This is a genomic window from Undibacterium sp. RTI2.2 (assembly GCF_035018705.1).
GTDB lineage: Bacteria > Pseudomonadota > Gammaproteobacteria > Burkholderiales > Burkholderiaceae_D > Undibacterium.
The window spans coordinates 57,672-142,625 of the sequence record NZ_JASJXN010000007.1 but is presented as its reverse complement, the minus strand read 5'-3'; the positions used below and the strand labels follow the sequence as shown (position 1 = coordinate 142,625).

The window sequence follows — 84,954 nt, the reverse complement described above, 5'->3', positions numbered from 1 at the left end:
GTGACACACTAGGGTGGAAACTTTTGGACGCTGTTTCCACCCCTAATCTGGTAAGTATTGCACGCTGTTTGACACCCCCTTGCCTTTGTTCTCTGTAATTGGTCGTTGTCATATTTGATATTACATATTCTTATCGGACTTAAGCAAAATCGTCCCGGTAAGGTGTAGCGTCGACGGCAGTACTTTAGTAGGGCGAGTCGCTGCAACGCAGTTGGGGCGGTTTTTGCGCAAGTCCTGTTCTAAAGTTGATTCATTTCTGACTACGCCATAAACAGATCATCGTCGCTAAATAAAGTGACTATTTTTTCATTTGAATCTACTACTTGCCGAGCAATCTGCCTGCCCAATGATTTTTATATTATTATCGTAATGAATAATCTATAGAAAGAAGCATCATGAAAGTCAGCAGAGAACAGGCCGAGAAAAATCGTGAACGGGTCGTTGATACTGCCGCCAAACTGTTTCGTGAGCATGGCTATAACGGTATTGGTGTAGCTGATCTGATGAAAGCTGCCGGGCTGACTAATGGCGCGTTTTATGGCAATTTCAACTCAAAAGAAGATTTGATGGTGGAAGCCTGTGCGCGGACTTTTGAGAATTCTGCCGGCTCATGGGCTAGGCTTGCAGCCAAACATCCTGATGCACCGTTCGAGGCAATCACGGCCTCTTATCTATCACCTAAGCATCGTGACAATCCGGGTGCTGGTTGCGCAGTGGTCGCTCTTGGCCCTGAGGTGGCACGACTTTCTTCGGGAGTGCGTGATGCATTGACTGACGGTGTGCGTCAGCAGCTTGATCAACTGACTGTACTGGCAGAAGCAGAGTCATCGCAAGAAAAGCGCGATGCGGTCTTAGTCGCATATGCCAGCATGGTGGGCGCGCTGATGCTGTCACGTGTGGTGAATGAGCCGGGTCTGTCCGATGAGTTTTTACGTGTTGTGCGCCAGGCGCTTAGCCAGTAGCAAGCTTGATATTGTGCAAATTGAGCATATTGAAAGCTACAAAAATGCTTTCAATATGCTCAATTAATTTACGCTGCTTTACGCTCAGTTACTTTAGAATCCCGCCGCTTAATCATCATCACCAACAGCGCGGCGAGTAAGCATGCTGCACCAGCCGTGTACAACGCCGGGTTGTAAGTCAGCATCAATGTTCTGACACGACCCGCGCCATAAGCCGCCACGGCGGCGCCAAGTTGATGTCCCGCAAATATCCAGCCGAACACCATGCCAGCGCGTTCTTTACCGAAAGTGGCGGTGGTCAATCTGACCGTCGGCGGTACCGTTGCGATCCAGTCCATGCCATAAAACATCGCAAACAAGGACAAGCCATACAGCGTGAATTCGGAGTAAGGCAACCAAAACAGGGATAAACCACGCAAGCCGTAATACCAGAACAGTAATTTACGGTTGTCATAGCGATCCGACAACCAGCCAGACAAGATGGTACCGACCAGATCAAAAGCACCCATCATGGCCAATACAGAGGCCGCAGGTACCGCCGCCAAACCAGAGTCACCACATAAAGAAATGAAATGGGTTTGGATCAAGCCATTCGTGCTGAGGCCGCAAATAAAAAAGGTGCCAAACAAGATCCAGAACACTCTCTGACTTGCCGCCTCACGCAAAATTGTAAACGGCATACTAAAACTGAATTTAACAGGCGCCACTGGCGGGATGGCAATCGCCGGATCAGCACCATAGGGTATAAGTCCTACTTCTGAAGGACGATTGCGCATGAAAAAGAAGGCAGCGATTGCTACTACAGCGCAACTAAATGAGACCGGTAACACCGCAATGCGCCAGCCCAGATGCTCGGTAAGCCATGCCGCCGCGGGCAAAAATACCAGTTGCCCGGTCGCCGAGCTTGCCGTCAAAAGACCAATCACCAGACCGCGATGGGTTTCAAACCAGCGATTAGATACGATCGCACTCAGCACCAAAGCGGTTAACCCCGATCCTATGCCTATCGTGATGCCCCACAAAGCAACCAGATGCCAAAACGCGGTCATGCGGGTTGATAAGATCAAGCCGGTTGCGATCAAGCTTAGTGCGGTCACCACAATATTACGCAGGCCAAACCGTTCCATCAGAATTGCTGCAAATGGTCCAATCAGACCGAACAAGGCAAAACGAACCGCGAGCGCTGAAGAAATCTGATCAACACTCCAGCCAAACTCTTTGCTCAATGGCTGCATCAGTGCACCGGGCAAGCCAAGCGCAGCCGAAGACGACAGCGCTGTCATAAAGGTAATGATGACGATGATCCAGGCGTAATGAAAACCACGCTTGTCCAGCCATTTAGAAAGTGCTTGGGAAAACATAGACATCCTTGTCAAATTTCAAATCACATGTGGAATGATCCGGCGCTATCAACAAATTAGCTTTGCATGTAGCTTACCAATTTACATCGAGCTTATCATTTCACATCGCACTTCCGGCAGCACATTCTTTCTCATCAGAAGGAACTTCCACTGCCAATATAAATTACAGTCGTAATTTATGCAATAGATGCCGATCATAATCTAAAAATATTTCGTTTGCTTGTAAATCAAAAGAAAGAAGTAAAGGAATCAGTCAGAATTCTCTGACCATTCGCCTTGACCAGGCCAGATGCATTGGGAAATTTGGCTCGAACGGGGAACCAAAATTGTTTAGTCTGCTGATCAATCTGGCAGAAATACCGCGTCGTTCAGGTGGCTAGATGAGCAGAAGCGAACAACAAATGCCGACCGTCTCAAGCATCTTGGCGGGCAATCCCTATTTGCTGATAATAGAGACATTTTCACAAGTGGTGGCGCCAGTGAAAGTGGGCAAAGGCCAACGACGATGTTGACCTAGAGGCGGGAAGGAGCATTGGTTCTGTTATCAAAATAAGATTTTCACTTCCCAGAACTGGCGGGCGATGAGTCCATGCGACCGACATATTTATCGGCGTTATCAGATCTGATTTGCGAGTTCTAAGTTTATTGACGCATAGGCTCACTGGCTAAAGCAGTATTGGGAGCTTGAGGATTGACCGGCGTAGTTTTGGCAGGCGCAGAAACCACTTTTAAAGGCGATATTGGATTTTGTGGTTTTAAACTACTTGATTGCAGATTGGTCAACCTGGCTTTGTGTTTTTCTGATGCCAGCCGCTCTTTATCTGCCTCACTTAACAGCTGATACTGCTTCCATTGTTCGGTCTTTTGCTGTGCTTTAAGAGCCACACTCCGTATGTAATTCTCGCGTGCGATCGTACGCTGCTCTGGTGTGAGCTTGACCCAAGCGCGCATGCGTTCTTGAACGCGAAATTTTTCTTCCGGCTTCATCCCCTCATACCGATTGGCGATTTCCACCCATTTTTTCTTTCTGATGTCATCAATGCCTTTCCACTCGTTCACTAAAGGTGTAAGCGCCTCTTTTTGTTTGGGCGAAAGCGCAGACCAGTCAGGTTGTGTATGCACCGGCAGGCTGACGGGCACAGTTGGTTTAGCCGGATTGATAACGGGAGCTGGATTAAGCTTGTCGTCTGCATGTGCCAGCAATATCGATAAGCACAATCCCATCAAAGCCACTAGCAAGAGGCTGCGCAGATGATGCAATGACATAGGATCTCCTTGAACTAGACCGATTGGTTAATCACTATCGAACTATCGACGATTGAACCATCAAAATATTGATGGTTCAATCGTAATTTTCTTCTAAAAAATTATGCTCTGTGAAGAACTTAAAACAAAGTAAGGTTCAAAACTTTTAAGCATGTAAATAATGTTTACATCGTAAATGGTAACGGCAACAACTCGAAACCCTCATCCAGAATATCAATACTGTTCAGCAAACCCTGCAAACCATTATTCAAGTCATCAAGACAAGGATCATCTAGCTGCAAGAGCGCTTCGGGTAGCAAGCCTCTGGCAGGTTTTGGAGCCGCCATTAACAAGCCAGTTCCCGATTCTGTCAAATTCACCACAACGGCTCTTTGATCATTTGGATCGCGCGTTTTAACGATATAACCACGCTTATCTAATCCATCTAACAAATTGCTGGTAGTGGTTTGATGTATGGCCAATCTTTTCGCCAATTCACCAACGCGTAGACCTGTCGATTCATGTAACTCTTGAATAATCCATAACTGTGCGCCGTTTACACCACATTGTTTTTCTATCCAAAGCGAATGCTGCTGTGCTGCACGAATAACAATTCTAAGCTTTTTTAAAATTTCCAGCCTTAGGTTGGCGCTAACTGCCACCTCCGGTTTATGTTTAGCTTTGTCTTTCGCCATGACCTTTTTTATATCTATTGCCGTGTTTTTCACGATGTCTTTTTTTTGTCTAATTTTTTTTGTCATTGCAAATCTCCAGCGATTAAAGTGTACCATATCTACATTTGTGCAAATATAATTTGACGAAACTTATTCTGTTATTTTTGAGAAAAATATCGCTCTTATATTTCACTGCCAACCCAAAGGCGTCACAGGTTCTATTATGCAATTTCCTCGCCTCAGAGTGCGCTATCCGGTGCTCTCTTCCAGCCTCATTTTTAGAATTGTGGATATCTGGCATCGCGGTGCCGCCTGGATTTTAGGTCCTTTGCTGGTAGGGACGATGGCTGTCGGCTTAGCATTTGGTGGTGAGCAGGCCAGTAAGTTAAATAATTGGGTACTGACAGCTGCGCCTTATTCTCCATTAATTTTTATGCCTCTAGGTTTTGCGCTGCTGGCATACCTGAGCAGGCGTTTTTTCCCGGGATCGCAGGGGAGCGGTATACCGCAAACGGTTGCCGCTATTAATACGCTCGATACCGCTAAAAATAGCAAGCTACTGTCATTGCGTATCGCTATCGGAAAAATATTGCTCACTTTGGGCGGGTTGACGATAGGTGCGTCTATCGGGCGCGAGGGTCCCACCGTACAAATCGGCGCTTCCATCATGCATATGTTTTATGGACGCGGCCCTTTTCAAAATGCTGAAGCCCGCCGGACGCTGATTTTAGCGGGTGGTGCTGCGGGGATTGCGGCAGCGTTTAATACCCCGCTGGCTGGCATTATGTTTGCCATTGAAGAATTGAGTAAACGGCATGCGTTTAGTGCGAACAGCTCTACTTTGATTACCGTGATCGTCTCCGGCCTGATCTCATTGTCTTTGCTGGGTAATTACACCTACTTTGGATCTACCGGAGCTGAACTTGATTGGCGCTCCGGTGTTTGGGCGATTTTGGTATGCGGAATGATCGGCGGTGGCGCTGGTGGTCTGTTCAGTCAATTATTGATATCTGTATCGTCACGATTGCCGCCACGACTGGCGAATCTGCTCAGAAACCGGGCGCTGTTATTTGCCGCTGTTTGTGGCTTAATCGTTGCCCTGATCGGTATTTACACGAACGGCTTGGTGTTTGGCACAGGCTACCAATCTACCCGCTTAACGTTGGAAGACAGCGGTACATTGCCTTGGTATTTTGGTATATCAAAATTGATTGCCACCTTGCTCTCATCCGTTTGCGGCATTAGCGGTGGCATCTTCGCGCCCTCACTTGCGGTTGGTGCGGGTATTGGCGATAACATCGCGACACTATTTCCCAATTTGGCAACCCATGGCGCGATCGTATTATTGGTGATGGCGGCCTACTTATCTGGTGTGACTCGCGCACCGGTGACCTCATTCATTATCATGATGGAAATGACGGATAGTCACCAAATGTTAGTGCCATTGATGTCAGCATCCGTGATTGCCAGCGCAATCTCCAAATTCATCTGCCCGACGCCGCTCTATCACAAACTGGCGGAGCGCTTTTTACCGCTGCCAGCACGATTTTTTAAACATGAATAAGGCGTTGCTGAAGCGAGTTCACTCAGGCTACGTAGTACTACTAAAATAGTCAAAATAGTTTTGGGCGGACCTTGAAGACTCTTGCTTTTTTGCTCTGACGACATAGAACCAGGAGTAAATATATGTTTTGCCAAAGCGCAACACTTAGGAATAAGCTTAGCGCAATACCCACACAACTTACGCTAAACTACATCATCACTTTTGCCGAGTCATTGCCTTGAAGATTAGATGTATTCCTGTCACTGCCATCCTGATGTATGCCTTTGGGATGTCGCCTCTATTTGCCGCGGATAATCCAGTGATGCGTTTGGCCAGCCTGGAGTGGGCGCCGTATGTAGGCTCACGTTTACATCAAGAAGGCTTGACCGCAGGCATTGTTAAAGTCGCGGCACGTCAAATCGGCATGGACACCAAAATTAGTTATTCTCCCTGGAGTCGTACCGTTTACGCAGGATTAAATGATCCTAATTACGCGGGTTATTTTCCGGCGTTTTATTTAAAAGAGCGCGAAAAAACTTGCTACTTTTCTGGTGTGTTAGGGCATAGCGTGGTGGGTTTTGCGTATCTCAAAGAGCGACCATTCCAATGGACTAAGCTCAATGATTTACGCGGTATTAAAATCGGTATTGTGCAAGATTACGCTAATGGAGAAGAGTTTGATGCCATGGTCAAACAGCGGGTGCTGGATACCGATGCAGCACCCTCCGATGTCAGCAATCTGCGCAAATTGCTAGCGCATAGAGTCGATGTGATCGTGATTGATAAGTATGTCTTGCATCAGCTGCTGGCGTCGGAACCGAGCTTGCAGGCAGATAAAAACCGGATCGAATATTATCCTCATGAGTTAGCAAAATTTTCTATGCACATCTGTTTTCAGCGCAACGAGCGAGGGCTGGCAATTCAAAAAGCCTTCAATGCTGCCCTGGACAAAATTGATACACAAAAATTAGAAGACAAGTATTTTCAGCAATTAGATGCCGAACTAAAGTAAGTTCGCTTTAGGGAGATCAATTTTCAGTATTGTTCAGCATGGCTCACACTACCAGCGGTAAATCCAAAGAAAAAGTCGAACCCTCTCCCGGCTTGCTCTTTACGCTAAGTTGCCCTTGCAAAATCGAGGTGACGATGTTGTAACAAATATTTAATCCCAAACCGCTACCCCCTTGCCCTAGCTTGGTCGTAAAAAATGGATCAAAAATCCTCTTCAAATTCTCTTCCGCAATGCCGACACCATCATCAGAGAAATGAATCATCACACGCTGAGTATCAGGCTGCGATACCTTCAAGCGCATGGTGCCAGGTTTGCCATGATCAAAGCCATGCAAAATAGAATTCTCGATTAAATTAGTTATGACTTGCCCTAGCGAACCCGGATAACTATCCATCCGAATCATCAAAGGTATATCTGACAATATAGTGTGGCCAGCATGTCCAATGCGGATATTTAAGGTCGAAATAATGTCGTGTAATACCTGATGTAATTCAAACGGGCGACGTTGCTCTGAGGTGCGGTCAACAGCGACTTGTTTAAAGCTGCTGACCAAAGTAGCCGCACTACTTAAACCGCGCATCATAATCTCTGAGGAAGTTCTGGCATCTTCACAAAACGCAATCAGATCGGATCGGCGCAAATTTTGCTGATGGAGCTTGCTAAGCAGATTCGTGGTGTTGTCCTGCAAAGTGCTGGCGACTAGCAGGCAATTACCAATCGGTGTATTTAATTCATGTGCCACACCGGCTACTAAGGCACCTAAGGCAGCTAATTTTTCTTGCGCGACTAAATGCTCTTGCGTTTGCGTCAGACGTCGGTACGCATCCGCATTGGCAAGCGCAATCGCCCCATACGAACAAAGTGTGCGAAAAATCATGCGCTCTCTTTCGCCGTACGCATATTGTCTGGAGGACTGTATGGTTATCACGCCAAGCACCTTATCAGCACTCATCAAGGGGGCAAATAGAGTACTCAGTACTGGTTCTGTGCCGGGGAGTAAGCCCGGATTTTCTTCATCCGGCGAAATCTCTACAAGAATCTCCCTGCGTTCTCTGACGCAGCGAGCGGAATGAGAAATCTCACTCGACATCAACACCGTGTCGTGCGCGATCGGCTCGCCATTTTCTACACCAAAGGCGGACGTCATGCTTTGCTGATCTGCGTCCATGATGTATATCACAAACGCAGTGACATGCAGCAAGCCATGGACGTGACGGTTCAGTGCCTGGAAGACCGCATTAGCATCTAAGCTGCCGGTAATTTCCTGACCGACCATACCCAGACGCTCCAAGATCACGCTGGATTGTTGCAGTACTCTGGCGCGTTCTACTTCTGCGTCTGCCAACTGTCGCAGATGCTCGCTTTCGGCTCGCATACGTTCAGTCTGATGGCTAAGCTGCATAGCAGTCGCACGGTTAGTGGCTTCTTGATTATGAATTTTTTCACGTGCAGCGATGGCTAATCTGCCAAGTCCAAACGCATCCTCATAATTACCAACTTCTGCCTGGGCATCCGCCACTTCCTCTAGCAGTTCGCCAGAAATAGTGTAGCCATTGATATTGCTGGCAATATCCAATGCACGTTTTAAATAATATAGCGCTGCGCTAGCCTCTTGCATGTCGGCTGGTGGCGGTAAGTGATGCCGCATATGAATCGCCGCCAGCACCCGCAAGACGTCTATCCGGCGATAACTGTCCTGGCTATGTCGCGCTAGCAAGAGCGCCTGTTCGGCAATCGCCAACGCATCGGCAGGCTGACCCAGCATCGACAAGGCATGCGCTTGGCCACGCCGTGCACCGATTCTAAAATCAAACTGATCACGGACATCGGCTTTTTCTTGAAGCAAGCGAAAACCTTGCAATGCCTGCTGGTAATCACCCAAATCCAGCAACAAATCACTCTGGTAACGTAGCGCCATCATATACACGCGCGACTCTGACATTGGCGCCAGAATCGTGATGGTATCGTTCAATAATCCCCTAGCTGCTTCTAAACGCCCCAGACGGCGCATGGTTTCTGCCAATTGCATTTGGCAACTACCAACGCTGCCCGGCCAGTTGGTGGGCATTGCAAGATCATGCCCAATTTGCATCCATTGTAATGCGGCTTGATGATCATTCAGGCTATTAAACGCATCGCCGATATTGGTCGTTAAAATTACCGCACGACGGATTTGGCCTGTTTGTAAAGCGTGTTCATACGCTTGAATACCGTAGGTAATCGCTTGTCCAAAATCGCTGGATAAAGCCGCAGTGATGCTAAAAAAATCATAGATACAGCCAGCAATATTAGGACTCGCATTCTGCATATCTGCCCTAAACCTTTCTCCCCAGCGCTCTTGCGCAAGCGTCAAATTGCTTAAAGCAGTTTGATTAGCAAGAAAAGACTGCACCATAATCTCGCGCTCGGCATCATTTGCAGCTAACGCGGCAATCGTCGCGAACTCCAGCTCTGAGGCTAATAAGGCTCTGTCGCCGCGCGCCAGCGCAATCGCGGCGAGCAGGTAATGCGCATCACAACAACCTTTTTTACCATTGCCGCTATCAATCGCTAAAAAAACATGTAAAGCGTCCGCGGCTAGTTGTTCTGCTTCTGTGAACTTGGCCATCAGCCATTTTGCCTCGGCTCTCACCAGCAGCAAGCGTGCTCGCAAACTGGCTAATTCACGGCTATCGATATCACCCCTTAAAAATCTGGCGGTAAGCGTCTCGGCCTGATCTGCCAGCTGCAAAGAATAGTTAGTATCGCGCTGACGAAATTGCCATGCCAGTGCCACCAACATGACCAAGCGTTGGCTGCCATACAGAAGTGGGAGCTGCTGCTCCCAATGAGCAACATCCTCATTGGGAACAAACATATCCATGGCGACATAACTATACAAATTAGCAACCTAGAAATTGGAGATAAACAATATGGGACAAAATGATTTGAGTACTAAACTTTTTCTGCATCACCACTTAATAGTTCAGCGATTGGCTAGTTTTGCTCAAGCCGGATAGTGAAGAACTGAGCGATGAACCGGGTGCGCGACTAAACGCTGAACCGAATGAGTGATGATGTTAAAAAATGCGCCTCCGTTTTAACAAAAAATCGAACGCGCAGTCTCAGCTTACATCTAAATATAAATATACTCCCCTTTAAATCTATTCAATTATGCTTTTCCTCTTTATTTTACATGGAAAATTAAAATATACTCTATAGGAGTATATTTTCCATACATAGTATTTTATGATTTAGTACCCGGCGCCGTGTTCAACTTATTACTTAATTAAACACTCGCTTAAAACTCAGTTATTTAGCCGCAGGCAATACGGTCACGGTGATGGTTTTACTCATCTCCGGTCCATAAGACTGGTGTGCACCGTTGCCAAATTGCAGAGTCAAGGTGTGTTTGCCTGGAGGCAGAGTCAGTTCGGTTTCGGTCTGACCCTTGCCATAGTGGATATGCGTCGCGTCCATAGGGACAGAGGTACCGGCAGGGATAGCGCCGCCGTCGATGATCAAATGATGATGGCCGGTTTTGGCGGTCATATCACCCAACGGAGCGATTTTCATGCCCTCCAGGCCAAATTTGACTTTAAACGGCGAGGTAACTTCGGCGTTATCTAATGGTGCTTCAAAAAAAGTCCGCTCAGCAGCATAGGCGGATGAGAACGATAACAAACCGGCCAGCAATAATGGGAGCGAGGTCAGTTTGGATAATGAAAAGGATGTATTGAATAGTGACATAGTAAAAATCTCCTGAATGTTTTGACAACAAAGGGTATGAAAAAGCTTGGCGGCAGCTAACTGACCATTTGCAATAATTAAGGCAAAACCAAAACCGAATCAGAGCTAAATCAAAGCAAATCCCAAGCTTCGCATGCAAACTATTTTGCGCTCATTTCTAAAAAATTTCTGGCTCCGCCGATAATTGTTCCAAGTCTGAGCTAGTCAACGTGTATCCTTGCGCAAATCACGACACTATTAAGCCCAAGCTATTATGAACAAATCCGAAGCCATACAAATCGCCAATGACTCGCTACAAGTCAAGCTGCTCAATGACAGCAATACCCAGTTCTCGCAAGTGGTGCGCTATGTCGCCGATGAAGGTTGGTGGTTAAACATTCCTTTGGCGAATTTCAAAAAAGAATGTCATTTTTTGATCTGCAATGAGAAAGCCAAAATCATCCGTCACCTGACGATCAAGCCCAACAATATCCTTAGTCCGGCGACTAAATTCCGCGTCAAAGATGGCGTGGCGGATATTTTTATTTCTGCCGCCAATGCTAAAAAACTGATTGATGTTTTACAAGGTGGGACTAAATATAGTTTTCATAAACATCTGGTGGATGAATACCGTTATTAACAGCGTTCATTCATACGACTAAAAATTCCTGATCACCCTTTACCATCGGTCTGATCAGGCGCAAGCGGTTGCAGCGCCGAGAGTTGATTTTTTGCAGCAATCCATTGCGACATGTATTGGGTACTTTTATGGTGATGATGGCGCAACATGCTGCCCACAAAATTGGCCTGCCGTCCCGCTGCCCGCTGCTGATAAGCCTCTTGCAAGCGATCTAACAAAGCTGCTGCGATGACGTCACGATCAAAACGTAGTTGCAAAATCCGGTCGCCATTTGCTTGCGCCTGCTGCCATAAGGCTGGATCCCGATACAGCGCCACGGCGGCATTAGCAAACGAGACTGCATCATCTGCCTGTGCGCCGCCCCAAGGCAAATCACCCTGCATACCTTCGCACCCAATCGCGGTCGTCACGTTTGGCGTGCCACATGCCATCGCATCTGCCAGTTTGCCTTTGATCCCCGCACCAAACCGCAAAGGCGCCAGGCAGACACGCGCCTGCAACATGGCCTGATGTGCGTCCGCCACCCAGCCCACCACATGAAAACCTTGCTTAGGATGATGCAAGGCTGTGGCTTTAGGTGGCGGGTACGAGCCAGCTACATGCAATTGTGCATCGGGTAATTGCGCACGGATTTTTGGCCACAAAGCATGTTTTAGCCATAACACTGCATCCCAGTTGGGCGCATGGCGAAAATTACCGATACTGAAAAAATGTGCGCGCTGTTCAAATGTTGGCCGTGCCTGATGCGCTGCAGATGAGGGCATCAGCATCAAGGCGCAGTGATGCAATAACATGGCGGGAACGCCAAACTGCTGTTGCAGCAAATTGACCTCCGCATCGGAGATCATCAAGGTCAGATCGCAGCGATAAATCGCGGCAATTTCGCGCTGGGCGACTCCTTGATGTCCATGCGTTCCGCCCATTTCTTCACGCAATGCCTCCGGCGAGGCTAATACAGGACCAGCCTGGTAACGCTCGGCCTCATTGCGGCAATGATGCTGGGTCGCTTTTAACAACTGATGCCGGGCATCCCGTAGACTATGCAGATCGGTCGTGTCCAATACGCGCAGAGCATCGGGGCACATCGCCTCCACTCGCCAGCCGAACTGTTCTTCCGTAAAAAACCGGTCAAACAACACCATATCCGGCTGATAAGCAGCGATAAAGCTATCAAAAGTAGCGCAGTTGAGCGCGATACTTTTTTCCGCCACGCCCAACGCCGCCAAATCAGCACGGTGCTCGGATAAAGCGGCAGCAGAGGCAAATAACACCTCCCAATTCTGGGCGCGAAACAGCGTAATCAACTCCATCATCCGGCTACCGGCAGCAGAGGAGCAAGGTTCCGGCCAGACATAGCCGAGGATCAGAATTTTATTCATTTTATAAAGCTAATAATGTAAAAATTAGGGGAGTATTTTTAGTTGTCCAAGTAAATATTGGACAATAGGCGGTTTTTAACTCATACACCTATCTAGTATATAAAAATACAACTTGCAGGACTTACGCAAAACCGCGGGCGCCTTGCAAGCCTCCTGTGTGCAATACCAAGACCCGGCGACCGCCTCGCCACTCACCTGACTGTGCCATTTGCATCAGCGCGTAAAATACTTTTCCGGTGTAAACCGGTTCAATATCGATGCCAGTTTCTTGCGAAAATTCGCTACAAAACTGGCGCAGCGCTGGCGGTGCTTTGCCGTAGCCGCCTTGATGGTAACCGGTAAGTAATTGGTAATTGGCGTGGGCCGGATAGCTTGCCTGTTGCAGCAGACGAGAGATATCGGCATGCAGGTAGTCGGCACTCTTCAAAACCGCAATACCCACAGCCTGACTGCGTCCGCGCAACCCTGCCAATACGCCCGCCAGGGTTGCGCCTGTACCGCAGGCGAGTACGATGCTGTCTGGGATGAATCTGGTCTGGTCAATGGCCTCGTCCACCAGTTCTGCTACGCCATGCAAAGCTGCCGCGCTACTGCCGCCTTCTGGCAGCCAGACATAATCTGCCCCAGCAAAACATGGCGCTGGCACATGCTGACGCCAGCGATCGTCTGGCTGGCGCAACTGGCGATATTCCTCTCTCGTCACGCAGACGATGTGCATACCCAGTTGGCGACAATCATCCAGCGTTGCCGACTGCACTTCTGGGGCGCCACGGACTAAACCAATCGTACGCCAGCCCAACAACGCAGCGGCGTGGGCAGTCGCATGCAGATGGTTTGACCAAGGGCCACCCATCGTTACCAGGCAAGGCGAACGCCCCGCTAAAGCTTGTAGCGGATACTTCAATTTACGGAATTTATTGCCTGAGACTTGCTGATGTAGCAAATCATCGCGCTTTATCCACACCTCCAGATCGGCGAAGAAGCGGCTTTCCAGTCGCTGACAGGGCGAGGCCGGAAAATTAAAAAGAGGCAAAGCAGACATAGAAAATTACTGACAGAAAATATCAAAATGGTAGAGTAAGGCTATTATCGTCTGACTCATGTAATCAAATACATCATCAAACCAAATTAGATGTAAAGATCAGGAATGCCAATGGCTATTGACAACCCCAACGACCGCAATGCCCAACTTAAATTGTCCCAGGCGATCCACAGCCTGAAAACCGGTGCCGAAACAGAAGATGTTTTGCCCGTGCTGGAAACCGTTTTGTCGCATCTGGAGCGCATGACCCGGCACGACCCGTTGACGGGGGCCTTAAAACGCTCAGCCCTGGTTGACCGGTTAAATGACGAGCTGGCGAGATCGCATCGTACCGGCCACACTTTTACGGTGGCGCTAATCAAGCTGGATAATTTTCAAGCAATCATGGACAAACAAGGTCGTAGTGTCGCCGTCCAGGTATTGCGAAAATTAACCGATGAGGCGCAATTACTATTGCGTACGCTGGATTCTTTCGGTCGCACCAATGCAGATGAATTTGCGATCGTCATGCCAACCACCTGGATAGACCAAAGCGTTAAAGCGATTACCCGCCTAAAAAAAACCTATGCTGCGGTTGACTGGAACAGCATTGCGCCTGATCTCAACATCACGTTTTGCACAGGGCTTACGACCAATGCACAAGGCGACAGCGCCGAAGTAATGTTAGAACGGGCACGTCAGGCCTTGGTGTTAGCACAGGCAAAAGGGGTGGATAGTTTGAGTCAGATCGAGCCAGGATTGCCGGACTTTGATCCTGACAAATTGTAGCAGCCGCACATCCCGATTTTGATTCCGCACTATTCAACAACACGATGCTGTAACGGTTTTGGCACATGGGAACTTGTAGTTGTTCAGCTTGTCCATTCAGCCTGCCTAAACTGTTCTCAAAACCCACAATAAAGAAAAGACTATGAGCAAATTACCATTGGTATCGCTTTTGATGAGGCGCGCTGTGATAGGCGCTGTTGTGACTATCGGCACTGCGCATATCAGCAGCTATGCAACTACCGCCAACCTCAGTAGTTACGCATCAAATACAAACGAACAAGCGCCTGGTGACGCCGATAACAGAGCTGACAATAAGGCCGAGCAGACCAAAGCAGAACAGCTAAAGCAGCGTAGCGATTACATCCGGAAAAACTACAGCAAATTTGAATATCGCATCCCTATGCGTGACGGCAAACACTTGTTTACTGCGGTATATATTCCCAACGATGCCAGCAGCAGCAAGCGCTATCCCATGTTGATGCAACGTACGCCGTATTCAGTTGCGCCATATGGCAGTGAGAATTATAAAAAAGCCCTGGGCTCCACAGCAGAATATGAAAAAGAAGGTTTTATTTTTGTGTTCCAGGACGTGCGTGGCAGCACGATGTCAGAAGGTGACTATGTCAATATGCGGCCACAAATAGAGAATAAGACCAAGACCGATTTTGATGAGAGTACCGACACGTATGACAGCATTGACTGGCTGATCAAACACATCCCCAACAACAATGGCAAGGTCGGTCAATGGGGTATTTCTTACCCGGGTTTTTATACCTCGGCAGGCGCGATTGATTCGCACCCGGCCTTAAAAGCAGTATCACCGCAAGCACCGATTGCAGACTGGTTTCGTGGCGATGATATGCATCGTAATGGCGCTTTCAACTTACAGATGGCATTTGGATTTTTTAGTGGTTTTGGCAAACCACGCCCTGTGCCGACCGATCTGAATAAGTCCAGACCATTCTCTTATGGCACGCCAGACGGCTACCAGTTTTTTATCGACTTAGGTGCGTTGTCCAACGCTAATCCTAAATATTTTAAAAATGAAATCCCGTATTGGAATGAGATTATTCAACATCCTAATTACGACGCCTACTGGCAAAGCCGTAATTTGTTACCGCATTTAAAAAATATTAAAGCTGCGGTACTGACGGTCGGTGGCTGGTATGACACCGAGGATTTATATGGTCCTTTGCAAACCTATAAAGCTATCGAAAAGCAAAATCGCGGCATCAGTAATAGCATCGTGATCGGTCCATGGACACATGGCGGCTGGACCCGCGGTGATGGCGATAAAATAGGTGACGCTAACTTTGGTTTTAAGACCGCGCTGAGTTATCAGCCCGTTGAATTTGCGTTTTTTAAATACCATTTAAAGGGTGGCGACAAGCCTAATTTGTCCGAGGCATGGATGTTTGAAACCGGTGCCAACCGCTGGCGCAGCTTTGACGCATGGCCACCTAAGAATACTGAGAGCAAATCGCTGTATTTCCAAGCCAACGGCAAGCTTAGTTTTAAAGCACCTGCTGACGAGGCGATGTCTGCTTCTAGCTCTACATCAACTTCAAACGCCAGCACCAGCACTAACACCAAGTTTGATGAGTACGTCAGTGATCCCGCCAAACCAGTGCCTTACACCACTGAGATTTCTACTAATTGGAGCAATCAATATGTGGCGGCGGATCAGCGTTTTGCCTCCCGTCGCCCAGACGTGGTGACGTATCAGACTGATGTGCTGGAACGTGATGTCACGATTGCCGGACCATTGACGGCAGATTTGTTTGTCAGTACCACCGGTACCGATGCTGATTTTGTGGTCAAGCTGATTGATGTCAATCCCGCCGAGATGCCGACAACAGAAGGCGATATCAATCGTGGCGGGCAACAAACTCTGGTGCGGGGCGAACCATTCCGGGCGCGTTTCCGAGATAGTTTTTCCAGTCCCAAGCCGTTTGTGCCAAATGAGGTCACTAAAGTAAAATTTGGTATTAATGATGTGCTACATACTTTCCAGCGTGGTCATCGCATCATGGTGCAAGTGCAGTCAAGCTGGTTTCCGTTTGTAGATCGTAATCCGCAGACGTATGTACCGAATATTTTTGAAGCGAAAGATAGTGACTTTATCAAAGCGACCCATAAGATTTATCATACAAAAGTAGAAGCCAGCGCCTTGCAGGTGCAGATATTGCCTGCGATGGATGAGTAGTTATTAACCGCGCTAGGACTGATGTGATTATTGATATCGACTTAGGCTGGGTGATTTATAAATAGATAAAGCGTCTTTTTTAGGTTGAAACAGGTTTTTTTGTGAATAAAATCTCACTTTGTTGTGGGATTTTTATTTACACCTTGCAACGGTAGTTTTTTTAACCAAGTCCCGCTATGATGGGCAAAAATAAGTTCACATTTTTGATGGGCTTAATAAAATCTTATTTAATTTACTCTACTTACTTAGCTCAATACTGTTTCGTGACCCAACAGCAAAAAAAATTAAGCCAGTCACTGCGAGTCAGTATTGACGATCTGCGTTTAGGGATGTTTATCTCTGAGTTGGATCGGCCTTGGGTCAATTCACCTTTCATGTTGCAAGGTTTTTTGCTCACAGAAATGCTGGATTTAACGACACTGCAATCACTGGTACGTGAGGTCGTGATCGATCCCAGACGCAGTAGTCCCTCATCTTTATTACATTTGCCTTGGGATAGTCTGCATGAGTTGGCGGCACAATCCGACGCTACCAAATTAATTGCAGGTGATAAGGCCGCTGTAAGCAATAGTGCGGGTAAATCAAATACAAAAGCAAACGACGGATCAGATAGCAAAAATGACCTTTCTGAATCTCCTGGAATGTTGGAGTCTCTGTGGGGATGGTTGGATGGGATATTCAAACGTCCTGATAAATCTATCAGCGTAAGAGGTGGCTCTAAAAAACGGTCGGGCAGCAGTAAGCAACCGAAGCCATACTACTTACGCTATGCCTCCAAAGAGCGTAGTAATTCACAAAAATCAGCTGGTAAAAATACCTCAAACGGACGGGCTGATCGGACTAGCAAATTAACCCCAAGTTCAACTCCTCAGTTTACTCAGTTAATCGCTAATTTATATCCGCGTGACGTCGTCTTTGCTCCGCTGAGCTGGCTTGAACGCTGGCAAAACTGGCGTTTGCAGCAACAGCAGAATAAAACCCATGAGCGCGGTAAAAATTTTCGTAAATTAGCCGCGCGCAAACGCAAACGCGATTATTTGCCAAGCTCAATTCCGCTGGTTGTGTATCAAAGTGAAATACCGATTCAGGAGGAACTTAGTTATGCTCGTTCTGGCATCAGGCAAGCTGACGATGTATTAAAAAAATTATCCTCCGATATCCAAAACGATCACAGCATTGCATTAGAAGAGATTCAGCCTACGGTGCAGTTATTGAGCGAAAGCGTGATCGCTAATCCATCTGCATTGATGTGGCTGGTGCGCATGCATGCAGAAGATACCAGCACCTACACGCACAGTTTAAAAGTCGCTATCTATATGATGACGCTGGGTCGTCATTTAGGGTTTTCTCGCCAGCAGTTAACCGAGCTAGGTTTGATCGGCTTGTTGCTTGATATCGGCAAGCTGGAATTACCCGATACTCTGCTGAAAAAACCAGACAAATTATCTGACGATGAAAACATATTAATGCGTACTCACGTTGCCGCCAGTATTGATATTCTTGTCAGCAAAGAACCGCTAACACCTAACGTCATGCTAGGGATCAGCGAGCATCATGAACGTCTGGATGGCAGCGGTTATCCATATGGTTTGTCCGGTGGCGGGATCAGTATTTTTGGGCGCATGGCCGCGATTGCGGACAGTTTTGCTGCAATGACTTCTGCACGTCCTTACGACATTACCCGTTCGGCTTTTGATGCAATGAAAGAATTATTCAAACAGGCGGGAGTGCAATTGCATGCACCGTTGGTTGAGGAGTTTGTTCAGGCTGTGGGGATTTTTCCGGTCGGCAGCATGATAGAACTATCGACAGGTGAGGTCGGGATTGTGCTAGAACATAATAAAATTCGCAGACTAGAGCCAAAAGTGTTGCTACTAACCGCCGCTGATAAAAGTTTGTTGGCAAAACCAAACTTACTTGATTTGATGTTACAAGAATATACGGAAGAAAATGAGAGAATGAAGATCTTGCGCGGTTTGCCAGACGGTGCGTATGGTCTGGCTTGCAGAGATTTTTATCAGGGGTGAGACGAAGAACGTCATAAGATAGTCGTCGTCTTAACATGAGTTTAAAGGTCGTAGATGGGCAGCATATTGACAGTTCATCAGTAGTTTGCCCCCCAATTTTTAGAGTACATCCATGTTGCCGCCAGCTGTTACACCACCAGTCTCATCTCAACCGCAGTCTCCATCTTCATCGGAGTTGCTGTCGGTCGGTGCCTTCTTCTCAGAATTGCAAACGGTGATCGCTTCCGCTAGCGAGACTTCGTCGGTCGCTGTCTTAGTCATGTCGCTACAGCGTTCAGAGCGGATTGCTGCGCTGCTATTGGATGAATACGCCGATGAGGTAAAGCGCCAATTTCTGGTTCGTGTACATCCAGTTTTACGTAGCAAAGATAAATTCGTCTTCGTCAATGAAAACGAATGCTGGTTTATTCTGCCGCAACTCTCATCCGAAGCGCTCGCCATCCTTGCGGTGCATCGTTTGTTAAGTGAGCTTAGTACCCCATTGCGGGTCAATGAGCACACCGTATTTTTGATGCCCAGCATTGGTATCGCCTGTGCACCCATGCACACGCTCTCTGCACTGGCTTTATTGCGCACCGCAGACAATGCACAAAAACATGCGCACGCGGCCAATCTCAAATTTTTGATGGCGGCGACGGAAGATAATAATGATGTCATCGCTGCCGACTTGCCTAAAATACTAGGCGAAGTGTTGAACGCTAACAGCTTGATGGTGGTGTACCAGCCCAAGGTCGATTTGGTCACTCGCCGCATGGTGTCTATTGAGGCCTTAGTGCGTTGGCCTTACGATCATCCCCGCAGTGTTCCTACTAATATTTTGATTGATGCGGCAGAGCGCAGCGGCATGATAGAAGCACTGACCTTGCAGGTATTAAATACGGTCATGCGTGAATACTGCAATTGGAAAGCCGCCGGCCATGAGATTTTAATCTGGGTGAATTTATCCACGCGTCTGCTAGAGCTGGAGCAGTTGCCACAAATTTTGCAGCGCGTATTAAGTGTCTGGGATGTGCCTGCTTCTGCGATTGGTTTAGAGATTACCGAGAGCGCATTTATTCATGACATTGAACACAGCACCGACCTGCTGTTTGAGCTGAAAAAACTCGGTTTCCATTTGTCGATAGATGACTTTGGCACGGGCTATTCGTCGCTCGCGTATTTGCGCCGTTTCCCCATTGATGAGTTAAAAATTGATCGCATGTTTGTGCATGGTATGAACAATTCTATACAAGACAAACAAATCGTACAAAGCATCATTGACCTGGCGCATAACTTTGGTCTGCCCGTGGTTGCTGAGGGAGTAGAGACACCAGAAACGTTGGCTGAACTAGAGGCGCTGGGCTGCGATCAGGTGCAAGGATATTTCTTCGCCAAGCCTATGCCAGCTGAACAGCTATTGTCCTGGCAGGACCATTTTCATCGCTCTAAAGAAAAGTAAAACTAAAAAGTAATTCCGCTTGTAGGCGATCGGTTTTGTCTATGGTTTTGCCGTCGATCACAGCGTCATTTTAAAAACGAACTAAAATATACTCCTGGTATGTATTTTTTAATCGTCCATAAGATTACTGGACAATACGGATATTTCGTAATAAATAATGGGGAGTATATTTAAATCACGCTAGTTCTTCATCCAGATTAAACGTATTTTCCGGACTACTTCATGAGTACATTTAGTACATTCAACACCCTGAACAATTCTGCAAAACCCATGCGTATCGGCTTGATCGCCAACCGCAGCCATCAAGACGCCGCTGATTCCGCTTTGGTGCAATTATTGCGCGGCGCAAGGTCCGCGCTACACCAACTCCAGCCAGAAATGATTGTCGTTGGCCGCACCTTGGATGCCATCCTGACGCATGGTCTGATTGACTCTTGCCCACAATACGAACGCTTTCCCTACGGACGTGAAGGCGGTTTGATGAAGCTGGTATCGCGCGTGGTTGATCGTGATCCGGCACGTACGGTGGACGCTGTCATTTATCTGATTGATCCGGTCGATCCATCCTCTATTTTTCCGGAAGCATTGGCGCTAAAACGTCAATGCGTCATCCACGGCAAACCTTTTTTAGCGACCCTAGCCGCCGCCAGAGAATGGCTGGAGTTAGAAGCCTGTGCTGCCGGCAAACCGATTGATACCTCGCTTAATGCCAGTTTTAAGTTTGACGGCGAAGGGATCGCTCTGATCGCCCATGACGCGATGAAAAACCGTATGCTCACTTTGGCCGAAAAACACTTCGCCCTGTTAGACCAGTTTAGCTATCGTTATGCCACCGGCACTACAGGCGGCTTACTGAATCAATTAGCGCAAAAAATCAAAGGCAAAGAAGCGGGTGAAAACTGGGTCAAACCCTTTTTATCCGGCCCATTGGGTGGCGATGCACAAATCGCCGAACTGGTTTTAGATAAACAAATCCGGCGTATTTTATTTTTAGAAGATCCTCACGTCGCCCGTCAGCACGAAGCTGATATCCAATTGCTAGAACGAGCCGCCCGTACCGTCACCGATTTCGCCAGCGTCATCAGCGATGTTGATGGCAGCGACCGTTGGCTGAGTTTGCTAACAAAGCGCACCATTCATCCTCAAAGCTGACCACTCATCCCAAATCGCTGGAGTAGGTGCAGCGATCAAATTAGGATGATTTCACTGGAGGAAATAAATCATGAAAACCACTTTGACATCATCTGCAACAGTAACTGCTACAACACAAAACACGTCACCGAAGGCAAAAATTATAGCCAGTCTTAAAGCTAGACTCGCTGGTGTCGCGCTCATCAGTTTATGCACGAGTACGTTCGCTATCAGTCCGGTATATGCCGATCAGGCAGATAGCAAAACAAGTACGGAGCAAGCAAGTAAATCCGCGTTTCAAGTTAATATTACTGGTGAGGGCAAACCAATGATTTTGATTCCCGGGCTGGCATCGCCAGGTGCAGTTTGGGACGATACGGTCGCGCATTACTCTAGCCAATATCGTTGTATCGTGCTGACACTGTCAGGCTTTGCCGGCGCACCAGCAACCGATGGTCCATTGATCAAACAAGCCGAAGAGCAGCTCGCTAATTACATCATCACTAATAAGTTACAGCAGCCAGTGATTGTGGGACATAGTTTGGGGGGATTTTTAGCCTTAAAATTAGCTAGTGATTATCCGGCTGCGGTTGGCAAGGTCGTGATTGTGGACGCTCTGCCAGCACTCGGCGCCACACAAATGCCAAGCGTCACTGCACCACAGTTAGAAGAAATGGCCAGTAATATGCGCAATAGTATGCTGCACAGTGACGATGCTAGCCGGGCTGCAATGCGGCGGCAAGCTGCGGTCAGTATGGTGAGTAAACCAGCGGACGTGGAGCGAGTCATCAGCTGGAGCGAAAAATCCGACCAGACAGCTGTTGCTAATGCCATGTACGAAATGATGTCGCAAGATATGCGGCAAGATATCAGCAAAATAAAAGCACCGACGCTGGTACTTGGCACCTGGATTGCGTATCGCGCTTATGCGCCGCGTTCTGCAATTGAAAACACGTTTAAATCGCAGTATGCACAATTATCTCAGGCAAAAATTGAACTGGCCGATAATGCCCGCCATTTCATTATGTTTGATGACCCGCAATGGATGTTCGATCGCATGGATAGCTTTTTGAAGTGAAGAACAAATCGATCCTCATGCCGGAGTCTGACCCCGGCATTCCTCATTCTGGTAAGCGCGCTTATGGCTATTGGCTATGTCAGATCAGCGGCTGGAGTTTGCTATTTTTGGTGAACTGGAATTTCTCACGGCAAAGTGAGGTAAAAGACCTCACTGTATTTACGCTGATCTGGGGCTGGAGTTCAGTCATCGGGATACTACTCTCTCATTTATGGCGTCTTTACTTACATCATAAAGTCGGTATCGGTCAGAATAGCAAAATACCTTTATTTCGATTGACTGTAGGTATTGCTTTGCTAGGTCTGGTACAAACATCATTGATTGTTGCCGCTTTCTTTGTATTGCGTCCCTCATTGTTCAGCGGCAGCTGGAGCAGCGCTCTCAATTACTTGCCAGTCTGGATGACGGTATTTTTAATCTGGACCACAATTTATGTTGCGGTACATTCGGGCAGACGCGCCCGTCGTTTTGAATTGGAAAAACTACAACTCGAAGTCAATGTCAAAGATGCGGAATTGCGCGCACTGCAGGCACAAATCAATCCGCATTTCTTCTTTAATAGTTTAAATAGTCTGCGCGGTTTAATTTTTGAAGACCAGATTGCCGCTGCGAGTATGGTTGATAAATTAGCTGGCATGATGCGTTATAGCTTACGGGCGGGTCAGCAAGACACGGTGCGTTTGGTGCAAGAGTTAGAGGCGGTGCGCATTTATCTGGCGATAGAAAAAATTCGCTTTGAGGAACGCTTATTATTTACAGAAGAAATTCAAACAGGTGTAGATGACTGCGCTGTGCCTGCAATGTTATTACAAACTCTGATAGAGAACGCGATCAAATATGGGGTAGAGCCTAGCATCCAGCCATGCCAGATACATCTGACCGTGCAGCGCATAACCTCAATAAAAAGCGACAGCATATGCATTGTCGTTGCCAATCAGGGCAAGTTGATGTCGCCCGGAAAATCAACACAACTCGGCTTGAAAAACACAGAGCAACGGTTAACATTAATTTTTGGTGATGCCGCCAGTATCGCCCTCACTGAGCATACCGGACAAATCACAAATGACTCCGTTACACCCGAAAATTGGGTACATGCGACTCTGATCTTGCCCTATCAACTATTGAAGGCCACTGCATGAACGCCGTGATTGTTGACGATGAGAGACTGGCCAGATCAGAATTACGCCGTCTATTGATCGCACATCCTCATATTCGTATCATCGGTGAAGCCGCCAATATCATAGAGGCACAACAACTGATAGAAGTCGAAAAACCAGAGCTAGTTTTTCTGGATATACAGATGCCAGGCGGAACCGGCTTTGACCTTTTGAGCAACTTGGATCATATACCTCAAATTATCTTTACTACCGCCTACGATACTTATGCCATGCGAGCGTTTGAGGTCAATGCGCTGGATTATTTATTAAAGCCGATAGAAGCAAACCGGTTGGCGCAGGCATTACTAAGAGTACACTCCAAAAAAGATCTCATCGTCGATATGCAAAGGAGTCAAAATACCGCCAGACAAGAACAGAAATTATTTATCAAAGATGGCGAACGCTGCTGGTTTGTCGCGATTGCAGATATCGCTTTGTTTGAGTCTGAAGGTAATTACACACGTGTATATTTTGAAGACCAACGGCCTCTATTTTTAAAGTCACTAAACCAGCTTGAACAAAAACTGGATTCATCGATTTTTATCAGAAGCAGCAGACAGCATATCGTTAATTTACAGTTTGTAAAACAGATGTCATCAACTGCATCCGGTGGATTAGAACTATTGTTAAAGAGTGGTCAAAAAATAGAAATGTCGCGCCGACGTGCGACGGAATTTAAGCAAGCCAATCGATTTTAAAAGAATTAGTTTTAGAAAAAAAGTATCCGGATTTGAGAGTTTCAGGCTGGTCGGCGAGTCCTTGTCGTCGCGGAATAAAACAGGATTTTGATATTGCGCCAATTTTTCAGTGATCATTAAATTGGAGTTACTTGTGAGCGAAAAAGCTTGAAGCCTTCAAATATATTGCATTTGAACCGAGCCACGATTCATAGCGTGGTTGGGTCTCGTCATTTCTGGAATCCGAGGGTGTTTTGCTCCGTCTTCCACGATCAAGATACAGAGAGAAGCGACTTTGATATGCTCATCAACCCGACGCCGGAAAAGACGCGGATGGACTTAGGTGTAGTTCAAATGGATTTTCAACGTCTGCTGGATCTATGGGTTAATGTATTGACACCCAAGGCCTTACCAGATTCTCTACGCGGTCAAGTTCTCTCATTGGAGGTGTCGGCATGAACGAAGCGCGTCGCGTCGCTGTCTATCTTTTGGCTCTTGCCTGCAGTTTTTGTTGTGTGAGTGGATGCACTGTCGGGAAAGTTACTCGCGCTTATTTACTACCAACATCCTCATTCTACAAATGCACTGAGGATCTAAGAATTGAATGCCAACCGGGATCGGAGAAGTTGGCTCAAGTTATTCTCCCTGCTATCAACCAAGCAAAACTGACTGTCGAGGAAGGGCAGTACTGCGAATTTACAAAGCCAATGATCATCCGCACGTATGCCTCACGCGAAGATTTCTCTCGATTCAGCGGCTCGGTAGGTTACGCCGAGGGTGCTGTATCCTTCGGTGTCCTCCACTTATCGCCCAAGCTATTGGCAACACCTGAGCGTATTCCCGGAATCGTTACACATGAGCTTTCCCACTTGAATCTTGCGTTGATAATGGGCACATGGTCATGGGCTAGTATCCCAGGATGGTTTCATGAAGGTTTGGCCACTTGGGTATCAGCCGGAGGCGGAGCGGAGACAGTTACAAACGAGGAGGCTTTGAAGAGCATCAAGGCAGGCCACAGCTTTTCACCAGAGGACAATGGCTCGCCGCTAGCACCTAAGAGCGCTGCTTCATACGATCTCAAGCCTCACATGTATTATCGACAGTCCGCTATTTTTGTTAAATATCTGCACAACAGCAACCCTGCAGCATTTAAGCAGCTTCTACTATCAATTGAGCATGGACAAAGCTTTTCGCAAGCGTTTAGGATAGCGTACGGCGAAGATGTTGATACCTTGTGGCGCGGCTTCTTGGTGAAGATTTGACTAAGGTATGGTGAGCACCACTCGATATCTCAGATGATGGTGGACATCTACCTTAACCGCTGAAGCCACCAAAGGGCTACGGGTCCTGCATAGACTCACTGAGCAAACTACTGGCGACCGGCAGGCTGTATGGCTTCTAAAACAGCCAAATCTGGACAACATAAAAAAGAGGAACAACAGAATGAGATTGAGCGATATCGTACGGTTAATTGTGTTATCGGCGATTTGGGGTGCGAGTTTTTTATTCATGCGGATTATCGCGCCGGTTCTTGGGACTTTGCCGACAGCTTTTTTTCGCGTTGTATTCGGCGCGATCGGATTGCTGTTGATACTGGCGTTGATGCGGACTAAGTGGGATTTTAAAGGGAAAATTGGTGCGGCGATGGCATTAGGTGTCATCAATTCCGGCATCCCGTTTGCGATGTATAGTTTTGCCGCAAAAATATTACCGGCCGGTTATTCCGCCATCTTCAATGCGACTACGCCATTGATGGGCGTGATTGTCGGAACTCTGTTTTTCTCAGAGAAATTAAGCCTGGCAAAATTCGTGGGCGTGTTACTGGGTTTGATCGGTGTCGTAGTGTTGACAAAAGCTGGTCCGGTCGAACTGACGACGGAGGTGATGATGGGTGCCGGGGCATGTTTAATCGCTACCGCATGTTATGGCGTTGCGAGTTTTATGACGCGGCGCTGGATATCAGAAAAAGGTGGGCTCGATAGTAAATTGCTGGCATTTGCCAGTCAGCTAGGTGCGGCCGTCTTTATCATGCCGCTTTTTATTGCTAGTACCAGTAGTGCTATTGGTCAGCCTTTGACCAATTGGGGTGGTACCGGATTGTGGCTGGCGATGGCAGGGCTTGGCTTGGTCTGCACCGCCTTTGCCTACATTTTATATTTCCGTCTGATTGCGGATATCGGCCCGATGAAATCTCTGATGGTCACGTTTTTGATACCGCCGTTTGGCGTGTTGTGGGGCGCCATCTTTTTGGGTGAGCAAATTACCTGGGGACATATTGCGGGTGGTACATTAATTGGACTGGCGGTGTGGGCAGTGTTAAAACCTGCGGTTCAAACTAAAAAATCGGTCGTGGCTTGATCAGAATTTCCTCCTTCTTGCATAGAAAAAAATCGTATCGTCAGCACTGACGATACGATCCCTTACTAGCTAATCTCGGACTACGATCTAATCATTAAACTACTTATGCAGCAACGCTCGTTTCCGTAGCTTTGCCCGATAAACGCTGCAAGCGTTGCAGTGTCGTTTCGCCTGCGGTGTCTGCCTGACCGACTGATTTTCTGATTGCGTCAATCTCTGCTGCCTGATCCAAGGGTTTTTGTCCAATATCGGCGACAATGCGCATGCCCGCTGCCTCGTTGCTCACTGTTTGAGCACGCTTGGTTAAGGCGTTGAGCGCGCTGGACTGGCCTTGCATGCCGGACAAACTACTGAGCTGGCTTTGGCGTTCTACCCGCATGGTTTGCAAATCTTTTTGCGCTTTTGCGCTGGCCAGATTTTGCATTGCTTTTTTGGCGGCGGCATCAAACTCGGCCAGTTGTTTAGAGAAAGCATCGACGATGGTTTGCAGCTCGTTCATATATTGTTGCGCGTCGGCTTCTTCTTGTAACTCCAAGGGCAAGCGGGCTTTGTTGGCTTCCAGCTCATCACAAAATAGACTGACTGTGGCTTCTGATATTTTGCCTGAGGCAAGCCGGTCGGCGAGTGTGCTGGAGGCTTTTTCATCATTGGCGATGAGTTCGCGCAGCTTGATGACGTCATTATGTTCTTTGTCGAAAGAGGCGCGGGCGGTCGCTAGTTTTTGCGCACTGTCTCTCAGCGTGGCGGCCAGACGATCACGGTCGGCCTCGGTTGCGGTTTCCGGGTCGAAATTGGCAATCGCTTCGGAGACTTTGTCGCCGAGTACGCCAAAGTGTTTGGAGATCAAGCGTGCGGTTAGGCCCCAACCATTCAAATTACTCATTTTGCTTCCTCTCAAGGAGTTAAAGGTGCTGCGATAAATACAAAGTGGTGATGACAAATTATGTGAAGCACTTACAAACTACAAACTGCTTTATTACTTTGCTGCTGATTTGGTTTTTGAAGACGCATCATTGGATCAGCAACCTATCCAGTTCGACTGGAATTCCTATCATAAAATCGACATGAATCTCGCGCCGGCTGGTGTCGCCGTCGCGGCTTCTGACGATTTCTGTACTGATTAAAAGACTTTCGCGCAAGCCATCCAGCGCGCGGCTATACGGCATGAATACGATGTCTTGCAACAAGCCGTGCTGACCGGTGGCGTCGTCGATACGGCTTTCCTGCGCTTTAAACGGGGCGACAAATTCTTTAGCTGGGTCGCCAGCGTCGCGGCTATAGTCGATCTGCTCGTTGTCGCCGAAGACGCTGTCTAAGTTGCTAGCTAAGTTGCTAGCTGACGTCGCTGCATCGAGTCCGTTGTCCACGAATTGCGCTTCTAACTGAGCACGCCACAGTGTGTAAGTACGGTCGCCCAGCCCCGCTCCGGCTTCGCCCGAAAACGCTTGCTGATCTTCGATCGTTTCTGGAATAAAACGGGTCAGGCGTTGGTAATACATGACTTCTGAGATATCGCCTTGTTCGTTTTGGTACAGTTGCACAAAACTCTCATTGGCATCCTGATCGCCCGTATTGAGGTAATAGCGATACAAGCTGCCGGCGATTTCTAGCCGTACCCGGCTGATGGCACGTATCAGACAATTAGCGTCGTCGGGCATAGCGATCAGCGATCCTTGGCTGATGGCGCGGATGAAGGGCGTTTTCTGTAATTGCAGTACGCCACCTATGCGTGCCTTTAACGGCAAATTGGCATCGGCTTGATTGGTGCCTTGATTTTGCGTAGCCGATCCATTTACCGCCGTACTGTGTTTGCCGAATATTTTTTCAGCGTATTGATAAGCGTCTGTCCAGGCCATGGTGCGGATTAAACCTTTCCTAATGAATAGTTTTGAGTGCGTGCTTGGGTGCGTGCTGTATGAAGTCGGAATAATTTGTAGCCAACCCAGGCGATGCTGGACAAGATCGCTGTCCACAACATCAGCCGCAGAAGACGCCAAAACCAGGATTCTGATTCTTGAGCTTTGTCATTGTTTGACACCGTTGCCGTTGGGTTTGTGGCGTTGCTAGCATCGCCAGCATTGCCAACATCACGAGCACGATTGTCATAACCAGATCCGTAATTCCCACCATAGCCGCCATAACTGTGATGGCTCATCGATTGACCCAGCATAAAGCCCCAGAATGCGCCGCCCATGCCGCTACTTTCTCGTTGCACAATGATGGTCGATGGTGCTTGCTGCATAGGCTGACCATAAGCTGGTGCTGCTGTTGAACCTTGCGCGGTCGAACCTTGAGCAGTGTTGCCAAACGCATTGGACGAAGTGCCTAATGGCTTGCCGGTCACGCTGACACTGCCGGGTTGATTACTCGTGTTTGGCGTAGCGGATGGTGTAGTCCGTGCATCCAAATTTTTTAACGCAGTGTTTTGCGAGCGGCTGGTGTCCAGATCGCGATTCAGCGCAGAGTTGGATTTGCCCGCATTGTTGTTGACGGTAGTGTTTGTCGCTGTTGCATTCGCCGCATTCGCTGGAGCGTTGCTAGACGATGATGAGGACGAAAAGCTACCAAAGCCTGTGTTGGTTTTACTGGTGTTGCCGATGTTGTTATTCGCGCTATTGCTATTGCCATTGCTGTTGCGCTGGGAAGAAAATCCAGATTTAAAACTACGTGAGGAACCGCCGGAGGATCGTGCGCCTGACGATCCGGATGTACTGGCGCTGGCTATCTCCAACATCGGCATACACAAGGCAACTGTCGTAATCCCGACAACTAAGTTATGGATAATTCTTTTTGCGATTGACTTCATGTGCCGATCCGTAGTGAAGTGAGTAACATCTCTGTACAATCTGCACGTCATTTTTATGCGTGCAGATCTTGTGAACGGAAGCATAGTGATCAAAAATACAAAACGCATCGGTAATAAAAAGGGAAAATCACCATGACGCGCAAATACTCGAATATGAATCAGCACGACGCCCTGTATAAAGTGGCGCGCGCTTATCCCGGTGGCCTAGATGCGTTGGCGGCGCGCATGCAGGTATCGGTGAATGTGTTGCGTAATAAGCTGGCACCTGGCATCGAGTCGCATTACCCGTCGTTTGAGGAGTTGTCGCAAATTGTGGAGTTGTGCCGCGAGGCCGGCGTAAAAGATGCGCTGCTGCCGCTGCATGCGTTATTGGGGCGGCATGGGATGGCAGCGTTTATCGTGCCAGAGCCAGATCACATTAGCGACGATGATTTATCGCAAACCGTGTGTCGCGTCATGAGCCAGGTCGGCGGTGTGGCCGAGGCCGTATCTGCAGCGTTGTTGGATGGCGTGATTACCAATGATGAAGCGGATTTGATAGAGCGTGAATTCCAGGGCGCACTGACGGCGTTGGGCGAATGGCGCGCCAGATTGCGGGCGCATCACCGGCGCGAGGATAAACTGAACAGCGAAAAGCGCGAACTGATTAAAAAATAATGCGTGATTTTTTAAATTAAATGCGAAGGAACGTTTCACTGTTTGCGCTATCGAACCCGTGTTGGCGGGGATAATGCGCAACCACACCGGACAAATTAAGCATCATTCTTTGCCCTTGGTAGTTGAAAACGCGGTTCTGATTATCACTTCAATCAATAACTATACTCCCCATCAGTACTTTTTAGTTGTCCAATTAAAGTCTGGACAATTGGCATATTTATTGAAAAAAATAGGGGAGTATATTCTTTTTCCCCTAGAAAACTCTTGTCAGAAACCCGCGTCGAAGACTTCCATCACAATCGACCCTTGATCGTATTTTATGAGCACAGACCAGATCGAACCTCGCCCGCAACCCCGCTCTGTTGCGGATCTTTTCTTCTCCTTCACCTGGTTGGCGCTGCAAGGTTTTGGGGGCGTACAAGCCATCGTGCAGATGGAGCTGGTCGAACGTAAGCGCTGGCTGACGCGGGAAGAATATATTGAAGACTGGGCCGTAGCGCAGATTATGCCGGGCCCTAATGTGGTTAATTTGTCCTTGATGATCGGCAGCCGTTCTTTTGGTCTGCCAGGTGCACTGGCAGCATTGGCAGGCATGCTGACCGTACCTTTAATCATCATTTTGCTACTCGCACTGGTGTACGCCCGGATCGCAGACCACCCCGGTGTTGCGGGTGCCTTGCGCGGTATGAGTGCGGTCACGGCAGGTCTGATTATTGCCTCCGCCTTACGCTTGCTGCCAGCGCTAAAAAGTAATCCACTGGGTTTGCGCTTATGCGGTGCACTTTGTATCTTATGTTTTGTTGGCATTGCCTTGTTGCACCTGCCACTTGCTTATATTTTGCTTGGACTAGGCTCGATTGCCTGCGTCTCCGCGTATAGAAAGCTCGGCAAATGAGTGCTGTCGTGACTACCGTTGTTGCTGGTGTTGCTGGTGTTGCTGGTGTTGATGTCGCTAATCACCTTAACAGCATCACCATGCAAGCCAGCGATTGGCTGCATTTGCTGCTGCATTATCTGATGTTGTCATTGTTGTCGGTCGGCGGTGCGATTTCTACCTTGCCTGAAATGCATCGTTATCTGGTGATTCAAAATCACTGGTTGAGCGAAGCGCAATTTAATTCCTCGGTGGCGCTTGCCCAAGCCGCGCCTGGCCCCAATGTACTGTTTATTGCTTTAATGGGCTGGAATATCGGGATGAATACCGGCAACGGCTGGTATGCCCCGCTCGGTACCTTGATTACCATGCTGGGAATCATGTTGCCCAGCGCAACGCTAACGTACAACGCGGCCCGTTGGGGGCACAAAAACCGTAATTTGCGAGCGGTACGGGCGTTTAAGCTAGGCTTAGCGCCTATCGTAATCGGATTATTGCTGGCAACAGGCTGGATTATGGCGAGCGGATCAAGCTCGTCGTCATCTTCTTCCGCATTAGTCCACCCCGCCTGGCCACTTTGGATCATGACAGCCGTTTGCGCCTTAGTGGTATGGCGCACCAGATTACATTTGCTTTGGTTATTAGCGATCGGTGCTGGTTTGGGCTGGTTTGGATATTTGTAAATGCTTCAAGTTTCTAAAGTCGCTTTTGACACAATTCAGAAACAAAATTTGTTACAAGTGTTTAGTCACCTTTCGGTTATCCTTGCCGCTTCAGAATTTTTCGTTTTTACAGTCTGGCCTTATCTATAAATGAAGTTTTACTTAGAGCACAATCAAGATGAATTGGCGGTACCGGGCGAAATTGATTTGCATATTCGCTTTCGTCCAAGAAATGGCTTAGCAATCCTGCTGGCACTCTTGATTCACGCCCTGTTGCTTTATTTTATTCTCACGCATAAGACCGTTATTCAAAAGCAAGGCGAGACAGAAACACCCGCCGCCATTACTTTGATACTGGATAAAGCCACGGTCGCCAAAATGGCTGAGGGCGAAAAGCAAAAAGTCCCGAAAAAAGCCCCGCCTAAACCAAAGCAGGCGCAGCCTAATCGCCCCAATAAGGCCATCACGCAGCCCAAAGAAACACCCGTAGTCGCTGCGGATACCCCAACACCCAACCCGGTAACACCGCCGCCAGACGCCGCCCCGCAACAAGATATGATGAGCATGCTCAACGCGGCTCGTGAGCGTCGTCGTGCGACAGAAGAAGCCGCCGCGCAAGAAAATGCCGATGCCGTCAAACAAGGCAATAAAGGCATGAGTCCGCAAGAAGTTGCCGAAGCTAACGTCCGGCGCAGCATGCAACAAGCTAACGGACGTGAAGGCACCAGTGGCGTATTCCAGATCACGTCTAAAGGCGTTCGTATGGCGACGTTCACCTTCCGTGGATGGAAGCCAAGCAGACAAAACAGCTTCAAAAAAACCATCGAGGTCGATGCAGGATTGGGCGGCGATATCAACATCGCCATCATCCGCCGCATGATCGTGCTGATCCGCGAAGAATACCAGGGCGATTTTAGCTGGGAGTCACGTCGCTTAGGACGGGTCGTCAATCTCTCTGCACGTCCTCAAGACACGGCGGAGTTAGAGAACTTTATGATGAAAGAGTTTTTCGAGGATAGCCGCTAGTTACTCGTTGCGGTTAGGCGAAAACCGAGCGATTAGTTGCACTGGATTCTTGAAACCACCTACGTTAAGAGCCTATGTAGTTGACCCAACAGGTCTGGGCAATAACGATGCTTAGTGAAGCGCACTCAAGGCATCTGAAATGATCGATTTTGAGCGAGATGGTTCATCGACATATAGCAAAATAAACCTCGGTGAAGGTTTAAGTTGGCAATTGCGTTTTATTTTTAAATTGAGTGATTCCACAAGTTCAATCACTAAATTGGGCTTATCTAGTGGCGCAAACGGACTGACGATCTCAAATGTTTGCTTCAGTTTGTGTTTAGCGTCTTTCCATTTTTTAAGATCATCGTTAAAGAGATCAACGCTCTTAACTTGATCAAGTGGAATATCCGCGATGAACCTGTCAGCACAACGAAGATAGAGAAAATCATTATCAATTTGATGATGCGATTGCCTAAGCTTCCATCGATCTCCCAATACTAATATCAGGGTATAGATCGAAGTGACGATGATGAGTATATGAGCCCAATGTCGCTCAATCGGATCCGTGATGATAAAACCGAAAGCTAATGATGAAACTGGTAATTCCACAAAAAGAGCCAAAAGTAACATGACAAACGCAGTGCCGTACTCGCTTTTTTTCATGAAATAAATTGGTATCCCGCTTGGTATTTTTATCTCATATTTTTTTCGTTGTAGCCAACAAAAAAATCCAATGCAAAGAGAATATTGGAAGTAGCAACTGCTCACGAAAGCAGGGGGCAAAAAGCTAATAAAAATTTCTAGAAAAGATAAGTTCTGCTTAAGCCCTGTAAGCGACCGAATGAAGCCCTCATAAACCTCACAAAAAAGCTTGAGTAAAACGAGGCATGCTGGGACGTAGAATCGAAATTCATTCATCAGTGCTAATTGAGGAACTATCTTTATAGAGATTTTTATCAATAAAAGGATCAAGAGACATGATCCGAAGATTTCTATCCATTTCCTTTCTGATGCAAAAGTGAGGCACTTTAAAACGCTGTGTAGTCCGCGGGTTCTGACTACATTTAGATATGCGATCAAGTTAAATCTCTCTAATTATTTAAGAATAGATAAGCGCTATTATTCCATCAAAAAAAGTCCACCAGGCTTATTAATGCCCTAGCTCCTCAGTGCTTGGGAGCTTGGTGTGTAACCTTTACAGCGCCTGCTGGAAGACACTAGGAGCGACCGCGTCCGGCTGATTTAGTCCAGTAACTAAACTCAGCTTCATAGCAAGTGCCATCCATCTCAGTCGTCTTTTCTTGCAGATAATTTTGGGCATCGGCAATCGCCTGATTGTAGATACTGGGGCCGATTTCTTGCAGACAAAAATCCAGAAATAGTTTGGCTTTGAGATCGCCCATGTCTTCTTCCAAATTCTCTGATGCGTAGCGACGGATAGAACCGATCAGGCGTTCTTGTACTTCTGTTTTGAGTTTGATGGTCATGTAATGGCGTGATAAATTGAAACGAATTGAACTGAAATGATCCAATCCAAATTTTAATTCGATCAAGCTTGATTTGCACCTTCAATTCAACACAACATTTAAAATTTTTACTTCTGAATAATCAATTCAGACGATGCCTGCCGGTGCTATTTTGTATGCGGCGGATTGCAATTGCTCTTAATGTGCGCCAGAACCTGACGGCTATGTTGGGCTCCGGTAGTTGCATCAAAATCTCACTACGTTGTTGCGCATGGATTTGTATCCAGCCACTGCGCTCTACGGTATATACGCAGCCTTCTGGCAGACTGATCGGTGTTGAATATGCGTAAGCGTCTATGCCTGATGGAGCGGTTTGAATGGCGATCTGACCAAGACTTAAATGTAGCAACGTACCAGCCGCGACATAAACCTGGTAAGTCTGTTTGGACTGTAAGGTGGTGATATGCATGGTATTTCCTTATCTATCAATTCTCATCGAGTGAGTAACATCAGGATAGGCCACAGCAAGCACACATAACAGACACAAGAAAGTACAGACTGCATCGGTACAAGTCAGGTTTTTGGTATCTGTTATTGTGTCTATTCACGCTAACTGTATCTGTTCAGTCTGCATGGCTGAGAGGATCATCGTTGTATGCAAAAACACAGCACATTCCAAACACACATATCGGATCAGGGCGACGATTTACCGTTGCCTTTATACCGGCGATTGGCAGCGCATTATTTATCGGCGATCAAGGCAGGCACCCTGACCGTCGGCGACCGTATGCCATCGGTACGTAAGCTGATGCAATTACATACGGTCAGCTTGTCGACGGCCTTACAAATGTGTCGTCAGCTAGAAACTGACGGTTGGCTGGAGGCGCGTCCGCGTTCTGGTTACTTTGTACGGCAGCCAAGACGTATTAATCTGGTGCCAGCGACAGAACCGGCAATCAATGCGCCTATCGATCCGGCACAGTTTGTCGGCATCCACGAGCGTGTATCAGCCATCATCTCGCAAGGTCAGCGGCCAATTAAAATCAATCTTGCCAGAGCGACAGGCGCACCTGACTTGTATCCGCAAGAAGAGTTAAAAAATATGGCGATTCGTTTGTTACGCCATCGTCCCCAATTATTGACCAAGGCGATCTCACCCGGTGGCAACAAAGAACTGAAAGCGGCTTTGGCGAAACGCGCTCTGGGCATAGGCATGAGTATCAAGCCGGATGATGTAGTGGTAACGCTGGGTTGTATCGAGGCCTTAAATCTAGCGCTACGAGCGGTGGCACAGGCGGGTGACATCATTGCGGTGGAGTCGCCCACGTTTTACGGACTGCTGCAAGTGCTGGAGAGTCTGGGTATGAAGGCGCTGGAAATTCCAACCAGTCCGCAGACCGGTATCTCGATTGAAGCGCTAGAACTGGCAATGCAAACTTACGACAATATCAAGGCCGTGGTGGTGGTGCCGCATTTGCAAAATCCCTTAGGTAGCATCATGCCGGACAGCCACAAACAGCGGTTAGTCGCCTTATGCGAAGAGCAGCAAATCCCGCTGATTGAAGATGATTCTTACAGTGCCTTGGTCAATGCTGACGCCGCACCGACCAGCGCCAAGCATTGGGACAAGACCGGCAACGTCATTTATTGCGCATCCCTGCATAAAATTTTGGCGCCGGGTTTGCGGGTGGGTTGGATGGTGGCGGGACGCTGGCATGCGCGGGTCAGCATGCTGAAATATGCTCATACCCGTTATAACGAAGAATGGTCGCAAATTGTGCTGGCGGAATTTATTAACTCCAGCGCCTATGACCGTCACTTACGCCGTTTGCGTCAAATTCTGAGCCAGCAACGCGAGCGCACCGCAGAAGCTATTGCTGCGTATTTTCCCGAAGGCACGCGCCTGACGGTACCGGATGGCGGTATCTCTGTTTGGGTAGAAATGCCGCATCAGCTGTCGTCACAGGCGGTATTTGAGGCGGCATTGGAACAAGGGATACTGGTTTCACCTGGTTTGTTGTATTCCAACTCAAATCGTTTCAACCATTTTTTACGCTTAAATTGCGGCATGCATTTCACGCAGGAATTAGATAATGCGCTGCGCCAGCTCGGGCAAATCATCACCACGCTAGCACAGGGACAGCAGAGTAAAAATCACCAGCAGCAACACGCTGCCGCTTAGCGGCGATTTGTCGCTAAGTAATCAACCTCAAAGATGTAAATACTTGTTCAGCGTGCAATCTTGTGGAAACCCACAATTGCCACGCCCTCTGCGATTTTTGATAATGTTGTGAGTAAGGATAAAAATCCTCATCATTGTCATGGCAAAATCATTCACGCCATCGATTTACTATAACAATTATTGGAGACAGCAGATGAAGAAGCCACCGCTCTACCGGTCACTCTATTTTCAGGTGATCACCGCCATTATTCTTGGCGTTTTACTGGGTCATTACTACCCGGAATCCGGCGCTGCCATGAAGCCACTTGGCGATGGTTTTATTAAACTCATCAAAATGATGATTGCACCGATTATTTTCTGCACGGTGGTCGTTGGTATCGCCGGTATGGAAGATATGAAAAAAGTCGGCAAGACCGGCGGCATGGCCTTGTTGTATTTTGAAGTCGTCAGTACGCTCGCTCTGATCATCGGCTTAGTCGTCGTCAACGTCTTGCAGCCGGGCGCAGGTATGAACGTCGATCTGAGCAAGCTCAATGCCAAAGAAGCCTTGGCCTATGCCGGTCCAGGTAAGTTACAAGGCATCGTTGAATACCTGATGGCGATGATCCCGAGCACGATTTTCGATGCCTTCGCCAAGGGCGACATTCTGCAAATTTTAGTCGTTGCGGTACTGTTTGGTTTTGCTTTGCATCGCTTTGGCGGTCGCGGTACTCTAGTGTTTGATATGGTCGAAAAGACTTCCCACGTCTTGTTCGTGATTGTTGGTTATATCATGAAGGCAGCCCCAATCGGCGCTTTCGGTGCGATGGCATTCACCATCGGTAAATACGGTGTCGGCTCATTGCTGTCGCTGGGTTATCTGATGGCATCGTTCTATGTCACTTGCCTGATCTTTATCTTTGGCGTGTTAGGTACCGTCGCTTATTTCCACGGATTTAGTATCTGGAAATTTGTGAAGTACATCAAAGAAGAATTGCTGATCGTACTCGGCACTTCTTCATCAGAATCCGCTTTGCCTGGCATGATTGCTAAGTTAGAAAAACTCGGCGTTAAAAAATCCGTAGTCGGCCTGGTGATCCCTACCGGTTACTCATTTAATCTGGACGGTACGGCGATTTATCTGACAATGGCCGCGGTGTTTATTGCGCAGGCAACCAACACGCCGCTGACCATCGGTCACCAAATTTCTCTGCTGATATTTTTGTTAGTCGCCTCTAAAGGTGCTGCGGGCATCACTGGCAGTGGGTTTATCGTCTTGGCGGCAACGCTGTCATCGACAGGCACGATTCCGGTCGAAGGTCTGGCGCTGATTTTGGGTATTGATCGCTTTATGTCAGAAGCCCGCGCATTGACTAATCTGGTCGGCAACGGCGTGGCAACGATCGTAGTTGCAAAATGGGGTAATGATGTCGACAACGTCAAAATGCAAAAGCGTTTAAACAACGATATGAGCGATGATGTTGATGCTTATAACGATGTTGAAGAACATGACAGCAAGCCTGTGAATTTGCATATGACGACCGGTCGCTAAAAACCTGATTCTCATGTTTGCCAGCTTGCTGGCAACGATCAGCGTATTAAGATAAAAAGGGATGAGCGACTTGTTTGCTCATCCCTTTTTTATTCACGGTATCTATGTCTGTTTTACATCGCGGCGGTCTTGAAAGTCGACGCAATATTTAATGCCGATAAAGCCACAGCAGTTTGATTACGCCCCTGTTGTTTAGCCTGATACAGCGCCGCGTCAGAGCGCGCAATTGCCAGATCGATATTCGATTCTCCGGGGTACCAGACGCTGACACCGGCACTAAACCGCAACACGGCGTTATACGGTTCTAGCGGTGTGGATTCCAGTTCATCACGGACTCGTTGCAGGATTTTTAACGTGCTGTCTTCGCTACCGGCTGGCAAGATCAGACAAAATTCCTCGCCGCCATAGCGCGCAAGCACGTCGGTTTTGCGGATCTGACTCTGGACTACTTGGGCAAATAATTTCAACGCCTGATCGCCTTGCTGATGACCAAGTGTGTCATTCAATTTTTTAAAATAATCGATGTCTAACATGGCGACAAAGAGCGGCGATTTCTGACGCCGGGCGCGGTCAACTTCCCGCTCAGCGGCTAGTTCAAGTGCGCGTCGGTTTAGTAAGCCCGTGAGAGGATCAGACATTGCCAGACGGCGATGTTCGTGCCAGGCACGATCCTGATGTAACAGTAAGAGACCAATATTAATCAAGATACCGGTGACAAAAGCCGACATCAGACTCAGCATGACCGACGCTTGTCTGAGGCTATCGCCAGCGGCACCATCAGGTATCCAGATGCGGCCGGCACGCCCGATAGCCGTCAACGAAAATATCGCAAAGCCCAGCATCAACAGATAGCAAGAACGGTGAATACCTTCCTGCGGGTTGCTCAAGATAATCAGCACGCAGCGTGCTGATTGCACCGCCAGCATGAGGTTTAGTAATAGCGATGCCAGATCAGCTTCGACATAACCTAGCGCGACAGCCGCCAGCGCGATTGCTACCGGGGCGTAAGTCAAGGTGGGATTATCAGGTGCGGAAAAAAATTTACACAAGCTAAGCAAAAGGCAGCTGATGCCAATGACGAAACCACAAAGTGCGATATGTCCGACCAGCGCCGGACTGAGCTTGCCGAGGGCAATAATAACGACCCACATCGCAACCTCAATCGTGCCAGCTACGGTCCATTGTGCGATGCCGTCACGGAAGCGACCGAAAAAGACAACCACCCGCATGACCAGCAGCAAGGTTTGCAGGATCAGAATACATAACACCAGAGTTTCAGTTTGGATCATGGAATATCGCCTGCGTGGGTCTAGATTGCGTTTACATCGAGTCTATATTTAACCCGGTTTGTCTACATCAATTTATTTTAAAGTATTCATCAAGCAATACATTATTACAATAAAACTTAGCCGAAGTTACTCAAACTTACGCAAAACCAATTGCGATACCATACCTGCAGGAGCAGTAAACGCTAACGTTTCAGTAGAGTGGTATTTAATATACTCCCATTATGTATATTAAATTGTCCAGAGAATCATTGGACAATCAGCCATTATTGATAAAAATGAGGGGGAGTATATTAAATCTTAAGCCTTAAGCTTAATTCAACATTAAGGTGAAACTACGTTGGATTTAGATAAATACCGTGTTGCTAAAACCAGCGCAATTGCCTGTACCACTGCCGCCATAAAAAACGGCGCTCCCAGCAAGATACTGCCTTTGGCCTGATGGCTGACTTGCCCAAGGAGCGAAGTACCGGCCAGCGTTGCGCAGACACTCATGATGCTGGCCAGCGCAGTCAGCGAGCCCATCGCCGTGCCTTGCGAACGCGCATCAACCGCACGTGAGAACATCGCTTGCAATGCCGGACCAGTCGCAAACGCCAGCACGTTACACAAAATCAGCACATACATCATCCAACCCTGCGTCACTAAGCCATACAGACTCAGCGACAGGCAGGACGATGTCAGTCCAAACATCACCGCCTTAGCATCACCGACCCGTTTGATATAGCGTCCCAAAAAGACACCTTGCATAATCACGCTGGAAATTCCGACGCAAAATAAAGAAAAGCCGTTTTGCATTGGCGACCAGCCAAACCGCAATTCGGTCGACAGCACCCAGGTAGTTTGCAAGGTGAACTGAGCAAACATGGTTAGCGCATACACCCAGACTAAAGGACCCACGCCGCGTAAATGTGCCAGACCCGACAAGCCAGAAAACGGATTAGCAGATTTCAAAGAAAAAGGTTTGCGATTCGCCAGCGACAAGGATTCTGGCAAAGAGAAGTAGCCATACACCACGTTCGCCAGCGAGACAGTTGCCGCCAGATAAAACGGATAGTGAATACTGGCTTCCCCTAACACACCGCCCAATACCGGGCCGCAAATAAATCCCAGTCCAAACATCGCACCGATTTTCCCCAAGGCTTTACTGCGCTCCGACGGGGCGGAAGAATCTGCAATATAAGCGCTGGCAACCGACAGATTGCCCGCCGTGACTCCGCCCAAGGCGCGCACAAACAGCAACCAGAAAATAGAAGTCGCCAGGGTCATCAAGAGAAAATTCAAACCCAGACCCAACACACAAATCAGTAATACCGGGCGACGACCAAAACGGTCACTCAGCGCGCCGATAATAGGAGCGCAAAAAAACTGCATCACGCCATAGATCGCCACGATCAAGCCATACCAATAGGCTTGCATATCGGGCTGTGTTGTAAAACTGGCGACCAGTCGTGGCAACACTGGGATGATCAGGCCGATGCCCAAAATATCCAGAAACACTGTAATCAGGACAAAACGGATATTCGTCGGCAAAAAGGACGGCGCAGCAGAAGTTGGCGTCTGCGATGGCTCTGGTGATGTAGATTGGGCGGAGGAAGTGGGTTCGGTGCTCATGCGGTCGGGCTTTCTAGCGATTTTACAGAGGGACAATAGTATATGATTGTTACAGGAAATTTCAGTATCGAACCAGTTTTGGAGTAAATATGGCTTTGTTTGACCACTTTTTGATCATTGTTTTGTTGGTCGCTATCAGTGCTTTTTTTTCTATGTCAGAAATTTCTCTCGCGGCGGCGCGCAGAGTCAAGTTGCAGATATTAGAAAGCGAGGGCGAATTACGTGCCGGACGTGTGCTCGAATTACAACGGCATCCAGGCCATTTTTTTACGGTTGTACAAATTGGTCTGAACGCGGTCGCTATCTTGGGCGGTATTTTGGGAGAACAAGCCTTGACGCCGTATTTTGCCAGCGTGTTTCATTCGGTATTCGGATTAAATAGCTGGGTCGACACCGCGAGTTTTTTGACCTCCTTTATCTTTGTGACCTCCTTGTTTATTTTGTTCGCCGATTTAATGCCCAAACGGTTAGCAATGACCGCGCCAGAAACTGTCGCCATGGCCGTTGTTGTCCCGATGTTATGGTGCGTGCGCTTATTCAAACCGCTGGTCTGGTTATTTAATGGCTTGTCGATTTTATTTTTTAATCTGTTTAATGTCTCCACCACGCGTGACGATCAGATTACCTCCGATGAGATTTATGCCATGGTGGACGCCGGTGCCGAGGCTGGCGTATTGCAGGCGCGCGAGCATCATATGATCGGCAATGTATTTGAGCTGGAAAGTCGCACCGTACCGTCCGCCATGACCCAGCGCGACAGTATTGTGTATTTCAGTTTGCAAGACAGTGATGTAGTGATACGCCAGAAAATTGCAGAACATCCGCACACCAAATTTTTGGTCTGTGACGGCCAGATTGATCATGTAGTCGGCTATGTTGAGTCGAAAGACATTCTGAAACGTGTGCTGACCAATCAGGCGTTTTCTAAAGTACAAGAATTGTCCTTACGTACAGCATTGGTGGTACCGGACTCGCTCACCTTATCGGACATGTTAGAGCAATTTAAAGGCACGCGGGAAGACTTTGCCGTGATTTTGAATGAATATGCGCTGGTCGTTGGCGTGATTACTTTAAACGATGTACTCAGCACCTTGATGGGTAATCTGGTACACCCGTTTATGGAAGATCAGATCGTCCAGCGCGATGCCAACTCCTGGCTAATTGATGGCGCCACGACGATAGAGGATGTCTGCCGGGCACTGCAAATCGACACTTTACCGGAGCAGGGTAGCTATGAGACTATTGCAGGCTTCATGATGACGATGCTCAAAAAAATCCCCAAACGGACCGATAGCGTGATGGTAAGCGGATACAAATTTGAGGTGGTTGATATTGATCATTATCGTATCGACCAGTTATTAGTAGTACGCATTAAAGAAGGTGCCAGCACGCCATAGCAGCCTTAGCAGTCATAGCAGCCATAGCAGCCTCAAGAAGTTCAGAAAACCGCGATAGCAGTACCATCAACGACAGTCTTACAACTAGTGAGCAGCTATAGAACTAGTTAGTTTTTCATGATGATCTCTGTGTTGAATGCTCTTGAAAGTGGTGATTGCTTGCATTGATTCGCTTTAATTTATTTCCCCGTTTTTTATTCAGGATTTACATGTTGCATGCTTGTGGAGTCGATTTCGGCACATCCAATTCAACCGTAGGTTGGCACCGCGCCGGTCAGACTCAACACGCTGGTCTGCCGAGTTCATCAGCAAATTTACCCTCGTTGCTGTCGCTAGAAGACGATAAAGTGACCTTGCCCTCCGTCGTGTTTTTTAACGCCGATGAGGACGAAGTCAGCTATGGTCGCGCCGCACTTTCTACCTACTTGTCTGGTTACGAAGGTCGCCTGATGCGATCGATGAAAAGCTTGTTGGGCACCAGCCTGATGGACGGTCAGACCGAAGTGCAGGGACGGGCTTTGCCGTTCCGCCAACTGCTGGCGCAATTTATCGGTGAACTAAAACGACGTGCCGAAAAATCTGCAGGGCAGTCTTTTAGTCAGGTCGTGATGGGACGTCCAGTCCATTTTATTGATGACGATAAAGCAGCCGACCGGATCGCACAAAACACGCTGGAAGATATCGCAAGGACTGCCGGTTTTAAGGATATTCAATTTCAGTACGAACCGATCGCAGCAGCGTTTGATTATGAGTCGCGTATTAATAAAGAAGAATTGGTTTTAATCGCTGATATTGGTGGTGGCACCTCGGATTTCTCTTTGGTACGTTTATCACCGGAACGCAGCAGCCGGATTGACCGGCTGGACGATATTTTAGGTAACGGCGGTGTGCATATTGGTGGTACCGATTTTGATAAATACCTGAGTCTGGCTTATGTGATGCCTTTACTCGGTTTGGGTGGTCGTTTGGGGAATAGTGATATTCCGTCGGGCTACTATTTTAATCTGGCGACCTGGCACACGATTAATTTGGTCTATACCCAAAAAGTCAGCCGTGAACTGCAAGACGTGTACCGCGAGATCAGTGATGCAGACTTGCGGATGCGCTTCGAACGCCTGCTCAATCTGGTGGAAGAGCGTGATGGTCACTGGCTAGCGATCAAGTCAGAAGAAGCTAAAATCTTGCTGTCGGATAACGATAAAATTGAATTAGCGCTTGAACGCTTACGTACAAAATTACCTTCGTCTGCACCCTGCATATTAACGCTGGAGCAGCATGGGTTTCAACAAGCGATCTCTCATTTGATGACGCAAATTGGTGCGACGGTCAGTCAGGTATTAGCCGATGCGAGTGTGGCTGCGGCGGATGTGGACACGGTATTTTTTACCGGTGGTTCCAGCGGTGTGCGCGGTCTGCGTGACCGGATCGCAGCGATAGTGCCGGGCGCTAAAAAAGTCGAGGGAGATTTGTTTGGCAGTATTGGCTCTGGCCTGGCTTTGGATGCATCACGCCGTTTTGCTTAAATTTTAGATTCATGAACAAGGGTTAAGGATTGAGGATGAAGGCAGCAAATTAATAAGATAAAACATCCCAGAATGTGAATAAAAAAGGCTACGCAGATATGCATCCGTGTAGCCTTTTTTATGTACTAACTAATTTTAGTCTCCACAAAAATGGTGAGCAAAAGCCGTCCGATATAAAGCTTACTTTGCTGGCATCGGTGGATGATCAGGCATCGCGCCATCTGGCATAGGCGGACGCCCCATACCACCTCGTCCTCCCATATCACCCATACCGTGCTGCATTCCATGACCGCCTTTACTCCAGCGATGCATCATTTGACGATGGCTATCATCAAATATTTTTTGCTGTTCTGGTGTCAAGACCGTATAAAAAGTTTTGAGTGATGTCAGACGCGTTTGCATCATCGCCTCATGTTCTTTCAGTTTCTCCAGCATTTTTTCCATACGGGCAGGAGTGCTTAATTTATCCATTTCTTTATGATCCGGTCGCATCGCTTGCGCACCTGGCGGCATGCTTGGTTTCATCGACTCAATGAAGGTTTTCCAGGCAGGTTCTTGGGCTGCAGTGATCTTAAGCTTGTCATGCAATTCTGCGATATGTTTTGCCATACGCTCTTGCATTTTTTCAGCCCATTTAGCCTGATCCATCCCCGCTTTTTGATGCTGTGGAGGCGGTGGTACGGCAGCAGCCGCAGCCGATGTTGGTGCTGCTGGTGATGTTTGGGCAGATACGCCGATGGCAATACACATGCTGATAGCGGCAAGCGCGATGGCGATCGGATTTTTTATTGGTGCCATGGTGTTCCTCTTTAAATTACTACCGAGTAGTTGAATACGTTTTTGATAAGTCGCTGGTTGTGACTTCCACATGTGACTTGTGCATTTGACTTACCTATGTGACTTGCACATGCGGCTTATGTTGGCGCAGTGATGTAACTGGCAAGTGTCGGCAGCAATCTGCTTTGTATCGCTGTGTAACAATCAGTGGCAAGAACGCTTGCAGATGTGTCGCATTGTGTCGTTCTCGGTTTATCATAACAAGACGATACAAAATCACATGCCTTCTTTGCTGTCAGGACTTCATAATACGAGCCATGGATACTCCAAGCAAAATATTGATCGTTGATGACGATCGCGACATTCGTAGCCTGTTGGCCGACTATCTGGATGGTCATGGTTACGCTACTTTAATGGCTGCTGATGGCAATGCAATGTGGGCGGCGCTGGATAACAATCATGTTGATCTGGTGGTACTGGATTTAAACCTGCCTGGCGACGATGGCTTGACCTTATGCCGTACTCTGCGCGCCAACTCAACAATGCCCGTCATTATGCTGACGGCCAGAAGTGAGCCGCTGGATCGTATACTCGGCCTGGAGATGGGGGCAGATGATTATTTACCAAAACCGTTTGAGCCACGCGAGCTGTTAGCACGCATACGCAGCGTGCTGCGCCGCACTCAGTCTATGACATTGGGTAGCAATGGTGAGCAAGTTCATCGCTTAAAATTTTCTGACTGGACGCTTGATCTGACGGCGCGCCATCTAGTCAGCCCGGAAGGCATGGTGATCGCTTTGTCCGGCGCAGAATTCCGTATGCTTAATATATTTTTAGATCACCCTAACCGCATCCTCAATCGTGATCAGTTATTAAACATGACACATGGCCGCGATGCGGATCCGTTTGATCGTTCTATCGATATTCAGATCAGTCGCCTGAGGCAAAAACTGCGGGAAGATGCACGCTCGCCGCAAATTATTAAAACCGTACGCAACGGCGGCTATGTGCTATCGGTCAACGTCACGATGGAGAGCGGAGCATGACCATTATCAAGTCGATGTCCGGCAGGATTTTTGGCATCCTGTTGTTGGGTGTAGTGAGCTCTACTGCACTAACCTGGTGGCTGGCGTTTGGTGAGCGCCAAAAAACCATAGAACAGTTCCGTGAGAATCGGGCAATTGAACGTGCCGAACAATTGCTGCTGGCAATGGATGCTTTACCGCCGGCAAACCGAGAAGCCTTTTTAGCCACGGCACCGCGATTAGGTTTGCGCCTTACAACGCTGCCAAATCAGGCACGTAGCGAAGCGCCGCGCTCAGCATATGCGCTGACGCTGAGCGAACGTTTAGGTAAAACTTTTGAGGTTTCCTCCTTGCCGCCAGATTCTGAGGGCTGCACTAACCTTCCAGCAGAAACAATGGCGCAAAGATCTACCTGTGAAGAATTAAGTATTAAACTACATGATGGCACTATCTTGCATCTGACCGCATTGCCACCACGCGGTGCAGTACCACCGTTGCGCCCAGATTTCTTTTTGTATTTATTCTTGTTCTTTTGCAGCATTGCAGTACTGGCCTATCTGGTGTCGCGCATGACGGTAAGACCACTCCGGCAACTGGCGCAAGCCGCGACAGATTTAGGTAAAGATATTAATCGTCCGGCTTTGCCTGAAGTCGGTACGACAGAAATTCTGCAAGCGACCAAAGCGTTTAACTCTATGCAAGGTCGAATCCGCCAACACATCCAGCAACGCATGCACATGCTGGCAGCGATTACCCATGACCTGCAAACACCGCTAACGCGTTTGCGTTTGCGTTTGGAAAAAGTCGGCGATACCGAGTTGCGGGATAAGCTGGTCGGCGATTTGTCGGCAATGCAAACCATGGTCAAAGAAGGGCTAGATCTGGCGCGCAGTATGGATAGCAATGAATCGCTGCGCCCTTTGGATCTGGATTCACTGCTTGATAGTGTCTGTGCCGATGCTGCAGATGCCGGGCAAGAAGTCAGCTTCAACGGCAAATCCGGCATAACCGTGATGGCCAGACCGCAGGCATTGCGCCGTTGTCTGACCAACCTGATTGATAACGCAGTCAAATATGGGCACCACGCCAAAGTCACCTTAGAAACCAGCAGCGATGCCGGCATCAAACTGATGCACGTCTTCATCCGTGATGGTGGTGCTGGCATTCCGGCAGATCAATTGCAAAAAGTGTTTGAGCCGTTTTATCGCACAGAGACATCACGTTCACGCGATACCGGCGGTACCGGATTAGGTTTAACCATCGCCCAAAACATCGCCCAGCAACATGGCGGCAGCGTGCAGTTGGCTAATTTAAGCGAAGGTGGATTAGAAGTGAAGCTGACACTGCCGGCTAAACCAGCTTAAGGATCTGGCTGAAGTGTCTGATTTAAGTAGTCAGCTCAATTAGCCATCTAAACTAGCCCGCGTAAGGACTCATTAGTGCGTCATTCCGGCATGGGTTTAGCCGGAATCCAGTGACGTGACGTTTGTGGTGCGACCACTTGGCCTCCAAGTTGCGACTCCATTCTCAGAATAACGACACGGGATTCCAGCTAAACCCACGCTGGAATGACATTCGAGAGAATTAAGCTTTCAGCAAAAATCATCAAAATTTAATCCGAACACAAGCACGAATTAAAATTACTCCTATAGGGTATATTTTGATTGTCCATGTAAATTCTGGACATTTAGCCATATTGACTAAAAATAATGGGGAGTATATGGATTTCCTCGTTAAGTCAAGCCACCACCACCGACATCATACTAATCGCGCCCAGCTCCATTCCCTCGGTCGTAATCTCTAATTGATCTTCTTCAGTTTTTGCCCCCAGCACATACAACAAGGGCAAAAAGTGTTCTGAGCTTGGCACCGACAAGCTGGCGTCTTGCCCAAGGTCGGTGTAATTCATCACTGCCTCAAAATCGCCGTCCAACATGGCTTGCTTCATTGCTTGATTAAAGCGCACGGCCCAGTCGTAACCGGGCGATTGCGGATCCATGCGGCGGAGATTGTGTACCACATTACCGGTACCGATCACCATCACCCCCTCTTCACGCAAGGCGGATAATTTGCCTCCCAGTTCAAAATGGAAACCTGCTGGCTGGGTCACATCCAAACTCAATTGCAGCACCGGAATATCGCCAGCGGGATAAGCTTTGATCAACACAGACCAGGTGCCATGATCAAGTCCCCATTGCTGATCTAAAAACAACGGCAGCGGCGCCAACAAAGCCGCAATCCGCGCAGCCAGTGCCGGATCACCAGGAGCGGGGTACCGCATATCAAACAAAGCTTGCGGAAATCCGCCAAAGTCATGAATCGTCTGCGGCGCAGCCATCGCCGTCACCGCCGTGCCACGTGTAGTCCAATGTGCCGACACCGATAAAATGGCCTTAGGACGCGGAAAACGCTGGGCAAGCGCATGCCACTCCTTGGTGTAACGATTATCTTCTAATGCGTTCATCGGGCTGCCATGGCCGAAAAAAATTGCTGGCATACGAGTGCTTGCTGACATCCTTATTCTCCTGAGTGTTGACTGACTCTGAGGAGTATGTCGGATTTCGAACAAGTCTGTGTGCGGGATAGAGTGATGACGGTGTGCATGCTCATCTCGGACGCGCGCAATTGCACTTACATCTGTAGAGTGCGCCATGCGCACCGTTTCACCGCATATCCTTATTTTAAGCCGTTTGTTTTCCATCATTGGTGCGCATGGCGCACCCTACTTCAATTTTTGGCGATCCGCTAATCGCGGCTATCCGCTTCCATCCGTACATGCTGCCCGGCTATTTTCTTAAGCACTTAAACGCTCAACTATGCACCCAAACGTAACTGCAAACCCGTGTCGGTATAAATCGGTGTCGCGCTAAAACCATCGACGACGATGCTGGTAAATTTACCTTTAAAGCTTGCCGCGGTGATAATGTTCAGCGTGTCGCCGACGGCTGGTTTATAGCCGTTTTGAAATTTAATACGCAGGGTGCCGCCAGCAATAGTGATCACGCCAGTGGCGGTAAACCGGCCTTGCTGGCCGCTGCCCAAATCCAGCTCCAGAGTGGTGTTAGCCAACTGCGTATATTTTCCAGAGACGGTAGTTGCACCTGTGGCGTTGCTCACCAATGTGCCGCCGCTGACATACACATCGCCTTTGCCCAAGGCAGATACGGAGTCCGCCTCTAATACGCCTGCGTTCAATTCTGTGCCGCCAGTCCAGCTATTGTTGCCTGTCTGTTTTAAGGTGCCGCTGCCTTGCTTGAGTAATTTACCCGCGCCGGAGATATCGTTGCGCCAGCTATCCATTGCGCTGAAACCACCCTGGTTGGCGTCCATCACAACCACCACATTGCCGGTAAATACGCCATAACCATCTGCTGCCGCGAACAAATTCAAGCGTCCCCAACCTTCTGCATCGTCCATCACAGGGTAGCCGGATGCAAGCGCAGTGGTTTTTAAGACGACGCGGCGTTGCACATCGCTCAGGTACGGCAAGCGGGTTTCCAGCAAAGCTTCCGCACCTTTTGGTACCACGGCAGGCGCAGTGGTTGCAGCAATTGGTGCAAAGCTGTAAGTCATGCGGCGCAGGTAATTTGCCTTGTTCGTCGCGTAATCCGCAAAGCGATCGGTGGCTACCGTAGCAGAATGAGCAAAGGCATTAAAGGTATCGCTGCTGGTACTAGTTTGTGCCATCAAGGTGGCGTGCGCCTGCGCGACGGCAGCGGCTTTTTTAGTCGCGTTGGCGGGGTCGACCAAATTGGCAGCGACCACTGCCTGGCCTTGCATGCGACCGCTGATGACGTCCAGCGGCGAGTGCATACCAGCGAGAATCCGGTTTTCACCCAACTCCAGACCGCGCGTCAGAATCTCTTGAAAACGTTCCGGGACGGCATATGCCATCGCCACGGTGTCACGCGTTGCCTCGGCTGAATGGCCACTGGTAAAACCGCCATCAGTCGTCGGCGTGCTGCTTTTTGCCGGAACTAATGCAGGCACAACGACGACGTTACTGCTCCAGCGGTAAGGCCGGGCATATTTATAAAAGCGCTTGGCCGGCTCGGTAGAACCATTGTTACTCATCGCGCTGATGAAATCGACCACGCTACCAAATGCGGCATTGGCACTGCCACCGACGCCGATATTATTCCCGGTATCGTTATACAAAACCGTCGTCGCATCCGCTGCAATTGCAGTAACACTGGTAGTTTGCTGCGCCGCTGCGCGCCAGGCCGTCGTCAGCGGACCCATACCGTCACTGACGCTATAACCCTTGCCACGTCGATCATCTAGGTACGCTGCCAACTCTTGCGCGGGTGTACGCGCGGTCGTCGCCGTCACCACATATTGGATATTGGCATTGTGTACGGCACTGTTCAAAATCGTACCGCCCGCTGTGCCATCATTTGGCAGGCCAGTCCAGACCGACGGAATCACAGCAGGAAAATTGCCAACTGCCGGAGCAGAAACACCCGCATCCACAATGTCCGTCAGCGGTTGCCAGATAGTTTTAAAACCTGCCAGCACGCGCACACCCGCATTGGTATCCAAGGTCGCATAGCGCGCATCACCACGCTGATTGCTCGCCACATTATCAACAAATGCCGGCACCGACGCCAGCACCGGCGCAGTATCAACAAAACCTAAATCAGCAGGTGCTGACGGCACCACCAAAGCCACATCCGCCTGGACAGAATTGCTAGTGTTGTCGTTACTGCTACCACCGCAAGCAACCAGCGCAAGCGCCGCACTAATCGCCAACACTAGCGGAAGTTGACGTGGGAAGCGACGAACAAGATCAGGGTTTTGCATGACAAGGCCTTGAATAAGATGACAGGTTAAAAACGCGTCATGGCAATTCGTAGTTATGACCTATTGATGACCTAAGGGGGAAATTGTCGCTGCCGCTGTTGGACTCGCATTCGCACTCAAATTGCGATGGGATTATTCCTTTGATCTGCGCATATCACCTATACATCTAAGTTGTGGTCGCGATCTATTGGAAAATCTTGGTTTAATACTCTATTGTGTGTTTTAGGCTGCTAAAATTCAGCACGATAAAAACTAGGGAGCTACCTTGATTAATCTACAACTGGGCGATGTCAGCCATATCATTCAACTTGCTATTGCTCCGGTCTTTTTATTGACTGGCGTGGGTACTAATTTGACCGTACTGACTAACCGTCTGGCGCGGATTATTGACCGGTCTCGGGTGCTGGAGGATATGTTGCAGGTAAAGGGGAATGTCACTCAAAAACCAGGTTTGCGTGAGGAGTTAAACGAGTTGTATGAGCGCTCGCATCTGATCAACCGTGCTATCACTCTGAGCACTTCTTGCGGGCTGCTAGTTTGTCTGGTGATCGCGTCTTTGTTCGCAGGCGATGCCACCGATTTACGCCTGGATAGTCTGATAGCGGTCTTGTTTGTGTGCGGTATTTTGTCTCTCGTCGGTAGTTTTATTTATTTTTTGCGAGAGATTTTTGTCGCCACTAAAACTCTTACAAGGCAGCGTGAGCATGGCTTGAGGGACTGAGCATTCTTTGTATGTGAAGCTGCTGATTTTGTATAGCCATTGATGACAAACCAATAACTCATTACGGCATTAAGGATTGTCGTAATGAGTTATTGGTAAAGACGTCTAAGGCGTTACCTGAACGATCAAATCAAGCGAGGCCGTGCCGGGATTGTCGCTGGCAATAGGCTGGTAACCAGCACTGACTCTAAAAACCAAAATTGTCTTGGCAGTGACGGTAGGCGCAATAAAACCCGCGTTGCTGGAGTTGGCACTTGCCAGTACAACGCTTGGTCCGGATATTTGCGTCCAGCTAAAATATACGTTATGCCCTGATGCTGCTGAGGTGGCTGATGCCGATAGAACGGCGCTGTATCCGGAGGATATGGTTTGGGTAGGCACATAAGATGTCAAGACTATCGGTGTCAGGGCATCTACAAAATAAGAGACATCGACTTGTTGCACGGGTTCGGTCGAATTGCCGTTGGAGTCTATAGGCGCGTTTGATGCGTTAAGGGTGAACAGGAAGGTAGTTCTGGTCACAATGTCCGTTGGTAACGCGATCGTGACAACGCTGCTATTGGGATTGCTGATGGTGACGGTGGGGCCGGATTTTTGCTTCCAGTAAAAATAAATTGTGCCTGTGGTGACCTGATTGCCGTTGGCATCATAACGCGTCGTTTTACTACCATCCAAAGTGACGATTGCACCGGCTTGTACCACCCCGCCGCTGGTTGAAATAGGGACAATCGTTGGCTTGACCACGGGATTGATGGTGACGGTCTGTAGCGCAGTTCCGGTTTTTTGTTTGTCATCCGTCACCCGGCATTGCAGTGTTACTACGGTGGCAGTGGTGACGATGGGTGCAGTGAAATCCGTCGTTGCATTGGACGGGGCGGTGATGTTGAGGCTAAGTCCTGCTGCGTCATTTACTACCCATTGATAAGCGTATGAGCCAGTGTTGGAGGTGCCGCCACTACCTGTGCAAGTTAAACTTGCTTTACTCCCCGATGTCACATTAGACGTACCGCCTACGATGGCGACCGGGTTGAGTGTGACGGAGGCTTCTTGCCCGACGACTAAATTTGCGCTGCTACTGGCAGTATTATTTTTTGAATCGACTACCGTTACCGTCAGTTGATACGTGTAATCAGCGGTCAATTTGGCGGGTGGCGTGATTTGTAATACACAGGTCCAGTCGTTTCCAGAAGCACTCTTTGTGACGGTTTTACAATCGGTATTGCCAGTGGCAGCAAGCGCGCTCGCACCGAGAGTCAGCGGGGTGATACGCCAGGACATGGCACTGATAGGCGCTGCACTGCTATTGGTTTGAGCAGTAAACGTGATTGGATCACCAGTAATCACTTTGGCAGGGCCAGTCACGCTAATCGTAACCGGAGAACTGGCGGAAGCCGTGGTGGAACCACCACCGCATGCCGAAAGGACTGTGCAAAACACAGCACAAAGCAGGAATGGGGAAAAACGGTAAAAAAATGAAGACACATTAACTCCGTTTAAAAGGAAGCCCGAAAGAAAGCTCAATGTCGCTTTGTCAGATACCAATAAGTATAGGCAGACAGAAGAACGTACACCTCATTGTAGCTTTAGCGGCGACAAATTAAAAATCGTCAGGCACTTCTTTGTGCACTTATACAAAAATTAACAATTTAAAGGTAATGATCAGAGCAGTCTGTAAAAATTTACGAACGACCGTGCAAAAATCAATTAGGTGTGGCACTCTAATGAAATAATAATTATTTCATTGCATATCCTCACATTAGCAATCACACCGGAGACAAGGTATGAACACAACTCACTACGCCCATTGGCCGACTGGCTTGCCGCATTTTTTAACGGCACCAGAGACCAGCGTCTATGCCAACCTGCAAATCTCGGCGCAGCGTTATCCGAATAAGCCAGCGATTATTTTCTATGACAGCATCTTGACGTATGCCGAGTTGCATGCGGAAGTCTTGGCGCTGGCAGGCTATTTGCAGCAAGTATGCGGTGTGCAGCGCGGCGACCGGGTATTGCTGGATATGCAGAATTCGCCACAATTTATTATTGCCTATTACGCCATCATGCGCGCCGATGCGATGGTGGTGCCAGTCAATCCTATGCTGATGACCGACGAGTTATCGCATTACATTGCGGATAGCGGTGCAAAAGTTGCATTGGCATCGCAAGAAATTTTCTCTCGTATGTTGCCATTGGTTGGCACTACGGGCTTGCAGCACGCTATTGTCGCTACTTATTCCGATCATCTGACCAAAGAAACCAGCTTAAGCGTGCCAGATTTTGTGCGCGCGCCGCGCGACGTGCCGGTGCAAGCGGGTGTAGTGACGTGGAAAGACGCTGTCGCTGCTCAACAAACACCGGGCGCTCATCTAGCTAGCTCCGACGATCTTGCCTGCATGCCTTATACCTCGGGTACGACGGGTAAACCTAAAGGCTGTATCCACACTCATCGCTCGGTGATGTTTAATGCGGCTGCCAGTCCTGTATGGTCAGGCTCAGTGCTACCAAACCATGTTGCCCTGGCGGTACTGCCGTTTTTCCATGTGACAGGCATGCAGTCAGTCATGAACAGCATGATTTTTTGTGGCGGCAGTCTGGTGATTTTGCCACGCTGGGACAAAGATGTTGCTGGTCAATTAATCACCCGCTACAAAGTCACTAACTGGACGGTAGTGCCATCAATGATGATCGATTTTTTGTCCAATCCACGTCTGGCAGAATACGATATCTCCGGGTTAAACCGCGTCTCTGGCGGCGGTGCTGCGATGCCTGCAGCGATCGCACAAAAGCTACTGGAATTATCCGGTCAGGTATATATGGAAGGTTATGGCTTGTCCGAAACTATGGCGCCATCGCACCTCAATCCACCGCAACGTATGAAGCAGCAATGTCTGGGAATTCCGCATTTCAGCACCGATTCGCGCATCGTTGACCCTACCACCTTGAAAGAAGTTAAACAGGGTGAAACCGGCGAGATCTGGATCAACGGTCCACATGTATTCCAAGGTTATTGGAACGATCCACAAAAAACTGCCGATTCGTTTGCTGAACTGGATGGAGTACGTTTCTTCCGTAGCGGCGACTTGGGTTATATGGACGATGAAGGATTTTTCTTTTTCACTGATCGTCTAAAACGCATGATTAACGCCAGCGGTTTTAAAGTCTGGCCTGCGGAAGTCGAGTCGATGATGTATCAACATCCCGCCATTCAAGAATGCTGCATTATTGCTGCGCGTGATGCATATCGTGGTGAAACCGTTAAAGCGATCGTCGTCAAAAAACCCGGCACGGATGTGACTGGTGAAGACATCATGGCGTGGGCGCATGAAAAAATGGCCGCCTATAAAGTACCGAAGTTTGTCGAATTTGTAGATACTCTGCCAAAGTCGGGAACCGGCAAAGTCATGTGGCGCGCATTGCAGGAAAAAGAAGCTGCAAAGTAAGGTTTAAAGTAAGCTTTGAAGGCAACCAATTGATATTCAAAAAAACGCCGCAATGACAGCGGCGTTTTTTATTGCCAAGCAATTTTGTGGCGCTATTTTATTGTTAAAATCAATTACGCCATTATCCCCACGACGAGATCATCATGCCTAGGTTGCGCCTTGCCCATTATGCCGATATTGCTGCTATGCAAGTACTGATCGCGCGCTCTGCGATTGATTTAAGCGTCTCTTTTTATACACCGGAACAAGCACGGGGCTTGTTGCAATATGTGTTCGGCGTGGATACGCAATTGATCGCAGATCAAACCTATTTTGCCATTGAGGAAGAGGTAGTCAATGTGGAACAGCCTGAGATAAAACCCAGGCTACTGGCCTGTGGCGGATGGAGCAAACGTAATACCTTGTTTGGCGGTGATCAAGCCAAACAAGGGGTCGATAATTTACTTGATCCTGCCATTGATCCGGCACGCATCCGTGCTTTTTTCGTCGATCCTTCTGCCGCCCGTCGCGGCCTTGGCAGCATGCAGATGCGACATTGCACAGAGCAAGCACGCGCTGCAGGTTTCACCGCATTAGAACTAGCGTCCACTATGCCAGGTGAACCTTTATACCGCGCTTCAGGCTTTGAGGTGTACGAACGTTTTGGCTTAGATTTACCTGGTGGTATTCATGCACCGCTGGCACGTATGCATAAAAAGATTGTATAAAAAATGAACTAGGCAGCTTATTTCAGTAAATTGTTTCAGCAAACACTTGAGTAAATACTGAAGGTCAATAGTCATATTCAAATCACAGAAAGTACCTCAACATGAGTATCAGCAAACGTGTCATTCTCAGCTTTTTATGTCTGGTCTTATTTGTTATTGGCGCAAGTTGCCTGATGATCGTATTGACCTGGGCGCCCGATAAACCTTTAAGCGAGTTGACGACACAATGGGCGCCCGCGCCATCCCAATTTATCGATGTCAAAGGTTTGTCGGTACATCTGCGGGATGAGGGGCTAAGGAATGATCCGGTGCCGATTATGCTGATTCATGGCACCTCATCAAGCTTGCATACCTGGGAGCCTTGGGTTGCTGCATTAAAAGAGCAGCATCGCGTCATTACGATGGATATTCCTGGCTTTGGTCTGACGGGACCAAATACGCAAAACGACTATAGCAACGCTGCTTACACCCAATTTATTCTGAACCTGATGGATAAGCTGCAATTGTCACGTGTGGTCTTGGGTGGTAACTCTCTGGGTGGTGAAATCGCCTGGCAAGTTGCAGCCGCTGCACCAGCACGGATTGATAAACTCATCTTAGTAGATGCTGCCGGATATCCCTTCACACCGGCGGCGATTCCGGTAGGTTTTAAGATCGCGCGCATGCCAGAAATGGCTTGGGTGATGCAACATACCTTGCCACGGAATTTGATGGAAAGCAGCGTCAAAAATGTATATGGCAATCCAGATAAAGTCACGCCAGCGTTGGTAGACAGATACGAGGCGATGACTTTAGGGGCTGGTAATCGCCATGCTCTAGGTTTGCGTTTTACACAATTGGATGCGGGACGTACTGCCGATAAAATTAAAACCATTAAGCTGCCAACGCTAATACTTTGGGGCGGCAAAGATAAGTTAATTCCACCAGATAACGCAGAGCGATTCCATCATGATATTGCCGCTAGCAAGCTGGTCATGTTTGATCAATTAGGACATGTGCCGCAAGAAGAAGATCCGGTGACTACCATTGCAGCAGTCAAAGACTTTTTGAAATAATTGGCCCGAGCGCGGGATTGCAGTAGCTAATTATCTCGTTTATTAAAGATGACCATGACGCCAATGTTATCGTCGTCGTTAACGCAAAAAGCCCGCCAAAAGCGGGCTTACCATTCATTGCTGCGACTCACTATCCTCAATATCATCATCAATAACCCATGCTATCTGCGTGGTGCCACTGACTAAACCAACAACCCGTGCTATCTGCGCGGTGCCCCTGGTGGGATGAGTCGTTTTTACTGCTCCAACATCTCCTGATGGACATGTTTTCAAGTCGAACGAATGTTTTTTCTTCACAAATCAACTAAGCCATTTTCCAAGTGCATTGAGTAAACAATACGCTGGCCGGTTAGAGTTGATGCTCGCCGCAGAAGATACTGGCAGATGCCTGGTGAATCTTCTCGCTACGGTGATAAACACGAATGTATTAGACCATTTCCCAACAACCCATGCTATCTGCGTGGTGCCACTGACCGGTCAGAATTCATCTATGCGTCAAAAAATAAACCTGATGGTGATTTTCTGACTTGTGAAGTTTTTGTCTTGCTGATGATATTTTCTCTTACCGCCAACCCATGCTATCTGCGTGGTGCCAGCGGCCGGTATTTAAGAAAAAAACAAACCACAACACATAAAGCTAATTCAGAATCGACAACTCACCAATACTTAAGCGTCGATCTACTCAATTAAGAGAGAATTTGGATATTGCCTGCTTTATCGCCTTTTGGACCAACAGCTGCTTCGTAAGAAACGCGTTGATTTTCCGTCAGACTCTTAAATCCAGAAGATTGGATGTCTTGGAAATGGGCGAATAAATCTGGACCACCAGCATCAGGAGTGATAAAGCCGAAGCCTTTAGCATCGTTGAACCATTTGACTATACCTGTTTGAGTACTCATGTTTTTTTCCTTCAATTGTAAATAGGCGACATTGCCTGATAGGCACTTGAAACCAAGAGATGAAACCGGAGGAATTAAAACAGAACGACTAGAAGAACAACAGCCATGCAGATTTGGGACCAACTATATAACGACTTGATGCAAGTACGAATTGGAATATACACGCTTATATCTAAATCGCCTAATTTTATTTTTTTAATCTTTATGGCAATGTTGAGGCCTCTTACTTTGCTTATACCTTCATAGATTCAATATACTCCCCCCGTTTTCCATGAAAAACAGCCTATCGCCCAATGATTATATGGGCAATAAAATATACTAATTGGGAGTATATTTAAAGACTCACCTTAAACAAAACTTACACAACATTGTTGTGGCGAGACTTAGCCGCGCATCCGGGTAAATTTTGCGTCAGTCCTGTCAGTCAGCCTTATTAAGTGAACCGGTATTCGGCTTCCTGTTTTTGTATTTTATAATTTTCGGGTTTTCCTTTATTTGAGCAGCCTCGATAAAGGCAGCGAATACGCATTTTTACCACTTTAAAAAATCTGACAGTCCAATACCAAGCTATAAAAAATTTGACCTATGCACTTATTGAAAAATATATTTACCTTTGCTGCGATCTGTTCTATCTGCGCTTTTGCTTATGCTACTGACAGCGACGAAAATTCACGGCCTGTACCTAAAAACGCACCAATTACATTGAAATTTGAATCAGACGCTCGATCAGGAAAACTGAATGAAACCTGGGACATCGAAGGCAAAAGCACGTCTGCTAAATTACAAGCCGATCGCCGCTCATCAAATAAAGACAAAATCTTACTGCTAGAGAATAACGAGCACGGTCAAACCATCTCGCTTGCTCAAGAAGTGGATGCCAGACCATGGCGTGGAAAAATTGTAGAAATTTGCGGAGATGTAAAAGCCAACTTCAAGCAAGTCGCCAAATCCGGCTTCTGGACACGCACAGATATACCACGCAATACTTTGCGAGCCGCAGCGACCTATAGTTTGCCATTGCAGCCAACTTGGCAAAGAGCCTGCGCAAGTATTGCCGTCGACAGGGCGGCATATCAGCTGAGATTTGGTGCCGACTCCGATACAAAGGGGGAAATCTGGTTCGCCAACTTAGAAGTACATGAGGTCAGCGATGTCGCAAAATCCAATATCAGCGATCCAGGCAGCAGAGCATTGAGTGCCATCGAACTGAACAATTTGCGCGCGCTGAGTAAGGCCGTTGGTTATATACGATATTTCCATGCTACTGATGCATTGACCAAGTTGGACTGGAATAAATTTATTCAGAAAGCAGTTCTGTCGGTGGAACTTGCTAAGTCAGATGCCGAGTTGGCAAATGCTTTAAAAAACTTATTTATTCCCTACGCTCCGACCACACAGTGGCTTACCAGCGTTGAAATTCCCGAGAACTTATTGCAACCAACAGATGCTCACTTCAAGGTTCAATGGGTACATCACGGCCTCGCTCAACGCGACTATTTTTATCACAGTGATCGCGTGTATGAAAAACTTAGTAAACAACTTACTGATGATGTCTCATTGCAAGGTAATGTGGTTCAACTCAATAAAATTGAGCTAGGAGGGCAAGTTACACTGTGGATGCCTGATCTCGTATTTTCAACTAAAAATCATGAAACCATTCCCAAAGTTGAACCAGAGAATGGTTTGAATCGAGTTGACTATCAGTTGAAAAATATAGTCCCAGATTTCAGTGGAAATGACCGAATCACAAGGTTAGGGAATGCTATACAAATATGGAGTGCGTTACGTTATTTCTATCCGTATTCCGACATCATTAAAATCGACTGGAATAAGGAATTGGACGCACTCTTGTTATCCGCCTCAAGCGATAAAGATGAAAAAGCATTTACCCACACCCTAATGCGCTTTACTTCCGCATTGCACGATGGACATGCGCGTGTCACAGGTCCGAGGGAGCTTGATGCTTTTCACCTTTTATCAAAATAAAAATGATCGATGGTGTACCGGTGGTTTCAAGGTCCCGCCTAACTCCAGGCAATCAACCATTAATTCCCTTTGGAAGCCAAATTACGCATTTAAATGGTTTGCCAATTGCACACAGGTTGTCAGAAATAAATACAGAAAACATGTCCGCAACAGACACCATGCAGGCCGAAATCTTATCTGTCGAGCTGCTCACAGGGGAAGAAAATTCCCTCTTAGAAATGAGCTACCGAGACCTAAAAGGATTCAAGCAAACAAAGACTTTCCTTCGTGATACGCCTGTGGTCAATTTAAGAGAAAAAAATCCATTAGGAGCGATGCAACAATTGAAAAGCGGTATTTGGTATGTAGATATCGACAGAGCGGATGGCAAAGATATTGAACAATTGATTGCCCAAAAAAATAACTTCAAAGGGATCATTTTTGATGTCCGAAATTATGTGAATGGCAATAGCAATTTCTTAAAACATTTTACAAAAAGGCCACTAGAGGTACCGTTATTCAATGTCCCTGTCATCAGTGGAGCTGATCGGGATCATTGGCAATGGGAGCGCATTGGAAAAGCTCTTCAACCTCAAGCGCCCTATATCAATGCCAAATTAGTTTTTTTGATAAGCGGTAATACGATCAGTGCTGCAGAAACCTTGATGACTATCGTAGAGCACTACAAACTGGGTGAAATCATAGGCACACGGACTGCAGGCTCGAATGGAAATATTAGTTGCTTGCCTCTTCCAGGAGGATATAAAGTTTTTTGGACTGGGATGCAAGTCTTGAAACAAGATGGGTCTCAATTCCACGGTATTGGAATCATTCCCACTCTCCCTTATAAATCAACGATAGAAGATGCGATTTCTGGCGATGACATAGTGTTAGAAAGGGCGATAAAACTTCTCACAGAAAATTAAAAAAGAAATGTTGTTTTATCTCTCTACGACTCAAAGACAGGACTTAACTCGCAAACAAAACCAATTGCTGCTCCGCCGTTGACGCTTGCTCCGTGCCACTTAAACGGGTACCCAGCCCAAGCAAGCGAACGGGTTGTTGGCCGCGTGCAAATGCGGTCTCTAACAAGCTGACAAAACTACTTTCGTCCAAGCTGCTGCCACGACATTCTGCGGTAGTCTGGTGGAAATCGGCAAAGCGGATTTTGACGTATAACTTGTGTATGTAATCCTCCGCTTGTACACGCTTCATCCTCGCTACCAACATCGCAAACAAGGCAGGCAACTCCGTCTGACAAGCCGCCAGATCGGGCAAATCCTGGGCGTAGGTTTCTTCTACGCTGACTGATTTTCGCTCGCTGTCCGGACAAACACTACGATGATCAATGCCACGACAAAGCAGGTACAAGTTATAGCCAAGCTTGCCAAAGTGTTGCTGCAAATCGGGTAAAGACCAGCTGCGCAAATCGCGGCAATATTGCACACCAAGGCCATGCAATTTGGCCGCCGTGACTTTGCCCACACCAAATAATTTAGCGACTGGTAGTTCTGCCACAAAGCTATCTGCGTCTTCTGGCAAGACCACAAACTGACCGTCTGGCTTATTCCAGTCGCTGGCGATTTTGGCGAGAAATTTATTCGCCGCCACACCGGCGGAGGCTGTGATGCCCACCGTGGCTGCAATCCTCGCCCGTATCTCTTGCGCAATCAGGGTCGCACTCCCTTTGTGCTGCGTGCAATCGCTCACATCCAGATATGCCTCATCGAGAGATAAAGGTTCGACCAAGTCAGTGTAGTCACGATAAATCGCCAAAATCGCTTTAGACGCGATACGGTATTTCTCCATGGTTGGTGGCAGAACGATTAAATCAGGACAGCGCCGTAATGCTAACGAGGTCGGCATGGCTGAGCGCACACCAAAGCGCCGCGCCTCGTAATTGCACGTCGCCACCACACCACGCTGATCTGCTCTGCCACCAACAGCCAGCGGCTTATCGCGCAAACGCGGATCGTCCCGCATTTCTATCGCGGCATAGAAGCAATCACAGTCGCAATGGATAATTTTTCGCTGGGCGGTGGACATGATGTTATCGAAGTGATGACTGAAGCTGTTACTGAGATTATTGCTGACAAGCGTTGAGGTATTTTAATCCATTTAAAAGAAAATACTGTATATAACATCAGTATGTAACATCAGTATATAAAATCAGTATTTGAGTGAGCCTGCTATCAACGTACTCGCATACAAAACAGCATCTATATTTGCTCTAAGTCAGCGCTTTAAGTTGCTGTAATTTTAAGCATCTACCATAATTGTTTCAGCGTCTATCCTGTCCATGACAAATTCCGGTATTTGCGTCATGATGTCTCACCGGAGAGCTTTGCTGATCCTGTCTATTTCGTTCAATTAATTTAATCAATTCAAGCTGCTCTGTTAGGCTGGTTTCGCTGATGTAGCTGACCTCGCTAATTTTGCAGTGCTATTAGAGGACTCTCATGAAAAAATTACTCGCATTTTGTTTTGGTCTCAGCCTGTCTTTTGCTACGCTTGGCGTCAGCGCTGCTGCCACTTATCAACCCTATGACGAAACCGCCGATGCGCAGGCCAACATTAACAAAGCTCTGGCAACAGCGCAGGCGACAAATAAAAAAGTGCTGGTGATTTTTGGCGCTAACTGGTGCAAAGATTGTTTAGAACTGGACAAATCGATCAAAGGTCAAAATGCCGCACTGATCGCCAGTAAATTTGTATTGGTCAAAGTGGATGTAGGTCAATTTGATAAAAATCTGGAGATCGCAAAACAGTACGAAAATCCGATCAAAAAAGGTATTCCTGCGGCAGTAGTTTTAAAGGCTGACAACAGCTTGGTGTATGCGAGCAAAGGCGGCGAATTGTCGAATGCGCGCAAGATGAGCGACCAAGGCATTTACGATTTTTTTAATCAGGTTTCAAACTAAATCGTATTTGAATTTGTCTGGCAACTCAAAGACAAATACGTTTTATTGGTGCCTGAAACGACAGCTTAAATGACAGCTTAAATGATAGCTTAGTTGGCACCTTAAATGACTGACCGCGTTACTTGATTCCTTACTCAACTCACTATGCCCAATCGTCTGGACCCGTTGTCAGAATCAAGCGAGGCCGCCGCCAACGCCACCAGCACATCGTTACAAACCGGTGTACTGGTGAGCGCGAGTTCATTGCGGACTTTGCTGGAGGCAGTGGGCGATAGTTTATGGGATTGGAATTTACTCACTAACGAGGCATTTTTTTCCCGTAGTTATAAACGGATTCTGGGTTATGCCGAACACGAGCTGGGCAATCACATCAATGAATGGATAGACCGGCTGCATCCCGATGATGCGCAAGAAGCCATGCGTGCGACCAGGTTATATCTAGAGGGTGAAATTCCTCAATACGAACACGAGCATCGCCTGCGATGCCGTGATGGTAACTGGAAGTGGTTACGCTCTCGCGGTACGCTGGTAGAACGTACGATAGATGGTCAGCCGGCGCGCATGATCGGTCTGGTCAGCGATATCACCGAGAATCACCGCCTGACTGATCAGCTCAAACAAAGTCATACCTTGTTGTCTAACTTCTCCCAGCAGCTGCCGGGTATGTTTTATCAATATCAGCGCTTTCCAGATGGGCGTAGTTGTTATCCCTATGTCAGTGATGCAGTCACCGCTATTTATGGCGTAACTGCGGAACAAATTCGTTACGACGCCAGCATCGTAATTGCCAAAATACATCCGGATGATCTGGCGAAAATGCGAGAGGCGGGGCATATTTCTGCCACTATGCTCACCCCTTGGCATCAAGAATATCGGGTAATTGGCGTGGTTGAAGAAGAGCGCTGGTACGTCGGCGACGCAACGCCAGAAAAATTAAGCGATGGCAGCATACTCTGGCATGGCTACCTCAATGACATTACCGAGCGCAAACAAGCAGAGCAGCGCGCGCAAAATGCCGAGCTACAAATACGCTTAATTCTGGAGGCGGCGAATCAGGGTTTGTACGATGTGAATGTGCAAACCGGCGAAACTAAATTCAGTATTGAGTACGCCAGAATGCTGGGCTACGAGCCGGAGGAATATGCAGAATTTCAGCAGCTCTGGGGCAACTTCGCTCAGGTCGGGGTACATCCTGAAGACATCTCACAACTCAAGCAAGCCTTGCGTAACCACCTACGCGCACCAGAGCAATTTGATGCGCAAGGTAAAAGTATTCCGCTCACGGATTACCATGCTGAATTCCGCCAAAGAACGAAGTCCGGTGAGTGGAAGTGGATCATGTCACGCGGTCGGGTGGTGGAGCGCGATAAGCAGGGTCACGCCTTGCGCATGCAAGGCACGCATATTGATATTACCGAGCAAAAAGTCAGCGAAGAGACTTTGCGCATCAATCAAGAATTACTGCAAGCCAGTAAAGACCGCTACAAACTGCTGGCGCGTGAGTTAGATATTTTGATCAACAACGCTCCTGTGGGCATTATGTTTGTCAGCGACGGTGTGATCATCCTCGCTAATCAGGCGCTGGCAGAACTGTGTAATTTTCCAGATGCACAAGCGATGATCGGCGTTAAAACCAGCTTCTTGTACTGCGGTGAGGATGATTATCAAGCCTTTGGCCAGCGGGTCATACCGCAGTTAATCGCGGACGAACGGGTAGAGCTGGAATGGACGGTAAACAGAATTACCGGAGAAACGTTTTTGGCACGTATAGCAGGGCGCGCCCTACCGGCAGAAAATTATGTGCGCGGAGCAGTCTGGATGCTGGAAGACATCAGCGAACGGCATCGCATTAACAAACTGAAGTCTGAATTTATCTCTGTCGTCAGTCACGAGTTGCGGACACCGCTGACATCTATCCGCGGTTCCTTGGGGTTGCTGGATGCAGGCGTGGCTGGCGTCTTGCCAGCAAAAGCGGCGCAACTGATTAAAATCGCGCACAGCAATAGCTGTCGCCTGATCGGTTTAGTCAACGACATTCTGGACATGGACAAACTGGTGTCCGGAAAAATGCGTTTTAAAGAAGAACCTGTCGATTTGTTCGCACTCATTAACAGCGCAATAGAAGCCAATGCGGCCTATGCCTTATCGCTTAAAGTCAGCCTGCAATTTAGCACTGATGTCAGCAGCGCATGGATCTTGGCCGACCATGACCGCCTGATGCAAATTATGGCAAACCTGTTGTCCAATGCCGCCAAATTTTCTCCTGAAGGTGAGGCAGTGCAAATCCGTTTATTGCATCAATCTCTGGCAGACGTTGGCGGAGACAGCGGTCATAGCTACCGCATCGAAGTCAGCGATCATGGCCCCGGTATACCGAAGGCATTTCAAGCGCATTTATTTGAGCCGTTTACTCAGGCTGATGGTACTGATACGCGGCAACAAGGTGGTACTGGTTTGGGACTTCCCATCACCAAAACTTTAGTAGAGAAAATGCATGGGCGACTGGGATTTACGACTACCGAAGGCAAAGGGAGTAGCTTTTGGGTAGAATTTAGAGCGGTATCGGTGCCAGAGTCTGCCGCAATTTAAATCCAATTTCAGATTCAATACAGGGGTTGTACCAAACCTCAAAAAGATAAAGCAAGCAATATCAGGCAACACCAAGCAATACCAAGAAGCACCAACTAATACCAAGAAGTACAAAAATAAAAATCATCCAAAGGACGAGACAAATGACAGAAGCAATCAATGCAATTGCCGATTACATCGTGGTCGGCGGTGGTGCCGGTGGCTGCGCGGTAGCCGGACGATTAAGTGAAGACAGCAATATCAACGTCACCGTATTAGAAGCCGGTGGCAAAGGTGATAGCTGGGTTGTCAAAACACCGTTAGCGGTCGTTGCCATGTTGCCGACCAAACTCAATAACTGGGCGTTTGAAACCGTGCCGCAACCCGGCCTCAACGGACGGCGCGGCTATCAGCCACGTGGTAAAACCTTGGGTGGCTCTTCTGCCATCAACGCCATGGTGTACATCCGTGGTCACCGCTGGGATTATGATCATTGGGCGTCTTTAGGTAACAAGGGCTGGTCATTTGACGAGCTGTTGCCTTACTTTAAACGCTCAGAAAATAACGCCAGTCTGGGCGGCGATTTGCATGGTCAGGCCGGGCCTTTACGGGTCAGTGATCTGCGCTCAGACAATCCCTTCCAGGCAATTTATTTAGATGCCGCCAGACAAGCCGGATTTAAAATTAACCACGATTTTAATGGTGAAGATCAGGAAGGCGTCGGGATTTATCAAGTCACCCAGCACGAGGGCGAACGCTGGAGTGCCGCCCGCGGCTATCTGTATCCGCATATGGGCAAACGCCCGAACCTACGGGTAGAAACCGGCTGCCACGTGACCCGTATCATCTTTGAAGGCAAACGCGCTGTCGGCGTCGAGTTTATCCAGCACGGTCAAAAACAGTCCTTGCGTGCCAAGCGCGAGATTTTGTTGGCGGCGGGCTCTTTGCAGACCCCGCAATTGCTAATGTTGTCGGGCATAGGCGACGGCAAAGCCCTGCAGGCAATGGGCATACCGGTGGTGCATGATCTCCCGGGCGTGGGGCAGAATTTGCAAGATCATCCCGATTTCGTTTTTAAATATCGCGCCAAGAGTCTGGATTTGCTGGGGATTTCTCTGGGTGGTTCGGCACGGATCGCGCGTGAGTTTTTCCGCTACCAAAACCAACGGCGCGGAACGTTTAGCTCCAACGGATCAGAGGGCGGCGGCTTTTTAAAAACGGATCCCGGCTTGCCCGCACCCGACGTGCAACTCCATTTTGTATTGGCGATGATTGATGACCATGCCCGCAAACAGCATCTGGGTCACGGCTATTCTTGCCATGTCTGCTTACTGCGCCCAAAAAGTGTCGGCGAACTGACGTTAGCAAGCAAAGATCCGCTGGCTGCGCCCTTAATCAATCCACGCTTTTTAGAACATCCTGATGATATGGATGTGATGGTCAAAGGCTATAAACTGACCAAGAAATTGATGGATGCTCCGGCACTGGCCAACGTGCGCACCAGTGACTACCAGACCGCGAATGTGCATACCGATGAAGAGATCAGACAAGTCATACGCCAATGCAGCGATACCGTATATCACCCCGTCGGCACTTGCAAAATGGGTGTGGATGCAATGGCAGTAGTCGATCCTGAATTGCGGGTGTACGGCGTAAGCGGTTTGCGTGTGGTTGACGCGTCCATCATGCCAACTCTGATTGGCGGCAACACCAATGCGCCGACGATGATGATCGGTGAAAAGGCAGCGGATTTGTTGCGGCAAGCTTAAGACTTTCAGCTATGGATTTATTTATACTCCCCGAGTGTATTTTTCATTGTCTATATAAGCATTGGACAATGCGACATATTTTATAAAAATAAGGGGGAGTATATGGTTTTGTAGCGTGCGCCATGCGCACCAGTGGTGAAAACGAGGTCGAAATAATATCGGCGTAGAGATTAAACGGTCAATTTGATTGGAACCACCAAACTCAATCCCGGTTACGAAACGCCAGCCAACCGGCAATCACGGTAAACGTCGCCACAATCGCCACCACGATCCAAAAACCGTGTTCATGCTGCGCCAGCGGAATACCGCCTACATTCATCCCGAACAAGCCAGCGATGATGTTGATTGGTAGTGCCAGCACGGTGACGATGGTTAATACAAATAGCGAGCGATTATTTTGCTCGTTCACGCCGGCAGCGATTTCTTCTTGCAGTAACTTAATCCGCTCTTGCAGCGATGCCATATCGCTTAGCACAACCGCAAACTCCTCTGTTGATTGTCGCAACTCTTCGACATCGCTCTCTGCGACCCAGACTGGTGGTTTTTTTAGCAGGCGAAATAGCGCTGCGGGCTCTGGTGCCAACAGTCTTTGCAGCCGCACCAGGACGCGGCGCAGTTCGCCTAATCTGGCGCGTTTATGATTGAGCCTTTCAGCCAATAGCTTGTCTTCAATTTCATCCACTTTCTTAATCGCATTGCGCACGATGCCGATCAGCACGTCGGCCTGATCACGGAATAAATGCGTCAGCAATTCTGTCGGCGAATGAAATAACTCACCCTGATTTACCGCGTTACGCAGACGATCTACCGATTGCAAAGGCTTGCGCCGTGCACTGATCAAAACCTTGTTGGTTAAACTAAGCCATAGCGTAGCAATATCAGAGACATCAAACGCAAAGTCATGCAAGACATCATTGACAACGGCAATCAAGCCATTATCAGCATGCTCAATCCGGGTTGACCGCGAACCTTCATGCAGAGCTTCATAAAACTCTTCGGGCAAGTCGGTATGCTCATGCAGCCATTTTTCTGCGGCGACATTACTCAGATTAAAGTGAAGCCAGATAAACGCATCTGCCTTCTCGACGGCGGGCTTTTGTAGCCACGCCAGGGCTTCTGGCGTGTGTACCACTTGCCCGGCTTGTCCCTGCACAAACACATAGCCGCAAATTAATCCAGACAGATCTGACCCATACGACAACTGATCAATTTGCATGTTGTTATCCCATGTGAAAAAAATTGGGCTTATTGTAAGCGCAGAAAGTCACAAAAACCGTAAAAAAGCATTTTTTACAAAACGAATATATTGCAATGCATTATGATCATGTGCAGGGAATTATTTCTGAACCTTCATTCTGGAGTGGGTATGCACCGTTGTAGTATGTTGATCAGCCGCTTAAGCTTTATCATTCTGCTCTATCTGGTTTTGTCCCCTTTTAGCAATGCCGCTATTGCCCAACAAAAAAGCCTGATCCTGACGACGGAAGACTATCCTTCATTCAATATCGTCGATCCTGAAACCCGCAAGATAAACGGCATCTCCACAGAAAAAGTAACTGAAATCATGCGCCGTGCCGGGGTCGCGATCAGCATCCAGGCTTACCCTTGGGCACGCTCCTACCTGATGGCGCAACGGGATACTGATACCTGCGTTTTTTCTACTACCCGTACCCCGCAACGCGAGGCCTTATTCAAATGGGTAGGGCCGCTGGTTAAAAATAACTGGGTTATTTTTGGGCGGGCAGATGATACTCGCAAGCCTAAAAATATCGACGATTTACGTGGCTATATCATCGGGGTATATCGCCAGGGTGCGGTGAGTGAGTTTTTTAGTTACAACGGCATACAAATCGATATCGCCAACTATGATGAAGAAAATCCACGCAAGCTGATGTATAAGCGTTTTGATTTTTGGGCGACCGGCGAAAAACTCGGTAACAGACTGATCAAAGCCAAAGGATATACGGGCAAAATTGTTCCGCTGTTCCAGTTTAATAAGGTCGAGTTATACCTCGCCTGCAATCCGCTGACGGCACAAAGTAATATCGACCTTTACAACAAAATCCTGAGAGACATGGAGAAGGACGGCACCGTATCTGCGATAGAACGTAAATATCAGTATCAATCTCAGTGAACTGATTCAGTGAGCTTATGCCCCAGCACGTCGCGTAAAGTAGGTATCGATTGTCGTGCTTGTCGCACACATCCTCAGCCTCCGTCACCCAAATTCCATCCTCCATCGCAACCGTCTTGTTAGTCAATGGTGCGCTGAATAGCATAAGCATCGTTATCAACTACTTCGGAGTACCAAATGAAATACGGAAAAACAATTCTGGCCGCAGCACTGATCGCCGCCGCGATGAACTTATCATTTGCTGGGGATGTACAACTTGGCATACCCAAAGCCTGGAACGTCAATGCCGGTTATCAAGACCACTACTTGGTGGGGATTGATCCTTCTGAAAGTAGCAAAGATAAAAAAGCACTGGTGATCGAAAGTAAAGATAACGCTGAAGACAAATTTGTAGCCTTGACCCAGACCATTGATGCGGCTCCGTGGCAAGGCAAAAGAGTACAATTTTTAATAGAGTACAAAGTTAGTGAAGGAACGTCAAATGCCGAAATTTTTATGCATGCCAATGAAGGTAGCGATACGGATAAAGGAAATAGCTCAACAACATCGACGGATTTAAAAGCTAAAGATTGGAAAACTGAAAAAATTGTAATGATCATTGGAAAAACTTTAACCCAACTACAAATCGGTGCTGGTATCAAAGGCCAAGGTAAGCTTTGGATACGTGATGTGAAATTGCAAGAAGCAATTCAGCCATCTAAAGAAGAGCAAGAAAAAAAGCGTAGATTAGATCAACTTGTACACATGGGTACGATGAGTCAATCGGCAACAAATCTCAATTTCTCTGAATGATATTTGCTAATCATCAAAGCCGACTTTGGTCGGCTACTAAGTTCAAACTGGCTAGTCTGCTGAAATCTGATTGGCCTGTCTTGCCATCATTCGTAACGTTTATTTTGATCGTGATCAGTTGCCTCTCTGGCTGGCGTCATACGTGGTTAGCTGATGCAACAGGCTTACTGAGCGTCTTTGTCATCACTCAAAGCGCCAGATCGGGCATACAAAAATTCGACTTTTCTAACAATCCGTCATGGCGCTGGCCTTTACTATTAATCGCTGCGTACTTAGCGTTATCGGCTGGTGTCGGTTTGCAAAAACTCTTATGGCCCCCGCGGCAAACCCCACATCCAGACTGGCTGCTGCCCGTAGTCGCATTTGGTTTTATTTTATTCAATCTGCTGCCTAAAGAAATCAATCAGGAAGCAAGCCGCCGCGCTGATTTAGCATTAGCGGACGAGCAGTTAAAACATCGGCTTGAGCGCCAGATTTTAGAATCCCGTCTGGCTGCACTACAAGGACAGATAGAACCGCATTTTTTTACAATACCCTGGCGAATACCCGTGCCTTGATACGGCAAGATGCTAACTCTGCCGAGATCATGTTGAATCACCTGATCTCGTATCTGCGGGCAGCAATGCCAGACTTGCGTGCCAACACAACGACGCTGAAACAAGAGTTAAAACGCGCTCAGGCCTACCTCGATATTATTAAAATCCGCATGGGCGACCGCTTGCAATTTTCGGTGACTGCATCAGCAGAAGCACAACGCTGCCTGATACCGCCGCTGGCGGTCATGACGCTGGTAGAGAACGCGATTAAACATGGCATAGAACCACAAGTGGGTGGCGGCAGGCTATCTATATCGGCAGTTTGCGAATCAGACCAACTGGTAGTTGAGGTGACAGATGATGGTGCCGGTTTTCAGTCAGAAATGGGTGACGGTATCGGCCTGATTAACTTACAAGAGCGCTTACTAGCACTATTTGGCGCACAAGCTGAACTCAGTATTAATGATAACCGTGCAGTCAATCCCTGCACTGGCAACAACATTGACAGCATAAAGCAAAAAATATCAGCCACTGGCGTAACAGCACGTTTCACAATACCCGCAACAACAACCCGATTAAGTTAGCTATCACTGCATGAATCATCAATCCAAACCAAGCGCCATACTCGCCGAAGATGAGGCAGTTTTACGCCAAGAACTACGGCAAGTGCTAAGCCAGCTATGGCCGGATTTAGTGATCGTCGGTGAAGCACAAGACGGTATTGCAGCAGCACAATTGCTGGGCGATCTTGCTCCTGATATCGCATTTTTAGATGTACAAATGCCTGGCATGACTGGGATTGAAGTCGCGCGCCTGGCAGCGCAAAAGTCTCATGTAGTTTTTTTGACGGCATTTGATGACTATGCGGTAAAAGCATTTGAACAAGGTGCGGTCGATTACCTGTTAAAGCCTTTAGATTTAGCACGTCTGGCAATTTGTATACAACGTCTAAAAGGCAGACTAGCTCAGCAACCTGCTGATTTATCAGCGCTGGAAGAACGCAAACCACTGAGCCAATTACACTGGATACAAGCCTCCAGTGGCGGACAACTACGGTTTATCAATATCAATGATGTCCAGTGCTTTCGGGCAGATGCCAAATACACTTGCGTGGTTACGAGCAAGTTTGAAGCGCATATCCGCACCCCGATTAAAGACCTGGCACTGCAATTGGATACAGAAAAATTCTGGCAAATCTCACGCAGTGCGATTGTGAATGTCGCCGCAATTGATGCGGTACAAAGAGTCGATGGCGGCTTAGCTTTGCGTATCCACGGTGATGCCGGATGGATAGCTGTATCACAGGCGTTTCAGCATCAATTTAAGCAAATGTGATTTTAGAATTATTTGCTAGGCATTATTAATACTGCTTTTGACTACCTACGTTCGCTGCTGGTTTGATTTTCCTTGTATTGCTAGGGAAGGGAAAATAACCGCTTGTCTTCAACTGCCAAGATTGCAAACGGTTCTTTTCTACTGGTCGTGCGCCAGCCAGTTGCATAGAGACTTGGCCTGCGATAGCCCAAGACCTAAGGTCTAAACTTAGTCGCCATGCTAACAAGGCATCCATTACACCTGCCTGTAGCCAAACGTCCCACGGCGACTCAACATGCTTCAAACCCTGATGTACTGCATCTACCAACCGGTGTAAACATAATCTGGCCTGGTCATTGCCGGAGACAGTCTTAAAATGTTTAAGCAGGGCATTTTTGCCAGCAGACCGCTTTGCCATGATCGTCATGACGTATTGCACTTGTTGCATGCTAAGACGCACGGTTTGTTTTGGTATCGGTGCAGTGAGTGGTATTACTGGCGCCAGCCGTGGGCGCGTAGCAAAACAAGGCCCCAGCATCAGAGCCGCCAGTCTTAACCATTCTTGCGGTTGCAGACCATCGGTCGCATCTGTCTGTTGCGATAAGGCGTAGACCTCTTCGTAAGTGCGATCAGCTTTTGCACGATTGGCCAAGGTACTCACAACCGCTAAATTATGCGGTGCGTAGGCTGCGTCGTTATTTAAGCGGTCAACCGACCAATCGGTATCTTTTAATTCTCCATGCGTAAGTGCGCGGCGAGTTACCGGACATTGCTCTACGTCAATCTGCTGAATCAAATCAGGGTTAATTTGTGGATCGACAATTCTGTGTCGGCGCAATGCGTTTAAGCGTAATTGCAGATATTTGTTGATATATCGATTGCCTGGTTTTTTAACCACATTGATCGACGCTGCATGCAAAAATCCTTCGACCACAGTCTGCGGCCAATCGTTGCAAGGCTGTCGTTTGCCGAACTGGAACAAGTCGTAGCCTAATACGCGACCAATTTCAGCAATATCAAGATCATCCATGAAGCCAATCACCTTTTTTGGATTGATGACAATAATCGATGGCCTCGTCAGGCTTAAAAATTTAGTTAAACCGGCCTCAATATGCTTGCCATATTTTCGTATGAAGATTATCAGATTCCTCATACAAAAGAATAATTTTTACATCTCTATTTGTAACTTCTAAGTATTTTGAATTAATTGAATCCAATGACGATTTTTTGCCGTATTAAGAAAATGGCAAAAGTATGATGATGTGATTTATGAGTATCTGAGTTATAGAATTTGTAGTATTTTTATTAAGTAACTACAGCCCGTTCGTACGGACAAAATCTTTACTAATTGCGGAAAAACTGAAATAACGTATGATTATTTAATTTTTTATCATACAAAAGCGTAAAACCATTATTGGGAGCAACACATGCTAAAGAAGAAAAATATCGCTGTCCTTACTACACTTGCGCTACTTTGTATGCAAGCAACACAAGCTCAAACGAACGCTACTAAGGACGCTGATAATACAAAAAATAGCAAAGATGGCGATGCAATCCAGACCGTCACGGTGGCGGGCAATTACGATAACGCAATCGGGACTTCCAACGCCGCCAGCCAGGGTTCGGTTACTGCCAATCTGATCAGCAACCGGCCTGCGCTTCGCACCGGCGAATTGCTGGAATTTGTACCCGGTATGATCGTGACTCAGCATAGCGGTGATGGCAAAGCAAACCAATATTTTTTACGGGGCTTTAACCTAGATCACGGTACTGATTTTGCGACCTATGTGGATGGCATGCCGGTGAATATGCGTAGCCATGCACATGGTCAGGGCTATTCGGACCTGAATTTTTTGATGCCCGAACTGGTACAGCGCATCGATTATAAAAAGGGACCTTATTTTGCCGACGAAGGCGATTTTGCTTCGGCGGGCGCAGCACATATCCGGCTGGTAGATAAGTTACCACAAGGGATTGCGAGTCTATCTTTAGGTAGTTACGGTTATCAACGTGCCGTGCTGGCAAATTCTCTCGCTGCGGCAAACGGCACGCTGCTATATGGTCTGGAATTAAACCGTAACAACGGTCCTTGGGATACGCCGGAAAATGTTCGTAAATACAGTGGAATATTACGATACAGCCAGGGCACGCAAGATGACGGTTTTAATGTTACTGCGATGGCATATAAAAATAGCTGGAACTCGACTGATCAGGTTCCCTTACGTGCTGTGCAATCGGGCTTGATCGACCGTTTTGGCGCGATCGATCCTAACGATGGCGGGCAAACTTCGCGCTATAGTTTGTCGTACTCCATGCGTAAACGTACTCAGGATTCTTTGTTTGAAATGGATGCCTACGCGGTGCAATCTTCGCTCGATCTGTTCAGCAATTTCACTTATTTTCTGGACAATCCAGATGGCGGCGATCAGTTCAATCAAAGCGAGCGCCGGCGTATGCTGGGCTTTAACGTAAGTCAGAGCTGGTTTAGCAATATCGGCGGACTGGATATGCGTAACAAAGTGGGTTTGCAAACCCGTTACGATAATGTGTCGCCAGTTGGTATCTACAACACCGTCGCGCAACAACGTATCTCCACCATACGTCAAGACGAGGTAAAAGAAGCTAGCGCTGGCTTGTATGCTGAGAACACCATACAGTGGCTGCCCAAGTTGAGAAGTATCGCTGGCGTGCGTTACGACGCCTACCATTTTGATGTGAACAGCAGCATACAAGGCGACTCTGGCAAAGTGAACGATCATATCGTCTCGCCCAAACTATCGCTGATTTTTGGGCCATGGGATAAGACTGAATACTTCGCCAATTATGGCAGCGGCTTCCATAGCAATGATGCGCGTGGGACTACGCAAACACGCTTACCTGATGGCGGCGCATCAACACCAGTGACACCTTTAGTCAAAACCAAGGGTGGTGAATTGGGCATGCGGACTGAAATTATTCCGGGCCTGCAAAGCTCACTGGCGCTTTGGCGTCTGGATATCGATTCAGAACTTTTGTTCGTTGGTGACGCCGGAGAAACTGAGCCTAGCCGCGCCAGCCGACGCACAGGAATTGAATGGAATAATCATTACATCGCCGCGCCATGGTTGTTGCTTGATCTGGACTTGGCAGCGTCTCGCGCACGCTACACACAGTACGATCCGGTTGGTGCATATATCCCTGGCTCTATCGACCGGGTGGCCTCCTTTGGCGTGACCGTTACCGATGTGGGCCGTTGGTATGGTGGCTTTGATCTACGCTATTTTGGTCCACGCCCGCTGGTCGAAGATAACAGCGTACGCTCGTCGTCCACCACACTGGCCTATGCACGCGTCGGCTATAAAATATCACCGAAAACCAAACTCACATTGGATGTATTCAACCTGTTTGACAAGCAAGCTAGTGACATCGATTATTACTACCAATCCCGCTTGAAGGGCGAATCACCGGATGGTGTTAATGATGTCCATTTCCATCCGGTGGAACCTCGTACGATGCGGTTGAGCTTAGTACATAATTTTTAATCCGAATCCGTCATCATCCCCATTCCATTTTTCATCATGAAGGAACACCATGCGACGCTTAACCATTTCAGTCGATGACGATCTGGCAGATGCTTTTGATCAGTTGGTAGAAAGCAGAGGCTATTTAAACCGCTCTGAGGCTTTTCGTGATCTCGTGCGTAAAGAATTGGGTGAGGCCGATGTCGCCACCGGAAAAGCCAAATGGTGCGTAGCAACCGTCAGCTATGTCTATGACCATCATGAGCGCCAGTTAGCCAATCGGCTAACCCACATGCAACATGAGCACCACGATATTGCGATCGCCTCGCAACACATCCATCTGGATCATGACAATTGTTTAGAAACCGTCGTACTGAAAGGGAAAATGGCCGAGGTGCGCGCCTGCGCTGATGCCATCATTTCACAAACCGGGGTTCGGCATGGCAATGTGCATGTGGTGCCGGTAGACATCAAAAAAGAGAAATACTCACTGGTAGGACACACTCATGTTCATCCGCATAGATAACATTATTTCATTGCAGGATACTCAAGATTTAGGAAGCAACTTGGATACTCGCGGTCGTATTTTGACTACGGCTGTAGTCCCGAGGGGAGCATTGCATGACACGCTTGAAAGCGGTGCTGAACGCGCTCTCAGATTCATAGCCGAGTGAGGGGGCAATCACTGCGATAGAGTCATTCGAGTTCAGCAATCTGTCTCCGGCAAGTAGCATTCTCCATCGTGTCAGATACTCCATTGGCGACTCGCCTACTGTCTTTTTAAATCTCAGCGCGAAGGTCGACCGGGACATATGCACGCGATCCGCCAGACTTTGTATGGTCCATTTATGCGCCGGATTACGATGCATCTCGTTGATAGCAGCGCTGATCTGCTTGTCGGTCAATGCATAAAGCCATCCCACACCGCCACTCGATCCTTCCGATCCTTCAGCAAGGAAGAGTCGCAGCGCCTGCACCAGCATCAGGTGTGCAAGATGTTGCGCAATCAAAAAGCCACCCGGTTGCGGCTCTCTTAGCTCCCGCATGATCTGTTCTATCGAACCGCATAGTGCTTCTTTGTCTGACTCTTTTCGTATATGGATGATTGCTGGCAAAGCTCCTAATAGCATGCCAGCGTGCCTGCCCGTAAATTCAAAGAAACCTCCCCAGCCGTAGCAATCGCCTCCGCCATTAACGATAACAGTATCGCCTTCGGGTACGAGGGGGAACACCTCTCCGGCATCAACCGGTAGCAAATTAGGATCACTACAAAGACGAACCGCATAACCCTTAGGTAGTAAAACACAGTCGCCCTGTTTGAGAAGTATCGATTCCGCGACGCCTTCAACACTCAGCGTGCACTGTCCGGAAAGTACGGCATAACACTTGATACCTTGCTGTTCCGGAATCCGTATCGACCATTGTCCGCCCGCATCCAGTCCACGGAACATATAGCTGCGTGGCTTGAGCAAAGATAGAACATCAGAGAGCGGATCCATGGTCATTCCCGGACGATTGAAAAGATAACTCAGACTATAGAGCATGGATCGTCTTAAGACAAGCATCTATCATTTGTCTATCAAAGCCCTATGCGGCCCGGCATAGACTGATGCAGGCTGATACCGCTATTAATCACAGAGAGTTTCAAATGACGACAAATACCGCTGCGTGGATATCAACGAAACGAGCTAATCTTGATGTAAAGCCTGCACCGTACACTCCACCGAAAGACAACGAAATTGTTGTCAAGAACCGGGCTATCGCCATCAATCCGTTGGATTGGATACTCCAAAGTGCAGGCGAGTTAGTATTTTCCTGGATCAGATATCCGTTTATTCTTGGCTCAGACCTCGCGGGGGAGGTAGTCGAGGTTGGCAAAAATGTGACTCGCTTCCAACCGGGTCAACGCGTCCTGGCTCACGCGGTTGGAAGCGATCCAAAGCGAAACAGTGCGGCGGAAGGCGCTTTTCAGACCTATACCGTCGTCCTTGAACACATGGCATCACCGATCCCTGACCATATGCCTTATGAAGATGCTGCAGTACTTCCTTTAGGACTATCGACTGCCGCCTGCGCTCTGTTTGAAAAAGACCAGCTGGCGCTACAACATCCCTCGGTGACTCCCAAACGAACAGCAAAAACGCTACTCGTTTGGGGAGGCTCAACCAGTGTAGGAAGTAATGCTATTCAGCTCGCGGTTGCTGCGGGCTACGAAGTAATCACAACTGCCTCGCCCCACAATTTTGATTACGTCAGAAAACTCGGCGCTAGCCAAGTCTTTGACTATAAAAGTAAAACTGTCATCACCGATATCATCAACGCTTTCAATGGCAAAAATACTGCAGGTGCCTTAGCCATTGGAACAGGTTCTATAGAAGCGTGTCTGGATATTATTCACGCATGCAAGGGGAATAAGTTCATCTCTATGGCGACGTTTCCGGTCAGTTTTCAGAAGATGAAAAAGGACTCCAACCTGCGGCTACAGTTTTTCCGTCAATTACCCAAACTCATCGCTTTCGTGATCTCGATGCTACTGAAGTCGCGCTTTAGAGGCATCCGGACGAAGGCCGTCTTTGGCAGCTCGTTGATTGCAAACGAGGTGAGTAAGATTGTCTATGTCGATTTCTTACCGCAAGCATTAGCAGCAGGAAAATTCCTTGCGGCACCAGCACCGCATGTGATCGGCAAAGGTCTAGAACATATACAGGCAGGCCTAGATATGCAAAGAAGTGGTGTGTCCGCTAGCAAAATAGTGATCTCTCTCTGAGAGACAGTTATTCGCAGAATATTTAAAACTATCGCAGCTAATAAACTCAGAATTCTAAGAAGGGAGCAGTTCTATGGCTTCACTCAATACAGCGCATAAGACACTGATTATTTATGGCTTAATCATGGTACTTGCGATGGTACCCACGTATATCTGGTCGAAGCTAGATTCGAGGACAATTCGTGAAGTCGGTGTGTGGGTAAAACCAATGAAATTCATGGCGGCAACGGCATTATTTGCCATCACTACCGCATGGCTGATGTTGATTTCCGGAGTGAGCTCAGAAGCCAACCCCTCACTCAAATGGCTCGCCATATTAATTGTCGGTACCTCTTCCTTTGAAGTGGGATACATCACCCTCCAAGCCATCATCGGGGAAGCATCTCACTACAATACCTCGGACTCATTCCATACGGTCATGTCTGCTCTGATGGGATTGTTCGCCATATGTCTGACCGCCTCGCAAGCGATACTGGCCTGGGTGATCTGGACTCACAATGGCAATTCGACGGCGTCGGTAACGCTGATCGGGATTACGGTTGGTTTGATACTGACCTTTGTGCTTGCCACGGTGAGCGGCTTTCTTCTCGGGGGGAATCAGCCTCCACAAGGGATGGGGCTGCCAATCGTTGGATGGCATTTTTATAAAGATATCCGGCCATCGCACTTTCTCGGCGTACACGCCCAGCAATTCATACCCGCCTTTGGCCTGTTGGCTGACCGGTTTCTGGGGGAGTCGGCCTATGCGGGGTTTACGACTATGACGGTAGGCTACCTTCTGGCATGGGCAAGTTTAACTTGGACAGGGCTGGTCGGGGGGCGATGAGGTTAAAGTACACGCCGTAATACCATCAAAATTTTGAAGAAAAATGTTTTCAATACAAACAAGACATTTTCTGGAAAAGGTAAAAAATGCCTCTGATTTTCATACGTTTTATTCTAGGAATTGTCTTGCTCCAGGTTCTGGGATGCTCTTCCGTACAAAGCTATCCCAAGTCCGATCACTATGATGGCACCGGCTTCTTTAATCCAGACAATCCAAAAGGTAACGGACTTTGGGACGGCTTGAAGTTACTGTTTTCGTTTGATTTTGAAAGCTGGCCAGACTCTGTTAAAAATGCTCAGGCTCTTAATCTCCATAGCAATCTGGGTAAGGACGAGGTAGCCATTACCTTTGTAAATCATGCGACGGTACTGATTCAAACTGAACACTTTAATGTATTGACGGATCCTGTTTGGGCAGAACGTGTCAGTCCATTTAGCTGGATTGGTCCAAAGAGACATCGACAACCCGGCATCGCTTTTTCTGATTTACCGAAGATTGATATGGTTGTCATCAGCCACAATCATTATGATCATTTAGATGTAGAGACGCTCAAACAATTAAATACTACTTTCCACCCAATGTTTATTGTCCCTCTCGGGAATAAAAAACTACTGGAAGAAAACGGAATACAACAGGTTGTTGAACTCGACTGGTGGCAAAGTGTAGAGACACCGCAAAAGCTTAAGCTGAGTTTGGCACCAGCGGAGCATTTTTCAAATCGCTGGTTATTTGATAAAAATCAAAGTTTATGGGGAAGTTATGTCATTTCCTTTAACGGACATACTGTGTATTTTGGAGGTGACACCGCGTACTCTTCTCATTTCAAAGCGATACGAGAGCACTTTGGCTCACCAGACATCGCATTTCTACCCATTGGCGCATATGAACCAAGATGGTTTATGAAGCAGATCCATATGGATCCAGAGGAAGCCGTACAAGCACATGTAGATCTAGGGGCAAAACAAAGTATCGGGATACATTTTGGAACCTTTCAGTTAACCAATGAGAGTATTGACCGGCCTGTAAAAGATTTATATTCCGTGCTAGATCAGAAAAAAATAGTAAGAAATGAATTTCTGACACTGGAAGAAGGATCTACAAGATTATTCAAACTGGGCAATGTAAAAAAATGATTTGTAGCAGTGGTTTTATTTAAACATTGATTTAAAGCGAACGTCTTCGCCTGCGATAAAAAGTGAGAGCGCACTGACTAATAAAAAAGCCAAGCTTACCGCCTGGCTTTTTTTTACTCGTTACTCAAGTGTTTTTAGGAAATTACTTCGCCTTTGCCTTAGCCTCGTCACCGGCAATAAAGGTGCTCATCTTTGCCGGGTCTATATATTTTTTAAACGCGGCATTCATCTGCTCCAGAGTCACCGCCTTGATTTTATCGTCCAGCGCCTGGCTCCATGCCCAGGTACGGTTCAGATATAAATCGTAAGCCCAGCCGCCAGCGATGGACGCATCGCTAGTACGGTTTTGTGCGCGTTGTTGTAGCAAGCCGGACTTGGCGCGACTTAATTCTTCCTGCGTAAATCCCTGGCTCAGTGCGCGCTGTAATTCTTCTTTGATGGCTGCTTCTAGTTTGATTAAATTTTGCGGTGCCGCAGTGGCGCTGATGCTAAAACTACCAACCGGATCAAAATCACCGGCAGATAAATCAGAGCCACCGCCATAAGATAAACCGTCTTTTTGGCGAATCCGGTCCATCAGTCGTGAGTTCAATCCCGAGCCTGCACCGAAGATGTAATTTGCCAGACTGAGTGCCGGGTAATCGCTATCGTCTTGGCGCAAAGCCAGATTCATCCGGCTTACAAAATAGCCGTTCTCTTTGTCTGGCGTATTAAAGGTCTGGCGTATTGCGGGAATAGTCTCCTGGTAATCGACCAGACGTGCGTAGGGTGCGGCACTTTTCCAATCGGCAAAGGCAGTTGTCACCGCTTGTTTGGTGCTCTCTACATCCATATCGCCGACAATCGCTAACTCACCTTTGGAGGCACCGTAAAACTGTTTGTAATAGGCTTTTATCTCTTCCAGACTCAGCTTGCGGGCACTGGCAAGTGATTCGTCTATGGTTTGGCTGGCGCGAATATCGCCTTTGGGGTAGCGGTTAAAATGCTGTGCCAATGCCTGGTTGGCGACAGTTGATGGCTCGTTACGACTCCCCTCTACTCCTACAATCAACGACTCCCGCGCTTGTGTAAATTCACTGGCGGGGAAGCTTGGTTCACGCAGTACATGCGCCATCAATGCGATGGCAGCAGGTAAATTTGCCTTGGTGGTCTGGTAAGAAAACGCATTGCCAGTAATTTTAAGTTTTGCCATTTCATCCGCCAACTGCGCGCGGCTATATTTGCTGGTGCCCGCAGTAAGCAAACCGCGAGTGAAGGCGGCAACGGTTTTTTTATCGAATAAACTTTTCTCATCACCCCAATGCAAACTCAACGAAACGTTGACCGTTTCACCGCGAGTTTTCTTAGGCAATAACGCAAGATGTAAACCGCCGATGGTGGCATGCTGTGTGCGCTTGTCGATATTGGCTGGCGTGGAATCAAATACTTCTGCGCTTAAAGTATCGGCCTTAGGTTTAAAGTCCTTCATGACATCAGCCATGCTTGGTGCAGCGCTGATCTCTGCGCGTTGCGGTGCGTCTTCGGGAATAAACATGCCAATGGTGCGGTTGTCACGGACAAAATAACGTTTGACTGCGGCAGTGACTTGCTCTGCTGTGACTAGCTGGCTATTATCTCTGTACTTAAACAAATATCGCCAGTCACCCAGAGCAATATATTCCGACATGCTGATGCCAATAGACTCGTGATTATTCAAGATTTTTTCATACTCGTTGGCAGTGTCGAGTTTGACTCTGTCCATCTCTTCTTTGGTGGGAGGGTTCGCTTTAAAATCTTCTATCCCAGCTAGTAGAGCATCTTTAGCCGCATCAATAGACGCGTCTTTTTTTACCACGGCACCAATGATTTTAAGACCTGGAGCCACGCTACCCAGATCGCTAGAAAATACCTGGACGACCTTGCCTGTTTCTACCAGTTGTTTGTGCAACCGACCATTGGGTGAGTCGGTCAAAATATCGCCCGCAAAGCCAAGCGGATCACTGTCCGGATGTAAGTTAGCCGGTGTCTTATATGCCACCATCACCAGTTGGATATCGCCTTTGCGCCTGACTACAAAATTACGCTCGCCATCCTGCGTTGGCTCCACCGTCCAGAACGTTGGCAGCACTCGTGTCGGCTTGGCGATTTTGCCAAAATCCGTAGCAATCCATTGCAGAGTTTTGGTCTGATCAAATTTACCGGCGACTAACAAGACTGCATTATCGGGCTGGTAATATTGATGGTAAAACGCTTGCAGATTTTCTATCTTAACGTTCTCAATATCGCTGCGGTTGCCGATAGTAGCGTTGCCATAATTGTGCCAGTCAAAGGCGACGCTTTGCATGCGCTTCATCATTACGCCACTGGGGGAATTTTCATCCCCCTCAAACTCATTGCGTACTACGGTCATTTCTGAATCCAAATCTTTTTTGGCGATATTGGAATGCACCATACGATCCGCTTCCATCTGTAAAGCCCACTTCAGATTATCGTCACTGGCCTGGAACAGCTCGTAATAATTGGTGCGGTCTAGTGAGGTGGTACCGTTCATGCGCATGCCGCGCTGATTGAATTGTTCAGTAATTTTTGGATTATTAGGTGTGCCCTTAAACATCATGTGCTCTAACAAATGTGCCATGCCGGTTTCGCCATAATTCTCAAAACGCGATCCCACCAGATAAGTCACGTTGACGGTGATGGTCGGCTTGGACGCATCTGGCATCAGCAATACTTTTAAACCATTTGGCAAACGGTATTCAGTAATCCCTTCTACGCTGGTGATCTGGCTGATACCTTTTGGCAAGTTAGCTACAAGGTCAGCCGCATTAGTTTTCGGCGAGAACAGTAAGCTCAAGGTCAGCACCAGACCAGACACCAGCATGCCACTTGCCATAGTTTTATGCATGCGTTGCCGGGCTGACGTTAGATTGCTGGAAAAAACATGTGCTGGAGCCGTTGACGTAACTACAATCAACTTAACTGCGGATGACTCAAATACAGGGGACAGAATCGACATCGATAATCCTTGTGGGCACTTCATCAAATAACGCGGGTATTTTGCTGCATGAGTTTAGAGGCTCACTTTAACAATCAATGGTTAGAACGCTGCGGGCAAATTTAATTCCATTTACCGCAAAACAAATTTGTCTGGTTAAAACTCCCATCCAACCAATAATCCATATAAATATACTGTCATTAGTATATTTGAGTTGTCTATATACTTACTGGCTTATAGAGCGATTTTACTTAAATTTTAGGGGAGTATATGCAATTACTCCACAAAATTACGCTGCTGAGGCCGGTATTTCTACGCTCAGCGTCTGGCTACCAGACCAGCTGGCGCCGGGTGCCAATACGACAGGGTGCATGACAGTGGCGGCCTCGATGCATAGCATGAGTTGCTCGCCGCCGGCTTCCATATCGGCTAAGGCGATAGCTTTTTCCGCGCCTGGATTCCAGACTACGGCGTCGGTAAACCCGGTTTGGCTTATGCGGGTTATTTGCTGCGGCTGGTGTATCACTAGTTGTGCTGGGAGTTGTGGCACATTGGCGTAAATTCTGTCGATCTCGCCTGTAATCTGCAAACTCGCGTCTTGCTCCAGACACTCACTGACCCCGCTGACCGAGTCCCGATAACGCAAACCCGCCAAGCCATGCACGCTCACATCGGCAATCTGATCCACCGCCAGATAGGTGTGTAAAGCGCTGGTAAAACTAAAACTGGTGTCGCCAGTATTGTGGATGCTTAGTTGTATTGTCAGGCGCTTGCCCGCAACGCTGACGGCGAGTTCTGCGCGAAAAACATGCGGCCAGATTTGCAGACGGGCGATATTTTCTTGCAGATCAAAAATGGCATAGGCAGCGTCTTCGGCGCTTTCTGTCCTGTAACCAGTTTCCACTAAACGCCACAAGGATGTACGCGCAAAGCCATGTTTAGGCAAGGCACCGACGTTAGCAAATTGCGGAAAAATCACAGGCACGCCGCCACGAATGGCCGTGCCATCCGTGGTTGATGAGGTTTTACTCAAAAATAACTGTTCACGACCGCCAGCGGGTATCCACGAGTAGACATGCGCACCATGCGGAGTGATAGTGGCGCGAGCGCCGTCTTTAGCTTGAAAAATCAATGGTGTCATCAGACTTAATCCGTGGTGGTAAAAGACAAAAAATTGGATCTGCCAGTATAGGAGCGAAAGGCTTTTTTTGTGGAGGCAGCTTAAAAACTGATCTGTAAAAATTGTATCCCGAGTTACACAAGCTTTATACCCGCGCCAAGCGCTCCCAACTAGTAAAAAATTATAGCGGTGACAATTGATACAACATTATTAACAAGCAGACCCGACCTATCTCTGCGAGAAAGCGACATACCGTTTTCAAACTCTAGCGGTATGAAGCATAATGGCTAGGCGTTGTGCGCGCTGCAGATCATTTTAGGTTTCCTATTTCATGTCCAGATCTCACAAAGTCTTCCCTCCCGTCCGTTTACATCCCAACGCATTTCTTGCGCGTGCTGCGCTATTGGTATTGCTATACCTGAGTACCGGACATCTGGGCTTAGCTGTAACTTACCTCTCTCCTAATATCAGCTTGCTATGGTTGCCTGCGGGTGTCGCCGTGGCTGGGCTAATGCGCTACGGTAACCGCATGCTGGGCATGATTTATCTCGCCGCTTTTTTACAGGATTTATCGGCAGGATTATCGCCAGCAACCGCTGCTCTGGTTTCATTTGGCAACACCTTGGCGGCCTTTGTATGTTGCATGGTCTTGCGCCACAAAGAGGTACACCCGCAGTTTTTGCAACGTAAAGATGTAATCTGGTTCACCATTGCAGCGATGGTGGGTATGACGATGTCTGCCAGTATTGGCACCTTGGTACTTGGCTGGCACGGCTGGGTCGAAAATCTTCCCTTGACCTGGTCTACCTGGTGGGCAGGCGATCTGGTCGGGACTTTATTGATGGCACCACTGTTGCTGTCGCTGTCTGCCAGTTCAGTTAAAGACCTGATCAAGCGCCGGGAAGAAATCATCATTTTTCTGCTGATATTTAGTACGATTAACTGGTTTATCTTTATGGTGACCGAGCGCCAGATTGATCTGACGTTTATTGTAGTCGCCACCACAATCTGGTCTGCATTGCGATTTGGTGTGACAGGTGCGACCGCAATAGCCCTGGCCTCATCTGCGATTGCGGCTTTCGCTACGGCCAACGGTAGAGGGCCATTTACCGATCCGCAAACACAAAGTAATTTATTGATTTTGTGGGCCTACATGATCACGGTAACTATGGTGACCTTACTCATTACGGCCTTACAGGCAGAAAGTGTACAAGCCGCCCGCGAGGTACAAGACGCCTTACAGCGTATCAACAAAGTCGCATCCCGCTTACCCGGTTTAATCATGCAATACCGCATACGCGCGGATCGTAGCGTTAGCATCCCTTATGCCAGCGACGCTATTCTCGGGATATTTGAAGTGACACAAGAACAGGTGGTGAGCGATGCCATGGTCCTGTTCCAGAGAATTGATAGCCGCGACGTAGAAAATGGCACCATTAGTCTGCGAGAAGCAACCAGAACGATGTCACCCTGGCAAAATGAATTTCGGTTTCGCCGCACAGATAGCAAAGTACGCTGGCTGCTGATTGATGGATTGCCGGAGCGAGAAGCCGATGGCGCCATGCTTTGGCATTGTTTTGTGAGCGACATTACTGAGCGCAAACAGACCGAGAAAGATGTGCGCATTGCGGCGTTTACTTTTGAATCGCAAGAAGGTATTTTTGTCACTGACGCTGATTGGCAGATATTACGCGTCAATCATGCGTTTTCTAAAATTACAGGCTATGACAGTGATGAATTAATCGGTCAAAGAATTCAGCGTCACTATGACAAACAACAAGATAAAGCATTTTACG

Annotated in this window: 74 protein-coding genes (1 of these 74 cut by a window edge); 47 read left to right on the top strand and 27 right to left on the bottom strand. The window is 48.0% G+C overall.

Annotated elements, in window-relative coordinates; genetic code table 11:
* Positions 1 to 395: 395 nt before the first annotated feature.
* Positions 396 to 962: a TetR/AcrR family transcriptional regulator gene (locus tag QN395_RS06065; protein WP_322120794.1), complete on the top strand. Its 567-nt coding sequence runs from the start codon at positions 396 to 398 to the stop codon at positions 960 to 962.
* A 68-nt stretch (positions 963 to 1,030) separates the two neighbouring features.
* Here the strand turns inward: QN395_RS06065 and QN395_RS06060 are convergent, their stop codons facing one another.
* The 3 genes from QN395_RS06060 to QN395_RS06050 all read right to left on the bottom strand — a co-directional run bounded on the left by QN395_RS06060 (position 1,031) and on the right by QN395_RS06050 (position 4,329).
* The gene (locus tag QN395_RS06060) at positions 1,031 to 2,323 is read right to left on the bottom strand and encodes an MFS transporter (RefSeq protein ID WP_322120793.1); all 1,293 of its coding nucleotides are present in this window, start codon (positions 2,321 to 2,323) and stop codon (positions 1,031 to 1,033) included.
* Positions 2,324 to 2,965: 642 nt separating this feature from the next.
* Positions 2,966 to 3,589 carry a DUF3106 domain-containing protein gene (locus tag QN395_RS06055; protein WP_322120792.1) on the bottom strand — a complete coding sequence of 208 codons (624 nt, stop codon included), beginning with the start codon at positions 3,587 to 3,589 and terminating at the stop codon, positions 2,966 to 2,968.
* Positions 3,590 to 3,753: 164 nt separating this feature from the next.
* Positions 3,754 to 4,329 carry a MarR family winged helix-turn-helix transcriptional regulator gene (locus QN395_RS06050; RefSeq protein WP_322120791.1) on the bottom strand — a complete coding sequence of 192 codons (576 nt, stop codon included), beginning with the start codon at positions 4,327 to 4,329 and terminating at the stop codon, positions 3,754 to 3,756.
* 136 nt (positions 4,330 to 4,465) lie between these two features.
* Here QN395_RS06050 and QN395_RS06045 point away from each other — a divergent pair, with 136 nt between their 5' ends.
* Both QN395_RS06045 and QN395_RS06040 read left to right on the top strand, forming a co-directional pair.
* A complete protein-coding gene (locus tag QN395_RS06045; protein WP_322120790.1) occupies positions 4,466 to 5,806 on the top strand; it encodes a chloride channel protein in 1,341 nt (446 codons plus the stop codon).
* A gap of 217 nt (positions 5,807 to 6,023) precedes the next feature.
* Entirely contained in the window at positions 6,024 to 6,797 is a 774-nt protein-coding gene (locus tag QN395_RS06040; RefSeq protein ID WP_323491703.1) for a transporter substrate-binding domain-containing protein, read from the top strand.
* 43 nt (positions 6,798 to 6,840) lie between these two features.
* On the opposite strand, the gene QN395_RS21600 is transcribed toward QN395_RS06040, so the two are convergent.
* From QN395_RS21600 to QN395_RS06030, 3 genes are all read right to left on the bottom strand, one after another.
* Positions 6,841 to 8,073 (bottom strand): sensor histidine kinase, encoded by a 1,233-nt coding sequence (locus tag QN395_RS21600; RefSeq protein WP_369124392.1) that lies wholly within the window; start codon positions 8,071 to 8,073, stop codon positions 6,841 to 6,843.
* A 248-nt stretch (positions 8,074 to 8,321) separates the two neighbouring features.
* Positions 8,322 to 8,378 carry a hypothetical protein gene (locus QN395_RS21595; RefSeq protein WP_369124351.1) on the bottom strand — a complete coding sequence of 19 codons (57 nt, stop codon included), beginning with the start codon at positions 8,376 to 8,378 and terminating at the stop codon, positions 8,322 to 8,324.
* Positions 8,379 to 10,088: 1,710 nt separating this feature from the next.
* On the bottom strand, positions 10,089 to 10,526 hold the full coding sequence (locus tag QN395_RS06030; protein ID WP_322120786.1) for a DUF4399 domain-containing protein: 438 nt from the start codon (positions 10,524 to 10,526) through the stop codon (positions 10,089 to 10,091).
* A 253-nt stretch (positions 10,527 to 10,779) separates the two neighbouring features.
* Between QN395_RS06030 and QN395_RS06025 the strand changes: the two genes are divergently transcribed.
* Positions 10,780 to 11,145: a hypothetical protein gene (locus tag QN395_RS06025; protein WP_322120785.1), complete on the top strand. Its 366-nt coding sequence runs from the start codon at positions 10,780 to 10,782 to the stop codon at positions 11,143 to 11,145.
* A gap of 32 nt (positions 11,146 to 11,177) precedes the next feature.
* On the opposite strand, the gene QN395_RS06020 is transcribed toward QN395_RS06025, so the two are convergent.
* Positions 11,178 to 12,524, bottom strand: coding sequence for a glycosyltransferase family 4 protein (locus QN395_RS06020; protein ID WP_323491705.1), 1,347 nt, complete (start codon positions 12,522 to 12,524; stop codon positions 11,178 to 11,180).
* A 121-nt stretch (positions 12,525 to 12,645) separates the two neighbouring features.
* A complete protein-coding gene (locus tag QN395_RS06015; protein ID WP_322120783.1) occupies positions 12,646 to 13,566 on the bottom strand; it encodes a 1-aminocyclopropane-1-carboxylate deaminase/D-cysteine desulfhydrase in 921 nt (306 codons plus the stop codon).
* 111 nt (positions 13,567 to 13,677) lie between these two features.
* Here QN395_RS06015 and QN395_RS06010 point away from each other — a divergent pair, with 111 nt between their 5' ends.
* The 11 genes from QN395_RS06010 (at position 13,678) to QN395_RS05960 (ending at position 26,406) form a co-directional block, all read left to right on the top strand.
* A complete protein-coding gene (locus QN395_RS06010) occupies positions 13,678 to 14,334 on the top strand; it encodes a GGDEF domain-containing protein (protein ID WP_322120782.1) in 657 nt (218 codons plus the stop codon).
* 142 nt (positions 14,335 to 14,476) lie between these two features.
* A complete protein-coding gene (locus QN395_RS06005) occupies positions 14,477 to 16,540 on the top strand; it encodes a CocE/NonD family hydrolase (protein ID WP_323491706.1) in 2,064 nt (687 codons plus the stop codon).
* Positions 16,541 to 16,803: 263 nt separating this feature from the next.
* A complete protein-coding gene (locus QN395_RS06000; RefSeq protein WP_323491707.1) occupies positions 16,804 to 18,567 on the top strand; it encodes an HD-GYP domain-containing protein in 1,764 nt (587 codons plus the stop codon).
* A gap of 112 nt (positions 18,568 to 18,679) precedes the next feature.
* Positions 18,680 to 20,005, top strand: coding sequence for a GGDEF domain-containing phosphodiesterase (locus tag QN395_RS05995; protein ID WP_323491708.1), 1,326 nt, complete (start codon positions 18,680 to 18,682; stop codon positions 20,003 to 20,005).
* A 222-nt stretch (positions 20,006 to 20,227) separates the two neighbouring features.
* On the top strand, positions 20,228 to 21,157 hold the full coding sequence (locus QN395_RS05990) for a methylglyoxal synthase (protein WP_416352042.1): 930 nt from the start codon (positions 20,228 to 20,230) through the stop codon (positions 21,155 to 21,157).
* Positions 21,158 to 21,227: 70 nt separating this feature from the next.
* A complete protein-coding gene (locus tag QN395_RS05985; RefSeq protein ID WP_322120778.1) occupies positions 21,228 to 22,214 on the top strand; it encodes an alpha/beta hydrolase in 987 nt (328 codons plus the stop codon).
* Entirely contained in the window at positions 22,211 to 23,353 is a 1,143-nt protein-coding gene (locus QN395_RS05980; protein WP_323491709.1) for a sensor histidine kinase, read from the top strand. Before QN395_RS05985 ends, QN395_RS05980 begins: the two co-directional genes overlap by 4 nt.
* Complete coding sequence (locus QN395_RS05975; RefSeq protein WP_323491710.1) at positions 23,350 to 24,069, top strand: LytR/AlgR family response regulator transcription factor; 720 nt, start codon at positions 23,350 to 23,352, stop codon at positions 24,067 to 24,069. The genes QN395_RS05980 and QN395_RS05975 overlap by 4 nt, the downstream gene beginning before the upstream one ends.
* A 279-nt stretch (positions 24,070 to 24,348) precedes the next feature.
* Entirely contained in the window at positions 24,349 to 24,507 is a 159-nt protein-coding gene (locus tag QN395_RS05970) for a hypothetical protein (RefSeq protein WP_322120775.1), read from the top strand.
* On the top strand, positions 24,504 to 25,310 hold the full coding sequence (locus QN395_RS05965) for a peptidase MA family metallohydrolase (RefSeq protein ID WP_322120774.1): 807 nt from the start codon (positions 24,504 to 24,506) through the stop codon (positions 25,308 to 25,310). The genes QN395_RS05970 and QN395_RS05965 overlap by 4 nt, the downstream gene beginning before the upstream one ends.
* 181 nt (positions 25,311 to 25,491) lie before the next feature.
* Complete coding sequence (locus QN395_RS05960) at positions 25,492 to 26,406, top strand: DMT family transporter (RefSeq protein ID WP_323491711.1); 915 nt, start codon at positions 25,492 to 25,494, stop codon at positions 26,404 to 26,406.
* Positions 26,407 to 26,509: 103 nt separating this feature from the next.
* Here the strand turns inward: QN395_RS05960 and QN395_RS05955 are convergent, their stop codons facing one another.
* The 3 genes from QN395_RS05955 to QN395_RS05945 form a co-directional block, all read right to left on the bottom strand.
* Positions 26,510 to 27,289: a hypothetical protein gene (locus QN395_RS05955; RefSeq protein ID WP_322120772.1), complete on the bottom strand. Its 780-nt coding sequence runs from the start codon at positions 27,287 to 27,289 to the stop codon at positions 26,510 to 26,512.
* Between the two features lie 127 nt (positions 27,290 to 27,416).
* A complete protein-coding gene (locus tag QN395_RS05950; RefSeq protein ID WP_323491712.1) occupies positions 27,417 to 28,262 on the bottom strand; it encodes a hypothetical protein in 846 nt (281 codons plus the stop codon).
* A gap of 8 nt (positions 28,263 to 28,270) precedes the next feature.
* Entirely contained in the window at positions 28,271 to 29,212 is a 942-nt protein-coding gene (locus QN395_RS05945; protein ID WP_323491713.1) for a hypothetical protein, read from the bottom strand.
* Positions 29,213 to 29,344: 132 nt separating this feature from the next.
* Between QN395_RS05945 and QN395_RS05940 the strand changes: the two genes are divergently transcribed.
* The 4 genes from QN395_RS05940 (at position 29,345) to QN395_RS05925 (ending at position 32,431) form a co-directional block, all read left to right on the top strand.
* Entirely contained in the window at positions 29,345 to 29,869 is a 525-nt protein-coding gene (locus QN395_RS05940) for a phage regulatory CII family protein (protein ID WP_322120769.1), read from the top strand.
* A 319-nt stretch (positions 29,870 to 30,188) separates the two neighbouring features.
* Positions 30,189 to 30,764, top strand: a complete 576-nt coding sequence (locus QN395_RS05935; protein WP_323491714.1) for a chromate transporter — start codon at positions 30,189 to 30,191, stop codon at positions 30,762 to 30,764.
* 80 nt (positions 30,765 to 30,844) lie between these two features.
* Complete coding sequence (locus QN395_RS05930; RefSeq protein WP_322121666.1) at positions 30,845 to 31,426, top strand: chromate transporter; 582 nt, start codon at positions 30,845 to 30,847, stop codon at positions 31,424 to 31,426.
* Between the two features lie 129 nt (positions 31,427 to 31,555).
* The gene (locus tag QN395_RS05925) at positions 31,556 to 32,431 is read left to right on the top strand and encodes a hypothetical protein (protein ID WP_323491715.1); all 876 of its coding nucleotides are present in this window, start codon (positions 31,556 to 31,558) and stop codon (positions 32,429 to 32,431) included.
* Between the two features lie 111 nt (positions 32,432 to 32,542).
* Here the strand turns inward: QN395_RS05925 and QN395_RS05920 are convergent, their stop codons facing one another.
* From QN395_RS05920 to QN395_RS05910, 3 genes are all read right to left on the bottom strand, one after another.
* Positions 32,543 to 33,076 carry a hypothetical protein gene (locus tag QN395_RS05920; protein ID WP_323491716.1) on the bottom strand — a complete coding sequence of 178 codons (534 nt, stop codon included), beginning with the start codon at positions 33,074 to 33,076 and terminating at the stop codon, positions 32,543 to 32,545.
* A 554-nt stretch (positions 33,077 to 33,630) separates the two neighbouring features.
* The gene (locus tag QN395_RS05915; RefSeq protein ID WP_322120765.1) at positions 33,631 to 33,900 is read right to left on the bottom strand and encodes a DUF2164 domain-containing protein; all 270 of its coding nucleotides are present in this window, start codon (positions 33,898 to 33,900) and stop codon (positions 33,631 to 33,633) included.
* A 121-nt stretch (positions 33,901 to 34,021) separates the two neighbouring features.
* Complete coding sequence (locus tag QN395_RS05910) at positions 34,022 to 34,348, bottom strand: hypothetical protein (RefSeq protein ID WP_323491717.1); 327 nt, start codon at positions 34,346 to 34,348, stop codon at positions 34,022 to 34,024.
* A 186-nt stretch (positions 34,349 to 34,534) separates the two neighbouring features.
* Here QN395_RS05910 and QN395_RS05905 point away from each other — a divergent pair, with 186 nt between their 5' ends.
* Complete coding sequence (locus tag QN395_RS05905) at positions 34,535 to 36,061, top strand: PLP-dependent aminotransferase family protein (protein ID WP_323491718.1); 1,527 nt, start codon at positions 34,535 to 34,537, stop codon at positions 36,059 to 36,061.
* Between the two features lie 193 nt (positions 36,062 to 36,254).
* Positions 36,255 to 37,592 (top strand): dicarboxylate/amino acid:cation symporter, encoded by a 1,338-nt coding sequence (locus QN395_RS05900; protein ID WP_323491719.1) that lies wholly within the window; start codon positions 36,255 to 36,257, stop codon positions 37,590 to 37,592.
* A 113-nt stretch (positions 37,593 to 37,705) separates the two neighbouring features.
* On the opposite strand, the gene QN395_RS05895 is transcribed toward QN395_RS05900, so the two are convergent.
* Positions 37,706 to 38,881, bottom strand: coding sequence for a GGDEF domain-containing protein (locus QN395_RS05895; RefSeq protein ID WP_323491720.1), 1,176 nt, complete (start codon positions 38,879 to 38,881; stop codon positions 37,706 to 37,708).
* Positions 38,882 to 39,202: 321 nt separating this feature from the next.
* Positions 39,203 to 40,492 (bottom strand): TCR/Tet family MFS transporter, encoded by a 1,290-nt coding sequence (locus QN395_RS05890; protein ID WP_323491721.1) that lies wholly within the window; start codon positions 40,490 to 40,492, stop codon positions 39,203 to 39,205.
* An 89-nt stretch (positions 40,493 to 40,581) separates the two neighbouring features.
* Here QN395_RS05890 and QN395_RS05885 point away from each other — a divergent pair, with 89 nt between their 5' ends.
* Both QN395_RS05885 and QN395_RS05880 read left to right on the top strand, forming a co-directional pair.
* Positions 40,582 to 41,889: a hemolysin family protein gene (locus QN395_RS05885; protein ID WP_322120760.1), complete on the top strand. Its 1,308-nt coding sequence runs from the start codon at positions 40,582 to 40,584 to the stop codon at positions 41,887 to 41,889.
* Positions 41,890 to 42,098: 209 nt separating this feature from the next.
* Entirely contained in the window at positions 42,099 to 43,412 is a 1,314-nt protein-coding gene (locus QN395_RS05880; protein WP_322120759.1) for an Hsp70 family protein, read from the top strand.
* A gap of 180 nt (positions 43,413 to 43,592) precedes the next feature.
* On the opposite strand, the gene QN395_RS05875 is transcribed toward QN395_RS05880, so the two are convergent.
* On the bottom strand, positions 43,593 to 44,210 hold the full coding sequence (locus tag QN395_RS05875) for a Spy/CpxP family protein refolding chaperone (protein ID WP_322120758.1): 618 nt from the start codon (positions 44,208 to 44,210) through the stop codon (positions 43,593 to 43,595).
* 296 nt (positions 44,211 to 44,506) lie between these two features.
* On the opposite strand from QN395_RS05875, the gene QN395_RS05870 reads away from it, so the two are divergent.
* The gene (locus QN395_RS05870; protein WP_323491722.1) at positions 44,507 to 45,235 is read left to right on the top strand and encodes a response regulator; all 729 of its coding nucleotides are present in this window, start codon (positions 44,507 to 44,509) and stop codon (positions 45,233 to 45,235) included.
* Positions 45,232 to 46,578, top strand: a complete 1,347-nt coding sequence (locus QN395_RS05865; protein ID WP_323491723.1) for an ATP-binding protein — start codon at positions 45,232 to 45,234, stop codon at positions 46,576 to 46,578. The genes QN395_RS05870 and QN395_RS05865 overlap by 4 nt, the downstream gene beginning before the upstream one ends.
* A gap of 374 nt (positions 46,579 to 46,952) precedes the next feature.
* Here the strand turns inward: QN395_RS05865 and ygiD are convergent, their stop codons facing one another.
* The gene (gene ygiD / locus QN395_RS05860) at positions 46,953 to 47,729 is read right to left on the bottom strand and encodes a 4,5-DOPA dioxygenase extradiol (protein WP_323491724.1); all 777 of its coding nucleotides are present in this window, start codon (positions 47,727 to 47,729) and stop codon (positions 46,953 to 46,955) included.
* A 136-nt stretch (positions 47,730 to 47,865) separates the two neighbouring features.
* On the opposite strand from ygiD, the gene QN395_RS05855 reads away from it, so the two are divergent.
* A complete protein-coding gene (locus QN395_RS05855; protein ID WP_322120754.1) occupies positions 47,866 to 48,012 on the top strand; it encodes a hypothetical protein in 147 nt (48 codons plus the stop codon).
* 16 nt (positions 48,013 to 48,028) lie between these two features.
* On the opposite strand, the gene QN395_RS05850 is transcribed toward QN395_RS05855, so the two are convergent.
* Positions 48,029 to 50,017, bottom strand: coding sequence for a phosphatase PAP2 family protein (locus QN395_RS05850; protein WP_323491725.1), 1,989 nt, complete (start codon positions 50,015 to 50,017; stop codon positions 48,029 to 48,031).
* 268 nt (positions 50,018 to 50,285) lie between these two features.
* Here QN395_RS05850 and QN395_RS05845 point away from each other — a divergent pair, with 268 nt between their 5' ends.
* Positions 50,286 to 50,738 (top strand): DUF2721 domain-containing protein, encoded by a 453-nt coding sequence (locus QN395_RS05845; protein ID WP_322121664.1) that lies wholly within the window; start codon positions 50,286 to 50,288, stop codon positions 50,736 to 50,738.
* Between the two features lie 105 nt (positions 50,739 to 50,843).
* Here QN395_RS05845 and QN395_RS05840 read toward each other — a convergent pair whose 3' ends face one another.
* Positions 50,844 to 52,220, bottom strand: coding sequence for a hypothetical protein (locus tag QN395_RS05840; RefSeq protein WP_322120752.1), 1,377 nt, complete (start codon positions 52,218 to 52,220; stop codon positions 50,844 to 50,846).
* Positions 52,221 to 52,519: 299 nt separating this feature from the next.
* Here QN395_RS05840 and QN395_RS05835 point away from each other — a divergent pair, with 299 nt between their 5' ends.
* The 4 genes from QN395_RS05835 (at position 52,520) to QN395_RS05820 (ending at position 56,630) form a co-directional block, all read left to right on the top strand.
* Positions 52,520 to 54,178 carry a long-chain fatty acid--CoA ligase gene (locus QN395_RS05835; protein WP_322120751.1) on the top strand — a complete coding sequence of 553 codons (1,659 nt, stop codon included), beginning with the start codon at positions 52,520 to 52,522 and terminating at the stop codon, positions 54,176 to 54,178.
* Between the two features lie 143 nt (positions 54,179 to 54,321).
* Entirely contained in the window at positions 54,322 to 54,885 is a 564-nt protein-coding gene (locus QN395_RS05830; protein ID WP_323491726.1) for a GNAT family N-acetyltransferase, read from the top strand.
* Between the two features lie 101 nt (positions 54,886 to 54,986).
* Positions 54,987 to 55,940, top strand: a complete 954-nt coding sequence (locus QN395_RS05825; RefSeq protein ID WP_322120749.1) for an alpha/beta hydrolase — start codon at positions 54,987 to 54,989, stop codon at positions 55,938 to 55,940.
* A gap of 384 nt (positions 55,941 to 56,324) precedes the next feature.
* Positions 56,325 to 56,630 (top strand): hypothetical protein, encoded by a 306-nt coding sequence (locus QN395_RS05820; protein WP_322120748.1) that lies wholly within the window; start codon positions 56,325 to 56,327, stop codon positions 56,628 to 56,630.
* On the opposite strand, the gene QN395_RS05815 is transcribed toward QN395_RS05820, so the two are convergent.
* Positions 56,627 to 56,839 carry a cold-shock protein gene (locus QN395_RS05815; protein ID WP_322120747.1) on the bottom strand — a complete coding sequence of 71 codons (213 nt, stop codon included), beginning with the start codon at positions 56,837 to 56,839 and terminating at the stop codon, positions 56,627 to 56,629. The two genes, QN395_RS05820 and QN395_RS05815, sit on opposite strands and share 4 nt — an antisense overlap.
* Positions 56,840 to 57,424: 585 nt before the next feature.
* Between QN395_RS05815 and QN395_RS05810 the strand changes: the two genes are divergently transcribed.
* The gene (locus QN395_RS05810) at positions 57,425 to 58,825 is read left to right on the top strand and encodes a hypothetical protein (RefSeq protein WP_323491727.1); all 1,401 of its coding nucleotides are present in this window, start codon (positions 57,425 to 57,427) and stop codon (positions 58,823 to 58,825) included.
* 2 nt (positions 58,826 to 58,827) lie between these two features.
* Complete coding sequence (locus QN395_RS05805) at positions 58,828 to 59,730, top strand: S41 family peptidase (RefSeq protein ID WP_323491728.1); 903 nt, start codon at positions 58,828 to 58,830, stop codon at positions 59,728 to 59,730.
* 43 nt (positions 59,731 to 59,773) lie between these two features.
* Here the strand turns inward: QN395_RS05805 and dinB are convergent, their stop codons facing one another.
* Positions 59,774 to 60,850: a DNA polymerase IV gene (gene dinB, locus QN395_RS05800; RefSeq protein ID WP_323491729.1), complete on the bottom strand. Its 1,077-nt coding sequence runs from the start codon at positions 60,848 to 60,850 to the stop codon at positions 59,774 to 59,776.
* Positions 60,851 to 61,263: 413 nt separating this feature from the next.
* On the opposite strand from dinB, the gene QN395_RS05795 reads away from it, so the two are divergent.
* From QN395_RS05795 to QN395_RS05785, 3 genes are all read left to right on the top strand, one after another.
* Positions 61,264 to 61,725 carry a thioredoxin family protein gene (locus QN395_RS05795; RefSeq protein ID WP_323491730.1) on the top strand — a complete coding sequence of 154 codons (462 nt, stop codon included), beginning with the start codon at positions 61,264 to 61,266 and terminating at the stop codon, positions 61,723 to 61,725.
* Positions 61,726 to 61,869: 144 nt separating this feature from the next.
* Entirely contained in the window at positions 61,870 to 64,314 is a 2,445-nt protein-coding gene (locus QN395_RS05790) for a PAS domain-containing protein (RefSeq protein ID WP_323491731.1), read from the top strand.
* A 155-nt stretch (positions 64,315 to 64,469) separates the two neighbouring features.
* Positions 64,470 to 66,062, top strand: a complete 1,593-nt coding sequence (locus QN395_RS05785) for a GMC family oxidoreductase (RefSeq protein ID WP_323491765.1) — start codon at positions 64,470 to 64,472, stop codon at positions 66,060 to 66,062.
* Between the two features lie 202 nt (positions 66,063 to 66,264).
* Here QN395_RS05785 and QN395_RS05780 read toward each other — a convergent pair whose 3' ends face one another.
* The gene (locus QN395_RS05780; protein ID WP_322120741.1) at positions 66,265 to 67,278 is read right to left on the bottom strand and encodes a transporter; all 1,014 of its coding nucleotides are present in this window, start codon (positions 67,276 to 67,278) and stop codon (positions 66,265 to 66,267) included.
* Between the two features lie 150 nt (positions 67,279 to 67,428).
* Between QN395_RS05780 and QN395_RS05775 the strand changes: the two genes are divergently transcribed.
* The 5 genes from QN395_RS05775 to QN395_RS05755 all read left to right on the top strand — a co-directional run bounded on the left by QN395_RS05775 (position 67,429) and on the right by QN395_RS05755 (position 70,859).
* Complete coding sequence (locus QN395_RS05775) at positions 67,429 to 68,196, top strand: ABC transporter substrate-binding protein (RefSeq protein WP_322120740.1); 768 nt, start codon at positions 67,429 to 67,431, stop codon at positions 68,194 to 68,196.
* Positions 68,197 to 68,373: 177 nt separating this feature from the next.
* A complete protein-coding gene (locus tag QN395_RS05770) occupies positions 68,374 to 68,988 on the top strand; it encodes a hypothetical protein (protein WP_322120739.1) in 615 nt (204 codons plus the stop codon).
* Between the two features lie 80 nt (positions 68,989 to 69,068).
* Entirely contained in the window at positions 69,069 to 69,545 is a 477-nt protein-coding gene (locus QN395_RS05765) for a hypothetical protein (protein ID WP_323491732.1), read from the top strand.
* Positions 69,542 to 70,108, top strand: a complete 567-nt coding sequence (locus QN395_RS05760; protein WP_323491733.1) for a sensor histidine kinase — start codon at positions 69,542 to 69,544, stop codon at positions 70,106 to 70,108. Before QN395_RS05765 ends, QN395_RS05760 begins: the two co-directional genes overlap by 4 nt.
* A 10-nt stretch (positions 70,109 to 70,118) precedes the next feature.
* A complete protein-coding gene (locus tag QN395_RS05755; RefSeq protein WP_323491734.1) occupies positions 70,119 to 70,859 on the top strand; it encodes a LytTR family DNA-binding domain-containing protein in 741 nt (246 codons plus the stop codon).
* Positions 70,860 to 70,884: 25 nt separating this feature from the next.
* Here QN395_RS05755 and QN395_RS05750 read toward each other — a convergent pair whose 3' ends face one another.
* A complete protein-coding gene (locus tag QN395_RS05750; RefSeq protein ID WP_323491735.1) occupies positions 70,885 to 71,868 on the bottom strand; it encodes a hypothetical protein in 984 nt (327 codons plus the stop codon).
* Between the two features lie 397 nt (positions 71,869 to 72,265).
* On the opposite strand from QN395_RS05750, the gene QN395_RS05745 reads away from it, so the two are divergent.
* Both QN395_RS05745 and nikR read left to right on the top strand, forming a co-directional pair.
* Positions 72,266 to 74,359, top strand: coding sequence for a TonB-dependent receptor (locus QN395_RS05745; RefSeq protein WP_323491736.1), 2,094 nt, complete (start codon positions 72,266 to 72,268; stop codon positions 74,357 to 74,359).
* A 49-nt stretch (positions 74,360 to 74,408) separates the two neighbouring features.
* On the top strand, positions 74,409 to 74,864 hold the full coding sequence (gene nikR / locus QN395_RS05740) for a nickel-responsive transcriptional regulator NikR (protein ID WP_322120734.1): 456 nt from the start codon (positions 74,409 to 74,411) through the stop codon (positions 74,862 to 74,864).
* Between the two features lie 28 nt (positions 74,865 to 74,892).
* Here the strand turns inward: nikR and QN395_RS05735 are convergent, their stop codons facing one another.
* Positions 74,893 to 75,837, bottom strand: a complete 945-nt coding sequence (locus QN395_RS05735) for an AraC family transcriptional regulator (RefSeq protein ID WP_323491737.1) — start codon at positions 75,835 to 75,837, stop codon at positions 74,893 to 74,895.
* A gap of 149 nt (positions 75,838 to 75,986) precedes the next feature.
* Here QN395_RS05735 and QN395_RS05730 point away from each other — a divergent pair, with 149 nt between their 5' ends.
* From QN395_RS05730 to QN395_RS05720, 3 genes are all read left to right on the top strand, one after another.
* Positions 75,987 to 77,105, top strand: a complete 1,119-nt coding sequence (locus QN395_RS05730; protein ID WP_323491738.1) for a zinc-binding alcohol dehydrogenase family protein — start codon at positions 75,987 to 75,989, stop codon at positions 77,103 to 77,105.
* 73 nt (positions 77,106 to 77,178) lie between these two features.
* Positions 77,179 to 77,931 carry a hypothetical protein gene (locus QN395_RS05725; RefSeq protein WP_323491739.1) on the top strand — a complete coding sequence of 251 codons (753 nt, stop codon included), beginning with the start codon at positions 77,179 to 77,181 and terminating at the stop codon, positions 77,929 to 77,931.
* A gap of 86 nt (positions 77,932 to 78,017) precedes the next feature.
* A complete protein-coding gene (locus QN395_RS05720; protein WP_323491740.1) occupies positions 78,018 to 79,064 on the top strand; it encodes an MBL fold metallo-hydrolase in 1,047 nt (348 codons plus the stop codon).
* Positions 79,065 to 79,206: 142 nt separating this feature from the next.
* Here the strand turns inward: QN395_RS05720 and QN395_RS05715 are convergent, their stop codons facing one another.
* Complete coding sequence (locus tag QN395_RS05715) at positions 79,207 to 82,059, bottom strand: pitrilysin family protein (protein WP_323491741.1); 2,853 nt, start codon at positions 82,057 to 82,059, stop codon at positions 79,207 to 79,209.
* 268 nt (positions 82,060 to 82,327) lie between these two features.
* Positions 82,328 to 83,179: a D-hexose-6-phosphate mutarotase gene (locus QN395_RS05710; RefSeq protein ID WP_323491742.1), complete on the bottom strand. Its 852-nt coding sequence runs from the start codon at positions 83,177 to 83,179 to the stop codon at positions 82,328 to 82,330.
* 310 nt (positions 83,180 to 83,489) lie between these two features.
* Between QN395_RS05710 and QN395_RS05705 the strand changes: the two genes are divergently transcribed.
* A protein-coding gene (locus QN395_RS05705; RefSeq protein ID WP_323491743.1) for an EAL domain-containing protein crosses the window boundary here: on the top strand, positions 83,490 to 84,954 show its start. The gene runs 1,511 nt beyond the window's last position; the window shows 1,465 of its 2,976 coding nt (coding positions 1–1,465); its start codon is at positions 83,490 to 83,492; the stop codon falls past the right edge of the window.

Coding starts and splice junctions, on each gene's coding strand:
- QN395_RS05795 (WP_323491730.1), top strand. CDS start 61,264: ATGAAAAAATTACTCGCATTTTGTTTTGGTCTCAGCCTGTCTTTTGCT.
- QN395_RS21600 (WP_369124392.1), bottom strand. CDS start 8,073: ATGGTCGGTCAGGAAATTACCGGCAGCTTAGATGCTAATGCGGTCTTC.
- QN395_RS05730 (WP_323491738.1), top strand. CDS start 75,987: ATGACGACAAATACCGCTGCGTGGATATCAACGAAACGAGCTAATCTT.
- QN395_RS05805 (WP_323491728.1), top strand. CDS start 58,828: ATGATCGATGGTGTACCGGTGGTTTCAAGGTCCCGCCTAACTCCAGGC.
- QN395_RS05835 (WP_322120751.1), top strand. CDS start 52,520: ATGAACACAACTCACTACGCCCATTGGCCGACTGGCTTGCCGCATTTT.
- QN395_RS06015 (WP_322120783.1), bottom strand. CDS start 13,566: ATGTCTGCTTTGCCTCTTTTTAATTTTCCGGCCTCGCCCTGTCAGCGA.
- QN395_RS05810 (WP_323491727.1), top strand. CDS start 57,425: ATGCACTTATTGAAAAATATATTTACCTTTGCTGCGATCTGTTCTATC.
- QN395_RS05755 (WP_323491734.1), top strand. CDS start 70,119: ATGAATCATCAATCCAAACCAAGCGCCATACTCGCCGAAGATGAGGCA.
- QN395_RS05855 (WP_322120754.1), top strand. CDS start 47,866: ATGCGCACCGTTTCACCGCATATCCTTATTTTAAGCCGTTTGTTTTCC.
- QN395_RS05975 (WP_323491710.1), top strand. CDS start 23,350: ATGAACGCCGTGATTGTTGACGATGAGAGACTGGCCAGATCAGAATTA.
- QN395_RS05750 (WP_323491735.1), bottom strand. CDS start 71,868: ATGGATGATCTTGATATTGCTGAAATTGGTCGCGTATTAGGCTACGAC.
- QN395_RS05890 (WP_323491721.1), bottom strand. CDS start 40,492: ATGAGCACCGAACCCACTTCCTCCGCCCAATCTACATCACCAGAGCCA.
- QN395_RS05875 (WP_322120758.1), bottom strand. CDS start 44,210: ATGGCACCAATAAAAAATCCGATCGCCATCGCGCTTGCCGCTATCAGC.
- QN395_RS05825 (WP_322120749.1), top strand. CDS start 54,987: ATGAGTATCAGCAAACGTGTCATTCTCAGCTTTTTATGTCTGGTCTTA.
- QN395_RS06020 (WP_323491705.1), bottom strand. CDS start 12,524: ATGAATAAAATTCTGATCCTCGGCTATGTCTGGCCGGAACCTTGCTCC.
- QN395_RS05820 (WP_322120748.1), top strand. CDS start 56,325: ATGCCTGGTGAATCTTCTCGCTACGGTGATAAACACGAATGTATTAGA.
- QN395_RS05970 (WP_322120775.1), top strand. CDS start 24,349: ATGCTCATCAACCCGACGCCGGAAAAGACGCGGATGGACTTAGGTGTA.
- QN395_RS05885 (WP_322120760.1), top strand. CDS start 40,582: ATGGCTTTGTTTGACCACTTTTTGATCATTGTTTTGTTGGTCGCTATC.
- QN395_RS05960 (WP_323491711.1), top strand. CDS start 25,492: ATGAGATTGAGCGATATCGTACGGTTAATTGTGTTATCGGCGATTTGG.
- QN395_RS06050 (WP_322120791.1), bottom strand. CDS start 4,329: ATGACAAAAAAAATTAGACAAAAAAAAGACATCGTGAAAAACACGGCA.
- QN395_RS05830 (WP_323491726.1), top strand. CDS start 54,322: ATGCCTAGGTTGCGCCTTGCCCATTATGCCGATATTGCTGCTATGCAA.
- QN395_RS05895 (WP_323491720.1), bottom strand. CDS start 38,881: ATGATCCAAACTGAAACTCTGGTGTTATGTATTCTGATCCTGCAAACC.
- QN395_RS05710 (WP_323491742.1), bottom strand. CDS start 83,179: ATGACACCATTGATTTTTCAAGCTAAAGACGGCGCTCGCGCCACTATC.
- QN395_RS05790 (WP_323491731.1), top strand. CDS start 61,870: ATGCCCAATCGTCTGGACCCGTTGTCAGAATCAAGCGAGGCCGCCGCC.
- QN395_RS05915 (WP_322120765.1), bottom strand. CDS start 33,900: ATGACCATCAAACTCAAAACAGAAGTACAAGAACGCCTGATCGGTTCT.
- QN395_RS05955 (WP_322120772.1), bottom strand. CDS start 27,289: ATGAGTAATTTGAATGGTTGGGGCCTAACCGCACGCTTGATCTCCAAA.
- QN395_RS05865 (WP_323491723.1), top strand. CDS start 45,232: ATGACCATTATCAAGTCGATGTCCGGCAGGATTTTTGGCATCCTGTTG.
- QN395_RS05850 (WP_323491725.1), bottom strand. CDS start 50,017: ATGCAAAACCCTGATCTTGTTCGTCGCTTCCCACGTCAACTTCCGCTA.
- nikR (WP_322120734.1), top strand. CDS start 74,409: ATGCGACGCTTAACCATTTCAGTCGATGACGATCTGGCAGATGCTTTT.
- QN395_RS05815 (WP_322120747.1), bottom strand. CDS start 56,839: ATGAGTACTCAAACAGGTATAGTCAAATGGTTCAACGATGCTAAAGGC.
- QN395_RS05715 (WP_323491741.1), bottom strand. CDS start 82,059: ATGTCGATTCTGTCCCCTGTATTTGAGTCATCCGCAGTTAAGTTGATT.
- QN395_RS06025 (WP_322120785.1), top strand. CDS start 10,780: ATGAACAAATCCGAAGCCATACAAATCGCCAATGACTCGCTACAAGTC.
- QN395_RS05905 (WP_323491718.1), top strand. CDS start 34,535: ATGCAAAAACACAGCACATTCCAAACACACATATCGGATCAGGGCGAC.
- QN395_RS06010 (WP_322120782.1), top strand. CDS start 13,678: ATGGCTATTGACAACCCCAACGACCGCAATGCCCAACTTAAATTGTCC.
- QN395_RS05940 (WP_322120769.1), top strand. CDS start 29,345: ATGACGCGCAAATACTCGAATATGAATCAGCACGACGCCCTGTATAAA.
- QN395_RS06065 (WP_322120794.1), top strand. CDS start 396: ATGAAAGTCAGCAGAGAACAGGCCGAGAAAAATCGTGAACGGGTCGTT.
- QN395_RS05945 (WP_323491713.1), bottom strand. CDS start 29,212: ATGAAGTCAATCGCAAAAAGAATTATCCATAACTTAGTTGTCGGGATT.
- QN395_RS05925 (WP_323491715.1), top strand. CDS start 31,556: ATGAAGTTTTACTTAGAGCACAATCAAGATGAATTGGCGGTACCGGGC.
- QN395_RS05930 (WP_322121666.1), top strand. CDS start 30,845: ATGCAAGCCAGCGATTGGCTGCATTTGCTGCTGCATTATCTGATGTTG.
- QN395_RS05990 (WP_416352042.1), top strand. CDS start 20,228: ATGAGTACATTTAGTACATTCAACACCCTGAACAATTCTGCAAAACCC.
- QN395_RS05920 (WP_323491716.1), bottom strand. CDS start 33,076: ATGAAAAAAAGCGAGTACGGCACTGCGTTTGTCATGTTACTTTTGGCT.
- QN395_RS05780 (WP_322120741.1), bottom strand. CDS start 67,278: ATGCAAATTGATCAGTTGTCGTATGGGTCAGATCTGTCTGGATTAATT.
- QN395_RS05965 (WP_322120774.1), top strand. CDS start 24,504: ATGAACGAAGCGCGTCGCGTCGCTGTCTATCTTTTGGCTCTTGCCTGC.
- QN395_RS05900 (WP_323491719.1), top strand. CDS start 36,255: ATGAAGAAGCCACCGCTCTACCGGTCACTCTATTTTCAGGTGATCACC.
- QN395_RS05880 (WP_322120759.1), top strand. CDS start 42,099: ATGTTGCATGCTTGTGGAGTCGATTTCGGCACATCCAATTCAACCGTA.
- QN395_RS06055 (WP_322120792.1), bottom strand. CDS start 3,589: ATGTCATTGCATCATCTGCGCAGCCTCTTGCTAGTGGCTTTGATGGGA.
- QN395_RS05985 (WP_322120778.1), top strand. CDS start 21,228: ATGAAAACCACTTTGACATCATCTGCAACAGTAACTGCTACAACACAA.
- ygiD (WP_323491724.1), bottom strand. CDS start 47,729: ATGTCAGCAAGCACTCGTATGCCAGCAATTTTTTTCGGCCATGGCAGC.
- QN395_RS05745 (WP_323491736.1), top strand. CDS start 72,266: ATGCTAAAGAAGAAAAATATCGCTGTCCTTACTACACTTGCGCTACTT.
- QN395_RS05950 (WP_323491712.1), bottom strand. CDS start 28,262: ATGGCCTGGACAGACGCTTATCAATACGCTGAAAAAATATTCGGCAAA.
- QN395_RS05995 (WP_323491708.1), top strand. CDS start 18,680: ATGTTGCCGCCAGCTGTTACACCACCAGTCTCATCTCAACCGCAGTCT.
- QN395_RS05770 (WP_322120739.1), top strand. CDS start 68,374: ATGAAATACGGAAAAACAATTCTGGCCGCAGCACTGATCGCCGCCGCG.
- QN395_RS05735 (WP_323491737.1), bottom strand. CDS start 75,837: ATGGATCCGCTCTCTGATGTTCTATCTTTGCTCAAGCCACGCAGCTAT.
- dinB (WP_323491729.1), bottom strand. CDS start 60,850: ATGTCCACCGCCCAGCGAAAAATTATCCATTGCGACTGTGATTGCTTC.
- QN395_RS05775 (WP_322120740.1), top strand. CDS start 67,429: ATGCACCGTTGTAGTATGTTGATCAGCCGCTTAAGCTTTATCATTCTG.
- QN395_RS05725 (WP_323491739.1), top strand. CDS start 77,179: ATGGCTTCACTCAATACAGCGCATAAGACACTGATTATTTATGGCTTA.
- QN395_RS05935 (WP_323491714.1), top strand. CDS start 30,189: ATGAGCACAGACCAGATCGAACCTCGCCCGCAACCCCGCTCTGTTGCG.
- QN395_RS06060 (WP_322120793.1), bottom strand. CDS start 2,323: ATGTTTTCCCAAGCACTTTCTAAATGGCTGGACAAGCGTGGTTTTCAT.
- QN395_RS05720 (WP_323491740.1), top strand. CDS start 78,018: ATGCCTCTGATTTTCATACGTTTTATTCTAGGAATTGTCTTGCTCCAG.
- QN395_RS05910 (WP_323491717.1), bottom strand. CDS start 34,348: ATGCATATCACCACCTTACAGTCCAAACAGACTTACCAGGTTTATGTC.
- QN395_RS06030 (WP_322120786.1), bottom strand. CDS start 10,526: ATGTCACTATTCAATACATCCTTTTCATTATCCAAACTGACCTCGCTC.
- QN395_RS05870 (WP_323491722.1), top strand. CDS start 44,507: ATGGATACTCCAAGCAAAATATTGATCGTTGATGACGATCGCGACATT.
- QN395_RS06045 (WP_322120790.1), top strand. CDS start 4,466: ATGCAATTTCCTCGCCTCAGAGTGCGCTATCCGGTGCTCTCTTCCAGC.
- QN395_RS06005 (WP_323491706.1), top strand. CDS start 14,477: ATGAGCAAATTACCATTGGTATCGCTTTTGATGAGGCGCGCTGTGATA.